Origin of the sequence: Bacillus pumilus, assembly GCF_038738535.1 — a bacterium.
Lineage (GTDB): Bacteria > Bacillota > Bacilli > Bacillales > Bacillaceae > Bacillus.
Genome location: NZ_CP046128.1, coordinates 1664078 through 1779420 on the forward strand (window position 1 = coordinate 1664078; position 115343 = coordinate 1779420).

Annotated in this window: 117 protein-coding genes and 4 pseudogenes (2 of these 121 running past the window's edge); 51 read left to right on the plus strand and 70 right to left on the minus strand. The window is 41.5% G+C overall.

Going from position 1 to position 115343, the window contains the following annotated elements:
- Positions 1-490, plus strand: partial view of a Ku protein gene (locus tag GKC25_RS08210; RefSeq protein WP_003211891.1) — the 3' portion only. The gene continues 359 nt to the left of window position 1, outside the view; 490 of the gene's 849 nt are visible here — the last part of the coding sequence; its start codon lies beyond the left edge, outside the window; it ends in the stop codon at positions 488-490.
- Between the two features lie 23 nt (positions 491-513).
- On the opposite strand, the gene GKC25_RS08215 is transcribed toward GKC25_RS08210, so the two are convergent.
- Entirely contained in the window at positions 514-957 is a 444-nt protein-coding gene (locus GKC25_RS08215) for a DUF2188 domain-containing protein (protein ID WP_342689962.1), read from the minus strand.
- 160 nt (positions 958-1117) lie between these two features.
- Between GKC25_RS08215 and GKC25_RS08220 the strand changes: the two genes are divergently transcribed.
- The 7 genes from GKC25_RS08220 to GKC25_RS08250 all read left to right on the plus strand — a co-directional run bounded on the left by GKC25_RS08220 (position 1118) and on the right by GKC25_RS08250 (position 7160).
- The gene (locus tag GKC25_RS08220) at positions 1118-1591 is read left to right on the plus strand and encodes a VOC family protein (protein WP_268495355.1); all 474 of its coding nucleotides are present in this window, start codon (positions 1118-1120) and stop codon (positions 1589-1591) included.
- A gap of 48 nt (positions 1592-1639) precedes the next feature.
- A complete protein-coding gene (locus GKC25_RS08225; RefSeq protein WP_095285206.1) occupies positions 1640-2053 on the plus strand; it encodes an Rrf2 family transcriptional regulator in 414 nt (137 codons plus the stop codon).
- A 131-nt stretch (positions 2054-2184) separates the two neighbouring features.
- Positions 2185-3036, plus strand: a complete 852-nt coding sequence (locus GKC25_RS08230) for an SDR family oxidoreductase (RefSeq protein ID WP_127686956.1) — start codon at positions 2185-2187, stop codon at positions 3034-3036.
- Positions 3037-3226: 190 nt separating this feature from the next.
- Positions 3227-3943 (plus strand): (Fe-S)-binding protein, encoded by a 717-nt coding sequence (locus tag GKC25_RS08235; RefSeq protein WP_034660757.1) that lies wholly within the window; start codon positions 3227-3229, stop codon positions 3941-3943.
- Positions 3944-3964: 21 nt separating this feature from the next.
- Complete coding sequence (locus GKC25_RS08240; protein WP_106037254.1) at positions 3965-5386, plus strand: LutB/LldF family L-lactate oxidation iron-sulfur protein; 1422 nt, start codon at positions 3965-3967, stop codon at positions 5384-5386.
- Positions 5386-6108, plus strand: a complete 723-nt coding sequence (locus GKC25_RS08245; RefSeq protein ID WP_034660759.1) for a LutC/YkgG family protein — start codon at positions 5386-5388, stop codon at positions 6106-6108. Before GKC25_RS08240 ends, GKC25_RS08245 begins: the two co-directional genes overlap by 1 nt.
- A gap of 143 nt (positions 6109-6251) precedes the next feature.
- Positions 6252-7160 (plus strand): DMT family transporter, encoded by a 909-nt coding sequence (locus tag GKC25_RS08250; protein WP_187704524.1) that lies wholly within the window; start codon positions 6252-6254, stop codon positions 7158-7160.
- 12 nt (positions 7161-7172) lie between these two features.
- Here the strand turns inward: GKC25_RS08250 and GKC25_RS08255 are convergent, their stop codons facing one another.
- A complete protein-coding gene (locus tag GKC25_RS08255; RefSeq protein WP_034660761.1) occupies positions 7173-7364 on the minus strand; it encodes a hypothetical protein in 192 nt (63 codons plus the stop codon).
- Positions 7365-7474: 110 nt separating this feature from the next.
- Here GKC25_RS08255 and GKC25_RS08260 point away from each other — a divergent pair, with 110 nt between their 5' ends.
- From GKC25_RS08260 to GKC25_RS08285, 6 genes are all read left to right on the plus strand, one after another.
- Positions 7475-9691: an RNA ligase gene (locus GKC25_RS08260; RefSeq protein WP_342689963.1), complete on the plus strand. Its 2217-nt coding sequence runs from the start codon at positions 7475-7477 to the stop codon at positions 9689-9691.
- Between the two features lie 456 nt (positions 9692-10147).
- On the plus strand, positions 10148-10693 hold the full coding sequence (locus tag GKC25_RS08265; RefSeq protein WP_249114887.1) for a TetR/AcrR family transcriptional regulator: 546 nt from the start codon (positions 10148-10150) through the stop codon (positions 10691-10693).
- A gap of 21 nt (positions 10694-10714) precedes the next feature.
- Positions 10715-13858 carry a bifunctional cytochrome P450/NADPH--P450 reductase gene (locus GKC25_RS08270; protein ID WP_034660764.1) on the plus strand — a complete coding sequence of 1048 codons (3144 nt, stop codon included), beginning with the start codon at positions 10715-10717 and terminating at the stop codon, positions 13856-13858.
- Between the two features lie 192 nt (positions 13859-14050).
- A complete protein-coding gene (locus tag GKC25_RS08275) occupies positions 14051-14959 on the plus strand; it encodes a trypsin-like serine peptidase (RefSeq protein ID WP_095285213.1) in 909 nt (302 codons plus the stop codon).
- 267 nt (positions 14960-15226) lie between these two features.
- Entirely contained in the window at positions 15227-15607 is a 381-nt protein-coding gene (locus GKC25_RS08280) for a NucA/NucB deoxyribonuclease domain-containing protein (protein WP_045210079.1), read from the plus strand.
- A 147-nt stretch (positions 15608-15754) separates the two neighbouring features.
- Positions 15755-16603 (plus strand): STAS domain-containing protein, encoded by an 849-nt coding sequence (locus tag GKC25_RS08285; RefSeq protein WP_095285214.1) that lies wholly within the window; start codon positions 15755-15757, stop codon positions 16601-16603.
- Positions 16604-16636: 33 nt separating this feature from the next.
- Here the strand turns inward: GKC25_RS08285 and GKC25_RS08290 are convergent, their stop codons facing one another.
- Positions 16637-17179, minus strand: a complete 543-nt coding sequence (locus GKC25_RS08290; protein WP_034660768.1) for an IseA DL-endopeptidase inhibitor family protein — start codon at positions 17177-17179, stop codon at positions 16637-16639.
- Between the two features lie 294 nt (positions 17180-17473).
- Here GKC25_RS08290 and GKC25_RS08295 point away from each other — a divergent pair, with 294 nt between their 5' ends.
- The gene (locus GKC25_RS08295) at positions 17474-17911 is read left to right on the plus strand and encodes a hypothetical protein (RefSeq protein WP_034660769.1); all 438 of its coding nucleotides are present in this window, start codon (positions 17474-17476) and stop codon (positions 17909-17911) included.
- Positions 17912-17958: 47 nt separating this feature from the next.
- Here GKC25_RS08295 and lexA read toward each other — a convergent pair whose 3' ends face one another.
- Positions 17959-18579, minus strand: coding sequence for a transcriptional repressor LexA (lexA, locus tag GKC25_RS08300; protein ID WP_003212311.1), 621 nt, complete (start codon positions 18577-18579; stop codon positions 17959-17961).
- 159 nt (positions 18580-18738) lie between these two features.
- Between lexA and yneA the strand changes: the two genes are divergently transcribed.
- From yneA to GKC25_RS08330, 6 genes are all read left to right on the plus strand, one after another.
- Positions 18739-19050 carry a cell division suppressor protein YneA gene (yneA, locus tag GKC25_RS08305; protein ID WP_034660770.1) on the plus strand — a complete coding sequence of 104 codons (312 nt, stop codon included), beginning with the start codon at positions 18739-18741 and terminating at the stop codon, positions 19048-19050.
- A gap of 17 nt (positions 19051-19067) precedes the next feature.
- Entirely contained in the window at positions 19068-19715 is a 648-nt protein-coding gene (locus GKC25_RS08310) for a YneB family resolvase-like protein (RefSeq protein WP_003211322.1), read from the plus strand.
- A 69-nt stretch (positions 19716-19784) separates the two neighbouring features.
- The gene (locus tag GKC25_RS08315; protein ID WP_034660771.1) at positions 19785-20015 is read left to right on the plus strand and encodes a DUF896 domain-containing protein; all 231 of its coding nucleotides are present in this window, start codon (positions 19785-19787) and stop codon (positions 20013-20015) included.
- A 187-nt stretch (positions 20016-20202) separates the two neighbouring features.
- Positions 20203-22206, plus strand: a complete 2004-nt coding sequence (tkt, locus tag GKC25_RS08320) for a transketolase (RefSeq protein WP_034660772.1) — start codon at positions 20203-20205, stop codon at positions 22204-22206.
- A 197-nt stretch (positions 22207-22403) separates the two neighbouring features.
- The gene (gene sirA, locus GKC25_RS08325) at positions 22404-22850 is read left to right on the plus strand and encodes a sporulation inhibitor of replication protein SirA (RefSeq protein WP_012010100.1); all 447 of its coding nucleotides are present in this window, start codon (positions 22404-22406) and stop codon (positions 22848-22850) included.
- Positions 22851-22934: 84 nt separating this feature from the next.
- Positions 22935-23153, plus strand: coding sequence for a YneF family protein (locus tag GKC25_RS08330; RefSeq protein ID WP_003212379.1), 219 nt, complete (start codon positions 22935-22937; stop codon positions 23151-23153).
- Between the two features lie 261 nt (positions 23154-23414).
- On the opposite strand, the gene GKC25_RS08335 is transcribed toward GKC25_RS08330, so the two are convergent.
- Positions 23415-23588: an aspartyl-phosphate phosphatase Spo0E family protein gene (locus GKC25_RS08335; RefSeq protein ID WP_369810454.1), complete on the minus strand. Its 174-nt coding sequence runs from the start codon at positions 23586-23588 to the stop codon at positions 23415-23417.
- A gap of 208 nt (positions 23589-23796) precedes the next feature.
- On the opposite strand from GKC25_RS08335, the gene GKC25_RS08340 reads away from it, so the two are divergent.
- On the plus strand, positions 23797-24504 hold the full coding sequence (locus tag GKC25_RS08340) for a cytochrome c biogenesis CcdA family protein (RefSeq protein ID WP_034660773.1): 708 nt from the start codon (positions 23797-23799) through the stop codon (positions 24502-24504).
- Between the two features lie 94 nt (positions 24505-24598).
- Positions 24599-25081, plus strand: a complete 483-nt coding sequence (locus tag GKC25_RS08345; RefSeq protein ID WP_034660774.1) for a CcdC family protein — start codon at positions 24599-24601, stop codon at positions 25079-25081.
- Between the two features lie 21 nt (positions 25082-25102).
- On the opposite strand, the gene GKC25_RS08350 is transcribed toward GKC25_RS08345, so the two are convergent.
- The 4 genes from GKC25_RS08350 to sspO form a co-directional block, all read right to left on the minus strand.
- On the minus strand, positions 25103-25531 hold the full coding sequence (locus tag GKC25_RS08350) for a DUF2621 domain-containing protein (protein WP_034660775.1): 429 nt from the start codon (positions 25529-25531) through the stop codon (positions 25103-25105).
- 259 nt (positions 25532-25790) lie between these two features.
- Positions 25791-26192 carry an Hsp20/alpha crystallin family protein gene (locus GKC25_RS08355; protein WP_034660776.1) on the minus strand — a complete coding sequence of 134 codons (402 nt, stop codon included), beginning with the start codon at positions 26190-26192 and terminating at the stop codon, positions 25791-25793.
- A gap of 102 nt (positions 26193-26294) precedes the next feature.
- A complete protein-coding gene (locus tag GKC25_RS08360) occupies positions 26295-26441 on the minus strand; it encodes a small acid-soluble spore protein P (protein ID WP_003211331.1) in 147 nt (48 codons plus the stop codon).
- A 16-nt stretch (positions 26442-26457) separates the two neighbouring features.
- The gene (gene sspO, locus GKC25_RS08365; protein WP_034660777.1) at positions 26458-26604 is read right to left on the minus strand and encodes a small acid-soluble spore protein O; all 147 of its coding nucleotides are present in this window, start codon (positions 26602-26604) and stop codon (positions 26458-26460) included.
- Positions 26605-26824: 220 nt separating this feature from the next.
- On the opposite strand from sspO, the gene acnA reads away from it, so the two are divergent.
- The 7 genes from acnA (at position 26825) to GKC25_RS08400 (ending at position 31619) form a co-directional block, all read left to right on the plus strand.
- Positions 26825-29554, plus strand: a complete 2730-nt coding sequence (gene acnA / locus GKC25_RS08370; protein WP_034660778.1) for an aconitate hydratase AcnA — start codon at positions 26825-26827, stop codon at positions 29552-29554.
- Positions 29555-29626: 72 nt separating this feature from the next.
- Entirely contained in the window at positions 29627-30130 is a 504-nt protein-coding gene (locus GKC25_RS08375; protein ID WP_187704525.1) for a TlpA family protein disulfide reductase, read from the plus strand.
- 71 nt (positions 30131-30201) lie between these two features.
- Positions 30202-30327: an FbpB family small basic protein gene (locus GKC25_RS08380; protein WP_003211002.1), complete on the plus strand. Its 126-nt coding sequence runs from the start codon at positions 30202-30204 to the stop codon at positions 30325-30327.
- Positions 30328-30378: 51 nt separating this feature from the next.
- Positions 30379-30522, plus strand: a complete 144-nt coding sequence (locus GKC25_RS08385; RefSeq protein WP_008357830.1) for an acid-soluble spore protein N — start codon at positions 30379-30381, stop codon at positions 30520-30522.
- A gap of 13 nt (positions 30523-30535) precedes the next feature.
- A complete protein-coding gene (tlp, locus tag GKC25_RS08390) occupies positions 30536-30778 on the plus strand; it encodes a small acid-soluble spore protein Tlp (RefSeq protein WP_003211760.1) in 243 nt (80 codons plus the stop codon).
- A gap of 103 nt (positions 30779-30881) precedes the next feature.
- Entirely contained in the window at positions 30882-31304 is a 423-nt protein-coding gene (locus tag GKC25_RS08395; RefSeq protein WP_034660781.1) for an acyl-CoA thioesterase, read from the plus strand.
- Between the two features lie 3 nt (positions 31305-31307).
- Positions 31308-31619 (plus strand): hypothetical protein, encoded by a 312-nt coding sequence (locus GKC25_RS08400; RefSeq protein ID WP_034660782.1) that lies wholly within the window; start codon positions 31308-31310, stop codon positions 31617-31619.
- 39 nt (positions 31620-31658) lie between these two features.
- Here the strand turns inward: GKC25_RS08400 and GKC25_RS08405 are convergent, their stop codons facing one another.
- Complete coding sequence (locus GKC25_RS08405) at positions 31659-31946, minus strand: HesB/YadR/YfhF family protein (RefSeq protein ID WP_003210876.1); 288 nt, start codon at positions 31944-31946, stop codon at positions 31659-31661.
- A gap of 99 nt (positions 31947-32045) precedes the next feature.
- A complete protein-coding gene (plsY, locus tag GKC25_RS08410; RefSeq protein ID WP_034660784.1) occupies positions 32046-32627 on the minus strand; it encodes a glycerol-3-phosphate 1-O-acyltransferase PlsY in 582 nt (193 codons plus the stop codon).
- Between the two features lie 154 nt (positions 32628-32781).
- Here plsY and GKC25_RS08415 point away from each other — a divergent pair, with 154 nt between their 5' ends.
- The 3 genes from GKC25_RS08415 to parC all read left to right on the plus strand — a co-directional run bounded on the left by GKC25_RS08415 (position 32782) and on the right by parC (position 38019).
- Positions 32782-33195 (plus strand): CoA-binding protein, encoded by a 414-nt coding sequence (locus tag GKC25_RS08415; protein WP_034660785.1) that lies wholly within the window; start codon positions 32782-32784, stop codon positions 33193-33195.
- A gap of 415 nt (positions 33196-33610) precedes the next feature.
- A complete protein-coding gene (gene parE / locus GKC25_RS08420) occupies positions 33611-35578 on the plus strand; it encodes a DNA topoisomerase IV subunit B (RefSeq protein ID WP_342689964.1) in 1968 nt (655 codons plus the stop codon).
- Between the two features lie 2 nt (positions 35579-35580).
- Positions 35581-38019 carry a DNA topoisomerase IV subunit A gene (parC, locus tag GKC25_RS08425; RefSeq protein ID WP_034660788.1) on the plus strand — a complete coding sequence of 813 codons (2439 nt, stop codon included), beginning with the start codon at positions 35581-35583 and terminating at the stop codon, positions 38017-38019.
- 53 nt (positions 38020-38072) lie between these two features.
- Here parC and GKC25_RS08430 read toward each other — a convergent pair whose 3' ends face one another.
- The 3 genes from GKC25_RS08430 to GKC25_RS08440 all read right to left on the minus strand — a co-directional run bounded on the left by GKC25_RS08430 (position 38073) and on the right by GKC25_RS08440 (position 39944).
- On the minus strand, positions 38073-38198 hold the full coding sequence (locus tag GKC25_RS08430) for a hypothetical protein (protein ID WP_008343787.1): 126 nt from the start codon (positions 38196-38198) through the stop codon (positions 38073-38075).
- Between the two features lie 43 nt (positions 38199-38241).
- Complete coding sequence (locus GKC25_RS08435) at positions 38242-38577, minus strand: hypothetical protein (RefSeq protein ID WP_034660789.1); 336 nt, start codon at positions 38575-38577, stop codon at positions 38242-38244.
- Positions 38578-38771: 194 nt separating this feature from the next.
- On the minus strand, positions 38772-39944 hold the full coding sequence (locus GKC25_RS08440) for an MFS transporter (protein ID WP_034660790.1): 1173 nt from the start codon (positions 39942-39944) through the stop codon (positions 38772-38774).
- 319 nt (positions 39945-40263) lie between these two features.
- Between GKC25_RS08440 and GKC25_RS08445 the strand changes: the two are divergent.
- Positions 40264-40732 (plus strand): annotated as a pseudogene (locus GKC25_RS08445) (maltose acetyltransferase domain-containing protein).
- 363 nt (positions 40733-41095) lie between these two features.
- On the opposite strand, the gene GKC25_RS08450 reads toward GKC25_RS08445, so the two are convergent.
- The 10 genes from GKC25_RS08450 to GKC25_RS08495 all read right to left on the minus strand — a co-directional run bounded on the left by GKC25_RS08450 (position 41096) and on the right by GKC25_RS08495 (position 49231).
- The gene (locus GKC25_RS08450; protein WP_095285218.1) at positions 41096-41677 is read right to left on the minus strand and encodes a GNAT family N-acetyltransferase; all 582 of its coding nucleotides are present in this window, start codon (positions 41675-41677) and stop codon (positions 41096-41098) included.
- 110 nt (positions 41678-41787) lie between these two features.
- Positions 41788-42096, minus strand: a complete 309-nt coding sequence (locus GKC25_RS08455; RefSeq protein ID WP_187704592.1) for a hypothetical protein — start codon at positions 42094-42096, stop codon at positions 41788-41790.
- A 215-nt stretch (positions 42097-42311) separates the two neighbouring features.
- The gene (gene arsC, locus GKC25_RS08460) at positions 42312-42731 is read right to left on the minus strand and encodes an arsenate reductase (thioredoxin) (protein WP_034660792.1); all 420 of its coding nucleotides are present in this window, start codon (positions 42729-42731) and stop codon (positions 42312-42314) included.
- Positions 42732-42745: 14 nt separating this feature from the next.
- Positions 42746-44044 carry an arsenic transporter gene (locus tag GKC25_RS08465; RefSeq protein WP_106030949.1) on the minus strand — a complete coding sequence of 433 codons (1299 nt, stop codon included), beginning with the start codon at positions 44042-44044 and terminating at the stop codon, positions 42746-42748.
- A 12-nt stretch (positions 44045-44056) separates the two neighbouring features.
- Entirely contained in the window at positions 44057-44404 is a 348-nt protein-coding gene (locus tag GKC25_RS08470) for an ArsR/SmtB family transcription factor (RefSeq protein WP_034660794.1), read from the minus strand.
- Positions 44405-44961: 557 nt separating this feature from the next.
- The gene (locus GKC25_RS08475) at positions 44962-46065 is read right to left on the minus strand and encodes a threonine synthase (RefSeq protein ID WP_106037725.1); all 1104 of its coding nucleotides are present in this window, start codon (positions 46063-46065) and stop codon (positions 44962-44964) included.
- A 72-nt stretch (positions 46066-46137) separates the two neighbouring features.
- Positions 46138-46512: a RidA family protein gene (locus GKC25_RS08480; protein WP_034660797.1), complete on the minus strand. Its 375-nt coding sequence runs from the start codon at positions 46510-46512 to the stop codon at positions 46138-46140.
- An 11-nt stretch (positions 46513-46523) separates the two neighbouring features.
- Positions 46524-47174: a helix-turn-helix transcriptional regulator gene (locus GKC25_RS08485; RefSeq protein WP_034660798.1), complete on the minus strand. Its 651-nt coding sequence runs from the start codon at positions 47172-47174 to the stop codon at positions 46524-46526.
- 164 nt (positions 47175-47338) lie between these two features.
- On the minus strand, positions 47339-48019 hold the full coding sequence (locus GKC25_RS08490) for a TetR/AcrR family transcriptional regulator (protein ID WP_034660799.1): 681 nt from the start codon (positions 48017-48019) through the stop codon (positions 47339-47341).
- A gap of 42 nt (positions 48020-48061) precedes the next feature.
- Positions 48062-49231 (minus strand): FAD-dependent oxidoreductase, encoded by a 1170-nt coding sequence (locus GKC25_RS08495; protein WP_034660800.1) that lies wholly within the window; start codon positions 49229-49231, stop codon positions 48062-48064.
- Between the two features lie 267 nt (positions 49232-49498).
- Here GKC25_RS08495 and GKC25_RS08500 point away from each other — a divergent pair, with 267 nt between their 5' ends.
- Entirely contained in the window at positions 49499-49699 is a 201-nt protein-coding gene (locus GKC25_RS08500; RefSeq protein WP_034660801.1) for a hypothetical protein, read from the plus strand.
- 245 nt (positions 49700-49944) lie between these two features.
- Here GKC25_RS08500 and GKC25_RS08505 read toward each other — a convergent pair.
- From GKC25_RS08505 to GKC25_RS08515, 3 genes and pseudogenes are all read right to left on the minus strand, one after another.
- Positions 49945-50037 (minus strand): annotated as a pseudogene (locus tag GKC25_RS08505) (arsenate reductase); the annotation flags it as partial.
- Positions 50038-50436: 399 nt separating this feature from the next.
- The gene (locus GKC25_RS08510) at positions 50437-51582 is read right to left on the minus strand and encodes a choline esterase (protein ID WP_187704527.1); all 1146 of its coding nucleotides are present in this window, start codon (positions 51580-51582) and stop codon (positions 50437-50439) included.
- Positions 51583-51690: 108 nt separating this feature from the next.
- Positions 51691-52350: a TetR/AcrR family transcriptional regulator gene (locus tag GKC25_RS08515; protein ID WP_106037267.1), complete on the minus strand. Its 660-nt coding sequence runs from the start codon at positions 52348-52350 to the stop codon at positions 51691-51693.
- 164 nt (positions 52351-52514) lie between these two features.
- On the opposite strand from GKC25_RS08515, the gene GKC25_RS08520 reads away from it, so the two are divergent.
- Positions 52515-52670: a pentapeptide repeat-containing protein gene (locus GKC25_RS08520; RefSeq protein WP_223251117.1), complete on the plus strand. Its 156-nt coding sequence runs from the start codon at positions 52515-52517 to the stop codon at positions 52668-52670.
- Positions 52671-52925: 255 nt separating this feature from the next.
- Here the strand turns inward: GKC25_RS08520 and GKC25_RS08525 are convergent, their stop codons facing one another.
- Positions 52926-53852 carry an alpha/beta hydrolase fold domain-containing protein gene (locus GKC25_RS08525; protein ID WP_095285224.1) on the minus strand — a complete coding sequence of 309 codons (927 nt, stop codon included), beginning with the start codon at positions 53850-53852 and terminating at the stop codon, positions 52926-52928.
- Positions 53853-54227: 375 nt separating this feature from the next.
- Here GKC25_RS08525 and GKC25_RS08530 point away from each other — a divergent pair, with 375 nt between their 5' ends.
- Complete coding sequence (locus GKC25_RS08530; protein WP_034660817.1) at positions 54228-54536, plus strand: DUF4870 domain-containing protein; 309 nt, start codon at positions 54228-54230, stop codon at positions 54534-54536.
- Positions 54537-54590: 54 nt separating this feature from the next.
- Here the strand turns inward: GKC25_RS08530 and GKC25_RS08535 are convergent, their stop codons facing one another.
- The 18 genes from GKC25_RS08535 to GKC25_RS08620 all read right to left on the minus strand — a co-directional run bounded on the left by GKC25_RS08535 (position 54591) and on the right by GKC25_RS08620 (position 75315).
- A complete protein-coding gene (locus tag GKC25_RS08535; protein ID WP_187704529.1) occupies positions 54591-55994 on the minus strand; it encodes a sensor histidine kinase in 1404 nt (467 codons plus the stop codon).
- Between the two features lie 2 nt (positions 55995-55996).
- Complete coding sequence (locus tag GKC25_RS08540; protein ID WP_034660819.1) at positions 55997-56704, minus strand: response regulator transcription factor; 708 nt, start codon at positions 56702-56704, stop codon at positions 55997-55999.
- A 131-nt stretch (positions 56705-56835) separates the two neighbouring features.
- Positions 56836-58104, minus strand: coding sequence for a glycoside hydrolase family 30 beta sandwich domain-containing protein (locus GKC25_RS08545; protein ID WP_095285226.1), 1269 nt, complete (start codon positions 58102-58104; stop codon positions 56836-56838).
- A gap of 53 nt (positions 58105-58157) precedes the next feature.
- Complete coding sequence (locus GKC25_RS08550) at positions 58158-59693, minus strand: glycoside hydrolase family 43 protein (protein ID WP_376745168.1); 1536 nt, start codon at positions 59691-59693, stop codon at positions 58158-58160.
- A gap of 224 nt (positions 59694-59917) precedes the next feature.
- A complete protein-coding gene (locus GKC25_RS08555; RefSeq protein ID WP_342689965.1) occupies positions 59918-61378 on the minus strand; it encodes a CoA-acylating methylmalonate-semialdehyde dehydrogenase in 1461 nt (486 codons plus the stop codon).
- Positions 61379-61714: 336 nt separating this feature from the next.
- Positions 61715-63055, minus strand: a complete 1341-nt coding sequence (locus GKC25_RS08560; RefSeq protein ID WP_187704531.1) for an alpha-glucosidase/alpha-galactosidase — start codon at positions 63053-63055, stop codon at positions 61715-61717.
- 31 nt (positions 63056-63086) lie between these two features.
- Complete coding sequence (locus GKC25_RS08565) at positions 63087-63917, minus strand: carbohydrate ABC transporter permease (protein WP_034660824.1); 831 nt, start codon at positions 63915-63917, stop codon at positions 63087-63089.
- Positions 63917-64849: a carbohydrate ABC transporter permease gene (locus GKC25_RS08570; protein WP_095285230.1), complete on the minus strand. Its 933-nt coding sequence runs from the start codon at positions 64847-64849 to the stop codon at positions 63917-63919. Before GKC25_RS08570 ends, GKC25_RS08565 begins: the two co-directional genes overlap by 1 nt.
- A 30-nt stretch (positions 64850-64879) precedes the next feature.
- On the minus strand, positions 64880-66136 hold the full coding sequence (locus GKC25_RS08575; RefSeq protein WP_187704532.1) for an ABC transporter substrate-binding protein: 1257 nt from the start codon (positions 66134-66136) through the stop codon (positions 64880-64882).
- Positions 66137-66353: 217 nt separating this feature from the next.
- Positions 66354-67394: a LacI family DNA-binding transcriptional regulator gene (locus tag GKC25_RS08580; RefSeq protein WP_187704533.1), complete on the minus strand. Its 1041-nt coding sequence runs from the start codon at positions 67392-67394 to the stop codon at positions 66354-66356.
- A gap of 182 nt (positions 67395-67576) precedes the next feature.
- On the minus strand, positions 67577-68269 hold the full coding sequence (alsE, locus tag GKC25_RS08585; RefSeq protein WP_034660829.1) for a D-allulose 6-phosphate 3-epimerase: 693 nt from the start codon (positions 68267-68269) through the stop codon (positions 67577-67579).
- Positions 68270-68286: 17 nt separating this feature from the next.
- Positions 68287-69549, minus strand: coding sequence for a PTS ascorbate transporter subunit IIC (locus GKC25_RS08590; RefSeq protein WP_034660830.1), 1263 nt, complete (start codon positions 69547-69549; stop codon positions 68287-68289).
- A 25-nt stretch (positions 69550-69574) separates the two neighbouring features.
- The gene (locus GKC25_RS08595; RefSeq protein WP_034660831.1) at positions 69575-69841 is read right to left on the minus strand and encodes a PTS sugar transporter subunit IIB; all 267 of its coding nucleotides are present in this window, start codon (positions 69839-69841) and stop codon (positions 69575-69577) included.
- A 16-nt stretch (positions 69842-69857) separates the two neighbouring features.
- Positions 69858-71930: a BglG family transcription antiterminator gene (locus GKC25_RS08600; protein ID WP_342689972.1), complete on the minus strand. Its 2073-nt coding sequence runs from the start codon at positions 71928-71930 to the stop codon at positions 69858-69860.
- Positions 71931-72502: 572 nt separating this feature from the next.
- Positions 72503-72778 (minus strand): DUF3986 family protein, encoded by a 276-nt coding sequence (locus GKC25_RS08605; RefSeq protein WP_262417209.1) that lies wholly within the window; start codon positions 72776-72778, stop codon positions 72503-72505.
- Positions 72779-72792: 14 nt separating this feature from the next.
- Entirely contained in the window at positions 72793-73374 is a 582-nt protein-coding gene (locus GKC25_RS08610; protein WP_039166537.1) for a hypothetical protein, read from the minus strand.
- Positions 73375-73389: 15 nt separating this feature from the next.
- Entirely contained in the window at positions 73390-74277 is an 888-nt protein-coding gene (locus tag GKC25_RS08615; protein ID WP_187704536.1) for a S8 family serine peptidase, read from the minus strand.
- Positions 74278-74844: 567 nt separating this feature from the next.
- Entirely contained in the window at positions 74845-75315 is a 471-nt protein-coding gene (locus GKC25_RS08620) for a MarR family winged helix-turn-helix transcriptional regulator (RefSeq protein ID WP_034660833.1), read from the minus strand.
- Between the two features lie 119 nt (positions 75316-75434).
- Here GKC25_RS08620 and GKC25_RS08625 point away from each other — a divergent pair.
- A pseudogene (locus GKC25_RS08625) lies at positions 75435-76953 on the plus strand (MDR family MFS transporter); the annotation flags it as partial.
- 43 nt (positions 76954-76996) lie between these two features.
- Here GKC25_RS08625 and GKC25_RS08630 read toward each other — a convergent pair.
- From GKC25_RS08630 to GKC25_RS08650, 5 genes are all read right to left on the minus strand, one after another.
- Positions 76997-77866 carry a class II fructose-bisphosphate aldolase gene (locus tag GKC25_RS08630; RefSeq protein WP_034660835.1) on the minus strand — a complete coding sequence of 290 codons (870 nt, stop codon included), beginning with the start codon at positions 77864-77866 and terminating at the stop codon, positions 76997-76999.
- Between the two features lie 2 nt (positions 77867-77868).
- Positions 77869-78327: a PTS sugar transporter subunit IIA gene (locus GKC25_RS08635; protein ID WP_187704573.1), complete on the minus strand. Its 459-nt coding sequence runs from the start codon at positions 78325-78327 to the stop codon at positions 77869-77871.
- 15 nt (positions 78328-78342) lie between these two features.
- Entirely contained in the window at positions 78343-79758 is a 1416-nt protein-coding gene (locus GKC25_RS08640; RefSeq protein ID WP_034660837.1) for a PTS fructose transporter subunit IIC, read from the minus strand.
- Between the two features lie 13 nt (positions 79759-79771).
- Complete coding sequence (pfkB, locus tag GKC25_RS08645) at positions 79772-80686, minus strand: 1-phosphofructokinase (RefSeq protein WP_187704538.1); 915 nt, start codon at positions 80684-80686, stop codon at positions 79772-79774.
- A 130-nt stretch (positions 80687-80816) separates the two neighbouring features.
- Positions 80817-81593 carry a MurR/RpiR family transcriptional regulator gene (locus GKC25_RS08650; RefSeq protein WP_034660839.1) on the minus strand — a complete coding sequence of 259 codons (777 nt, stop codon included), beginning with the start codon at positions 81591-81593 and terminating at the stop codon, positions 80817-80819.
- A gap of 160 nt (positions 81594-81753) precedes the next feature.
- Between GKC25_RS08650 and GKC25_RS08655 the strand changes: the two genes are divergently transcribed.
- Complete coding sequence (locus GKC25_RS08655) at positions 81754-83160, plus strand: phospholipase D-like domain-containing protein (RefSeq protein WP_187704539.1); 1407 nt, start codon at positions 81754-81756, stop codon at positions 83158-83160.
- A 10-nt stretch (positions 83161-83170) separates the two neighbouring features.
- Here GKC25_RS08655 and GKC25_RS08660 read toward each other — a convergent pair whose 3' ends face one another.
- Genes GKC25_RS08660 through GKC25_RS08670 form a run of 3 tightly spaced genes read right to left on the minus strand, consistent with a single transcriptional unit; the run spans position 83171 to position 84797 of the window.
- Complete coding sequence (locus GKC25_RS08660; protein WP_187704540.1) at positions 83171-83656, minus strand: DMT family transporter; 486 nt, start codon at positions 83654-83656, stop codon at positions 83171-83173.
- A 21-nt stretch (positions 83657-83677) separates the two neighbouring features.
- Positions 83678-84358 (minus strand): Crp/Fnr family transcriptional regulator, encoded by a 681-nt coding sequence (locus GKC25_RS08665; RefSeq protein WP_066030818.1) that lies wholly within the window; start codon positions 84356-84358, stop codon positions 83678-83680.
- A 13-nt stretch (positions 84359-84371) separates the two neighbouring features.
- Entirely contained in the window at positions 84372-84797 is a 426-nt protein-coding gene (locus GKC25_RS08670; protein WP_034661956.1) for a DMT family transporter, read from the minus strand.
- A 211-nt stretch (positions 84798-85008) separates the two neighbouring features.
- On the opposite strand from GKC25_RS08670, the gene GKC25_RS08675 reads away from it, so the two are divergent.
- Positions 85009-86436, plus strand: a complete 1428-nt coding sequence (locus GKC25_RS08675) for an aldehyde dehydrogenase family protein (RefSeq protein WP_309415564.1) — start codon at positions 85009-85011, stop codon at positions 86434-86436.
- A 74-nt stretch (positions 86437-86510) separates the two neighbouring features.
- Here GKC25_RS08675 and GKC25_RS08680 read toward each other — a convergent pair whose 3' ends face one another.
- Entirely contained in the window at positions 86511-86909 is a 399-nt protein-coding gene (locus tag GKC25_RS08680; RefSeq protein WP_223249874.1) for a DUF3221 domain-containing protein, read from the minus strand.
- Positions 86910-87183: 274 nt separating this feature from the next.
- On the opposite strand from GKC25_RS08680, the gene GKC25_RS08685 reads away from it, so the two are divergent.
- Entirely contained in the window at positions 87184-89004 is a 1821-nt protein-coding gene (locus GKC25_RS08685; protein WP_095285240.1) for an assimilatory sulfite reductase (NADPH) flavoprotein subunit, read from the plus strand.
- A 36-nt stretch (positions 89005-89040) separates the two neighbouring features.
- Positions 89041-90759, plus strand: a complete 1719-nt coding sequence (gene cysI, locus GKC25_RS08690) for an assimilatory sulfite reductase (NADPH) hemoprotein subunit (protein WP_309415565.1) — start codon at positions 89041-89043, stop codon at positions 90757-90759.
- A 29-nt stretch (positions 90760-90788) separates the two neighbouring features.
- Here cysI and GKC25_RS08695 read toward each other — a convergent pair whose 3' ends face one another.
- The 10 genes from GKC25_RS08695 to GKC25_RS08740 form a co-directional block, all read right to left on the minus strand.
- Positions 90789-92723 carry an AMP-binding protein gene (locus GKC25_RS08695; RefSeq protein WP_309415566.1) on the minus strand — a complete coding sequence of 645 codons (1935 nt, stop codon included), beginning with the start codon at positions 92721-92723 and terminating at the stop codon, positions 90789-90791.
- A gap of 13 nt (positions 92724-92736) precedes the next feature.
- Positions 92737-94260, minus strand: a complete 1524-nt coding sequence (locus tag GKC25_RS08700; RefSeq protein WP_106037706.1) for an acyl-CoA carboxylase subunit beta — start codon at positions 94258-94260, stop codon at positions 92737-92739.
- Between the two features lie 18 nt (positions 94261-94278).
- Positions 94279-95061, minus strand: coding sequence for an enoyl-CoA hydratase (locus GKC25_RS08705; protein ID WP_342689966.1), 783 nt, complete (start codon positions 95059-95061; stop codon positions 94279-94281).
- Between the two features lie 14 nt (positions 95062-95075).
- Entirely contained in the window at positions 95076-95984 is a 909-nt protein-coding gene (locus tag GKC25_RS08710; protein ID WP_034660849.1) for a hydroxymethylglutaryl-CoA lyase, read from the minus strand.
- A gap of 11 nt (positions 95985-95995) precedes the next feature.
- Positions 95996-96211: an acetyl-CoA carboxylase biotin carboxyl carrier protein subunit gene (locus GKC25_RS08715; RefSeq protein WP_034660850.1), complete on the minus strand. Its 216-nt coding sequence runs from the start codon at positions 96209-96211 to the stop codon at positions 95996-95998.
- Positions 96208-97557 carry an acetyl-CoA carboxylase biotin carboxylase subunit gene (locus GKC25_RS08720; protein WP_034660851.1) on the minus strand — a complete coding sequence of 450 codons (1350 nt, stop codon included), beginning with the start codon at positions 97555-97557 and terminating at the stop codon, positions 96208-96210. Before GKC25_RS08720 ends, GKC25_RS08715 begins: the two co-directional genes overlap by 4 nt.
- An 8-nt stretch (positions 97558-97565) precedes the next feature.
- Positions 97566-99203, minus strand: a complete 1638-nt coding sequence (locus GKC25_RS08725; protein ID WP_309415567.1) for an AMP-binding protein — start codon at positions 99201-99203, stop codon at positions 97566-97568.
- Between the two features lie 42 nt (positions 99204-99245).
- Positions 99246-100388, minus strand: coding sequence for an acyl-CoA dehydrogenase family protein (locus tag GKC25_RS08730; protein ID WP_106037702.1), 1143 nt, complete (start codon positions 100386-100388; stop codon positions 99246-99248).
- Positions 100389-100530: 142 nt separating this feature from the next.
- On the minus strand, positions 100531-102069 hold the full coding sequence (locus tag GKC25_RS08735) for a glycoside hydrolase family 10 protein (protein WP_034660854.1): 1539 nt from the start codon (positions 102067-102069) through the stop codon (positions 100531-100533).
- Between the two features lie 24 nt (positions 102070-102093).
- A complete protein-coding gene (locus GKC25_RS08740) occupies positions 102094-102900 on the minus strand; it encodes a tyrosine-protein phosphatase (RefSeq protein WP_095285249.1) in 807 nt (268 codons plus the stop codon).
- A 122-nt stretch (positions 102901-103022) separates the two neighbouring features.
- Here GKC25_RS08740 and GKC25_RS08745 point away from each other — a divergent pair, with 122 nt between their 5' ends.
- Entirely contained in the window at positions 103023-103793 is a 771-nt protein-coding gene (locus tag GKC25_RS08745) for a DeoR/GlpR family DNA-binding transcription regulator (RefSeq protein ID WP_095285250.1), read from the plus strand.
- 24 nt (positions 103794-103817) lie between these two features.
- Here the strand turns inward: GKC25_RS08745 and GKC25_RS08750 are convergent, their stop codons facing one another.
- Positions 103818-104396, minus strand: a complete 579-nt coding sequence (locus tag GKC25_RS08750; protein WP_106037700.1) for a branched-chain amino acid aminotransferase — start codon at positions 104394-104396, stop codon at positions 103818-103820.
- A 125-nt stretch (positions 104397-104521) separates the two neighbouring features.
- On the opposite strand from GKC25_RS08750, the gene GKC25_RS08755 reads away from it, so the two are divergent.
- The 6 genes and pseudogenes from GKC25_RS08755 to GKC25_RS08785 all read left to right on the plus strand — a co-directional run bounded on the left by GKC25_RS08755 (position 104522) and on the right by GKC25_RS08785 (position 112218).
- The gene (locus GKC25_RS08755) at positions 104522-105655 is read left to right on the plus strand and encodes a CdaR family transcriptional regulator (RefSeq protein WP_307499729.1); all 1134 of its coding nucleotides are present in this window, start codon (positions 104522-104524) and stop codon (positions 105653-105655) included.
- 77 nt (positions 105656-105732) lie between these two features.
- Positions 105733-107142: a glycolate oxidase subunit GlcD gene (glcD, locus tag GKC25_RS08760; RefSeq protein ID WP_307499730.1), complete on the plus strand. Its 1410-nt coding sequence runs from the start codon at positions 105733-105735 to the stop codon at positions 107140-107142.
- Positions 107139-108482: a (Fe-S)-binding protein gene (locus tag GKC25_RS08765; RefSeq protein WP_307499732.1), complete on the plus strand. Its 1344-nt coding sequence runs from the start codon at positions 107139-107141 to the stop codon at positions 108480-108482. The genes glcD and GKC25_RS08765 overlap by 4 nt, the downstream gene beginning before the upstream one ends.
- 73 nt (positions 108483-108555) lie before the next feature.
- Positions 108556-110008: pseudogene (locus GKC25_RS18485) on the plus strand (spore germination protein).
- Between the two features lie 12 nt (positions 110009-110020).
- Positions 110021-111121: a GerAB/ArcD/ProY family transporter gene (locus GKC25_RS08780; RefSeq protein ID WP_307499734.1), complete on the plus strand. Its 1101-nt coding sequence runs from the start codon at positions 110021-110023 to the stop codon at positions 111119-111121.
- Positions 111118-112218, plus strand: a complete 1101-nt coding sequence (locus GKC25_RS08785) for a Ger(x)C family spore germination protein (RefSeq protein ID WP_307499735.1) — start codon at positions 111118-111120, stop codon at positions 112216-112218. The genes GKC25_RS08780 and GKC25_RS08785 overlap by 4 nt, the downstream gene beginning before the upstream one ends.
- A gap of 250 nt (positions 112219-112468) precedes the next feature.
- Here GKC25_RS08785 and GKC25_RS08790 read toward each other — a convergent pair whose 3' ends face one another.
- The 3 genes from GKC25_RS08790 to GKC25_RS08800 form a co-directional block, all read right to left on the minus strand.
- Complete coding sequence (locus GKC25_RS08790) at positions 112469-112744, minus strand: hypothetical protein (RefSeq protein WP_052004383.1); 276 nt, start codon at positions 112742-112744, stop codon at positions 112469-112471.
- Positions 112745-112811: 67 nt separating this feature from the next.
- A complete protein-coding gene (locus GKC25_RS08795) occupies positions 112812-113030 on the minus strand; it encodes a hypothetical protein (protein WP_052004384.1) in 219 nt (72 codons plus the stop codon).
- Positions 113031-113034: 4 nt separating this feature from the next.
- Positions 113035-113265: an excisionase family DNA-binding protein gene (locus tag GKC25_RS08800; RefSeq protein WP_034660863.1), complete on the minus strand. Its 231-nt coding sequence runs from the start codon at positions 113263-113265 to the stop codon at positions 113035-113037.
- 357 nt (positions 113266-113622) lie between these two features.
- Here GKC25_RS08800 and GKC25_RS08805 point away from each other — a divergent pair, with 357 nt between their 5' ends.
- Positions 113623-114225, plus strand: a complete 603-nt coding sequence (locus GKC25_RS08805; protein ID WP_095285257.1) for a DedA family protein — start codon at positions 113623-113625, stop codon at positions 114223-114225.
- Between the two features lie 40 nt (positions 114226-114265).
- On the opposite strand, the gene GKC25_RS08810 is transcribed toward GKC25_RS08805, so the two are convergent.
- Positions 114266-115087: a uroporphyrinogen-III synthase gene (locus GKC25_RS08810; protein ID WP_034660866.1), complete on the minus strand. Its 822-nt coding sequence runs from the start codon at positions 115085-115087 to the stop codon at positions 114266-114268.
- 143 nt (positions 115088-115230) lie between these two features.
- Between GKC25_RS08810 and GKC25_RS08815 the strand changes: the two genes are divergently transcribed.
- Positions 115231-115343, plus strand: partial view of an acetate uptake transporter gene (locus tag GKC25_RS08815; protein WP_012010200.1) — the start only. It continues 508 nt past the right edge of the window; only the first 113 of its 621 coding nucleotides appear in the window; its start codon is at positions 115231-115233; the stop codon falls past the right edge of the window.

A 115343-nucleotide genomic window follows, 5' to 3' on the forward strand; every position in this document is an offset into this window, starting at 1 on the left:
AAAGGCTTATTCATTATTAAGAAAAGCTTTAGAGGAATCTGGGAAAATTGGCGTGGCAAAAATTATGATCCGCTCAAAGGAGCAATTAGCAATCGTTAGGTGCTATGAACATATTTTGCTGATGGAAACCATTCATTTCCCTGATGAAATTAGACAAGTATCTGATGTACCGAATATCCCCCAAGAGGAGAACATTGTAAAGAAAGAGTTAGATACAGCGCTCCTTTTAATCGAGCAGCTGACCACGACATTCGATCCAGCGGCATATCAAGATGAATACAGAGAACAGCTGATGAACTTAATTGGCGATAAAATATCTGGAGAACATACGGTTCAGCCAGAAACGACAGGCAAAAAAGATCCTGCATCCAATGTGACTGATTTAATGGCGGCTCTACAGGCTTCAATCGATCGATCAAAACCAGCCAAAGCGAAAAAAGCAGCACCTAAAAAAAGAAAAGCACCAGCGAAAAAAGAAAAGAATGCATAAGAAAAGACCGCTTACGGGCGGTCTTATTGCGGTTTTAACACGTCCTGAATTGTTCCATCTTTTCTGTGGATAACAACAGAAGTCCCTTTATTAGATGCAATCTCCTTTGCCCGGTCAATTGCTTCTTGTTTCGTTTCTTTGACCTCACTTGCTCGTTTTGCTTTCTCTGTTTGAACCGCCCAGCCTTCTTCGTGCTTGACGACATGCTGCGCATGATCCATGAGCTCTGGTCTTGCAGAGCTGCTGCCCTCAGAAGGTTTGACAGAACCATGAGATGAGAAATTCTTTATCTCTTTCTCCGTTGCGTTTTTCTTCCACTCTTTCGCTTGACTGATCGCAATTGGGATGGCTCTATTTTCGTCATAGCCTTCCTGTATCATTTTGTTGGCAATCTCAAGCGCTTTTTTTCGAATGACGTTATCTAACGATTGAAATGAAGCCGGATAATCATTCATCGTCCAAGGCATATGAAACGCTCCTTTCTTTTATTTGAACACCTTCCCCCATCTGCAATGGATCAAACATATCATTCTTCTCAAACCAATGAATGGGATAAAATACATCGTTTTGCTGAGGCGGAATCTCATCAAATCCCGCAGAATAGAAGGGAGAAAAGGAGTGGTTTGGATGATGATAAAAGGTTTGTATGAAGCCCATTTACCTGTGAGTGATTTGAAGGCATCTATTGCGTTTTATGAAAAATTGGAATTGACACTTGCTCACGAAAATGAACGAGTTGCTTTTTTATGGATTGAAAAAGGAAAGAGCTGGCTTGGCTTGTGGAAAGTAGATATAAATGCCTTTCCATACCATCCCTCGACTCGGCACGTTGCCTTTCAAATTACAACGTCCAGTATCGAACAGATCAAGGCTTGGCTTGTTGAAAAAGGCATCAGTATTCACCCAATGTTTGGTTTTTCAGAAGAGGAACAGCCTTTAGTTCTGGATAATCCGCCGCAATTTCATGCAGCGATCTATTTTCTTGACCCAGATGAGAATTTGCTTGAATGCATTGCCCCGCTTGAACTTGATACAGCAGAAGACTACAATATCATGACATATGAGGACTGGGATAGAAAGAAAAATCCGTTTATTGATTGACAAAATCACTCATTGTAACTATATTGATTACAACGGTGGTGAAAGATTGTGAAACAAATTAGCAGCAGGTATCCGATTGCTGTTCATATTTTGTCATTTATTGCAGGTGTTCCAAAAGAGTGTACAGGGGATTTTATTGCGGAAAGTGTGAATTCAAATCCAGCCATTGTTCGAAAAATGATGGCAATGCTCAAACGGGCGGGACTTATTGAGATACGCCGCGGAGTAGGCGGTGCTTACTTAAAAAGGCCGGCAGAGGAAATCACGCTGTTAGATGTGTACCGTGCTGTCGATGTAAGCGAGGATGAAGATTTATTTAACTTCCATCAGCCAGTCATCGCATGTCCGATTGGTCAAGCAATGGATACAAGACTGAGGAGTGAACTAAAAGAAGCTCAGGCAGCGCTTGAAAATCACCTCAAACAAGTGACCATCCAGCAATTGTTGACAGAGTCAGAATAAAAGAAGCTCAGGCTGAACTTGAGCTTTTTTTACACCAGTTGTTGTAATCGAGATGGTTATAACGAATAAACGGATACGTAAAGCTGTACCAAAACATCACCGTCGAATCACAAAATGAGGAGGTCAAACAAATGAAATTATTAGTAACAGGCGCAACAGGACAACTTGGATCGCTCGTCGTCCAGCATTTGCTTACAAAGGTACCGGCTGAACAAATTGCGGTCAGTGTTCGAAACCCGCAAAAAGCAGCACATTTGAAGGAAGCTGGGGTGGATGTACGCCACGGAGACTTTACTCAGCCAGACACCCTTAAGGCAGCCTTTCAAGGCATTGACCGTCTTTTGATGATTTCAACTGCAGAAGGAGACCGCGTGCAGCAACATACGGCTGCCATCCAAGCGGCGAAAGCAGCTGGTGTATCCTTTATTGCTTATACAAGCGTTGTGAGTGCAAGAGAGAGTCAGCTTGTCCTTGCACATGACCATGCAAAAACAGAAGAAGCGATTGTGGCCTCTGGCATTCCTCATGTGTTTTTAAGAAACAATTGGTATGTAGAAAACGAAAAAGATACGATTCTAGCAGCCGTTAGCGGCGCACCATTTTTAAGTCCAATTGGTGATGGCAAGGTTGGCTGGGCAACAAGAAATGACTACGCAGAAGCGGCCGCAAATGCGTTAACACTTCCTGTACATGACCAGGAGATATATGAGCTGTCAGGACCTCTTCGGACGCATACTGAACTTGCACACATTGTCAGTGAGGTAAGCGGAAAAGAGATCAAAGTCGAGCAAATTGATGTCGACACATTTGGAGAGTTTTTAGCTTCAAATGGTGTACCAAAAGAAGCTGTTCCGTTCGTCAAAGCCATTCAAAGCGGCATTCGCGATGGTGCCTTAGCTGTTGAAAGCCGTGATTTCGAAACATTATTAGGCCGGCCCTTAACACCTATCGAAGAAAGAATTCGTGAATTGATTTCAAAATAAATCTTCTCAAGCGCCCTATCAAAAGGGCGTTTTTTTCATTCAAGCTACACATGCCATATGTCCAAATTTAGACAAATCACTTCGTTGAAATTTCAGAAATTTGGGATTAAAATGAAAATAGGGTCTGTTATTTCGTCATCAGATGACCAAATTAATGAATCAAATTGCAGCAAAGAAGGGAAGTTCGCCGATGAAAGTCCATTTATTCGTTACCTGTTTAATTGACACCATGCAGCCAAGTGTAGGAAAGGCGACAGTGAAAGTACTAGAAAGGCTCGGTGTAGAGGTGGAATTTCCAGAGGCACAAGTGTGCTGCGGACAGCCAGCCTTTAACAGCGGCTATACAAAAGAAACCATCAAAGCAGCAAAAAACATGATCAAAGCCTTTGAATCAGCTGAATATGTCGTGACGCCGTCAGGTTCTTGTAAGGCGATGTTTTTAGAATATCCTCATCTTTTAAAAGAAGACCCAGTGTGGTCAGCAAAAGCTGAGGCACTTACTGAGAAAACATATGAATTAACCGAGTTTATTGTTGATATATTACACGTCACAGATGTAGGGGCGAGCCTGAAAGGAAACGCAACCTATCACACATCCTGTCATATGACGAGACTGCTGCGAATTAAGGAAGCACCTATCACACTGTTGTCAAATGTCAAAGATTTGACGATGACACCATTGCCGCGTGCAGAAAATTGCTGCGGATTTGGAGGAACCTTTTCAGTAAAAATGACACCTATTTCTGAGCAAATGGTCGATGAGAAAGTCCAAAGCATAGAGGAGACAGGCGCTGAATACATTATTGGTGCTGACTGCGGATGTCTGCTGAATATTGGCGGGAGGCTGAATCGTCTTGATAAGCCCATTCAAGTGATGCATATCGCAGAAGTATTAAATAGCCGCTGACTTTAAGAGGGGGAACGGCAAATGAGTATGAAAATTGGAGAGAAGGGCTTTAAAGAACGAATCGGGGAAGGGTTAGAAGATACTGTCATGAGAGGTGCTGTTTCCTCAGCGCAGGAACGCCTGTATGAAAGGCGGCTATCTGCGAGCGAAGAGCTTGGCAACTGGGAAAAGTGGCGAGAACTTGGCGAGGAAATCCGGCAGCATACGCTGACGCATCTTGATGACTACTTATACCAATTAAGTGAAAGCGTTAGTGCACGTGGAGGACATGTCTTTTTTGCAAAAACAAAGGAAGAGGCATCGGCGTATATACAAAATGTGGCACAGAAAAAAGCGGCCAAAAAGATCGTTAAATCAAAATCAATGGTCACAGAAGAAATTGAAATGAATCAAGCGCTTGAAGAGATCGGCTGTGAGGTGGTGGAAAGCGATCTTGGCGAGTATATTCTGCAAGTAGATGATCATGAACCTCCTTCACATATTGTGGCACCTGCTCTTCATATGACGAAAGAACAAATACGGGAAGTATTTCATGAGAAGCTAGGGTATGAGATGTCAGAGACACCTGAAGACATGACGAGTTTTGTGAGAGCCATATTACGTGAAAAATTCCTCGAAGCTGACATTGGTGTCACTGGCTGTAATTTTGCTGTCGCCAATACAGGTTCCATCTGCCTTGTGACAAATGAAGGGAATGCGGATCTTGTCACGGCTATCCCGAAGACACATATCTCCGTTATGGGCATGGAACGGATTGTTCCAACGATGGAGGAACTGGATGTCCTTGTTGGTCTTTTGTGCAGAAGTGCAGTTGGTCAGAAATTAACAAGTTATATTTCTGTCGTCGGGCCAAAAGGAGAAGAAGAAGTGGATGGACCAGAAGAATTTCACTTGGTCATTGTGGACAATGGGCGGTCCAATATATTAGGTACTGCCTTTCAGCCTGTTCTCCAATGTATCCGGTGCGCAGCCTGTATTAATGTGTGCCCAGTTTACCGGCATGTGGGCGGACATTCATACGGATCGATTTATCCGGGGCCAATTGGCGCTGTTCTTTCGCCGCTTCTTGGCGGCTATGATGACTACCAAGAGCTCCCCTTTGCATCAAGCCTTTGCGCAGCCTGCACAGATGCTTGTCCAGTAAAGATCCCGCTTCACGAGTTATTAATAAAACATCGACAAGTCATCGTTGAAAAAGAGGGGAGAGCGTCTAAAACTGAAATGATGGCGATGAAAATGTTCGGTATGGGCGCATCGACTCCCGGAATGTATCAATTCGGAACAAAAGCAGCCCCTGTATTGATGAATCGTATGGCTTCAAACGGACAGATTTCAAAAGGAATAGGTCCTTTAAAGAATTGGACAGATATTCGTGATCTGCCAGCTCCAAGTAAAGAAAGATTCAGGGATTGGTTTAAAAAGAGACAGAAGGAGGAGCAGTGATGAAGGGAACCATTTCTCACCGAGAGTCGTTTTTAGCTCATATCCGTAAGCAATTAGGTAAAGATTCCTCCCCGTCTGCATCTATTCAGCGTCCAGCTTGGAAGCATCAAGTCCAGTGGGAAACAAACGGACTTTTGTCTAAAGAAGAACTAGTCGAGCAACTGAAGAAGCAATGTCAACGAATTCACACAAGAGTGGTCGAAACAACACCACAGGAAGCGCCCTCTGTATTAAGATTATTGATGACAGAGTATGGAGAGGGTTCTGTGATGACATCGGGCGATCATCGTTTTGAACAATATGGATTTCATCCGATGTTTGACAGCTTGCAGCACGAAGGATTCGCAGTCACCAGCTGGAATGCTGAGGCATCAAGGGAAGAAAATATCAGGCTGGCAGAACAAGCGACATATTCGGTTGTATTCAGTGATTACACCCTAGCAGAATCAGGTACAGTCGTCCTTTCATCCCATCAAGGCCAAGGCAGAGCGCTGCATTTTTTACCGATGATGTATATCGTGTGTATCGAAAAAAGCACAGTGGTTCCGCGGATGATTCAGGCTGTTTCGGCTCTTAATCGCTCGGTAGAAGAGGGGGAGCAGGCGAAAGGTGCTATTCATTTCATATCAGGTCCGAGTAACTCTGCGGATATTGAGATGAATTTAGTGGTAGGTGTTCATGGTCCAGTTCGGGCCGTTTATCTGTTAATAGATGATGAATGAGGGCTTTCGTGATGAAAGCTTTTTTCATGCAAAAAAGCTCACACAATTTTTAAAATCATCTTGCCTCTAGCAGATTGGACATAGTAAGATGACGACATACAAGATGAACTTCTCATCTACTGCTGATGTAAAGGAAGCTGCTTATGGAAATGAAGTCAACTGCTCAAAAGAAATCAATTGCACTACCGCTTGTGATTTCAATTATTGCCATTTCGTTTTCTGCTATCATTGTGAAATGGTCAAATGCACCTGCTGCTATTTTAAGCATGTATCGAATGATCTTTGCCGCGGCTTTTATGCTGCCGTTTATCCTGCCACGTAAAAAAGAATTTCTTTCAATAAAGCGCAGAGACTGGTTTTTCTTATGTATGTCAGGCTTCTTTTTAGGACTCCACTTTGTGTTGTGGTTTGGCTCACTGAAGCTGACGACTGTGGCAAGCTCTACTATTATTATCGCCCTTCAGCCGATGGTCTCCTTATTAGGCGGCTTTCTCATTTTCCGTGAACGAACCACGCTGCCCGCACTCTTGACGATGTGTGTAGCGATTGCTGGTGCACTCATGATTGGATGGGGAGACATAGGTCATAGCCAGGAAGCCATCCTAGGAGACATTTTATCCTTTTTAAGTGTGATCGCGGTTGTTTGTTATTTATTAATAGGTCAACAGGCTGTAAGGAAAATATCTCATTGGATTTATAGTTTTTGTGTGTTTGGTTTTGCTGGTCTTTTTTTAATTCTATTCAACCTAATGCAGCAAACTCCTTTTACAGGCTATCCGGGTAAAGAGTGGGGGATTTTTTTATTGCTTGCCATCATTCCCACCATGTCTCATGTCATTAATAATTGGCTTTTAACTTACGTCAATGCCACAACGATTTCAATGAGTATACTTGGCGAACCTGTTGGGGCCACGAGTCTTGCTGTGTGGCTGCTTGGAGAGAAGATTACACTGCTTCAAATGTGTGGCGGTCTTCTTGTCCTTTTAGGCGTCTTTTTCTTTTTGATGCAGCAGCGTCAAGGAATTGTGATGAAACCAAAAAAATCCGGTTAAATGCCGGATTTTTTACTCTTTTAAATCATTTTTTTCAATCACTTTGTTCAATCTTTCCTCAACCTTCTTCAATTCCATTCGTCTTCTTCTGATCATTCGAAAAGAGGTGACAATCATAGTCACGATAACAGTAATGAATAGAAGAGAGAACACTTGAAATAAAAAATCTCCAAGATTGAATGCCATATTCTCTCCATTAGACATACGTAAAACCTCCCTTTCTATCTATATATTACCATAATCAATAAAAGATTGAGATTTATCCATAATTTATCTATAATAGGTAAAATATCACTCATTAAAGGAGAACCAATATGAGAACTTTAGTCCTTTTACGAGGTCTCCCAGGCGTAGGTAAATCAACTTGGATCAAAGATCAAGGCTTAGAGCCCTACACTTTATCAGCGGATCAGATCCGTCTTTTGACCCAGCCGCCGCAGTTATCTGTCAATGGGAAACCAGAAATTTCAAGCAAGCATGACCACAAAGTCTGGTCTTTGTTATTTGAATTGCTTACAGCACGTATGGAACACGGAGACTTTACTGTGATTGATGCGACACATATTTCAAGCAAATCGATATCTCAATATAAATCGTTAGCCACATCGTATCGTTACAGGGTGTATGTCGTCGATTTCACGCAGGTGCCGCTTGAAACAGCTCTCCTGCAAAATCGCTCACGGGAACCTCACAAAGTTGTGCGGGAGTCTGTTTTATATCAAATGAACGAGCGGTTAAAAACAGAAAAGGTCCCATCATGGGTGACTGTTTTGCAGCCTGAGGAGTATCCGCAAGTGATAACCTATCAGCCTCGATCCTTCGATCAATATGAGGCCATTCATGTCTTTGGAGATATTCACGGCTGTCATACCGCTCTGACCACCTATTTACAAGGAGACATTAAAGAAAACGAACTTTATATCTTTGCAGGTGATTTGCTTGATAGAGGAATAGAAAACAAGGAAGTATTAGAATGGATGCTCGCACATAGAGAATGCCGGAATGTCATCGTGATTGAGGGCAATCATGATCAGCATTTATACCGGTTTGCACATGGTGAGAAAGTAAGAAGCAATATGTTTAACCGGCATACTGCACCTGAAATCGAAGCAGCAGACTTTGATTTAAAAGAAGTACGGAAGTTTGTCAGAACATTTCATCAGCTTACTTATTTTACGTACCATAGCAAGACATTTCTTGTTACCCACGGGGGGCTTGCTCATTTGCCAGAAGAGCTTCTGCATGTCTCAACCCAGCAGCTCATTCACGGTGTAGGTGAATATTCAGATGACATTGACCACTTGTTTGTTCAAAACACCGCTGGATTAGATGTCATTCAAATTCACGGGCATCGTAATTTATACAGGCTGCCAATTCAAGCAGCGGAAAGATCTTATAATCTAGAAGGCCAGGTTGAATTCGGGGGGCAGCTGAGGGTCTTGAAAATCACAGCTGACGGGATTGAGGCTCATGAAATTGACAACCCAGTCTATAGAGCTTCTGAGAAAAAAACATCGGCTGCTCTTCAACCAGATATCTCACTGGATGACTTTTTAGCTCACTTAGATCAGCATGAATATGTACAGGAATTAAAGCTTCCGCACCATATTTCATCTTTTAATTTTACGAAAAAAGCTTTTAGTGAACGGCAGTGGGATGATGTGAATGTGAAGGCAAGAGGTTTGTTTGTCAATATGGTGTCAAAGCAGATTGTTTCAAGAAGCTACAACAAATTTTTTAATATTGACGAGCGTCCAGAGACAAAAATGCATCATCTAGTGAACCATCTTCAATTCCCTGTTACCGTCTATGATAAAGCAAATGGATATTTAGGAACGGTTGGGTATAACGAAATGGATGATGAATTGGTGTTTACGTCCAAATCGTATACATCTCATGTGAAACAAAATCAGCATGCTTCCTGGGTCGAAGAGCTATTTTATGCAACCTTTGACGATGTGCAGGTCGACTACATCAAATCATACGTACGTGACAACAATGTATCTCTTGTGTTTGAAGTCATTTTACCAGAGAAAGACCCACATATTATCACATATGATCAAGATCAACTCATTTTGCTTGATATTGTGAAGCGTCAGCTAAGCTATGAAAAAGCACCATTCACTGAAGTGAAAAGGTTAAGCGAACAGCTTGGAATGTCCTGCAAGCAGGAAGTGGCTGTGTTCCATAATTGGACGTCTTTTTATAAATGGTATCAGGCAGTATCTCATGACGACTCTATTAAAGAAGAGGGATATGTCATTGAGGATGACAGAGGCTTTATGACCAAGCTCAAGCTTCCTTATTATCAATTCTGGAAGCAGATGCGTGCTATTAAGCAGCGTGTCGCCGAGAAACGTTCCACACAAAAATATATGCAGGCATTGCAAACAGCGGAGCAAGCTAGATTTTATACGTGGCTTCTTGAGCAAGATGCCAATGATGTCAGGAATAGCTCAATTATTGAGCTGCGAACACAATTTGAGCAAAGCGATGCTGCCCAATTGAATAATGATGAAATAAATGCATAGTCTAAACATGAGTCTTTTCTAAGGAAAAGGCTTTTTTTGATGCAGTTGAAAGGTAGACCCATATATGCCTGATCATATTGAAGTGATTCTTCGAACGATGTTTGCTTTTGCGATTTTATTTGGTGGAGCACGTCTTCTTGGAAAGCAAACATATTGATACATATGACGGCCATATTCAGTCTCCGATTGATCAAGAATGAACGTGTAGTGCAGAGGTCACCCGCATGACACATATCTGCCAAGATTTCTAAGTCCTTTGGATGCTGTCTGACTAGGCATCATTTCTCAATTATTATTATTTTCAGAAAATGTGATGACGGAGAAAAATAAGTGTGTTTAAGTATATATAGAAGAAATTAAAATATTAATATAATATACCGCATGCGGAATGAACATTCATTCCTGAAATGAGGAGGGGATGAAGTGCCAGCAGTGACTGATAAACAAGAACAGATTATGAAGGCTTCACTAGATTTATTTATTGAACGGGGCTTTGATGGGACCACGATGCCGATGATATCAAAAAGAGCAAACGTCGGAGCAGGAACCATTTACCGTTATTTCGACAGTAAAGAGGCCCTCGTTAATATTTTGTACCAGCGCAGCCTTTCTGCATTTATCGAAAAAATGAACACAAACAGTCCAGATCCAAAGGCAAGTATTCGGGCGTACTTTAAGCATGTATTTTATTGCTTGGTTTTATTTACAAAGGAGAATCCAAGCGGGCTATATTTCTTAGAAATTGATAAACGATCCCATTACTTAGACGAGACGAGCAAAGAGAAAATGCAGCTTTTGTTACATGAGCTATTCCTTATCTTTGAAGAAGGGAAAAAGGATGGGATTCATCCAAATCTCTCAGGTAGAACCATTTTATCGATTGTATTTGGTGCCTTTGTACAGCTGCATAAACAAATTCTTGCAGAAGAAATAGAGCCAACGATTGAATTTCTAGAGGACATTGAGCAATGTTTATGGCGCGCCATTAGCGTTGCTTCTTAATGATATAAAGGGAGTGGGCACATGCAACAAACATCAATCATTCCAAAACCAAAAACATACGGACCTTTTAAAAATATTCCCCATATCAAAAAGGGGGAGCTTTCTCAAACCTTTTGGCGTCTTGCAGATGAATTAGGACCGATCTTTCAGTTTGAATTTTCAAAAGCAACAAGTATTTTTGTTTCCAGCCATGAACTTGTCCAAGAAATATGTGATGAGAGCCGTTTTGATAAATACATTGGGAGCAGTCTCAATAAAGTAAGAGCATTTGCAGGAGATGGGTTATTTACGAGCTGGACAGAAGAACCGAACTGGAGAAAGGCTCACCACATCTTGATGCCGGCGTTTAGCCAGCAGGCCATGAAGGGCTATCATGAGATGATGCTCGATATTGCCACACAGCTTGTACAAAAATGGCAAAGAACAGGCCGTGATGAAGAAATTGAAGTAGCAGAGGATATGACAAAGCTTACTTTAGATACGATCGGACTTTGCGGTTTTGATTTTCGATTTAACAGCTTTTATAAAGAAAATCAGCATCCATTCATCGAAAGTATGCTGAATGGTTTAAACGAAGCGATGGATCAGGCGAGCCGGTTGCCGGTTGCAGATAAGCTAATGATCAAAAGAAGAAAAAAATTTGACCAAAATGTCGATTTTATGAAGCAATTAGTAGATGACATTATTCAAGAACGAAAAAAACAAGATAAAACGGGCGATGATTTACTGTCCCTCATGCTGCATGCAAAGGATCCTGAAACAGGAGAGCGCCTGTCAGATGAAAATATCCGCTATCAAATCATTACCTTCTTAATAGCTGGGCACGAAACAACAAGCGGGCTGCTATCCTTTGCGATTTATTTCTTATTAAAGAATCCAGAAAAATTAAAGAAAGCCGTCCAAGAAGCAGATGATGTGCTGCAAGGCGGACTGCCAACATTTAAGCAGGTACAAAAACTAAATTACACTCGTATGGTTTTAAATGAATCACTTCGCCTCTGGCCAACAGCGCCTACGTTCTCTCTTTATGCGAAAGAGGACACCGTCATCGGAGGGAAATACTCGATTGAAAAGAATCAAAGTGTCTCCGTGCTGCTCCCTAAGTTACATCGTGATCAAGCGGTATGGGGAGAGGATGCGGAAGAATTTAAACCAGAGCGGTTTCTACACCCTGAAAAGATCCCGCAGCATGCCTACAAGCCTTTTGGGAATGGACAGCGTGCATGTATTGGTATGCAATTCGCCCTTCATGAAGCCACTATGGTGCTAGCGATGGTCCTGCACAATCTGGAATTGATTGATCACACATCATATGAACTTGATTTAAAAGAATCTCTGACGATTAAGCCAAACGATTTTAAAATCAAAGTGCGGCCAAGGAAGCAGCAACTCTTTATGGCACCACCGAAAGAAGAGACGAAAAAAAGCACAAAATCTGATGAGTCAAAAGTGGCCAGTCACGGTACACCACTGCTTGTTCTATATGGATCAAATCTTGGCACGGCGCAGCAAATCGCAAACGAATTTGCTGAAGACGGGAAAGCAAAAGGGTTTGACGTGACCACTGCTCCGCTTGATGACTATACACGCCAATTACCAGATAAAGGTGCAGTCTTAATCGTGACTGCTTCATACAATGGACATCCGCCTGACCATGCGAAAAAATTTGTGGATTGGGTCACGCAGGATGAAGAGCAGGATTTATCAAACGTGACATTTGCTGTTTTTGGATGCGGAGATCGAAATTGGGCGAGTACGTACCAGCGTATTCCTCGTCTCATTGATGAAGCACTTGAAAGTAAAGGTGCAAAGCGTGTAGCTGATTTAGGAGAAGGCGATGCAGGCGGAGATATGGATGAGGATAAAGAAACATTCCAGAAAACGGTCTTCAAGCAGCTTGCAAAAGAATTTAAGTTCACCTTCCAAGAGAAAGGTAAGGAAAAGCCAAAACTATCAGTTGTTTATACAAATGAGCTAGTAGAACGTCCTGTGGCGAAAACGTATGGTGCTTTTTCAGCTGTTGTACTGAAAAATGAGGAATTACAATCTGAAAAAAGTGAGCGGCAAACAAGACATATTGAACTGCAATTGCCTGAAGGGAAACAATACAAAGAAGGGGATCATATCGGAATTGTTCCGAAAAATAGTGATGCACTCGTGCAGCGGGTGATCAATCGCTTCAATCTTGATCCTAAGCAGCACATCAAGCTTTCTTCTCAGAAAGAAGCAAGTCATTTACCTTTAGATCAGCCGATTCAAATGAGAGAATTACTTGCGTCACATGTTGAGCTTCAAGAGCCTGCAACACGTACGCAGCTAAGAGAGCTCGCAGCATATACAGTTTGTCCGCCTCACCGCGTGGAGCTTGAGCAAATGGCTGGTGAAGCATATCAAGAAGCCGTTTTAAAGAAACGAGTAACCATGCTGGACTTATTAGATCAATATGAAGCGTGTGAGCTGCCGTTTGTGCACTTTTTAGCACTTTTACCAGGTTTGAAGCCGCGCTATTACTCAATTTCTAGCTCACCAAAAGTCGAAGAAAAAAGAGTCAGTATCACAGTGGCGGTTGTGAAAGGTAAAGCGTGGAGCGGCCGCGGAGAATATGCCGGAGTCGCATCAAACTATTTATGCGGTCTGCAGGCAGGAGAAGAAGTCGCCTGCTTCCTCCACGAAGCGCAGGCAGGATTCCAGCTGCCACCTTCATCTGAAGTACCGATGATCATGATCGGACCGGGTACAGGAATCGCTCCATTTAGAGGGTTTGTTCAGGCAAGAGAAGTGTGGCAGAAGGAAGGAAAACCACTAGGCGAAGCTCACCTGTATTTTGGCTGTCGTCACCCTCTTGAAGATGATCTGTATTTTGAGGAAATGCAGCTTGCAGCGCAAAAAGGAGTTGTTCACATCCACCGGGCTTATTCTCGTCACAAAGAGCAAAAAGTATATGTCCAGCATTTGTTGAAAGAAGACGGCGGCATGCTGATCAAGTTACTTGACCAAGGTGGGTATCTTTACGTGTGCGGGGACGGAAAAGTTATGGCACCAGACGTAGAGGCTACGCTTATCGACCTCTATCAAAACGAGAAACATTGCTCGAAGGAAACAGCTGAAAATTGGCTGACAACCCTTGCAAATGACAATAGATATGTAAAAGATGTGTGGAGCTGAAAAATTAGGAAGACCGCCAATTAGGCGGTTTTTTCTATTTCATAGAGAGAGATCAATAGAATGAAGGTTGGAAAGATACAAAACACCTAATTTAAAAATGAAATATTTTGTAAAAAATAAGAATATTCTCTCATTTACTCCAATATGAAACAATCGTATGATTTTTGATATAGGACATAAAGGAGGAATATGATGAAAAAGGTGAAAATGTTACTCCCTTCTCTACTCGTTTTTGGTGCTTTAAGTGTGCCTAGTTTTGCCCATGCCACATCGGATTCAGTACTAACGTCTGATTATGACATGGTGACTTCTGATGGAAAGGTGATCTCTTCAAGTGATTTCCACAATGATACGAAATCCCCCTCATCCTTTGACAAAGTGGATGATCTTTCTTCTACTGTTGGCGAAAAAGTAAAACCACTCTCAAAATATTTAAAAGACTTTCAAACAAAAGTCGTCATTGGAGACGATGGAAGAACAAAAGTAGCAAACACAAGAGTGGCACCATATAATTCAATTGCTTATATTACATTTGGCGGCTCAAGCTGCACGGGGACACTCATTGCCCCTAACAAAATTTTGACAAACGGGCACTGCGTGTACAATACAGCATCGAGAAGTTATAGTGCAAAAGGATCGGTGTATCCAGGCATGAACGATAGTACAGCGGTGAATGGCTCAGCAAACATGACGGAGTTCTATGTACCAAGCGGATATATCAATACAGGCGCGAGCCAATATGATTTTGCCGTGATCAAAACAGATACGAACATTGGCAATACGGTCGGTTACCGCTCTATCCGTCAGGTGACAAACTTAACTGGGACAACGATTAAAATTTCTGGATATCCAGGTGATAAAATGAGATCGACTGGCAAGGTGTCGCAGTGGGAGATGTCAGGTTCTGTGACAAGAGAAGATACAAATCTCGCATACTATACGATTGATACATTTAGCGGAAATTCAGGCTCAGCGATGCTAGATCAAAATCAGCAAATCGTTGGGGTTCATAACGCAGGGTATTCAAACGGAACGATTAATGGCGGTCCAAAAGCGACAGCTGCCTTTGTTGAATTTATCAACTATGCAAAAGCGCAATAAAAGCTAGAGCACAAAGCTTGTTTCCTTCATAGGGGACAAGCTTTTTTATATGGATAGAATCACTGGTTTCTATCTGTCTAACCTGAGAGATTCATTGAGTTCTCAGCCTCATCATTTTTTTCACATGTCATTCGTGAACCGCTCATACATTAAAATAACACATTTCCTTTAAGTCAAGATTCTGCTTGAGAAAAATGAGGAGGTCTCACACTTTTGAAAATGAGAAGAGGCTGGATCACTGGTGTCGCCTTATGCTTTGTGATATGGATGGGCACGTTGTTAGGTGGATTTGGGGAGAAACATGCGGCAAAAGGTGCGGATCGATATGATCATGTCATTCAATTTCCAAAGGAACGGTACCCTGAAACAGGCAGCCATATTCAAGAAGCCATTCGAAAAGGGCATTCAGATGTGTGTACGATAGACCGAAATGGAGCAGATGCCCGCAGGCAAGAATCATTAAAAGGAATTCCGACTAAACCTGGCTTTGACCGGGATGAGTGGCCGATGGCGGTTTGTCTTGAGGGAGGAAAAGGTGCGAGTGTTCAATATGTCAGCCCATCTGATAATAGGGGAGCAGGCTCATGGGTTGGACACCAGATCAGCGGTTATCCTGATGGGAAAAGAATTTTATTTATTGTGAAATAAAACTGGATGAGAGGCACCTGTGAGTAGGTGCCTTTTTTGTTGATGATCAGAGCGTATTGGAGCTAGCAGGGACAAAAGATTCAGTGGTACAATGGATCTTTAAGGTACAAAGACTGTCAAGAAGAAAATGTGAAGGGACATATGCTTATGGATAAGAACCGTGCATTATACGATTTTTTTATGCAACATGCAGAGAAACTGACTGAAACTTGGTATGAATCAATTGAGGATGATGATCCAGAATCAATCTATCGTTCAACAGATTCCAGCATCATAGCAGAGCTGAAACGGCAAAATCAAGATTATTACCAGCATTTTATACGTGCTCTTATTGAAGACAAGACATATTTACATACTGAGTTTAAAAAGTGGTCTGAAGACTTAGCCAGTGACCCGAAGCATTTAAATACACCATTAGATTATGTTGTGAGAGAATACATGTCCAATCAAAGAGTAGTCCTTCATTACTTAAAAGAATTTATTAAACAGCGTCAAGATGAAATTGATATTGACCGCATCTTTTATTGGTATGATTTAATTTCAGAGGCGTTTAATATTTCAATTCATGTGTTTATCCAGCAATATGTGAAAAATACAACGAGGAAGCTCGTGGCACAAAGAGACATGATTTACGAGCTGAGCTCACCTGTCATTGTTTTAAAAAATCATATTGCGTTATTGCCGTTAGTAGGTGACATTGATACAGCGAGAGCAAAGATGATTTTAGAAAATACGCTGAAACAGTGCTCGCAAAAAGGCGTACAGCATTTATGTATTGATTTATCGGGCGTTGTCATTATTGATACAATGGTGGCTCATCAAATCTTTGATCTTGTCACATCACTTCGGTTAATTGGAGTAGAGACGACCATTTCAGGCATCAGACCAGAAATTGCCCAAACAGCCGTGCAGCTTGGGCTTCCTTTTAATGAATTTCGCACGGCATCATCACTTGCTCACGCGCTGGATCGCATGACTGAATTTTCTCCAATATAAAAACCAGGCCGATTGAATGGCCTGGTTTTTGATTTAGATGACAGCGTCAATTTTTGTGACTTTCCAATCTTTTTGTACTTTTTCGTACGTAACAGTTCGTTTTACTTTGCGTCCATCAAGTGTTGGGACGGTGAATTCATATGTGCGGACCGTTTGTTTTTTAGAGACAAGTTTAGGTGTGGCTTTATCCCAATTAAGCATGTTGTCTCCGTCACCGACTGGAACAGCCATTTTGCCTTTATGAACAATGAACTGGTAGTCTTTTAAACCTTGATTGATGGCATCTTTTGTGAAAACTTGAGATAGGTAGCTGTTTAGTTTTTTCTTTGTATCAAATGTTTTAGAAAGATAGTTGTATGTCATGTCTTTATAGCTAAATGATTTTAATTTGTAATCGGAATGTTCATTAATTTTGTAGCCTGACATCGCACTCCAAAAGTGTTCTCGTGCGTCAAGGGCAATATGTAACGCTTCTTTATTTGTCAAAGCGGCTGGTTTTTTAGAAGCGGCCAATGTTGTAGATTGTAATGAGATCATAAGCATAATAGCAGTTAATAAAACGAATAATTTTTTCAAGGCGATTGCCTCCTTTTCTCAATGAAAACTTCTTATGTTACAAATGTTACAATAATTACAGTGATATTACAAGTATTAATTCTAAATGTTTTTTATTTCTTTTCTTTCTATATATATAACGTTTGAGGGAGACAAAAAGTTTTCATTTTTTTATTTTTTCTTTATATCTACTATTTAACCGTTCTAAAGAAGAACAAAACGTTTTTTGGAAAAATTTTTGTTTGGACGTTCAACACGCTTTTTCATTTATGACATATACTATCGTGATGAATGTCTAAGAAAGTGGTGTTGAATATGTATTATCCGTATGAAGGTATGTGGAATGGGTACTCATATGACAGGCAGATGCAAGGATGGCCATCACTCCCTATTCCTCAAGTTGGAGGATTTCCAGGGTTTCCAATCGGAGGAGGAGGCACTGGACCCGGATCAAGCGGATCAGCTCCGCCAGCTCCGCCGCAGCATATCATTTCGCAGTATCAGCAAGCATTATCACAGCCTCAAAGCATGCAGTCACTTATTTCAGGGCAAACAGGTGGAGGCCAGCAATCTGTTCAATTTGCAGCGGGATGTAATAGAAGATGGACGATTGTGTTCATGAGAAACGGTCAAGTGTTTTTAATGTATGTCCTATCCTCACAGCCTTTCGGGAGGACAACTGGCTTTATTTGGCCAAACTTTACATTTGGTTCCTTCCCAAGCTCGCGTATTCTAGCATATTCTTGTTCATAAAAGAAAAAGCCGGTTCTCATCAGCAGCTGATGAAATACCGGCTTTTTTTAGTGAATATTTCTAAATACGCCAATCACTTTACCTAGTATACTTACATTCTGTAAAATAATCGGTTCCATAGATGGGTTCTCTGGCTGTAATCTAAAGTGTGTATCTTCTTTATAGAAACGTTTCACTGTCGCTTCATCTTCCTCTGTCATGGCGACGACAATATCTCCATTGTTAGCGGTGCTTTGCTGACGCACAATGACATAGTCCTTGTCCAAAATTCCTGCATCAATCATACTTTCTCCCATAATTTCAAGCATAAATACTTGTTCATCTGGTGCTGCAAAAGTCTCTGGAAGAGGGAAGTATTCTTCTACATTCTCAACAGCCGTAATAGGCAGGCCTGCTGTTACTTTTCCGATGACTGGTACGTTCATTACAGCACTCTTAGGAATATTCATTTCCTCTTCATCTAGTACTTCGATCGCTCTAGGTTTTGTCGGGTCTCTTCTAATTAAGCCCTTTGTTTCTAGTCTAGCTAAATGTCCATGAACCGTTGAACTGGATGCTAGACCGACAGCTTCTCCAATTTCACGAACGGATGGGGGATAGCCCTTACTTTTTACTTCTTCTTTGATGAATGTCAGGATATCGAGTTGTCTTTTTGATAGCTTCGTCATCTTTTGCACCTCAAAACGTCAATTTTAAAGAAATTATAGCATGTTTTTCCTAACAGTACAAACATAGGTTCGAAAAAAACGTTTGACAGAAACGTTTGTTCGTATTTATAATGAGTGACAGAAAGAGCGAACACATATTCTGTTAGGAGAGATGACATTATGAGGTTAAAAGAATCTATTATTTTTATTGGGGTATTCTCATTCATCGTTGGCATATTTCTCTCACTTATTGCAGTCACAAGCCATAATGATCCAAATCAGTATGTTAAAATAGAGGTTCAATCAGGTGATACTCTTTGGGGGTTAGCTGATCAAGTAAACGACAGCAAATCAATCGACAAAAATGCGTTTATTGACTGGGTCACAGAACACAATGATCTTGCTTCAACGGAAATCCAGCCTGGTGACATTCTTGTCATACCAGTCAAAAAAGAGCATCCAGTCGTATATCAACTTGCAACAGTACAATAGAAAGGTCGATTGAAGTCATGAATGCAATCATCTATGCGAGAGTAAGCACTGTCAAAGAAGAGCAGGAAACCTCGCTGAAGAGACAAGAAGAAGAACTGCTGGCTTTAGCTGCTATGCACAAGATGAATGTGGTGAAAGTCATCAAAGAAAAAGCAAGCGGATATGATCTAGATCGTGATGGTGTGTTTGATATGCTAGCTACACTAAAAGAAGAGTCAATTGATGCCGTTCTTATCCAGGATGAAACGCGTCTCGGAAGAGGACAAGCAAAAATTGCGCTTCTTCATTGTCTTTTTAAAGAGAACGTAAAGGTGTACAGTACGTTTCATAGAGGCGAGCTTGAGCTTTCAGAAGCAGATGAAATGGTTATTGAGATCGTAGGAGTAGTTGAAGAGTATCAACGAAAAATTCATAACCTGAAAATCAAGCGGGGAATGAGAAGAGCTGTTGAGCGCGGGTATCAGCCCGAACTGAATTTAAAACAGCAGGATCATGCGCCTGGCCGTGAGCGTATTGAAGTGCCGATTTCAGAAATTGTTCGATTAAGAAAAAACAACATGACATTCGCAGAAATTGCAGCAACTCTTCAGGCACTAGGTTTTGACATTTCAAAAGCAACGGTCCATAGAAGGTATCAAGAATATGAAAAAGGTCTGACCACCTAAAGCTTGATTTGTTGTCAAAATGATTGATATTTAGTAGTATGTAGAGAAAATGTTTTAAAGGAGTTTGTCATGATTTCTAAAAAGCAGCTTGCAAGAATCAATGAGCTTTCAAAAAAGTCGAAAGAGACCGGTTTATCAGACGCTGAAAAAACAGAACAAAAGCTATTGAGAGAAGAGTATTTAAAAGCTTTTCGTTCTTCTATGAAAAATACACTTAAAACCGTGAAAATCGTTGATCCTGAAGGAAACGATGTCACACCAGAAAAATTAAAAAGAGAAAGAGATCAAAATCTTCACTAAGTCTGTGATTTCTTAAATTTTGAAAAGATGGGAAGTATATTCTCATCTTTTTTCATATTTGCATAACTTTTTAGGTGATCGATAAACTAAATGTGACAAAATCACTCTTTTTCAGCGTGAAATAGTTGTGAAAAAAGGACAGTAGATTTATGATAATGGTGTACACAAGATACGGAAGGGGATTTATATGGAAACGATTGAATTGAAATCTATTGCAACAATACGTACTCTCTCCATAGACGCAATTGAAAAAGCGAATTCCGGTCACCCTGGAATGCCAATGGGTGCTGCACCAATGGCATACGCTTTATGGACGAATCACTTAAACGTAAGTCCGCAAAACCCTAATTGGTTTAACAGAGACCGTTTTGTTTTATCTGCGGGGCATGGTTCTATGCTTCTATATAGCATGCTTCATTTAAGCGGATACAACCTGAGCATCGATGATCTAAAACAATTCCGCCAATGGGGTAGCAAAACACCTGGACACCCTGAATTTGGACATACAGAGGGCGTAGATGCTACAACAGGTCCTTTAGGGCAGGGGATTGCCATGGCAGTTGGTATGGCACTTGCAGAAAGACATCTTGCGGAAACGTATAACAAAGACAACTTTAATGTTGTAGATCACTATACATACAGCATTTGCGGAGATGGGGACTTAATGGAGGGAATTTCCTCTGAAGCTGCTTCACTTGCTGGTCATTTAGGCTTAGGCCGTTTAATTGTTCTTTATGATTCAAATGATATTTCATTAGATGGCGACCTAGATCGTTCATTCTCTGAAAATGTGAAGAATCGTTTTGAAGCGATGAACTGGGAAGTTCTCTATGTGAAAGACGGCAACAACATTGAAGAAGTGACGGCTGCTATCGAAAAGGCGAAACAAAGTACAGACAGACCTACATTGATTGAAGTGAAAACAACGATTGGTTTCGGATCGCCTAACCGTGCAGGAACGTCTGGTGTGCATGGTGCACCGCTTGGCAGCGATGAAGCCAAGCTGACGAAGGAAGCTTACTCTTGGACGTTTGAAGAAGATTTCCATGTACCTTCTGAAGTGTACGATCATTTCAAAGAAGCTGTAAAAGACGCTGGTCAGAAAAAAGAAGCAGCTTGGAATGAACTATTTGAACAATATGAAAAAGAATACCCTGAGCTTGCAGCTCAACTGAAGCTTGCGATTGAAGGAAAGCTTCCTGAGAATTGGGAACAAGAGATTCCTGTTTATGAAGCAGGTTCAAGTCTTGCCTCCCGCGCTTCTTCAGGCGAAGTATTAAATGGCATTGCGAAGCAAGTACCTTTCTTTATTGGCGGGTCTGCTGACCTTGCAGGTTCAAACAAAACAACGATTAAAAACACAGACGATTTTGGTAAAGATAATTATGCCGGCAAGAATATTTGGTTCGGTGTCAGAGAATTTGCAATGGGTGCCGCGTTAAACGGTATGGCACTTCACGGCGGCCTTCGTGTATTCGGCGGAACGTTCTTTGTTTTCTCAGATTACTTAAGACCAGCGATTCGTCTTGCTGCCTTAATGGGACTTCCAGTCACTTATGTCTTTACTCATGACAGTATCGCTGTTGGGGAAGATGGTCCGACGCATGAGCCGGTTGAGCAGCTTGCTTCATTACGTGCGATGCCTAATCTTTCTGTTATTCGCCCAGCGGATGGAAACGAAACAGCTGCAGCGTGGAAACTTGCTGTATCTTCAACGGATAAACCGACAGCACTAGTTCTGACTCGTCAAAACCTTCCAACGATTGACCAAGCACCAGAGAAGGCGTATGAGGGAGTAGAAAAAGGTGGATACGTCGTCGTTGAAGCTGCTGATGCACAGCCCGAAGCACTTCTACTCGCTTCTGGATCTGAAGTCGGTTTAGCGATTGAAGCGCAAAAAGCACTTGAAAAAGAAGGGATCCGCGCGTCTGTTGTCAGTCTTCCTGCATGGGATCGTTTCGATCAGCAGTCAGATGAATACAAAGAATCAGTCCTTCCTACAGCAGTGCGGGCTCGTATTGCGATTGAAATGGGAGCTTCACTTGGCTGGGAGCGTTACACTGGTCTTGATGGTGACGTGATTGCCATTGATAAATTTGGCGCTTCTGCACCAGGTGAAACCATTATTGAGAAATACGGATTTACTGTCAGCAATGTGGTCAGCCGTGTGAAAGCAAAGCTGAACAAATAACCAGTCTCCAAGCATCATGCTTTTTTCCATCTGTTTGCAGAGCATTTTCATCCGCTCTGCAAACTTTTTTCTTTTTTCTTGTTTTTTTGACAAAACTAGTTTCTTCTTGCTTCATATATAGACAATTCTTTCTTTCGCATTTTTGTATAATACAAGCAATATACGAGATTGACGAAATGTGAAAGGAAGGGATAGACATGGAACGCCATTATTATATTTATTGGATTGAGGATGAATTTGCACATCATTATTTTGGCAGAGAATCGATTTTGTTTCATTTGTTTGAGTCGTTACACTGGACGAACCGCACGGAAGATGAATTGGTGATGCTTGTGAAACAAGTGGATTACGTGACGAAACGAATCCCTGCTTTTCATATGCACCAGCGATTAATGAACAACTTAACGAACATTCACTATACACAAATTGGCTCGATATACAGCGCTTCCTTACCTGATGGAAAAGGAACGGCTGCATTTATTATAAAAGACCGTTATATCCAAATGTCTGCCACCGGCAGTTACGAGGCAGAAGCGGTGTTTTTTGAAGTGCTGAGAAAAATTAGTCCTTGCTTTCTTGCGATGGACTTTGGTTCAAAGAAGCATGGGTGGCTCAATCCGGTAAAAGTGAGGAATTTTGTTTAAAAAAATAAAATTGAACGTGAAATGTTGTATAATAGCCTTTTGTTTAGTACACTTTATACGAGACAACATGAAGGAGGAAGAATTATGGATTTATGGGTTGTCATCCTTGTAGGCGTTGTTGCACTGCTTGCAGGAGTTGCACTCGGATTCTTTATTGCTCGTAAGTATATGATGAGCTACTTGAAAAAGAATCCACCAATTAATGAACAAATGCTTCGAATGATGATGATGCAAATGGGCATGAAACCGTCCCAGAAGAAAATCAATCAAATGATGAAAGCCATGAACAACCAAGCGAAATAATACGTACGATATTATGATCATAGATGGAACATGGTTATAAAGAATGGACAAGCGTTGTCCTATCTTTATTGAATTCACCTTCATCAGACGCTTTAAAACCACTGTACTTGCATGAATGAAGCAGGGAAGGTGGTTTTTATTTTTGCGTCAGCCTCCTGTTAAAAACAAAAAACCCCTGTAATCAGAGGTTTTTGTTTCGTTTATGGTCACATATCAACTGTTCTAAAAATCGTGCAGCATGATAGATATCATGAGATATGATTAGTTGGCTGAGTTTGAGTGTAAGTGTCGTTGATATTGTAAGAGAAGATGATCTAGCTGCTGGCTATGTTCGATGGTCACTGTTGATGTCATCCCATTATGCAAGACAACTTTCATCAGCTCTTCTCTTTTTTCTTCGATTTGAGTTAATAATGATGTTTTTACCAAAGTCATGTTCCTTTCATGCAAATCTTGATAAAAAGAATCGATTTTATTATATCCATTTTAAGGTTTATTTTCAAATTTAAAGGATTCGTTATCTTGATGTCAAATTAAATTATATAAGGTTTTAAGAGAATAGACCATCTTTATTGAGAGGATGTAAAAAAAATGAAATGATTTTGTCATCTCTTATTGTATATTGTAAGAAGGGGGTGTTCTTTTGACAGATTTGAATTACTTTTTAGCTTTTGGAGCAGGGTTTCTTTCTTTTATCTCACCATGCTGTCTGCCGCTTTATCCAGCCTTTTTATCGTATATTACGGGCGTTAGTATAGATGAAGTGAAATCTGAGAAGGTGATGCTGAGAAGAAGAAGTCTGCTTCATACCTTATTCTTTTTAGTTGGATTCTCTATTATATTTATTGCGATTGGCTTTGGGACATCGTATGTTGGGAAGTTTTTTTATGATTACCATCAAGCAATTCGCCAGGTTGGAGCCATTCTCATTATTTTCTTTGGTTTTATGATTCTTGGTGTCTTCCAGCCTTCTTTCCTTATGGGGGAAAAGAGAATGCAGTTCAAAAATCGTCCTGCTGGTTTTTTTGGGTCAATTCTCATCGGAATGGGCTTTGCCGCTGGATGGACACCTTGTACAGGACCTATTTTATCTGCTGTTATCACACTTGCTGGTAACAATCCGGAGTCGGCTGTCACATATATGATTGCGTATGTATTCGGATTTGCCGTTCCGTTTTTTGTTCTATCCTTTTTCATCACGAAAATGACGTGGATCAGAAAGCGCCAGCAGCTTATCATGAGAATTGGCGGGATCATTATGATTGTGGTAGGGATATTGCTGTTCTTTGATCTTCTGACATGGATTATCATCATGTTCTCCTCATTGTTCGGCGGATTTACAGGCTTTTGAAATCGTTTTCTACAGTCGCGGCGAATGGTTTTTTTTCGTCAATTGGAGTATATTATACATAGGCTGACCTTAAAGAATAAAGGAATGATTTGATATGATGGTCTTGATCTCTTCTATAATTGCGATATGTATGGCGGTAGCCGTCATGTTTATTCGCATTAAGTCATCTGCAAAACCTGCAACCGCAAAAAAAATTATATTACCTCCTATTTTCATGAGCACTGGGGCACTAATGTTTTTTGTTCCTATGTTTCGAGTAACTGGGGCTGAATTTCTAGAGGCGATCACAGTGGGGATGTTTTTCTCCATCTTTTTAATCAAAACATCGAAGTTTGAAATTAGAGGGAATGACATTTATTTAAAGCGATCAAAAGCATTTGTGTTTATTCTCATTGGACTTCTTGTTCTTCGTATCGGGATGAAGACCATCCTGAGTTCTTCTATTGATTATGGTTCTCTAAGCGGGATGTTTTGGATTCTTGCCTTTGGCATGATCGTACCTTGGCGCGTTGCTATGTATTTGTCGTTTAGAAAGCTGTCTAAGCAATTAGATCCGCAGCAGGTTCAAATGAATTAAACCTCCTTTTGATAAAGGAGGTTATTTTAATAACGATTCATATGGCGTGTGATCGATGTCTTTTTCTTGAAGGCGCTTCAGTAAAAACTTATGATCCCGCTTTGGGGTAGCGATAATATAGCCGCGAATGATTAAATCTAAATTAATGCTGGCAGCTTGTTCTTTTAAAGCCAGCTCGCCAATCTTTCCCGCAATTTTTTCTTTGGCTACATCTCTAAACAGCTCTGGAACAGGTAATACGAGTTCATTTAAAAGCTTTTTGTCTTCTTCCCGCCATAGGTGGAGGCTCTTTTGAATATATTCATCCTGCCAATCAAGCTCTGATTTCCCATCTTCCTTCGGCAATCGTTTTAAAAATTTGCGAAACATAAAAAAGCCACCGATTGCGAGTAATCCGATCATCACCGTACCCCAAAATAAAATGAACCACAAAAACCAGCCGCTTAACATGTTCTCACTCCTTATACCCCTCGTCTCTTATCTTATTTTACATGAAGAGATGATAGAAGAAAATAACAAAAATGTATGTCTCTCATCTCTATGAACGCCTTTTTTCATTAATAACTGCCCATTTACTAGAAAGACCCAAACCATCTAGTAGAAAGAGAATACCTTATCATATAGCGACTCTACTATTTGGCCATGGTGGTTCGCAAAAGGTATTGACTTGACACGAACGGAATAGAGCCCACCAAATGAAGGTGGGCTCTTAATGTTTGAAGTGCGGGATTTGAAAGGAAAATGCCCCGCTTGGATGGTCAGAACTTTTTTTAATTCTTATCGAAATGATTCGGTTTTCGTATTCTGTTTCAATATCTTTGTCGTTCAAATAAAAAGGGAGCATGACACTTTTTTCAATTGGCTGTTCGCCTTCATCATTTGGCTTTTGTACCGTGTAAGCGAGAGTCAGCTCATGTCCAGCGAAGGTCAGCTTTACATCAGTGATCGATAGGGTGGATACATCAATCTCAATAATATAATCACGGCTTGTTTCATAAAGGTCAATTGGGAGGTGTTCATCATACCAGGCAAATGGATCATCCATTAAAACATTGAGCCAATCATCTATTTCTAGAAAATCAGAGGAATTCGATTGCTTTTCATTCTCCATAAACACTCCTCCATCACATCTCATAATAAATGATATGTTGAGAACTGAAATGTGTGAAAGACCTAAAACATCCCGCTTTGCCACGGGATGAGAGGAGAATATTTACATATCGTGATGAGAATTGTGCTTTTGTCTTGTATGGTTGCGGTTTTTCACTTTTTTACTGCCTGATAATGGCTCAGGCTGTCCGCCTTGATGCTCCTTAGGTGAGTTTTGACGGATGTCTTTTCCTGTGTTTTTATTCGTCATGGTGATTGCTCCTTTCTTATTGGTTTTTTTTACGTTTTTTATTGTTTTGTCTTTGTTCTTCTGTTAAAACGAGTTGGTCATCTTCAATATAACCTGCACCATTCCCTTGGCTTTTGGCTGCGTTCATGCCGTCAATCACATGATTTGCTTTGCGTTTTGTCATGTTCTATCACCTCAATTGTAGTATGATCCCGCCCTGCTTGGTTTATGAAGAGTAATCATTTCCTGATGATAAGCTAAACTTATTGAATTTAATAAAAGCATTGTTATTTACTTATGTATGAATTTGTTTTAAGATGAAATTGTGAGAAAATTGTGGTGAAATACGACGATTTTTCTGAGAATTGAAATTGATCTTGATCATCAAAAGGGGGATTTTGGACATGTCGAAACAGCAGCAAGTCGCTAAACAAGACGCTTTTCAATCTAGAAAAACGTTTTCGACAAATGGGAAAACGTATCACTATTATTCGTTAGAAGCACTAGAGAAACAAGGAATCGGAAATGTTTCTAAGCTGCCTTATTCCATTAAGGTACTTTTAGAATCAGTGCTTCGCCAAGTAGACGGTAGAGTGATCAAGAAGGAACACGTTGAAAACTTGGCAAAATGGGGAACTGCCGAGGTCAAAGAAATTGATGTTCCATTTAAACCTTCTCGTGTTATTTTACAAGACTTCACGGGTGTACCAGCCGTCGTTGACCTTGCTTCTTTAAGAAAAGCAATGGCAGATGTAGGCGGGGATCCGGATAAAATCAACCCTGAAATTCCAGTTGACCTTGTCATTGACCACTCAGTACAAGTTGATAAAGCTGGAACTGAAGATGCTTTAAACATTAACATGGATTTAGAATTCGAACGTAACGCAGAGCGTTATAACTTCCTTAGCTGGGCAAAGAAAGCGTTTAATAACTATCAAGCTGTTCCGCCTGCAACAGGGATTGTTCACCAAGTAAACTTAGAGTACCTTGCAAGTGTTGTTCATGCGATTGAAGAAGATGGTGAGATCATCACTTACCCAGATACATTGGTTGGTACTGACTCTCATACAACCATGATCAACGGTATCGGCGTACTTGGATGGGGCGTTGGCGGTATTGAAGCAGAAGCTGGTATGCTCGGTCAGCCTTCATACTTCCCAGTACCAGAAGTCATTGGTGCTAAATTAGTTGGAGAGCTTCCAAACGGAACGACTGCAACTGACCTTGCATTAAAAGTGACACAAGTTCTGCGTGAAAAAGGCGTAGTGAACAAATTCGTTGAATTTTTCGGACCTGGAGTTGCACAACTGCCGTTAGCGGATCGTGCAACGATTGCGAATATGGCGCCTGAATACGGTGCTACTTGCGGATTCTTCCCAGTAGATGAGGAAGCTCTTGCTTACCTTCGCCTTACTGGACGTGATGAAGAGCAAATTAATATCGTTGAAGAATATTCTCGCGCAAATGGCTTATTCTATACGCCAGATGCAGAAGAGCCAATTTTTACGGATGTTGTGGAAATTGACCTTTCTCAAATTGAATCAAACTTATCTGGTCCAAAGCGTCCACAAGATTTGATTCCACTTTCTGAAATGAAAGAGACGTTCCATCAGCACATTGAAAGCCCAGCTGGTAACCAAGGTTTTGGCTTAGAAAAATCGGAGCTGGATAAACAAATTGAATTTGATCTTGCAAATGGTGAAAAAGCTGTGATGAAGACAGGTGCGATTGCGATTGCAGCGATTACGAGCTGTACGAATACATCGAATCCATACGTCTTAATCGGAGCAGGTCTTGTTGCGAAGAAAGCAAGTGAGCTTGGTATGAAGGTGCCAAACTACGTGAAAACGTCACTAGCACCAGGTTCTAAGGTTGTGACAGGATACCTCGTGAACTCAGGACTTCTTCCATACTTAAGAGACCTCGGATTTAACATCGTTGGGTATGGCTGTACAACATGTATCGGAAACTCAGGACCGCTTGCGCAAGAAATCGAGGATGCTGTCTCTGAAAATGATCTGCTGATCACTTCTGTTTTATCAGGTAACCGTAACTTTGAAGGGCGTATCCACCCGCTTGTGAAAGGAAACTACCTTGCATCTCCACCATTAGTTGTGGCGTATGCACTTGCTGGTACGGTGAATATTGATTTAACAAAAGACCCTATCGGTGTGGATAAAAATGGTGAGAACGTTTATTTCGATGATATTTGGCCATCAATGGACGAAATCAACAGCGTCGTCAAAAGCACTGTCACACCTGAGTTATTCCGTTCAGAGTATGAAACTGTTTTTGACAACAATGACCGCTGGAATGAAATTAAAACGACGGATGATGCATTGTACAAATGGGATGAAAATTCCACATACATTGATAACCCGCCATTCTTTGAAAACCTATCAGTTGAACCTGGTAAGGTTGAACCGCTTAAAGGCTTGCGCGTCGTTGCCAAGTTCGGTGACTCTGTGACAACTGACCATATTTCTCCTGCTGGAGCGATTGGTAAAGACACACCTGCGGGTAAATACTTGCAAGAAAGAGGCGTATCGCCTAGAGACTTTAACTCATACGGATCTCGCCGTGGTAACCACCATGTCATGATGAGAGGTACTTTTGCAAACATCCGTATTAAGAACCAAATCGCACCAGGAACAGAAGGCGGATATACAACTTATTGGCCAACTGGTGAAGTGACATCCATTTATGATGCATGCATGCGATATAAAGAAGATGGTACGGGTCTTGCAATCTTAGCAGGTAAAGACTACGGAATGGGTTCTTCACGTGACTGGGCTGCAAAAGGAACAAACCTTCTTGGAATTAAATTTGTTCTAGCTGAAAGCTTTGAGCGTATCCATAGAAGTAACCTTGTCTTCATGGGCGTACTTCCTTTACAGTTTAAAGACGGAGAAAGTGCAGAAACTCATGGTCTAACAGGAACAGAAACATTTGAAGTTCATGTTGATGAAACAGTTCGTCCACGTGATCTTGTCACTGTGAAAGCAATTGATACAGATGGCAATGAGAAAATATTTGAAGTGGTTGTTCGTTTTGATAGTGAAGTCGAAATTGACTACTATCGTCATGGCGGTATCCTTCAAATGGTACTTCGTGAAAAATTGGCAAGCAACTAATACTCATACAGCAAAGAAGAGAAGGCGCCTAGACAGCTTTCTCTTCTTTTTTAAAATAGTGGAGGATCAATCATGTGGAAAAAAGGAATGGCAAGCGCTGTTTTACTTGTGTTGATTGGTTTACTTGCGTGGAATTTACTTGGACCAAAAGAGCCCGCAATCGGTCTTGAAAAAGGGGATCAAGCCCCTGATTTTGAACTTAAAACCCTAGATGGTCAAACGGCCTCGTTATCTGATTACCAAGGGAAAAAGGTGCTCGTCAATTTTTGGGCGACATGGTGTAAGCCATGCAGGACAGAAATGCCGGATCTAGACGCAATTAGAAGCGAATATGATCAGGTCGAAGTACTTGCGGTGAATTTGACGACCACTGAAAAAAGTGTAGATCATGTTGCAGCATTTGCAGATGAATTAAAGCTGAGCTTTCCTATTTTATTGGATCAAAAAGGCATTCAAGCACGATATCAGGTGCTTTCATACCCCACGACATACATATTAGATGAAAAAGGAAGAATCGTGTCTGTAAAGCATCAAATGCTGACAAAAAAAGAAATTGAGCAAGAGCTGGGTCTATAATGATTCAGCTTTTTTGCTTATTTTCTAAATGTTTTGGCGAAAATGAAATACAAACACTGGAGGTGAGTGCAATGAGAAGAAGAAAACGCCGTACATTTGAAGAGCTTGTACTTGAAAATAAAAAAGAATTATTAAGCAATGAGGAGTTTTTAAACCAGCTTGAAGAAAAGTTGGAAGAGCGTTTTAGACAGAAATAAGTTATGAATTATCCTATTTCGTTCATCCTAAAGAAGAGGGAGGGATGAATGATGGGTAGAGAGCATGATAAACAAGCGCAGTTTACACCAGACCATTTAGGGACAAAACCTGTAGCATACAAACGTAATAAAGGAAAAAAGATGCATAATAAATCAAATGAACAGCCTGATGTCATACAGACGAAGGGCGAATAAGGAGGGTATCATGATGAATGGAAAGTCATATCAATCCAATCCAGATGATCGTTCTGATAATGTTGAAAAGCTGCAAGATATGATCGAAAACACCCTTGACAATATCGATGAATCTGAAGCAGCGATGGCCCTTTCGACAGATCAAGAAAAACAGATGATCAAGCAAAAAAATGAAAATAGAAAAATGAGTATTGATGCCATGCGTTCTGAGATCAAGGACGAAGAAGCAGCAAGAAAAAATGGCTATACCGAATAAACCAGGGATTCCTGGTTTATTTTATTGCCTCCTTTTAGAAGAACCATTTCGATTGTGGTAAAATGGCAGAGACCTTAGGTTTTGATAGGAGAGCGATGAAAACGTGTATGTATCTAAAAAAGAAATAGAAGTCCGTTATGCAGAAACAGACCAAATGGGCATCGTGTATCATGCCAATTATTTAATCTGGATGGAAGTCGGCAGAACAGCACTGATTAAAGAATTAGGATTTTCCTATGCGCAGCTAGAAGCAGACGGCGCTCTTGCACCCGTTATAGATTTACAGGTGCAATATAAAAAACCATTGCTGTACGGTGAAACAGCGACAGTTCATACATGGATTGAAGAATACAATGGACTCAAAACGGTGTATGGCTACGAAATTCAAAAGCCTGATGGGCAAACAGCGATTACAGGGACAACCTCACATATTTGTGTAGACAAAGAAACCTTTAGACCTATTCAATTTAGAAAAGCTTTTCCTGCCTGGCACAAAGTATACGAACAGTCGAAGAAGCAGGTTTAATTCATGGCGTTTGGTATTAAAAGAAGCGATCTAAATGCGTGGAAATCAGCTGTCCAGCAAGGAGAACTGGCCTTTTTAACCCATTATTGGCTTGATGACCGTTTCCCGCATGCCAATACCGTCACTAAAGCAGCCTGTCAGGATATGAAGCAGTTAATTGAGTGGGGAGAAAAACATGGACTCAAAAAAGAATGGATTCATGACCGCGCAGGGTTTCCACACTTTGACTTGATTGGTGAACCACAAAAAAGAATCCTGCAAAAGGAGCGGTCTTTAGGAAACATTCATGAGTATGGGCTATATATTGAAGGATAAAACAAAAAAGATACCCGAGGGATGAGGTATCTTTTTTGTTTATTCATAATGAAACTCTGGTTCTTTCACGGACTCGTTATAATCAATATGCAGATCATGGTTGTCAAAATACCAAATATCACTTTCTTCAACAAAGAAAGTAATACCTTCTATTTCAGCGGTTGCCCCAGCATTTTGAGGTTCATCTTTTGCGACGCCGAGAGAAAAGCCTTTTTGTACATTACTGCACCCGCCATATCTCACAAAAAAGCGAACTTGATCACCTTTTTCTAAATCTAATTCATCCTTGTACCAATTGAGTGCATCTTCTTTTATTGTTAATTTCAATGTGATCGCCCCTTTTTGAAGTCATGCTGTTTTTTAAAATGCAGGATGCAAAAAACAGCTTTTCTTTCCTTTTACCACAGAATGAAACTTATGAAACGGCTAGAGCCATTTGATTTTCGGTTCAGTTTTGTTGAGGATTCGTTTGAGGTTGGCGATGTGTCTGTAGATCACAAAACCAGCAAGAACGGCAACAACAATGATTAAGAATACGTCTTTGGTGAATATGCTGTAAATGAATGTATAGATGCCGGTCAGCATAGATGATAGTGAAACATATTTACTAATGTATAAAAATAAGAAAAAAGCAGCGATCATCGTAATAAATAAGAATGGGGTATAAAATAATAACACGCCGCCAGATGTAGCGACTGCTTTTCCCCCTTTAAATTTTGCAAAGACAGGAAAGCTGTGACCGATAACAGCAGCAACTCCTGCTAATAAGGGATGAATGTCCAGTTGCATGAAAAACGGTAAAGCAGAAGCAAGGGTCCCCTTTAAAATATCAGCTGAAATCACGATAGACCCTGCTTTTATGCCAAGTGTACGAAATGCATTCGTTGCACCTAGGTTTCCGCTGCCATGTTCACGGATATCGATACCCTTTGCAGCTTTCCCGACAATGAGACCGGATGGAATACTGCCGAGAAGATAAGCCAAAATAAACATCAAAGCAATTAACATCTGCATAACTCCTTTATATTCTCCCTCTTGTCTTACATTTTAACATGATCTTATGAAAAACATGGGGATCTTTTTTTGAAAAAATCAAAAGCAGATGGATTCAGCTTTGTTTTTAAGCAGAAGTTCGCTAAAATAGAGGAAAAGGGGTGTTTGGATGAATCATCCTACGAAACAAGAAATTGGCCGTATATTAAAGAGCAGTAAACGAATTGCTGTTGTTGGATTATCAGATCAGCCGCACCGTACGTCTTATATGGTGTCTAAAGCGATGCAAGATGCCGGATATGAGATCATTCCGGTGAACCCAACGATTGATGAAGCACTTGGTGTGAAAGCAGTCGCTTCTTTAAAGGACATCAAAGATCCTGTTGATATCGTCAATGTCTTTAGACGTTCAGAGTTTTTGCCCGAGGTGGCAGAAGAATTTCTTGAAATGGACGCACCTGTTTTTTGGGCGCAGCAAGGCATCTATCACGAGGAAGCGAAAAGGCTGATTGAGGAAAATGGCAAGGTCGCCATCATGGATTTATGTATCAAGGTGGCTCATGCAATGACAAAAACTCATTAAATCGTCAAAAATCCTTGGTTTTCAAGGATTTTTGCTTTTTTGTTGCAGAAATATATTTGCGATTCTAGAAGAAAGCGATAAAATAAGGCGACAGGGACATAGCGGTGACCTTGCATATCAAGAAAAAGAGCGATAAGATAAAGGTAGAACGTTTGTTCTGTTTTATGAAAACCATCATATGATTGCATTTGGCTTATCAAACAGTCTTGTTTATAATGGACTTCTAGTTCTGATTGCAGAATGTAGAACATTCTCATAGCCGTGCAAAAGAGCATGTTTTGTTAATTCACACATGCATGGTGATGATGCAGCTTATTAAAGTGGACAGTAATGAGCAGCATGATCATCATTAAAATCTAGAGAGATCATTTGATGGTTTGCCGGTTATGTTTGTTAGTGAAAGGGGATTAAGCATTTGGTTAAAAAGCAGCAAGTAGATTATAACGATGATTCTATTCAGGTGCTAGAGGGACTTGAAGCGGTCCGTAAACGTCCAGGGATGTATATTGGGTCTACGGATTCACGCGGTCTTCATCACCTTGTCTATGAGATTGTAGACAACTCTGTCGATGAAGTACTCGCTGGCCATGGAGATCATATCGTTGTCAAAATACATAAAGATAACAGCATTTCCGTCCAGGATAAAGGACGCGGGATGCCTACTGGTATGCATAAGCTTGGGAAACCGACACCTGAGATCATTTTAACGGTCCTTCACGCAGGCGGAAAATTTGGTCAAGGCGGATATAAAACAAGTGGTGGGCTTCACGGAGTTGGGGCATCTGTAGTAAACGCGCTGTCAGAATGGCTCACTGTCACAATTGAACGCGACGGCTTTATTTATCATCAGCGCTTTGAAAACGGCGGAAAGCCTGCCACATCACTTGAAAAAATCGGAAAAACGAAAAAAACAGGAACACTGATTCATTTTAAACCTGATCCAACTATGTTCAGTGTCACGACCTATAACTTCGATACTTTATCAGAACGTTTAAGAGAATCTGCCTTTTTATTAAAAGGATTAAAAATAGAGCTGATTGATGAACGACATGATGTACAAGAAACCTTTTATTATGAGACGGGCATTGAAGCCTTCGTTGCTTATTTAAATGAAGAAAAAGATGTTCTGAGTGAAGTGGTCTCATTTGAAGGAGAGCATCAATCCATCGAAGTAGATTTTGCTTTTCAATTCAATGACGGCTACTCGGAGAATATTCTTTCTTTCGTCAATAACGTCAGAACAAAAGATGGCGGTACGCATGAGTCTGGTGCCAAAACGGCGATGACGAGAGCCTTTAATGAATATGCGCGCAAAGTAGCCCTTCTAAAAGAAAAAGACAAAAATTTAGAAGGCACTGATATTCGCGAAGGACTGTCAGCAATTATTTCTGTCAGAATTCCTGAAGAACTGCTTCAATTTGAAGGCCAGACAAAAGGAAAGCTTGGGACAAGTGAGGCTCGCTCGGCTGTTGATGCTGTTATTTCTGAAAAGCTGGCTTATTTCCTTGAAGAAAACCGGGAAACAGCCACTCTTCTTGTGAAAAAAGCGATTAAAGCGCAGCAGGCAAGAGAAGCTGCTAGAAGAGCACGTGAAGAAGCAAGGAGCGGCAAGAAACGGAAAAAGTCCGAAGCAACACTGAGCGGAAAATTAACACCTGCTCAATCTAGAAACCCAGCAAGAAACGAATTGTACCTAGTAGAGGGCGACTCGGCGGGCGGATCAGCAAAGCAAGGGCGTGACCGTAAATTCCAAGCGGTGCTGCCGCTTCGTGGAAAGGTCATCAACACAGAAAAAGCGAAGCTTGCTGATATTTTCAAAAATGAAGAAATCAACACCATTATTCATGCGATCGGTGGAGGCGTCGGTGTCGATTTTAATGTAGAAGACATCAATTATGACAAAATCGTGATCATGACAGATGCTGATACAGATGGAGCGCATATTCAAGTGCTTCTACTGACGTTCTTCTACCGCTATATGAAGCCGCTGATTGAGCATGGCAAAGTGTTTATTGCACTACCGCCTTTATATAAAGTCAGCAAGGGCTCAGGGAAAAAAGAAATCATTGAGTACGCATGGTCTGATGAAGAAATGGATGACGTACTGAAGAAAGTTGGAAAAGGGTACACGATTCAGCGCTATAAAGGTTTAGGTGAAATGAACGCCGACCAGCTATGGGAAACGACAATGAATCCAGAATCGAGAACACTTGTCAGGGTCAAAATCGACGATGCTGCACGTGTGGAACGCCGCGTCACGACATTGATGGGTGACAAAGTAGAACCACGACGTAAATGGATTGAAAAGAATGTCGCCTTTGGACTTGATGAGGAAAGCAACATTCTTGAAAATGAAAACTTGTCGCTAGCTGAGGAGGTTTAAACATGGCACAACAAGAACGATTTCATGATTTACCATTAGAAGAAGTGATCGGAGACCGGTTTGGTCGCTATAGTAAATATATTATCCAAGACCGTGCGCTTCCAGATGCGCGAGATGGACTAAAGCCTGTACAACGAAGAATCTTATATGCGATGTACGCAGAAGGAAACACGCAAGATAAAAACTTCCGTAAAGCCGCGAAAACAGTCGGTAACGTGATTGGTAACTATCATCCGCACGGTGACTCATCTGTTTATGAAGCGATGGTGAGAATGAGTCAGAATTGGAAAGTACGAAATGTGCTCATTGAGATGCATGGGAATAACGGGAGTATCGATGGAGATCCGCCTGCTGCCATGCGTTATACGGAAGCAAGGCTTTCTGCCATTGCTTCAGAGCTATTAAAGGACTTAGACAAGGAAACGGTCGAATTTGTCGCAAACTTTGATGATACAAGCAAGGAGCCAGTTGTTTTACCAGCGATGTTTCCAAACCTTCTCGTGAATGGATCAACAGGGATTTCAGCAGGTTATGCCACCGATATCCCGCCGCATCATCTGGGAGAAGTGATTGATGGTGTCATTAAACGAATCGAACAGCCGCATTGTACGGTTGAGGATTTAATGACAGTCATCAAAGGTCCAGATTTCCCAACAGGCGGTATCATTCAAGGGGTCGACGGCATTAAGAAGGCTTATGAAACAGGAAAAGGAAAGATTATGATTCGCGGAAAAGCGGAAATTGAAACCATCCGCGGCGGACGCCAGCAAATCGTGATCACAGAAATTCCTTATGAAGTGAATAAAGCCAATCTTGTCAAAAAGATGGACGAGTTCCGAATTGAAAGAAAAGTTGAAGGAATTTCAGAGGTTCGAGATGAGACTGACCGAACTGGGCTTCGAATCGTGGTAGAGCTGAAAAAAGAAGCAGATGCAAATGGTGTCTTGAATTTCTTATATAAAAACTCAGATCTGCAAATTCCATATAACTTTAATATGGTGGCGATTCATAATCGTAGACCAACCTTAATGACGCTGACAACTATACTTGATGCATATATTGCCCATCAAAAAGAAGTGGTGACGAACCGCTCAGCATATGAGCTTCGAAAAGCAAAGGAACGCCACCATATTGTAGACGGATTAATTAAGGCGCTTTCCATCTTAGATGAAGTCATTGCCACAATCCGCTCCTCTAATGATAAGCGAGATGCGAAAAACAACTTGATGGAGAAATATGACTTTACAGAAGCACAATCAGAAGCGATTGTTTCCCTCCAGTTATATCGTTTAACGAATACGGATATTACGCAATTAAGAGACGAAGCTAGTGAGCTTGATGTGCGTATAACAGAACTTGAAGACATTTTAGGTAACGAGAAAAAGCTGCTAAAGGTCATTACAAACAGTTTGAAAAAGCTCAAAAAGACATATGCTGATGAGAGACGATCTGTCATTGAGGAAAAAATCGAAGAAATTAAGATTAACCTTGAAGTGATGATCGCCTCAGAGGATGTTTACGTCACGGTGACGAAGGATGGGTACATCAAACGGACAAGCCAGCGCTCCTATGCTGCATCTAACGGTAAGGACTTTGGCATGAAGGATACAGACCGCCTGATTCATCAGTTTGAAATGAATACAACGGATGTCCTCCTATTGTTCACGAATAAAGGGAGCTATATTTATTGTCCAGTTCATCAGCTGCCAGACATACGCTGGAAAGACATGGGGCAGCATATTACAAATATCATTTCAATTGATCGTGATGAATCAATTCAAAAAGCTATTCCAATTAAAGAATTTGATGAAACGTCGTATCTCCTGTTCTTTACAAAAGGCGGAATGGTGAAGAAAACAGAGCTTCTTCAATATAAAGCGCAGCGCTATTCGAAACCGCTTGTCGCCTTGAACCTAAAAGGAGACGATGAACTCGTGGATGTCCATGTGACAACAGGACAGCAGGAATTGTTTATTGCGACGAAAAATGGCTATGGATTGTGGTTTGATGAAGAAGAAGTAAGTGTTGTTGGTCCGAGAGCGGCTGGTGTCAAAGGAATCAACTTGAAGGATGGGGACGAAGTAGTCTCTGGTCAGATCATTGATCCGAAAAACGATGTCCTCGTGCTGACGACTCAAAGAGGGGCTGTGAAGCGAATGAACCTCTCTGAATTTGATAAAACATCTAGAGCCAAACGCGGAGTTCTGATGCTAAGAGAATTAAAGAAAAACCCACACCGTATTGTGGCTGTTATTGCTGCATCACTGCACGATACACTTGAGATTGATACGGATAAGGGTACAACGATTCCGCTTGATATCTCTACTTTAAGAGCGAATGACCGCTATAGCAATGGATCATTTATTGTAGATGAGGAAGAGCAGGGAGAAGTAACACATGTCCTTGTCACACCTCAACCTGCGCCAGATGACAATAAATAAGCAAACGAAAACCCCCTGTAATAAACAGGGGGTTTCTTTTATATACGGGTCATTTAGCTCTCGTGGTTGCCAAACATGCTTGTAATGGCGTGCACTACTTCAATTCCTTGGTAGACGAAAAGAGAAAGTGAAGTGACAGAGAATAGACCTAGAATAAATACTCTTAAGAAAAATAACATCGTGTAAAACCTCCCAATTTTTGTTTTGATTTAGATGGTTGGGTTAAACACGAGATAGTCGGAAATAAGAAGATTGATAGAATACTGCAAGTAAATGCTTCTTTTTCCGGTCAAATTGATCAGTATGAGTGATGCGTGCAAATCCAGCTGTCATACTGCCAATCATCAGCAGTACTGTAAATGCGGCAAATACTGCGCTCACATGTTTTTGTTTCTTTTCATCGCCCATTGTCTGAGCGATTTTCATTTCATGTGATTCTTGATCGGCAACCACCTTTGCATGATGGTATACCTGAACGGAATGAGGCATTGAGAACAAATGAAAACTTGCGAGTGCTATGAATAAGACAGCTAATTTTAGCAGCATATTTTTTTTCATTTTTCTCACCCCTTCCTGTTTATTTTCATGATCTTACCACGTTTTCTGTTATTTGAAAAGTCTTATTTTTTTACTTTCCCTCTTTAAAAAAGCGATAAACATCAGGACATTTATAGGACTGTTTCACTTCATGAAAGGTTTCAATTTTATTTTTTAAATTTAAAAAAAGTGCCATGATCGAGGATCAGACACTTTTAGTGAACTTGTAATGAACGCGGTTTTGCTACAGCTTTTGTAAAGATTCCTGCAATACATATGGCGAATAAAACAAAAATAAAGGCATGAAGCAGTCCTACTTGATTGGCAAGCAGCCCTAATATAGGCGGCCCAGAAAGAGAGGCTGTATAACCTGATAAGGTCACAATGCTGACGCGTTTCACGGCGTACCGGCTATCATCACCAGCTGCAGAAATGGTTAGCGGGAAGCCTAAAGAAGCGCCAAGTCCCCATAAAAAGATCGATATCATACATACAACAAGTGAAATCTTTAAAATGACCAGAAATAGTCCGGCGGCGGCTGATAAAATCGCAATTCTTAGCAATAACACCCTGCCGAAACGATCGATCAAACGTCCGCTGATTAGTCTGCCGCTAATCATCCCGCATAAAAATAAAGCATAGATGACTGTACTCATGGAATGTGAAACCTGGTAGCCATCCACCATCGCAAGTGGAATCCAATCATTGGCAGACCCTTCGACAAACGCAAGACATAAGGCGATCATCGCAAGAGAGACCGTTCGTTTGTTCAGCCATGGCGTTTGAGTATCATCTATTGTATCTGACTGCTTCTCATGCTGATCCTTTCCTGTACCGTGCGGAATAAACCGTGTGCAAATCAAGATGCTGAGAAAGAAAAGAAGGGCAATGACTAGTAGGTGATTCAGCACAGAGACCCCTAGATGAATAAAAAGAATGCCAGCTCCTGCTCCAATTAAAGTGCCAATGCTAAAGGAAGCGTGCAATATAGGCAAAATGGTTTTCTTGATACTGTATTCAATTTCTGTCCCTTCTAGGTTCATCGCCACATTGCACATACCTGAGCCTGCTCCAAAAAGAAATAGACCGGCAGTGACAACAAAGATAGAAGAGAGTGTTGAACCAATGGCAAGAGTGGTGAATCCAAGGAACATCAAAAAAGCACTAATCACAATCGCCACGCGGCCGCCTTTTTTTCGAACAAATACATTTGAAAGAATAAGCCCGACAATTGAACCAACGGATAAGCCAAGTAAAATAAGTCCCATCGTTCCTGTATTGGCTTGTAATAAATCTCTAACTTCCGGTGTCCGTGAAAACCATGTAGAGATGGAAATACCAGACATCGTGAAAATAACTATAATCGCTTTATACCACTTTAATTCCATCTAATCCCTCACATTTAAAGATATATCTGTAACTGAACAAATCTACTCGATTATAAATGAGATGAGCTGATTCGTAAATAACTTGAGGCAGGAACATGACCAATTCTAGTCAAAATAAATCTTGCCTTCCCAATTCTTTAAAATAAACATAATGGGGAGGAAGCATGTCGGTGAAAGGAGACGGGATTGAGCCAGAAATGTACAAACAAACTTAAAGGCAGCGCTATCACAGGTTAAGACGTCATTTGGAATATGTCGAATGGTCAATTGGTTACCAAATGATGTATCAGGATAAATAGAAGGGGAGGAGAGGATCAACATGAAAAGTGAAAAGGAAAAAATGATCCAAGGAGAACATTATGTATCTAGTGTGACCAAACCCTAATTGCAGATCGAAAAAGAGCGAGACAATTGACATTTGCATACCAGCAAACCAATCAGCCAGAAAAAAGAACATCCATTTTAAAGGAATTATTAGGCGCTTGCGGAAATGATGTCGTTTTTGAAGGAAGGCTGCAGTGCGATTACGGATACAATATCGAGGTTGGCGAGCATTTTTTGCAAATTTTGATGCAGTATTATTAGACGTTTGCAAAATTACCATAGAACGTGCAAAATGCATTGAATTCGGCAAACCAGTCACCATTGGAAACCACGTATGGATTGGCGACAATGCTGTCATAGCATCTGGTGCCGTTGTGACAAAAAGTGTTCCAGCAAACGTCGTGGTTGGCGGAAATCCTGCGAAAATCATAAAATATCTTGGTGAATTAAAATCTGGCGAATAAACGCGAATAAACAAGGATTTTGATTTTTTCTTTTTTGTCTCAATAAGATAAGTATACTTAGATTTGAGACAAAAGAAATACATTCTTTTTATAACTTCCTAGAATATATATTATGTAAACTAATAAAAAGAAATGAATAAGATTTCGTCTTCATAGCTTCATATGTACTAGAAGGTAAATGTGGATCCATTATGGTACAGTCCCTCTTATCCATCTCCAACTGCCTCTTTCGTTAGGGTCATAATTGTTTAAGTAAAGTTAGTTGCTCCGTTTGTTCAATAAGAAAAGGAGGTGCCGCAGCTACCTCCTTTGTTAAGTCAAAGCACCCTTTAGTTTTATAAGCAACACTTCGAAAATACGAGATTATTGTAGCATACTCTCCAATTTGTCCTTCACTAGCACCCATTCTAGGTCGATTACACTGTAATACACAGAGTCTCTTAAATAACCGTCAGGCATCACCATATGATTTCGAAGCACCCCTTCTTTTACCAAACCCAACCGTTCAATTGCCTGCTGAGACCGCACATTTCTGCTATCTGTTTTCAACTGAACACGAATTGTCCCAAGTGTTTCAAAGCAGTGTTTCAAAAGAAGATACTTACATTCTGTATTTATTCTAGTTCGCCAAACAGTTGGAGACAGCCATGTCCAACCAATTTCCAAGTTACGATTTGGTATGGATATATTAAGAAAACGAGTGCTTCCCACAATTTTCCCCGAATTCTTATCCAAGATAACAAAAGGAAATTCGCTTCCTTGCTCTCTCGCTTGAAGTGCTCCATTCACAAGGGACTTCATATCTTCAATCGATTGAACCCTCATTGGCATGTGTGCCCATATATCTGGATTGTTTCCCGCATCAAATAATTCCTGTACGTGATAATCTTCCATAGGTTGTATCTTTACTCTATCTCCTATTAATACTACAGGCGTTATCTCCATAATTCTTCTTCTCTCCTTTTCTTCTTTGGTATGGTTATATATATCAACTAAGTAATTTTTCTTTTGACAACTCAGATAGTTTGTTCTGCTTTGTTAAATAGACGAGAGTATTATAAATGTGTTTGTAAAGTAACGCATTTAGAAGTTGTTCTCATGCCTACAATTGTTCCTAAATCATGAAATGGACTGTCTGGTTGGATAATAAGTCGTGCTGCCACCCAACTCAAATCTTCTGAGTCCATTTTTAGATATTGGCTTAAAGAAGACCCTATACCTTTAGCTTTAGTGTTGATAGTATCAAATAAACTGATCTCTTCTTCATCTTCCAAATAATGAAAAGCTAAAAATGGCACATTAATGAATGCATTTGTTTCTTCTAAATATAACTTAATTCCACCTAATCGATGCTGACCTTCCATTTGTTAAAGAGACATTTGAAAATGGTGACAAGTAATATCTAATCCAACTTTAAGGTAGAATCTATGTGCATCATGCCTATGAACACCAGAATCTAAATGAAATTGTTCACACTCATTTTCCTTTGCTTGACTTATTAGCCAATCCCATAGAATTTTTGCATACTCGATCATCGCAATCCACTGAATTGATGTCTCCTTTCACAATATAAAAGATATTATTCTCCAGTCTCAGCAAATTGTTTCAATCGATCTCCAATTTCATCTCTTACCCTTTGGAAAAATGACCACTTCTCTTCTTCTGTTCCTTCTGCTTTTGCTGGATCATCAAAGCCCCAATGGACACGTTCGACATGAGGTGGAGTCATCGGGCATTTATCAGCTGCATCACCGCATAGTGTGACGACTAAGTCAGCATTTTGCAATATGTTCTGATCAATCAGATCAGACGTTTGATTAGATATATCAATCCCTATTTCTTTCATTGCTTTTACAGCATTCGGGTTTAATCCATGAGCTTCAATACCAGCGCTATAGACCTTCCACTCATCTCCAAGATGTTTTTTAGCCCAACCTTCAGCCATTTGACTGCGGCAAGAATTACCGGTACATAAAAAGTAAATTGTTTTCTTTGACATGTTGATCGTCTCCTTTAATGTATAATCATTAGCCAGAAATACAAAGCTAAAAGCGTGATGAATAGTGTTGGTACAGTTAAAATGACTCCTATTTTGAAATATGTCCCCCAGGAAATCTTCACACCTTTTTGAGAAAGGACGTGGAGCCACAGTAGTGTTGCTAAGGAGCCAATGGGCGTAATTTTTGGTCCTAAATCTGAACCAATGACATTTGCGTAAATTAACGCTTCTCTCATCATTCCTTGTGTATCGGTACCGGATATGGCTAATGCATCGATCATGACCGTCGGCATATTATTCATGACAGATGAAAGAATTGCTGCGATAAATCCCATACCAAGAGTCCCTGCCAATAAACCTTGATCTGCTACAGCTTGGATCACGCTTGAAAGAGCATCAGTGAGCCCTGCATTTCGCATGCCATAGACAACAACGTACATACCTATGGAAAAGAAAACGATCGCCCATGGTGCTTCTTTTAGAACGCTTTTTGTTTGAACAGCAGGGCTTTTTTGTGCAATGACCAAGAATAAAATGGCAATCACACCAGCTATGACCGATACAGGTATAGATAAAAACTCGCTTGCAAAATAACCAATCAATAAAAAAGCTAATATATACCAAGATAATCTAAACATCTTTGGATCTTTTATTGCTTCACTAGGGTGCTTTAACTCAGTCAGATCATAGCGTTTAGGTATACTCTTTCTAAAGAAAAGGTACAGTACAGTGATACTCGCTAGCAATGAAAAAAGGTTTGGAACGACCATTCTGGATGCATATTCAATAAACGTAATGTTGAAATAGTCGGCTGTTACAATGTTCACCAAATTACTTACGACAAGGGGAAGCGAAGTTGTATCTGCAATAAACCCACTCGCGATAATAAAAGGGAATACAATTTTTTCATTGAAGTGTAATGCTCTGACCATGGCTAAAACAATGGGTGTCAAAATAAGTGCTGCACCATCGTTTGCAAATAAAGCAGCGACGATTGCACCAAGGATGGTCACATACACAAACATACGCAGCCCACTGCCTTTTGCAGCCTTTGCCATATGCAATGCTGCCCATTCAAAAAAGCCGATTCGATCAAGTATGAGTGAAATGACGATAATGGCAACAAAAGCTAAAGTCGCATTCCAAACGATGCCTGTCACGGTGATCACATCGTCAACATTCACAACACCTACGATTAATGCTAAAACGGCCCCTCCACATGCGGACCACCCTATGGATAAATTTTTTGGCTGCCAAATAACCAATACCAAAGTTAACAAAAATATGAGTAATGATAAAACGGCAAAACTCAAACCCATCCCTCCTTACGAACAAGAAATGTTTGTTGCTTTATGTTGTATACTTTTTAAAAGGTCATCTTCTTTATCAATTTGATTTAAGATGATACGAATCGTCTCAAATTCTGGAGACAGTGTATTGATTGAATAATAACGCCACTGCCCTTTTCTGTTCTCATGAACAAATCCAGCTTTTTTTAATTTTCGTAAATGCTGACTAATCGCTGGTTGACTCATTTCGAACATATCTACCAGTTCACAAACACAATATTCCTTCTCCAAAAACAATTTCATCATAATGAGTCTTGTTTGATCACTGAGTATTTTTAAACAATTCGACATATGTAACAAACCAATTGAAACATCTGAAGTCACAATGATTCCCTCCCTCTTTTAAATATTGGTGACGGTCCCTGTTATCAAATCCTCCAATATTATATAACTGAATACTTATATAATCAATTGATTATATGATTTGAACAAAAATTTATTCGCGTTAAAATTATTGATTAATGTTTTTTTCTTTTATTTTTTATTCATCAAAAAAATTGATTATTGTAGAATCCTTATTTGACTATTGTTTATAAAGCATAAAATGGATCTACATTTCTTTCAATGGTCTGTCATATGACAATTCCTATTCTTATATAAATCCCAATGGCTCATTTTGTTGATGCGCTAGCTCCATTCCTCCTACCAAATAGAGAGCGTTCTTTTTATCTATATCATCATCAGGCCAAGTGCGGATTAGTTGACGCAATCTAACTGCAACGGTCTTACACACATCTGGTATTAAGTAACTATCAGAATCCTAAAGATCCAGCAATGGAATGATGTCATCTTGATAGTTTTCAAATGGAAGTCGGTGTAAGACCAATCTGCTTCGCAATGGCGGATTTCCATATTTTCAAAGAGAGACAATTCTAATAGGGTTATTTTGATTTAATCCCTGCACCACAAAGAGGTATGACAATGGTTTCTTCTGATTCCTTTTGATATTTCATGTAGCCAGCAAAATTAACTGCAGATGTCACTTCCACATAAAATCCTTTCTCACTTAGTTTAGAGCGTGCATTTAGAATCTCATCTTCTTTAATATCAATAAACGTACCATTGGTATCTTGTACAGCTTCTAAAATTTGTTTGGAGCGAGCTGGGGCTGCAATTGCTATCCCTTCTGCTAAGGTCCCTTTATTCGTCACAGGTGATGCTAATCCTTTCGCATTTTGATAAGCTTTCACAAGTGGTGCACAGTTTTTCGCTTGTATGGCAACGATTTTCGGTATTTTATGAATGAGACCATTTTCAAATAACTCTTTAAAGCCATAATATGCACCTAGGAGGAGAGTACCGTTTCCAACCGGAATGATTAAAGTATCAGGTGCTCCTTTTAGTTGCTCATAGATTTCGTAGGCATATGTTTTTGTTCCTTCAAAAAAATAAGGATTATACACATGGCTTGCATAAAAAACGTTTTCATTGTCTACTGCCTTTTGTGCCGCAGCTGCAATGTCCTCTCGTGTACCGCGAATTTCTTTAATCGTTGCTCCATGTGCTTTTATTTGAGCGACCTTTTTAGGCGAAGTTTCATCGCTTAGATAGATGTCACAGGCAATACCACAACGTGCTGCATAAGCTGCAATCGCCGTTCCTGCATTCCCGCTACTATCAGCAATCACTTTTGATACCCCGAGTTCCTTAGCTTTTGTCATCAAAACAGCGGCTCCTCGGTCTTTAAAGGATAAGGTCGGCATCATATAATCAACTTTTACATAAGTGTTTGGCTCATTAGGATCTAGAACGATTAAAGGTGATTGACCCTCCCCCATTGTGACAGTTTCCCAAGTCTTAGAACCTTTTGAAAATGGCATGGTTTCAACATAACGCCATAATGAGTTTGGATAGTGATCCCAAGCTGCAACATCTATTTTCGGAGTATCTTTCACCAGATTTAATACTCCACCACAATCACATTTCCATAGAGTTGGTGTCATCTCATACTTTTTCCCGCAATGGTTACAAATCAATTGATTCATCAATCATCTACCCCTTCGAATATTTTTTTATATGAAATATAATTTTTTATATAGAGTAGGCAAAAAAATATCTTAAATATATGCAATGGCATCAATTTCAATTTTGAAACCAAAATGTAATTCATTCGTTGGTACAATAGTACGTGCTGGTTTATGTTCACCGAAAAAATTAGTATAAACAGCATCTACTTTGTCCCATAAATGAATATTCGAAATGTATAATGTCATGCGCAAGATCTTCTCTTTTTTACTTCCAGCAGCCTCTACAATCATCTCTACATTCTTAAGCGCTTGTAATGTCTCTTCTTCAATGGGGCCGAACTCTTTTTCTCTCGTTTCGGGATTGATGGCAAATTGTCCTGAAACATAAACCGTGTTTTGATGAATGGTTGCGAATGCATAGTGTCCGTTTGATTTTAGATTTCCTACCTCGAGTATGCTTTTCATTTTGACACTCCTTACCTCGATTTATTTTTGATTTCATCCAAATAGCTATAGACGGTTACTTTGGAAATGCCTAACATAGATGCGACCTTCTCAACAGATCCTTTCATTAAAAAGATGCCCTTTTCATCCATAAATTTAATTAGTTCAATTTTTTCATGACGTTTCATGACTGGATGAACACTGTTTTGAATGATTTGTTGAATCAATTGATCTACTATTTCTTCCACATTTTCAAGATCATCATTTGATGTTGTTTCTTTCTCTTGAGCTTCCACTTGTGTAGAAAGAAAAGTATCCATAAATTGCTGCATTTGATTTAGTGCTTCAACATCAAAATTGATACAGAAAGCACCAATCACCTTTTGCTTTGAATCACGTATTAATGAAGTCGAAGAACGAATCGTACGCTTACCTTCTGTTACAAATGTATAACCAGCCAGATAATCTTCTTTAAAATCTTCTGATTGTAATACAGTCTTTACTAGATGATCAAATGATTGGCCGATTTCTCTTCCTGTCACATGGTTATTTACTGTAAACATGACAGATGCTTGAGGGTTCGTTAAATCATGAATAACCACTTCGCAATTTGGTCCAAACATTTTTGCAGTAGATTTTGCTAAAGGAATATAACTCTCTAATAAATTCTTCATATGTTCCATGCCTAAGCACCTCATTTTTTTATTCCATTAAATTATATAATTTTTTATATAAAAAGGCAATATATATAGATTTATTTATATATCATGATGCTCACAAGATCACAAATGTGAAAATAACCATATAAAAAAAGCAGCCATTGACTGCTTTTTGCTTGTGCTCCTTTCTAATTGCTTTCTTTCTGGATTCCATACAAAATGACGTCAATTCCCCATCGGAACCGTTCCATTGATACGGGATCACCTGCAAACATTTCTTCTTTTACACTATGAATGAAAGGAAAACGCGTTTTGTCTGCATCATGAAATGCTTTTTTTGTGTCTGAAATCTGCGAAGAGCCTTGTTTCTTCCAAGAGACCTTTTCGTAAGCTACGGAAGATACGTATAACAGTAACAGGTCTACTCCCCATGCAGCGGATGTAGATTTGATCCCGCCTTCATGCAATGCAGCGAGAATATGTTCGGTCAACTGAAGAAAGTTCGTTCCTTGTGGAATGGTGGAAAGAGAAATTTCAGCAAGACCAGGTTTTTCTAATAGCAGCAGGAAATAAGTATGCAATATTTCACATAACTTTTCTTTCCATGTGCCATCCACTGAATCTGGATAAACCATTTGGCCGAGACCATAATCCAATACGTAAGCACTTAGTTCTTGAAAATTGTTCACGTAGACATACAAGGATGCAGGTCCCGTATCCAATGCTTTAGCCACCTTACGCATACTCATGCCCTCTATCCCTTGCTCCTTAAGAAGCGAATAGGCAGTTTTAACAATAAGCTCACGGCTTAAGGGCTCTTTAGCCGGCCGAGACCGGCGACTTATAATATGACGATTTGAATTGTTCATACTCTCTTTATAACATGTCAAAGTAAAATAGTAAATTGAGCATCAATCACCGTTTACTTGAAAAGAATTCATCATATCTGCAAGCTTGACCGCAGCGTCTTTTGAAAAACACAGTTTTAAACTATTCTCCGATTCCTGAGCCTTTTCCGATGAATATTCATACATCATTTCTTCGTACTCTTCAATAGCCTTTTCAATATCATTAGGATTTCGGACAATAGCAAGTGCAAGCTCCATTGCATCAAACATCGCCATGTTTACACCCTCACCTGCGAATGGTGTCATGACATGGGCTGCATCACCGATAAGCGTTACTCCTTTATGACGGTTCCATTTAAAACCGACAGGAAGCGTATAAATACGTCTTGGAATGATGACATCTTCTGCATAACGAATATAATTTTTCAGCTGATCATCCCAATCACTAAATAACTCTAATAATGGTTCTTTCGCTTCATTCGCTTGATTAAATGGAATGCCACAAGTCTCGATCCAGCTGCGTTCTACCATAAGGCTTGCATACACTTTTATTCGTCCATCTCCGTTTAACTGACCAATAATTCCTTTGTGATCTGCTAAAGCAAACATCTTACCACGTTTATTAAATTCAGCTAAATCAGGGTGGTTCACCTCTACGTTGAGGACATTCAGTTCCAGCATTGTGAGCCCGGAGTATTCAATATCAATATCTGTTAACAGCGGACGTACACGAGAAAATGCACCATCTGCCCCAATCAAAAGGTCAACCGTCTCGACAACCCCGTTTTCAAAATGAAGTTCTGTCATGCCGTTTTCTACTGAAACACATCTATCTAGTTTATATCCGTATTTGATGTTTTCAGCATCAATTTGATCTAACAGCATTTCACACAAAACACCACGATCAATTTCTGGCCGAGTGCCTTTTTCATGTGATTCAGTTTCTTCGTCTAGATAAATTCTTCCTGCTTTATCAAATAACCGGAAATCTTCTCCTTCATAGCGAGCGTTCTTTTGAAATTTCTCATAAACTCCTGCTTCCTTTAAGGCTTTTTGACCTGTTTCTTCGTGAATATCCAGTGAGCCTCCTCTTTCAAGACTCTTGTCATGCATCTCCCGTTCATAGATGGTTGTTTGTATACCGTAATTTTGCAGAATTAAGGCGAGTGTTAGCCCTCCTGGTCCTCCTCCAATGATAGCGATTTGCTTTTGTTTTTTAGATAATGCCTGCATCGTATGCATCTCCTCTTCTTTATGGAAGTAGTGTAAAACCACATCTCATTTATATTATAACGAACATAGTTCGTAAAGAACAGTGTTCGTTTAAAATGGTTTATTTCATGAATGTGTGCTTTAATTGTAATGAACCCAATCATCCGACACCCATAGGATATAAATTGGACACTTCGATTTAGGGATTTTAAAGGATTTCAAATCATAACATGATTCTTAGATCAGTCGGTTCCTAATGTTTCAATGCTGAGTCTGCGAGGTGTTTCTATGAATAAATTATTGGCAATGTTGATATTAGGATTGAGCTTTAGTGGTGCTGCTCTCATTCTTTCTGTCCCTTTGTTATTCAAATCCAAACCAGAACAATTTGAGCTGATGTTTGCTGCTGGATCAGCAGGCGCATTCGCAGTATTTGCTGTCTCATGCCTAGTTTTTCGAAAACAATTCAATCGCTCATTAGAACAATGAAAAATCGTTTTTTGCGGCGTTTATTCACTAGATATCTTTTTGAGTTGGATCAAATGTTTTTATCTTGTCTGCTATCATCTTCCTGTTTCATTCAAGATGGCTGTAAATGTGCTATTACTAAATATCAAGTTTTTTAAAGTCTAGCTGCCTGAACGTCTTCAATTGATCGAAACAAAAATAAGCCATTGATTCAATATGGCTTATCATGTAAAACTATATTTTTCAGTCACAGCAAACTGCTGTAATCAGCCCCCAATTTCATCTCTCACCCTTTGGGAAAATGCCCATTTCTCTTCTTCTGTTCCTTCTGCTTTTGCTGGATCATCAAAGCGCCAATGCACTCATTTGACCTATGGGATTAACACCGGAGTTAACGTTTTTAGGTAAGGTGATTCTTTCGATTCTGATGTTTATTGGCAGAGTAGGTTCTCTGACCATTGTATTTATCTTTATGAAACGAACCAAAAGCCCAATACGTTATCCGGAGGGAGAAGTATTTGTAGGCTAATATGAGCAATCATTGAAATGGTTCCCTTTTAATTTAATCATCAAGATGATGGATTGATCCACTTTACATTTTTTTCTCTTCATTCACTACAAGCTGTTTGGAATACAGATCTTTTAGTACGGTCTCTTCTTTTCCAAACAATCAGCATTTGGTATTTAACGGAAAAGCTGAGATATTCAACTTTAAGCTGGCGCTTGAAACGGCTTTGATCAGCAGCTTCTCCGTTATCTCACTTGTTGCTGGTTTTCTTGATTAAGTCTACGCCATCATATGACAGGCTTTCCACACGTGCAGCATTTTGCAGGATGTAATGATCAAAAAAGGTCTTCGTATAGTCCGTCACAAGATTTCGCATCTCTACCGCCTCCCTTGTGCCTCTCAGTTGCTCATCTACGCCGGTAAACACGATGTCACAGTAATCTAAATGTGCAGCACGATCAACGGAGAAATAATAGGTTACCATGCTGTTGTTAGCGCCAATGATCGCATTCATATGATAGTTCGGTTCAGAAAACAGTAGCAAAAAGGGTTTATTGAGGTCGCTGTCGAGAAGGCCGAATGCCCCGCTATCCAAGCCAATCCCGCAGGCAAACCGGTCGTCATCCCTGCAAACAACCGCTGCCGTAGGTCCTCCATAAGAGTGTCCGACGATGCCCATGCCGACGTCAAGCATCAGTCTGTCATGAAAGATAGAATCCAATTCTTCAGAGTTTAGTTTGTGAAGATGATCGGCTACGTACCTTACATCTTCTGCCTGTCGTTCACTATATAATGTTAACTGATTAATGATTGGCAGAGCCAGGACGTTACGGCACATCTCAATGGCCGTTTCATCATCAGGCCGCATCTTCATCTTGCCAGCCAGCTCCATCATCTCCGGATCTTCAGAAAACGCCATAATGACATCCGAAAAATCCTTTGATACATTCAACAGCTTCCCATCTTTCCGTTTATACATTGTGCTATTCTGATGGCCGATACTGACGACAACATAACCCAGGCTTGCCAGGTCTGTACAGATGGCTGTCCCCCATTCCGGTGAACCGCCCCCGCCGCAAACATAAAATAACACTGGATAGCGCTTTTTCTTCCCAGAAAGAGCAAGGTCGTCGTAACAATGAGTCTTGATATCGATAGAGAAAAAATTCTTCTCTTTCAGATACTCAGTGACAAGTGGCTGCTCATGAAGCATTTCGTAGACTTCAGGAAACATGTACGTTGATGGAGTCTTCCCTTCGCTGCTATCGGACGGATAGTACACAAACGCGGTCAATTCTCTTTTTGAGTCATCTGATGCTGTGTACTCAAAATCCATCTGGGTACGAGCGGCGGTATAGCTGCCGATTGGTTCTGGGAATGTGTCATACCTTTTCATCCTTTTGTTCCCCCTTAATAAATGAAAGTGCGAATGTGAAATACACATGGCGATATAAGTGCTTTCAAAACTGTAAAATGGTTACATCCAATCTTCAGTTCATCATCCTTATTCCTTGGCTTTCTTGAGATCGCTAACAACTTCAGCATATTTATCATCTCTAAGCAGCCCATGACCCATAAAGTCAGCAAAGTACTTGCTCATCTTATGCTGCAGGTTAGAATCCTTAATATCGAATTCCCTAAAAAACATGACTAAATTAAACTGCATAGATTCAAACATAAAAGAAATGAGGTCGTCATCAATATCAGGTCGTAGATATCCATCAACCCTCATGCGGCGTAACATGTCCTTGATTAAGGGGAATGACTCGCCCTTTAGCACATTCAAATATACTTTTAGTAAGGTGTTCTCTGGAATGTGTAAAAATGTTTCAACGAGTTTGATTTCCAGTTCATTCAATGGCTCAGTCGCAATGCCATTAGTGTTGTCAAATAAGCCAGTAAGGAAAAATTGAAAAAGAGAATCTTCATTGTTGTTATGAAAATACGCAGCTCTTTTCTTGGTCACATGTCGTATTAAGAGACAATAAAGGTCATCTTTGTCTTCAAAATACCGATAAAAAGTTCCGGGATGCATGGACAAACGATCCAAAACCATCTTCATCGTTATATCCTCGTAAAGATGATCAACAAAAAGATGCATAGCACGATTACATATGTCCTCACGCCTTGCTTCATTTAATCGAAAAAAAGTATTTTTTGGCATAAATGACTCCTTTATGTAAAATGTGAACTCATTCACACCATATCGATAATTGATTCACATGTCAAGCTGTATTGAAATAGATACCCGCTCTTTGCTCGGACGGATTTCACCCCAACGGTAGTACGATTGATCATTGTACCTTTATTCGTTCCGACTTGCGCTCTGTGGGCATTGCCAAAATCGAAGCCGTTTTCACCAATTGCGAATTCTCCTCCTGCGATATGAGAGGAATGACATTGGAGAATGCTATGTTTATCGATTGTACTTTTTATCAATGTAGATTCAATGACCGCGTTTTACAGGCAGCGAATATCAGCTAGTTGAAATAACGTTTGAGGGAGTGGTGACACTTCGTCAACTCCAGTGAAGAAGTGAACATTCATTATATTAATAGGAAATATGTATGTTTTAAACAAAAATTGGAATTTAAGGATTACTTAACCCGAAGTGAATTGACTATCTGAATGTATTTCATGTTGAATTGAAAAAGGCTGCTTTCCAGTAAGCAGCCCATTCACTAAACTTTCGACTATTTCAATCAAATCATTCTGCATCTTTTTGTGTGAACTCAACCCCTAACGATTGATTACCTGAATGATTTTCTCCTGAGCATCTTGTGCCTCAGGGATTGGCATGACAACAAATACATGAAGCATTTCAGGATAAACAAGGGTTTTTATGTCAATTCCTTGTTCTGTTAGTTTTTCATCAAGCTTTATGGCATCTGGATATAACATATCATGTGTTCCAATAAAATGAGTAATCTTCCCAAGTCCTTTAAAGTCACCGTAAATGGGACTGATCAATGGGTCAGTTACATTTTTGTCAGCTGTCCAAATCTTTGCAATGACTTCCATTCCTTCAGGACCTAGAATCGGGTCCTTTTTTGCATATTCAAACATTAGAGGATTGCTTAAGCTCATGTCAACACATGCAGATAATAAAATAATATCCTTCGGCTGCGGCAGACCTTCCTTCTTTAAAAGGTGCGCCAGACCAAGTGAGATATTCCCGCCAGCTGAATCTCCCATGATCGTCAATTGATTGGCACTTTCAACAGTTTTCAGAAGGTCTTTATATAGGTTTAGGATTTTCAGATAGGTATCCTGGCAGCTATAATGAGGCACTTTTGGGTAAATAGGAGCCACAACTTTCGCATTGAGTGATTGCGCCATCTTATCCATGAACCACCAATGGAAATTCAAAGGCTGATTTGTCCACGCGCCGCCATGTATATATAGAATGACTTTTTGTTTTTGTGACGTTTGGTCATTCAAAGTGAAAACTTGCATGCCTTCGAATGTCTGCTCTTTTATCTCACTAATTAACTTCACATCATCTCCAATGGCATAAGGCTTCGTATTTTCTATTCCTTTTTGATCAAGAAATTTCTTTGTGTTTTCAATACTAGAAAAACTCTCTTTATTACTTTGGGAAGCGAATAATTTTTCAAATTGAATACTTTCTTCAGAACGTTCTCCATTAACAATTTCCACACTCATTTGTTTTATTGTTCATCCTGATGTATCACACGAAATGATTCGAGGTAGACTTGTATTTCTTTATCAGAGGTCTTTAACAAGTTAGATAAAAGGTCTTGAATTTGACGGAAGCGTTTAATTTTCCTTTCAATTTCTTCGTGTTTGTGATGGACAATCCTTCTTAAAGTATCAGGTTCTATGTCTTGACTCAGCAGTTCCATAACTTGTATTTCCTTTATCTTTCATGTATCGTTCGATTGTTTAACATTTTTAAGGTTGCTGTAAGGTTCGGATTAATACAAGTTAAGATTGAGGTTGTACAATGGGTTTGTAAGGAAGTGAGGGCTGAGTCGAATGATTCTCCCCCTTCTAAATCAATCATAGAGGTGAAAAGGTTTGAGAGAAAATAAAATTTTGTCTTCATTATGTTACTTCAGTATCTTTTTTGCGCCATTTTTGTTTCCGATTATCGTCTATTTCTTAGGGAAGGACGAAGTGAAATATCATGCGAAAAAATCGCTATGGACACATTTTATTCCTTATTTGATTTTTGGCATTGGTATCCTTGGTTCAGGTTTACTTGGCATGAACGATATCAGACATGCTGGTCCGTTCTTAATTGCAACGTATGCTGTGACATTCCTTGTGGCGATCTACTTCTTCATTTGGAACATTGTCAAAGGCATTAAAGTGTTTTCAGAATAATAGATGGGAAAAACGGTTCTGTGATTGATCAGAACCGTTTTTTTGTATGTCCATTCATGCGGGTAATTGGATATCAATCGTTGTTCCTTCCCCTATCATACTGCGTATCGTGATATCCCCGCCGTGCTTTTGGATGATATCCTTTGCAATGGCCATCCCGAGACCAGAGCCTGCATGTGTCCCTCCTGTATTCGTCCCTCTATAGTAGCGGTCAAACACTTTTTCTAGCTCTGCCTCTTCGATTCCTTTGCCATTATCTTTAATCGTGATGTGGGTATTTTCTTTTTGTTCCAGCTGTACAATGATTTTCACATCAGAATCATTGTGAACAAGGGCATTTAAAATGAGATTGGTGACCGCTCTTCGTATGAGGATCGTATCAATATTTAGCATGAGCTTGTCTACATTCGTTTGCAGCTCAATCGTCTGTTCTGCATATCTCGAATCGTTTAGGATATCAATTAACGTTTCCCGCAGCAACGGCACAATGTTCACTAGCTCTTTATGCAGCATCACGTCGTTATTTTTCAGCCTTGTTGTTAAATTTAGATCCTCCATGACATCTTTGATGTACAGTGATTTATTCTCTACGATGCTGGCATAATGTCTGATGTCTTGATCTGAAAGAGGATAATTTGGATCTTTGATGATTTCTGCATAGCCTTGAATAGAGGATAATGGTGTTTTAATATCATGAGAAATATGACTGATCCACTCTTCCCGCATTTGCTCTAATTTGTCTTTTTCTTTTTGGCTTGAAGCGAGCTGCTCTGATAAGTGATTGACATTGTAGAAGACATCTTTATATATTCCCTTAGTTGGCAGCTTTGTCGTATAATCTCCGTTTGCGAGCCGCTGGATTCCATGAATGGCACGGCCGAGCGGTTTGATGAGCTGCCGGCTGAATAAGTATCCAATGAATAAGGCAATGATGGCATCGATCGATAATAAAATCATCGTTCCGATATTGAATCTTGATATTAAGTCCTTCGTGTCGAACGAGAATAAATATTTTCCGATGGCAGGGTTCTTAAATCCGATAAAGTAGCTGTATTCCCTGCCCTTTCCTTTTTTTCCGCCGGCATAAATGGTCGATAGCAATTGCTTATCTTTATATTTATGTATGTTCACGATTTCTATAGGTGTATATTTGCTCTTTATTCCTTTAGGTGCGTGTGCATGATAGACGTCTTGTCCATTTTCGTCTAATATTTGAATCCACGCATTTTGTTGTTTTAAGGCTTGCTGTCCTTCTTTGTTCACAGTGATGCCTTGATCGGAAAAGGTTATGTATTGTTCAAATGTTCTTGTGAAGGTTTCGGGCGTATTTTCTTCGTTTTGCTGGCTGCTTGCTTGTAGTACAAGCCAGATCATGAATCCAAATAAGTTGATAAAGACCGTGATAATGGTCACGATAATGACAGAGACCATATATCTGCCTGTTAATCGCCATTTCATCCTTACGCATCCTTTACAACAAATTTATAGCCAAGCCCTTTGACCGTCACGAGAAACTCTGGTGTAGATGGGGAATTCTCTATTTTCTCCCGAAGTCTTCGTATATGAACCATCACCGTATTATCAGAACCGAAGAAATCTTCTCCCCAAACGGTTTGATAAAGCGTTTCTTTACTGATCACGCGATTCGGATGCTGCAAGAAATAGGTCATCAGCATAAGTTCTTTCGGTGTGAGCTCAATCACCGCTCCATTTTTCGTCAGTTCGGCTTGCTGCTCGTTTAACTCAAATGGCCCTTTTTTGATCACGGGATCAGCTTGAGAAGGCTGTAAGTATGATGAGCGTCTCAGCTGGGCTTTTACCCGGTAGGCGACTTCCTTTGGGCTGAAAGGTTTTGTAATGTAATCATCGCCGCCAATGGCAAGTCCTACAATTTTGTCTGATTCCTCTCCCTTTGCTGATAAAAAGATAATCGGAACATGCGAGACGTCTCTGATTTGTTTGCAAATATCGTAGCCTTCACCGTCTGGCAGCATAATATCCAGTATGACGAGATCGGGATGTTCTTGATGGAATTGCGTGAGCCCATCACGGGCAGTTGAAGCTGTTATCACCCGGTCAATGCCTTCTCTTGTTAATACTGTATGGATTAATTCCAAAATTTCTTTTTCGTCATCTATAATCAATACTTTGCTTTGAAGCTTTGGCATTATGATCACTCTCCTGAAGTCATTGTTATTATTATACCCAAAGTGTAGACATCGTGAAAAATCAACTTTCTATTTGCACAGAAAAAAGCCAATTTTCTTTTTTAATGAGAAAATTGGCTTTTGGTGTTTTTTTAGCGTTTGACCACAAATGTTGTCACACTTTGAGCCGGGAGATGAGCCCAAAATTGATTACCTGATATATTTAAGTCAGTTCCAGGCTGAAGGTTGCTGTTACTACTCGTAATCCATCTTGACGCTTGTGAAGCGGTTCCATTTTGCATGACAAAGTGTTGATTGACGCCTGTATTGTTTTTATTAATCGCTACAATGACGACCTTATTGTCCCCTTTATAGGCTGAGACGAAAACATTCGGTTCAGGGCTTTTCGTTGCATCAATTCTGACGTACCCTGGACGCACAAACTTGGAGAAATGCGCCATGTTGTAGCCACGTTTGCTAATCATTCCATCTTCCTTCATAGGACCGTATGATCTGCGGATGTACCACCAAACATACGCCTGAAAATCACCTTCCACCATCGAATGGTGAATATGCTCTGACACCCCTAATGCCTCAGGCCAGCGGTCCGCTGAATTGTTATCACTATTCGGGTAATATACCTCTGTCATCCACAGCTCTTTCCCCGCTCCTTTTTGTTTAAAAAGAGGATACGGAAGCTGGCTGATCTGGGTTCCATACAGATGGGCACCGAGAATGTCCATATTTCTAAGCGCCTGCGGATCGTTTAAGATAGGATCTGATATATTTTTAAGGTATTGAAAAGATTCTGGTGCAATCACGCGTGCATTAATGGAGCCGGCATTTTCTCTCATGAATCGCAGGATTTCCTGAGGCGTCCACCATGTCCATTCGTGTGCATAATCAGGCTCGTTTTGTACAGAAATGGCATAGAGGTTGACACCATTATTTTTCATGTATGTCACAAAATCATTCAGATGCTGAGCATATGCGGCGTATTGATTGTATCTCAACCGCTTTGCAGACGCACCATTACGGTTGAAAGTCTCCACCATATGGCTTGGAGGATTCCAAGGCGAAGCGATCACTAAAGCGCCATGATCTATTGCTCTTTTGGCGGTAGCAACTTCTCTGTGCCAATTATTTCTGTTCTCGTCTACATTAATTCGTAGAATGGAGAATCCTAATTGATTCTGCCCATTGCCAAAGGCGGTTTCCCTTTGAGGGGCGGTTAAATCACCAATCCAAGCCGGGTGGTTCATTCCGCCAAAGCCGCGAATCACTTGTCTTTCCGCATTGACATTAATATTCGCATCACTTGCTGCTGAAACCTCAGTTACCCCAGGCCCTATGAACATGACAGACAGCATAGTGCAGCAGACCAATAAAGTACAAATTGGTTTTTTGATTATGGACATCAAATTTTCCCACTCTCCCATCAACCAGTGATCGATGCCGCAGCATCTGATTTTGTTTACCTTTGAGTAAACTGCCAGGAATCAAATTGGAATAGGTTGGCACCATTTCCTTTGAAGACAAAAAATACGTTGTGCACTCCTGCTGCTCCGTTCACTGCCGTTTCTATTTCTCGCCAGTTTCCGCCTGTGGAAGGGACATTGAGTGTTCCGGCAATTTTGCCGTCTGGACTGCCAAGACGTACTTCTATTTGTCCGCCTGAAGCGGATGCTACATTGGCTTTAAAGGTTCTGGCACCGCTCGATCCGAAATCGACATTACTGATAGCCACCCAATCACCGTTTTGAATGTTTGTGACATGCTGGTTATTGACTGGCCCACCAGGTGCTGAGGAGGAATCTGTTAAAATGCGTCCATTCCAAGCGAATGTTTCGGCTTCTACCCGCTGATAAGGGTTCAGGTTGGAAAGTTGTTTAACGCCTTCAAAATTGGCTGCGACCTCTCGAAGGGAGCCGTCAGCATTATGGACAAGCTTATTAATGTGGGGAGATCTGTAGCCTTTCCCTGCCCCATATAAGGCAGAGCTCACCGTTTGCGTGTGATACACGACATACCACTCGTTTTTAAAATGGAACACAGCATGATGGTTGTTACCGCCGCCGCCGAAAAATGCACCCGGATTTTTCAGGAAGTGTCCTTTATACGTAAAGGGGCCCATTGGACTTGAGCTCGTCATATAACCGATCTCACCAGGTGGTTTATCTGCTGGGTGGGAGCCGCCAAAATTGATGCAATAGGAATAGTAATAGGTACCGTTATACTTATGCATACCCGAATCTTCAAACATAAAAGGAGCATCAATGGTTGATGCGCTGCCAACCACACTAGTCATGTCAGGTCCTAGTTTCAGAACTCTCGCTGTTTTAGGATTGGCCCATTGTCCCTGCGTTGGATTTGAACCGCCTGGAACGCCTCCTCCGGCATATAGATAACCGGTTCCGTCATCATCTACAAATACGGCTGGATCAAAAAGCCATACAACACCGGACATCCCTGGTGTATTTGGCGTGACGAGCGCTTTTCCGATAGGATCTTTCCAAGGTCCAATCGGGCTGTCTGCTGTCAAGACGCCAATCCCTCCGCCGCTGTTAGCAAAATAAAGGAAAAATTTATCCTTCCCATTGATCTTTTTCACCGCAGCGGATGGAGCCCAGGAAGCGCCTGCCCATTTGGCAATCCCTCTCCCGCCATTGGCCCCATTTGCGCCAGCTACTGGAATCGCTCCGTGATCTGTCCAGTTCACCATATCCGCCGAAGAGATGACAAAGACCCTATTCAAATTCGCAAAAGAATTATCCTTAATCGTTCCATTGCTGTGATATTCATAGTCATCACTCGACATATAAATGTACACTCTTCCGTTATAGGTGAGCGCAAACGGATCCGCCCCCAGGTGATGGTCTATGAGTGGATTTGCATTTCCTACTCGTTTTGCAATGGGGGTACTTGCTGCACTCGCATCATATACCGGTATACAGCTCAGCACCAAAGCAAGAATCAAAAAACCTACACCGCACTTCATCCTCTTCCTCATCGTGTCATTTTCCTCCTGTTTTCATCTTCCTAATATTGGGGTTTACGCCCAATTTCAAATTATGTTGATATGAGCTGATGAAGAATGAATACAAAGGATGATTTCTAGGGAAAATCACTGCTAAAACCATCATGAAAACCCTTACTTTTTGACTAGGAGACAATAAAAAAATACAGTCCTCCACTTTGGAACTGCATTTTTTCTTCTTATTCAATGAATGTAGATTACATATAACGAGCGGTCACCATTTTCTTTCTTGTGTAAAACTCTACTCCGTCTGTTCCGTTCGCATGTAAGTCCCCGTAGAAAGAATCCTTCCAGCCGGAAAACGGGAAAAATGCCATTGGTGCGGGCACACCGATATTGACGCCGAGCATACCTGCTTCGATGTTTTCGCGAAATTCTCTGATGCTTGATGCGCTGTCCGTGTAAAGGCAGGCACCGTTCGCAAATTTTGATTGATTGGACAGGTCGATCGCTTCTGTTAGTGAAGAGACACGGACAATTGATAAGACTGGGGCGAAAATCTCGTCCTGCCAAATTTTCATTTGATTTGTGACATGGTCAAAAATCGTCGGTCCAACGAAATACCCTTTTCCCTTTGTTTCAAGGTCATTCCTACCATCACGAATGAGGCTTGCTCCTTCTTCAATCCCTGACTGGATATATTGAAGCGTTCGTTCTTTATGTTCCTTTCGAATGACTGGACCAAGAAAGACATCTTCATTTATTCCATTTCCAATGACGAGCTCGTTCGATTCATCAACTAATTTTTGAATGAACTCATCTGCCACTTCTTCTTCCACCGCGACAACGGCCGCGGCCATGCAGCGCTCTCCCGCTGATCCAAAGGCAGCACCAATGATTTGTTTCGTTGCCGCATCTAAATCTGCATCTTTGAGGACAATGGAGTGATTCTTTGCACCTGCAAGTGCTTGGACACGTTTGCCATGCTCTGTGCCTTTTTTATAGATGTATTCTGCGACTGGCTGAGAGCCGACAAATGAAATGGCTTTGACCTTTTGATGTTCAAGCAGACCGTTGACGACATCGTGAGCCCCATTGACGATGTTGAGAACACCTTTTGGAAGACCCGCTTCTTCAAATAGCTCGGCTAACTGCGCGGCAAGAATGGGCGTTCGTTCTGAAGGTTTTAAAACAAACGTATTTCCGCAGGCAATGGCAAGCGGGAACATCCAGCACGGGACCATCATCGGAAAGTTAAATGGCGTAATGCCGCCAATGACACCAATCGGATAGCGGTACATGCCAGATTCGAGTCCAGATGCGATATCTGGTAATTGTTTTCCCATCATTAAGGTTGGTGCACCAGCGGCAAATTCGACACATTCAATCCCTCGCTGCACTTCTCCTTTTGCTTCTGTTATGCTTTTTCCGTTTTCAAGCGTTACGAGTTCAGCCAGTTCATCCCATTTTTCAACGAGTAACTGCTGATATTTAAATAAAATGCGTGCACGGCGGGGAACGGGTGTTTTCGACCAAGTGGTAAATGCTTCTTTTGCTGCCTGTACTGCACGTTCGACATCCTTTTTTGTTGAAAGCGGCACTTCTGCGATGATCTCGCCAGTAGCTGGGTTATATACTGCCTCTGTTTGACTTGTTTCTGCCTCAATCCATTGTCCGCCAATATAATTTTTCAACATTTGTACATCTGTTTTGGTCATGTTCCCTCTCTCCTTTTTATGAAAGAATGTCATGCTTATAGGATGTGTATGGTTGTAATTGTCTCATCTAACGGGCGCCCATCTGTATACACTCTTTGTCAAATATTATTGTCGTTTTGGTTTACGTTGTGATAAAAGCTTGCTCTAACGTGTGAAAGGTTGACGCCCTATCCCTTTGTTTGTGAGAAATGATTCCCGAATGTGATTCATTCATGGTGATTTTTCGATTAACTTTTGGTTAACTTTAGAAAAATCATAATATTAAAAACGCTTTCAGTCAATCCTCTTTTTGCAGCATAAAAAACCTGATGCGCGTTGCATCAGGTAGAGGCTGGTTTATTTCTGTAAGTTGGTTGATGCAGCATATTGATTCGGTTCTGCAAAATGCGGGAGCATCTCACCATGTGCTTCAATGAGTTCATCGCATAATTTGATGATGTCATCAATGGATAGTTCAGCGCTTGTGTGTGGATCAAGTAATGCCGCTTGATAAATGTGCTCTTTTTTGCCGCTAATTGCTGCTTCGATTGTCATGAGCTGTGAGCTGATATTGGTCCGGTTGAGTCCAGCCAATTGTTCAGGTATCTCTCCGACATAGCAAGGCATGATGCCGCTGCGATCTGCAACACATGGTACTTCGACACACGCTTTTTCAGGCAGATTGTGAATGAGTCCTCCTGTGTTCAGCACATTCCCGCCAAATTTAAAGGGAACGTTCGTTTCGATCGCTTCAATGATACGAGAACCATATTCTTTTGAGCGAGTATGTGTGATCTGTGTATTGCCCACAAGGTCATGCTTCATTGTATTCCAGTTGTTGATTTGTTCCTCGCAGCGTCTCGGGTATTCATCGAGCGGAATGTTAAATTGACCGATCAGTTCTGGATAGCGTGATTTGATAAAATAAGGATGGTATTCGGCATTGTGCTCTGAGGATTCTGTGACATAGTAGCCGAATTTATCCATCAGCTCAAAACGTACCATATCATGATGCCGCGCTTGCTGCTTTTCTTTCGCTCTTCTTTTGATGTCTGGGTACAAATCTTTTCCGTCCCGTTTCACCTCTAATAACCATGCCATATGGTTGATGCCGGCAATTTTTTCTTCAATGCCTTCATGATCCATTTCAAGTGATTCAAATAGATCCTTTGTACACACCTGCACACTATGACAAAGACCCACCGTTTGAATCGGTGTATAGCGCAGCATCGCACCTGTCAGTGTGGCCATTGGATTTGTGTAATTTAATAATAAAGCATTTGGACAAACCTCTTCCATCTCCTTTGCAAAATCAAACATCACAGGAATTGTTCGAAGGAAGCGGAAGATGCCGCCGATGCCAACCGTATCCGCAATCGTTTGTCTTAATCCGTATTTTTTCGGAATCTCAAAATCAATCACAGTGCTTGGCCGATAGCCTCCAACCTGGATGGCATTGATGACATATTTCGCATCCTTTAAGGCTTCTTTTCGGTTGTGATAGGGCTTAATGGTCACATTTGCACCGTAGTTCTCTTTTAAATGCCGAAGCATCGTGTCTGATTCATTCAGCCGGTTGTGGTCGATATCATATAATGCGAATTCAAAGCCGCTAAGTGCAGGGACGAACAAACAATCTCCTAATATATTTTTAGCAAACACGGTACTCCCTGCACCGATAAATGTAATTTTAGACATTGACGACTCTCCTTTTTACATCCTTATTGAACTACCCTTTGACAGAGCCTTGTGAAAGCCCTGCGATAAAATATTTTTGCAACAGTAAAAACATCGTAACCATTGGCAGCATCGCAATGAGCGCAGCGGCACCAACGAGCTGGAGCTGATGCTGATTTTGACCAAAAAAATGGGATAAGGCGACTGTGAGTGTATGCATTTCTTTATCTTGCAAAAAGAAGATGGCAAATTGATAGTCGTTCCAAATATACACACAGGCAATGATTAAAACAGAAGCGGTAATGGGCTTCAGAAGAGGAAAAACGACAGTGAAAAAAACTCTGAGTGTCCCCGCTCCATCAATACGGGCTGCTTCTTCAAGCTCCTTTGGAATGGTCGACCGGATAAAGCCTGCGTATAAGAAAATGGTTAGCGGCAAAAAAGCAGCGACATTATTTAAAATAGCGATTTGATAGGTGTTCATCATCCCGATTTGAACGACCATTTTATAGAGCGGGACAAGGGCTGTGAGCGGTGGAATGACCATAATGGTGATGAATAAAACATAAACTGCTTTATTTAGCTTTGTGTTTCTTCTTGCGAGCGGATAGGCTGCAAGAGATCCAAGTATGATGAGTAATACAGCGGAGGTAAACGTAATCATCACTGTATTCAAAAAGGACTGGCCAAGCTGAGCCTCTGTCCATGCCGTGCGAAAGTTTTCAAGATGGAGCGCTTTCGGAAACAGCCATTTTGAACTGAAATCTCCTATCCCCTTTAATGATGTCGTCACCAAGATATAAAATGGAATGAGGTGAAGCAATGTCACCAAAAGTGCGAGGAAGGTGTACCATCTCTTTTTGTGTTTAAAGGCGTTATCCATCACACCTCGGTCTCCTTTCGTTTGAAATAAATCAGTGCTGCGACACTAATGACAAGGATGATGACCGCCATGAAGACTCCTTGCGTTGCTGCATAGCCTGCATCCTGACGTTTGAAATACAGATCATACATAAAGGTCGACATCGATTGCGAGGAATCTCCAGGTCCGCCGCCTGTTAGTGCCACAATGACATCAAAAAGTTTCAGCCCGCCAATGACATTAAGCACAACATTAATAGTGATAGACGGCATAAGCAGCGGCAATGTGATCCGTCTGAATTGCTGGAGGCTTGATGCGCCGTCTAATTGTGCCGCCTCATAATAATCCTTAGGAATACTTTGAAGGCCTGCTAAATAAATGATCATCGCAATTCCGACGAATTGATAGGTGTTGACAAGCACAATGATCCATGTGTTTAATTGCGGATTGCCAAGCGCATTCATTTGGTCAAATCCAAAAAACGTCACCACATCGTTTAAGGCACCGCCTTGGTAAGCAAACACAAAATACCAAATATAGCCCATCGCAATCGGACTAATCATGACAGGTAAATAGATGACTGTTCTTGTGATCGCTCTCATCTTTAAGCTTTGATTTAATAAAAGAGCATATCCAAGTCCAATGATATTTTGTAAGATTGTACTCCCAATTCCGTAGAGAAGCGTGTTTTTGACAACAAGCCATGTCGTTGGGTCTTGAAGCAGACGTTTATATTGATCAAGCCCAATCCATTCATAAGTTTGTGAGAACCCGTTCCAATTCGTAAAAGATAGCTGAATGCCGTTCAAAAAAGGATAAATGATAAAGGTACTGACGACGAGTACAGCTGGCATGTACATCCACCAAAGTGATGAATTCCGGCTTTTTTGCATCTTTTGTTTTGGTAAAGAGGTAAATGCGGCTGGCTGCTTTGCTTTTGTGATGTCATTCATTGGCTTCACTCCTGTTTCAGCATGGGCCTGCTATTGTTTTTTCAGACGCTTATATTCCTCTTCCATCTTCTTCGATAATTGTTCTGGTGTGATGGAGCCTGCTAATAATTCTTGACCCGTCGTTGCCATGACAGCCCACATTCCGCTTGGTAAGTATTTTCGATCGAAGTAAGGTTCAATCTTCACCTGTTCGTATTGATCGTAAAACGTAGAGTAATAGTTTTTCGCTTTTACATGCGTTAAGGCTGCTTCAGAGGATGTGCCTTCTGCGATTTTTTCCGCATTTTCAGGCTTTGCGAGAAAATCGATGAATTGTTTTGCTTCTTTTAGATGCTTGGAGTCCTTCCAGGCAGCGACAGTAAAACGTTCTCCCCCAATCCAGCTTTGCTCATCTCCTTCATGAATGGCAGGAACAGGTATCGTGCCTACTTTGATCGATTGATTGAGTTCTGACGCTTCAGGTCCTAAAGAACCTCCGACAAAGGTGAAGGCTATTTTGTTTTGTGCCATCAGTTCAGGTGCTTGAGATAGTTTCGCTGTCAGGACATCTTTGTTTAAAAGATCTTGATCCTTCAGCTCCTTCATGAACTGTGCAAGCGGTGTATAGTGAGACCAATCAAAAGATCCGTTTTCAAGTTCTTTTCCGTATTGATGTTTTGGATCGGTGATTAATAAAGGTGTGGCTAGTTCATCAAAGACTTGGGCGATATTTGAGTTGTCTCCTCCTGGTATCCAGAGCGGCACAACCTCTCCTTTGCTCTTTTCCTTCACTGTCAGCAAAGCCGATTGGAATTCATCAAGTGTTCTAGGTACCTCAATGTCATAGTCCTTTAATAGATTGGCATTAAAGCTAAGCCCGTCTTTTGCTTGATTCAGCGGATATGCGTATACTTTGCCATCTTGATCCTTTAAAATCTGATCGAGTGAAGGATCAAGCTGTTTGACCCAATTCATCTCTTTTAGATCAGCGACATACTCGCTATAGCGGAGTTTGGCCCAGCCGTGTGTGTCAAACAGATCCGGCATATCGTTTGCCCCCATTTTGACACGAATCGTATCTTCATAGCTGTTGCCTGGGAAGTTGGCATCGATTCGAAGATGTGGATGCTCTTTTTCAAACTCACGAATCACTTCTTCAAACGCTTTTCTTTCCCCGCTGTTGCTCATTGACGAAAAGAGAGTCAAGGTGACCTTTCCGTTTGCTTCAGACGTACCGTTATTGCTGCAAGCAGACAAAAAAATGGTCAAGACAAAGGCCGCAGTGAGCAGCATGATTTTTTTATTCATGGTTTCCTCCTTTTGATCACTGAAAATTCAGACGATAATCGGTAGAATTCATGCAGTTGCGGAAACAAAAGAAGTCCATTATACTGGAATTCTATTCTTTTCAAAGAGATAAGAGAGCATAACGGCAGGCTGCCTTGTTCTTCGCATGATCTGGCCATCATGTGAAGCAGCTTGCTTTCTGCTTTTTTGTCTCTTTTTTGTTTGCTGAGATCTTGGTTCACCCCCTTTCATGGATGAGACATGTGCTGCCCCGTTCGATGAGTTTTGTTGGCACGACGACTTTTAGAGGGAGCTTTCTTCCGTTTATTCGCTCAAGCAAAAGCTTCAAGCCGACTTCCCCCATTTCTTCTGTGTATACTTTTACGCTTGTAAGCGGCGGACTTGAAAATGAAGCAGCTTCAATGTCATTAAACCCAACAATGGATACATCGAAAGGAACACGCAGACCGGCTTCGTTGAGCGCACGCATTGCACCGATCGCCATTGAATCACTTCCGATAAAAAAGGCTTGTGGAAGGTTTCCTTTTTTAATGGCTTGCTGCATAAGCGTATAGCCTTCTTGCATGGAGTATTCCCCAATGTGGATGTCATCCAGATGAAGACATCCTGCCTCCTGCATTCTTCTCATAAACGTCGTTTGTCTTTCGTCCTCAATCACAGCGTTTCCTTCGAAATAATGCTCCCGCTCCTTTCCGCCAATATAGCCTAGATGTGTATAGCCAAGCGATTGCAGATGGCGAATTGCTCGATCTGCCGCTCTTACAAAATCAACATGTACACAATCATACAAATCTTCATCCGCATAATGATTAATAAAAACAATGTGTTCCATTCGGTTTGTCATTTTTTCAACTGTATCGGGGCTGATTCGTCCAATGACAATCAAACCGTCAATACCCTTTAGCATCGCGCCTTTATCCATGCTTCTCAGGCGAAAGGTATGGAGGGTGGACAGCCCTTGTTTGGCATATTCTTTTTCAATTCCTTTTCTAATCGATGAAAAAAAGGGATCATTTAATTCTTCGTCAATGGATTGAGCGACAACGATACCGATGACTGGGGATTCAGATGGAGGTTTTTCTTCTGCTTGATCGGCTTTTCTTGCTCTCACTGGGGTATAGTTTAGCTTCTTTGCAATGTCGAGGATGTTTTGTCTTGTTGCGTGTGAAACGGAAAGTGTTTGATCGCCATTTAACACACGGGATACAGTGGATACGGACACTTTTGCATCATGGGCAATATCTTTGAGTGTGGTCATAGGCAAACTCCTCTTAGATTTTGACTAAATATTTACTAAAGATATTTGAAGGATAACATATAAGTAAAGCGCTTTCAATTGTGGATTTGTAATTTTTTATTTTATATTTGGGTATGTTTTGGTGAGATTGTGGTGTTTTAGTAAAATTGCGTAAAAAAGAGGATGGATTACATCCTCTTTTACTAACGTGATTCAATTGAGGCTGTTTCTTTTGCAAACAATTGCTTCATTGTCTCCCAAGCTTTATCGAGTTGATTGTGAAGTCCAAATAAACCTGAGTTGCCGATGATATAGATCTCATTTCCAGCCTCAGCAAGCAGCCGGAACGTGCTCTCATTACAAGAGCCGTCTACTTCAATTGAAAACGTGTATCCTCTCTTCTCTTTTATCTCTTTCACCTGTTTAATTTTCTGAAGCATTTCTTTAATAAAAGGCTGACCTGCAAAGCCTGGATCAATCGTCATGATCGTCACTCGGTCTATTAAATGTAGATAGGAATCTAACGCTGCAATTGGTGTGGCGGGATTTAAGACAAAGCCGACCTTGCAGTCTCTTTGATGGATATGCCGAATGATTCTAAAAACGTCTCTTTGCACGACCTCTGGGTGTAAGCAGATCATGCTTGCGCCTGCATCAATGCAGGCATCGATTAAAAATTCTTGGGGGTATTCCGCCATAAGGTGAACATCAATTGGTCTATCTGTTAGTTTTCGAAGCTGTTCTATGAAAAAGGGCGATAAGGTGATATTTTTCACGTAATGACCATCCATGACGTCGACATGATATCGATCTGCTCTTGTGTTGAGTATATGAATTTGTTCGCGGAAGTGCGTTAAATCCATGCACATTAGTGAAGGTGAAAAAATGGCTTTCATTCTCAGGCTCCTCTTTTTTAAAGTTGAAATAAAAGCTTGATCAATCCAATTAAGATTCCGATGATACCAAAGTCTGTATCTCCAAAAGTTGTCCCTTCAAAGCCAAGGGTCCCTAACACAGGTAATAAACAAGCAGGTAAAAAGGAAAGAAGTAATCCATTCACAAAGGCCCCAGCGACAGCACCTCTTACGCCTCCTGTTGCATTACCATACACTCCTGCTGTAGCGCCGCAAAAAAAGTGCGGGACAAGACCAGGGACAATGACAGTTAAACCAAACAAAGGTAAAAGAAAAATGGATACGATGCCTCCTGCAAAGCTGCATAAAAAACCGATAATGACTGCATTTGGAGCAAATGGAAAAACGGTTGGCGCGTCAAGTGCCGGCTTTGCCCCTTTCACAAAACGATCGGCAATCCCTTTAAAAGCAGGCACGATTTCACCGATTGCCATCCTCACCCCGGCTAAAATAATGTATACACCAGCGGCAAAGGTAATAGCCTGAATGAGAATGAAGACAGCGAAGTTCGTGCCCCCGCTAATTTGTTCTATAAAGGGAATCCCTGCAAACGGTGCAATCGCAAAGAACAGCAAAGCCATCGTGATCGAAATGGCAACAGATGTATCTCTTAGAAATCCGAGTGATTTAGGCACTTGAATGGTTTCCGTTGATTTCTCTGGACGACCGATCCATTTGCCGATCATTCCCGCTGTAAAATAACCGAAGGTACTGAAGTGTCCGAGCGCGAGATCATCGCTTCCGGTGACTTTCCTTGTGAATGGCTGAAGGATAGCCGGTGCAATGACCATAGCTGTTCCTAATATAATCGAACCGGTGGTCACAAGAAATCCTCCTTGCATTCCGGCTGTCGAGAGAACGACTGCGAGCATTGCAGCCATATACAAGGTATGGTGCCCTGTTAAAAAGACGTATTTAAAGGGCGTGAATTTTGCCAATAACAAATTGACCAGCATGCCAAAAATCATAATGAGAGCCGTCTGTGTACCGAATTCCTTTTGGGCAATGGCCGCCATGGCATCTGTATTTGGGACTACCCCTTGAATGTGAAAGGCTGCTTCAAACATTTTTCGAAAAACTCCAAGTGAATCAGACACGACCGTGGCGCCCGCTCCTAATATTAAAAAACCCATGGTTGTTTTCAAGGTGCCTGACACGGTATCTGCGGCTGATTTTTTCTGCAAAAGTAAACCGGCCAGTGCAAACAAACCGATGAGAATTGCCGGTGTGCCCAATATATCGTTCATGATCAGTTCTATCATGATGTGAATCCCCCTTTTTTGTGGCTTATATGTGTTTACGAAGGACGTCTTTAATGGCTTCCTGGTCTAACAAGTTATTTAATCCAGCGACCTTTCTTGTGCCGTCATCCAGCTGATCGATAATGTCTGTTGCTCCGATATATAGATCGGCCTGTTCATTTTTACTTGTGCTGAGATCGGTATGATCCACTTCAGCTACAAGTCCTAACTCTTCTAATGCTTTTTTGACATTCATTTCTACGATAAAGCTGCTTCCTAATCCGTTTCCGCACACAACAAGAATTTTTTTCATTCTCTTTTTCCTCCCTTTATAGTTGTGAAAATTGATCAACTAGTTTTTGCACCGATGCTAATTCCTTTGCTTCAACCAGTTGTTTTCTCCGTTTTTCATCACTTAACAGCATGGTCAGCTGTTTGAGTGCTTTCAAGTGGGTCATACTGTCAATGGCTGCTAGCACAATGATGAGACGAACCTGTTTTTTTTCATCCTTAGAGAAAAAAATGGGCCGTTCGAATGACATGAGTGACATGCTTAATTTGTTCACGCCGTCCTCTGGTCTGGCATGCGGAATGGCTACTTGTGGTGCAATCACAATATAAGGTCCATTTTGATGCACAGACTGAATCATGGCCTCCACATAACCTCTCTGAATGGCATTTTGATCGAGTAAAGGCTGCGCTGCTTTTGTGATGGCCTCTTGCCAAGTATCTGCTGTTTGCTGGAGATGAATGGTTTTTTCTGTTAATAAATCGTTTAACACTGGTTTCCACCCTTTCTGATGGGATACATATGCGGGATGAAGTAGCTCTTTAAGATCACGAAGCAGTGCTTTTTCATTTTGTACGATGGTATGCTGCTGAATGATGTTGAATAAAGCGTCCACATTTTTCTCATCAAGCCTGATTTCTGCACCTTCTCCATATTGAAGCAAGGTTTTTTTCTCATAGGCAGTGAGGATGGGATGAACGAGGTGAACGGGTTTTCCTTTAAACGAAATAGGTGTTGTTGACACAACAAAGTCAACATCAATGGATGACATTTCTTCATATGAACGCTTTGATAATAGTTCACGTACTTCGATATAACCGATTAATTCGATAAGCTGTGTTTTCAGCATGTGACTTGTGCCAATTCCTTCGCCGCAGACAATGTATACAGAACGCCGCACAATTGGTGAAATCCCTTCTCTTCTCATCCAACCACCAAAATGCATCGCCACATATGCAATTTCATGGTCGCTGATCTTTGAGCAAGTCGCCTTTTCTAAATGGCATACGACCTTTTGAGTGATGTCAAACACCTCTGGCTGTGCTTTTTTAATAGATTCTGTTAATTCATTGTTGATATCAATGTGATAGATGAGTCTGTAATAGGCCGGGATGAGATGCATGGTCAAGTTTTGCTCCAAGGCTTCGTACTCTTGAAAGGAAATACAAGCATACCGCTGAAAGTCAAAAATCATTTGTCTGGCAATGGTGCGAATGAGATGCTCTTCTGGTTTTTTACTTGATGGAAGCTTTTGTTTCTTGGCGCTGAGCCATAGAGTGCTAAGAAAATAGATTTCATCATCATGAACTTGAAGACCTGTTTCCCTTTGAATTTGTGCCATGAAACGAATAGCCGCCAAGCATTCATCTGTTTCCTGCAATGTACGCTTTTCTTCGTTTGAAAGGTGTACAGCACGTCCTAGCTTCATCCGCTTGAAGTAGAAAAAGAGATCCAAAGACAGCTGATCCAGCATGTCATCTGCAAACTCGAGCTTAAGCTCTTGTTCTGACTTCTCGAGGAGATGCTTTAACCGCTTATATGAAATGGGCCCCTTTAACCAAAAAGATGGAAACGCTTTTTCGTTTTTTATCATTGTGCGAATGGAATGAATATAAGGTTTCAGCGCCAATCGAATCGCTCTTTCTTCTCCTGAAATCAAATAGCCGCAGGCTGTCTGATAGTGAAGCGTGAGCTGCTGCTTTGAAAGTGCTTCTTTTAGCTGTTTCATATCTTCAAGCAATGTATTCCGGCTCACTTTGATCATCTTCATAAAATCATCAATTCTTAGGCGTTTCTCACTGCATGCAATGGATAAGAGCAGGATGGCTCTTCTTTCCTTTACGCATGGTTCATAATCATGGCCAACGAGAATGGTGTTCGCTTTTTGAATAATGACTTCTTTTTCATGTGGGTGTAAGTAGTAGCCAAGTTGATCTTTTCGCTGAATACCACTCAGCTGCTGAGTTTCCAGCCAGCTATTCATGCGTTTGATTTCAGAGTAGACGGTTCGAGTAGAGACATTCAGTCGATTCTGTAAATCTTCAATTGATAAATAAGATGTCGTGTGAATCAGCATTGATAGTAAAGTCGTGCCCCTTTTGGTTAAATACAGTTGGAATTCCTCCCTTCTTTCCTTTGGTTATAAGTTTAATCAACTCACATGCATCAAAGAAGCCCAAATGTCTTCAGCAAATGCAGTGCAGCTTTTGGGTGCTCTTTTGCCATAAGAAAAAGCACACCCGCATGAGTGTGCTTTCAGACTTGTACACAAAGAGTCCTTTGTCTTCTTTTACGTGATAGAAAACCTTTGTAATGAGGCCATGAATGTCCTGAAAAATCTTTTTGAATGCCTTTTTTGATCCTTCACAATGCTTTTGGCATTCTTGATTCACACATATGTACTGCATCAGTGTCCGCAGGTTCTTTCTTCTGGACAAAATATTCACGTTCGTTTTGCTTGCCTCTATCATACGATGATCCACTTAGGAAAAAGGTCCCCTTTTTCTCGGCCGATACAAATAAGAAAAAGTGCCCATAAACATGGACACTTTTTTTATATTATTCCCAAAACGCATCGCCTTCGTAATAAATATATTCCTCAACAAAAGTTTTAAAGTCTACATAAACGTCTTCAAACAGATAAAGCTGTCCTGTTGTTTTATTGTAACGTATCACACAAAAACACTATGCTTTAATAATACCGTTTTCTTTTAGAAACCGTTCGAACAATTCATCCCCTTTATCCTCAATATATTCATCATCAATATTATACTCTCCAACCAACAAACCAAAATCATCATATTTTTCATATTTTTGTTTAAGTTTTATACCATAGCTTTCTTGATCAAAAAACAATAACCATTTCCCTGAATCTAAACTTTTAAAAAACACACCTTCATAATCTAAATCATTTTCATAATAGCCTACATGCAAATGCATTGTATCGTCTAAGTTAAGCAACGTTGATCTCTCCTTTAGAAAATAACATGATGATCTTTTAGATTAGGTGGAACATGATAATGCAGAACAGCAGGTCTTCCATGTTTTATAGGTGCATAATCTAGTCTGAATAGTGGTTTTTTGGTTTTTTTGCTACGTACCTGTATAATGCGCCCTCCTGATCCAGGGCCATCAATAATATAATTTTGAGGCGCCTTTAATGCTTTCTGCACATATGGTCTAGCTACTTTCCATCCTTTTTGCATTCCCTTTTTTCCAACTTGAGAAATTAATAATCTTAAAGCAGCAGCCACCACCGGTATCCACTGACCAGTTACACTGTCTTCTTTCAATTCAGCATTCTGACTCTGTAACGCTAAAGTTTCTTCTAATTCAATAAATACTGGATCATTCAAAAGAAAGTCAAATTCTTTATTAAAGTTTGATACATCTACATTTGAAACATCTATACCGGTATCCTCGTATACTTGTTCAATCAATTGATCACTAACCACAAGTTCACTATCCTGTGAAGTTACGCTCTCAGCATATACTGGAGTCACCGCCGAAAAACATAGAATAAAAGACAGTACTACTAGAATAAGCTTATTCTTCATATAAACCCTACTTTCTCAAAAAAATTTATCTGTATTCATAACTGAATACCCGTTTATTTTATCTAAATTTTTGATTTTTTTCCATATTTTTTTCGAGATTGTGTGTTTATTATAAGAAGAATATTCTTCAAAAAAGAGAGCAGCAAGACCTGCCATGTAGGCAGCTGCCATTGAAGTACCACTACTATATAAAAAAGAACCATCTTTTGAATAACTTTTTATATACTGCCCCGGAAGTAACACATTTAATCCTTTACCTACAGTTGTCCCTTTCCATATATCACCGTTCATATTTAAAGCTCCTACAGCAATAACATCTTCAAATTTAGCAGGGTAGAGTATCTCGCTCTTTTCTTGTAACCCATAGTTCCCAACCGATGAAATTACAACAATATTATTTTTTAAAGCTCTATTTATTACAGATTCCAGTTTTCTGGAATATTTTAAAGTGCCAAATGACATTAAAATAATGTCAACCTTTTCTTCAATACTATAATTCACTGCTTCTATTACATTATTAATATCACCATTTAAATTGTTATCCAAGGCTTTAATTACATATAAATCGATGTTTGGCGCAACACCAATGTCTTTACTAGTTAATATTCCAGCTAAATGAGTTCCATGACCATGATTATCTTGATATGATCTTTTGGGATCTAAAACGTTTACCCCTTTCTTAACATTGACCTCCTGCTTTAATGAAACACCTGAATCAATTAATGCTACTTTAACACCTTTTCCAGTTAGTTTTTTCTGGTTATGCAGTTTATTAATTTTTAAATATTCATAGGCCCAATTTTCATTCTTAAATTTCTCAGTTTTGTTTTTATTTATTATTAATGTTATAGATACCACAGTTAGAATTAATGCTACTAGAAGGAGTGTAAGTTTCTTCTTCAAAATCATCGCACCTCTTTTAAACATATTATGAGAAACATGATGTATTTTACCATTAATTTTTTTCAAATACAAAACAGCACTCAGATGATTCCAAGTGCTGTCGAAAGGTTACCAAAAATCCTATAAATCGTAACAAATAAGGTATATTATAACAATACTCATGTTATTTTATATCCTTAATCATATTGTATCTTTATAGGTACTCCGTTTTTTGAATGAATACTAGTCTTTCCGTAATCAGGAATGTCTGATAAATAGGCTTTGTGGTTAACTCCGTCTAAGATTAGGAGCTTTACTCTTCCCAACTCTATGTGCTTTCAATTTTCTTTGTAGTTAGAATTTCAAAAAGAGATGTTCGTCCCTTAAATCTAAAGACAAATAATCAAAGCCTTCAGATCAGCTTCAGTCAGAGCCTCATCTATGTTTTCAGCCCAAGACAGTTATCTTTGACAGCTCAGTCCTCCTCTTATCATCAGTTATACTTTCAGCTAAACCATCTTCAAAAAAAGCGTGCAGCCTTTGAGTCCATTTTTCCATAAAAAAGCACACCCGCATCAGTGCGCTTTCTTACGATTTAGACTTAAACAATCGCAGCTCTTGCTCCATAATATCTGCTGCTTCGTTAATAAATTGAATGATTAAGTCTAATTCTTCTCGTTTGTATTCGTTTGTGAGCTGTTTAGTTGATGCCGATAAAGATTGAAAGAGTTCTTTTACTTGTGATTTCCCAGCCGTTAATGGAACGATGATGACTCTTCGCTTGTCTTTTGGGTCCTTTTCTCTTTTGACGTAGCCAGCTTTTTCAAGACGGTCAATAAGAGCTGTGACCGCACCTGAGCTAAGACCTGTTTTTTCACTTAATTCCCCTGCTGTGAGGGGGCCGAGTTCGTTTAATAAATCGGCTGATTTGAGATCTGTTGGGAAAAGGCCGAGCGATTGCGCGGCCGCTTGATGGAATAAAACCGTTCGTGTCGCGAGGCGCCTCAGTGTATGTATGATCAGGTCTGCTCTGTCTTCTGCGTCGTTCTTTATTGACAACTTGTTCTCCTCCCTTTAAAATCAATTTATCTTGATCATCAAGATAAATGTTCTCTTCCTTTATATTTAAGTTGATCATAGCAAAAATAAGGAGAGAACGTAAGCAGGAGGTAAATGAAATGAATCATGTGGATAAAGGCAAGGCATCCACTCGCTTTGTTGTCATCGGTTTGCTGTTAGGGATTTTTATGGCAGCGATGGACAATACCATTGTTGCAACAGCGATGGGAAGCATCGTAGCAGATTTGGGCAGTTTTGATAAATTTGCTTGGGTGACGGCTTCTTATATGGTGGCAGTAATGGCCGGAATGCCGATTTACGGAAAGCTTTCTGATATGTATGGTCGAAAGCGTTTTTTTCTGTTTGGACTTATTTTCTTTTTAATTGGATCAGCGCTGTGCGGTATTGCACAAACGATGGATCAGCTCATTATTTACCGGGCCATTCAAGGGCTTGGAGGCGGTGCCCTTCTTCCGATCGCGTTTACGATCATCTTTGATATCTTCCCGCCTGAAAAGCGCGGAAAAATGTCCGGTATGTTTGGTGCAGTATTTGGTTTATCGAGTGTACTAGGACCACTGTTAGGAGCTATTATCACAGATTCGATCGGCTGGCATTGGGTTTTCTATATTAACGTGCCAATCGGTATTGTTAGTGTGTTCTTGATCGCCAGATACTATCATGAATCGCTAGAACATCGCAAGCAAAAAATTGACTGGTCAGGTGCTATTACACTTGTCGTGGCAGTTGTGAGCTTAATGTTCGCACTTGAGCTTGGCGGTAAATCTTATGCGTGGGATTCGGTGCAAATCCTCACACTTTTTGCCGTGTTTCTTGTGTTTGGTACCATCTTCTTTATTGTTGAGCGTAAAGCGGAGGAACCGATTATTTCTTTTTGGATGTTTAAAAATCGTTTATTTGCGACATCTCAAATATTGGCGTTTTTATATGGGGGGACATTTATTATTCTTGCCGTCTTTATTCCTATTTTCGTGCAAGCGGTGTATGGTGAATCTGCGACAAGTGCAGGGTTTATTTTAACACCGATGATGATAGGATCTGTGATTGGCAGTATGATTGGCGGAACGATGCAGACGAAAGTTCCTTTCAGACGTCTTATGACGATCTCTGTTATTTCATTTTTTGCTGGGATGCTGCTTCTTGCCAATATGTCACCAGATACAGCTAGACTTTGGCTCACAATCTTTATGATGATATCAGGCTTTGGTGTCGGCTTCAGCTTCTCCCTTCTGCCGTCAGCTTCAATGAATGATCTTGCCCCTCGTTACCGAGGCAGTGCAAACTCAACCAATTCATTTATGAGATCACTTGGGATGACACTTGGTGTCACGATTTTTGGGACGATTCAAACCAATGTCCTATCGAATCGCTTAGCAGAAGCCATTAGCGGAATGAAAGGAGCCCCTTCTCAAATAGGCAATCCACAAGCCATATTCCAAGAAGGTGCCCGTTCACAAATTCCGCCTGATATTTTAAATAAAGTCATCGATGCGATGTCACAAAGCATTACGTACGTATTTTTGATTGCGTTATTCCCTATTGCCCTTGCAGCGATTACGGTCCTATTTATGGGAAATGCACGAGTACGCACATCAAATGAAATGAAAGAAAGCGAATAATGTGAAAAAGCAGAGCGTTAGCGGCTCTGCTTTTTTTCGTTTCACTGATATAGAGGATGGGCTTTGCCCTCACTGCCAACGATACGTATTTTCGATGTGACCATGTCTTTTGCTGCTTGCTTTGCTTTTTGTAAATACATACGTGGATCTAAGCTTTCAGGTTCGTTTGAGAAATGATCACGGATGGCTTCAGAGTACGCATTTTTCAATTCAGTAGAGACATTGACCTTTGCCATACCAAGTGCCACACATCGTCTGACGTCTTCATCCGGAACAGCGGAACCACCGTGCAGCACAAGGGGAACATCGACCAGCGCTGCAATTTGTTCAATACGGTCAAAGTCAATATCCGGTACTCCTTTATAAATGCCGTGAGCGGTACCGATCGCAGGCGCTAAAGTAGGTACCCCAGTTTCTTCTACAAATTGACGGCATTCTGATGGAATGGCTTTTTCAGCATCCTTTTCATCGACGACGATATCATCCTCTACGCCGCCTACCTTGCCTAATTCTGCTTCGACATTCACCCCTACTTTTAATGCGAGGTCTACGACTTCTTTTGTGCGGCGTACATTTTCTTCATATGAATGCATGGATGCATCGATCATGACGGATGTATATCCTGCCCTGATACAGGTGAGAATCACATCAAAGTCCGTGCAGTGATCGAGGTGCAGACCGATTGGGATTTGATATTGATCAGCCGCCGCTTTGACTGTATCTGCAATCGCTTTTGCTCCAAGTGATTGAACCGTTCCAACCGTTGTTTGCAAAATGACAGGTGATTTTAATTCTGCGGCCGTTTCGAGCACCCAATAAATACTGTCAAAGGAATGTACATTGAATGCAACTATTCCGTATTTTTCTTTTTTCGCAGCCTCAAGCATCGGTGTTGTTGAAAGTAAAGGCATAATCAAACATCCTCTCTCGTTAAAATATCTGTTTCTAAAACAGTAAGCATGTCTTCATTTGTTCTTGTTTCCAGCAGCTTTTGTCGTTTCACTTCATCCATTAATCCTCGTGAAAGAGCAGAAAGAGCCTTTAGATGAGTGGTGCCCGCTTCATTTTTGGGGATCAGTAAGGATAAGAAGAAAAAGCATGGCTTCCCATCAAAAGCGTCCCATTCAATGCCTGTTTCAGTGCGGACGATCACAAGTGCTGGTTTTGTGATGGCTTCTGTTTGTGTATGTGGAATGGCAAATCCATCTTGAAATCCAGTCGTGCTCAGTGCTTCCCTTTCAGCTAAGCCTTTTTTGACATCCTCTTGTGATGTACAAATACCTGCTTTGTAGGCAATGTCAGCAATGGCTGCGAAAACGCCAGCCTGTGAAGAAGCTGTTTCATGAAGATTCATATAGATATGGTCCATTATTTCTCTTCCTCCCTATTAAACTGCGGGTTTGTCTATTTTTTTACGGTAAAGTCCGTATAGAATGGCACCTACAAGTGATCCGATCAGTATGGATAGTACCCACTGAAATGCACCTGTGACGACTGGAAGGACAAGGAATCCACCATGCGGAGCTGGAACCTGTACGCCAAATAGATACGTCAATATAGCAGAGATGGCTGAGCCAAACATGATAATTGGCAGGACAACGATCGGGTTTTTTGCCGCAAATGGGATGGCCCCTTCTGTAATATGTGTCGCCCCTAGAATATAGTTGATTGCCCCTGCATTTCGTTCCTGCGGTGTGAAATGTTTTCTGAAAATCGTTGTGGCAATCGCAATGATAAGCGGCGGTGTGATACATGCTGCGGACACACCTGCCATGAAGTAAAGGTTACCTTGTGCAAGTAAAGCCGTTCCTGTGACATAGGCTGCTTTGTTAAAAGGACCTCCCATATCAAATCCACACATCGCTCCAACAATTAAACCTAAGAGCAGCGGGTTCGTGGATTGAACAGCTGAGAGAAAATCCATTAATGAATTATTTAGGCCTGTGATCGGAACTAATAGTGGTGTCATCACAGCTCCAATCAAGAAAATACCGATAACAGGATAGATGAAGATTGATTTTAAACCGTCAAGTGATGCAGGTAATTTTTGAAGCAGGAATTGAAGGAATACGATGATATATCCTGCTGCAAAACCTGCGATAATACCACCTAAGAATCCAGCGCCTCCGTCGTTTGCAAGCAGGCCGCCGATAAACCCGACAACCATCCCTGGGCGTCTGGCGATTGAATCAGCGATAAATGCTGCTAAAATAGGCACCATTAAGCTAAAGCCGAGTCCGCCAATGCTTTTCAAATAGGCAGCAAACGGATGATACGTTTCATGCTGAGGATCAGCAGAGTAGATACCGAATAGAAATGAAATGGCAATTAAGACCCCGCCTCCAACAACAAATGGAAGCATGTGTGATACACCGTTCATTAAATGTTTGTAGATCGTGTGTATCCATTTATTCGTCGTCTTTTGTTGAGAGGATGAAGGAGCAGATGTTTTCTCCGTTCCAGAAGCCCTTCCTTTCACTTGATGAACGGGTGCATCTCCATTGATAATGCCTTGGATCAGTTCTTCTGGCGTGCGGATGCCTTTCGCTACAGGCACTTCAATAAGTGGTTTGCCGTGAAAACGATCTGTATTCACATCTTTGTCAGCTGCGACAATGATCCCATCGGCCTCCAGAATGTCTTGATCGGTTAAAGCGTTTTCAATTCCTACTTGACCATGTGTTTCGACTTTGATGTCGACCCCTAATTGCTCAGCAGCTATTTTTAATGCCTCAGCTGCCATAAACGTGTGTGCAATGCCTGTTGGACAGCCAGTTGCAGCGACAATTTTTTTACGGCTCATATCTGATTCCCCCTTATATCTTGTGAATGTGTACTTGCTCAATTAATGAATGAATGTCATGTAAATCACTTAAGCCTTTAGAAAATGCAGTAGATGCGCCCGTTGCAATGCCGTAACGTAAGCATTCTTCAGGTGAATGACCTTCAAGCTGTTTACTAAGAAAGGCTGCGAGCATTGCATCTCCAGAACAAGCTGTGTTTACCACAGTGCCTGTCGGTGCGTTTCCTTTTAAGATGACGTCTTTCGTAATGAACAAAGCCCCTTCTTCTCCGCGGGAAATAAGCACTTGCTCTGCACCCATCTCAATGAGTTTTTCTCCTGATTGAATGAGTTCTTTTTCTGACATAGGATGTATTTTGCCGAAAAAAGCAGCGATTTCTTCTTCATTCGGTTTTAATAAATACGGCTTGTATTGAAGCGTCTCAAGAACTGCTGCGGAGCTTGTGTCTAAAATAAACTTGACGTTGTGCTGATGACAAATAGCTGCTACTTCTGAAAAAATGCTGGCGGGTACGCCCTTTGGCAGGCTGCCTGACATGATAAGGATGTCCCCCTGCGGGATGGCCGCTATTTTTTCACGAAAGGCGTGAAGCGCTTTTGCTTCAATCGCAGGTCCTTGGTTCACGAGCTTGTATTCTTCTGTCGTATTAATAAAAACATTAATGCGTGTAATTCCTTCAACCGAGATAAAATCGGTTTGAATGGAAAGGTCCTTTAAGGATTGTTCAATATAAGAGCCTGAAAACCCAGCAATAAATCCTAATGCAGTGCTGGTGAATCCATATTTCTTTAGCATAATGGAGACATTGACTCCTTTGCCATTCGGCTGATAATCTTCATCTTCTGTGCGGTTGACTGCATTTGCCCTCATTTCTTTTAATGCAATATATAGGTCAATAGCAGGATTTAAGGTGCAGGTATAAATCAATTGGTTTCACCTTCTTTCTTTTCTCTAAAGAAAGTATCTCATACGATGGAGTGAAAATGTTTTCAGGTTGTGTAAAGGTTTTCATGATAAAAAGCCTTCCAGATCAAAGTCTCGAAGGCTTCTTTAGCGGTTATTTCATTCGGATCACATAGGCATCTAGTAAAATGCGGGCAATGACATGAAGAGACAGGCGCGATCTGACTTCATAATCTGGGAAGAAAGATTGTTCGCCTTTATATCCGACTAGAGTCATATCTGATATTTTGCTTAATGTAGAATCTATTCTTGTCGTGACGGTAATGGTCGTGACTTGCTTCATGCTGAGATTTTGACACGCTTCAACGAGCTCTGCTGTTTCGCCATTTAATGAAACAAAGATCGCAAGTTCGTTTTTACTGATGTCTCTCGATTTCAGCCGAATGATATTCGGATCGTCATGTACTTCGCATGTTTTTCCGATGAGCTGTAATTTGATGGTCATTTCTTTGGCAATCATCTCTGAGAAGCCTCTGCCGAAAATATAAATTTTGTCCGCATTATGTATTTTTTGAACGGCATCTTCAATTTGCCCAATACTTTGCAGCTGAATCGTCTTTAAAACCTCTTCTTCATTTTTCCGAATCGCTAGTTTGATGTCTTCATCGATGTTTTTTAGCTGATCACTTGCATCGGTCATTTTCTTTTCTTGTTTCAATCGATATTTAAAGGAAGTATAGCCGTTGTAACCAATTTTTTTCATCAATCTGACAATTGTGGCTGTCGACACATTCGCTCTTTCACTTAATGTGACGATGGATAAGGTGGAGATTTCCTCTAGATGCTGGTGAATATAATGGAGTAAATAACGTTCTGTTTCACTTAACGTTTGATACACATCGCTTGGAATGTTAAATAGTGGTTCATTCAATTCGATTCCCCCTTACTCATTTCATACTATAATTAAATGCCCAATAAAAACAAGATGATTCTTTTATCATATATTTTGATGTGGAAGCCAAAATGAGTGAAATTTGATTTTTGACATACACTAAGGAAAAGTTGTGTCTGTGTGAAAGGAGCTGATACCTATGCTTCATCTCTTGTTTTTTCTCATCCTTCTCTATGTCGTCTATGTATTTTTGACCGCATTTGTGTTGTTTTATTTACCGATACGAAAAACATGCAAAGAACATTGTATTTATAAAGCCTCTTCTATCTCAGGAGACGATCAGGGGACAAATCAAGTGATGCTTCTTGACGATGGGTTTGAATCTGGTCAGGTTAGAATCCAAATGATTCGTGAGGCAAAGAAGGTGATCCGTCTCAGTTACTATTCCATTCAAAAGGGAAAAACAGCCGAATGGGTACTAGGTGCTTTAATTGAAGCAGCTGATCGAGGTGTGAAAGTCCAGGTGTTGTTAGATGGCATCTGCCACAGTTTGCGCGGGCCGCTGAAGCATTTGCGCTATGCGGTGGCAAATCATCCGAACATGTCGATTCGTTTTTATGAGCCCTTTCGTTTGTTCAAGCCTTGGACGTGGCATAATCGGCTTCACGATAAGCTGCTACTAGCAGATGGCCGAGTGGCTGTGATGGGCGGAAGAAATATCGGTGATAAATACTTTGCAGATCAGCCGCCGAAAGACTTTGCTTTTGACCGCGATGTGCTGCTCTATAACGCCAAAAAGGGAAAAGTATTAGATGAAATGGAGCAATATTTCGTTTATCTATGGAATCATGATTTTACGAAAAGAACAAAAGAGGTGTTCTCCAAGCCAAAAGCGAAAAAAGGGTTAAAGCTAAGAAAACAGCTGCTCAGATCCTATCAAGAAGCAGTGCGCACAAAAGAACCTTTTGTGATGTCCTCCTTTGATTGGGTAGCAGATGCCACTTCAGTGAAACAGATTGCCTTTTTCACAAATCCTGTAGAACGCTTCAATAAGCGGCCGCTTGTGCTGAAAAAACTGAACGATCTTGCGCACCGGGCAAAGCGTTCTGTGCTTATACAAACGCCTTATGTCATCCCAACACGCCCAATGAAAGCCGGACTCACCCCCTTAGGTAGTGAGATTCAAACGACAATGGTCACGAATTCTCTTACAGCGACACCAAATCCGTTAGCCTTTGCTGGATATTTAAGCACGAAAAAGGAACTGATGAAAACAGGCGTTCATTTGTATGAATATGAAGGCCCCTATTCCATTCATGGGAAATCAATGGTGATTGATGATTACTTGAGTATTATTGGGACATATAACTTAGATGCGAGGTCTAGTTTTTTAAACACAGAGTCGATTTTGGTGATTGACAGTGCCCCGTTTGCGTTATCACTTACACAGGCAATCGAACAAAAAATCGCCTACAGTAATCTCGTTGCTAAAGACCGAACAGCCTATCATGCGAGCGCATATGGGCAGAAAAAAAAGCCTTTGATGAAAAGGCTCCTTTTAAATGGATTATCCGCGATAACGGTATTATGGCGGCGATTGATTTAAAAAAGGGCGGCTACTCTTGTGGCAGCCCTTTTTCTTGCGATTGATCTTTTTCGGCTGACTCCAATTTGGTCAATTTAAACACTAAGATCCCAGCAACAATCACAATGACACCTAATAGTTTTGTAAAAGAAAATGCCACTTTTTCTAACCCAAGCCAGCCTAGCGAATCAAACAAAAGAGCGCAGCCCAGCTGTGACGTGAGGACAATCGAGATGCCATAAGTCGGTCCAAGACGTTTGATACTCTGAACTAGACAAATGACCACTCCTACCCCAATGGCTCCGCTGATCCAGTACCAAGCTTCCATATGTCTTAATTGAAACATGCCAGTTCCCTCTAGTAAGAGACCCATCAGGAGTGAAGCAATAAAGCCCATTCCAAGAACGAGGGTTGTAGTTGACCAAGAGCCTGTATGCTCATCGACCTTACTGTTAAAAATGGTTTGTAAGCTGACGAGTGCGCCAGCAGTGATAGCTAATAGTATTCCTATGATCATATATAAATCCCTTCATTTCTTCTATTCATAAATATTGTGCTCTGCTATTTCTAGAAGCCCTTTCCGGTCACAAATCGTAATCTCTCCTCTACGCCTCTCTATCAGCCCTTTTTCACAGAATTGCTGAATGACCCGGTTAATATGACGATAGCTTGTACCGATTAAGCTTGCCGCATCAGTGAGACGAAGGGCGCTCGCGCTGTCATCATTTGTTACAACAGACAATAAGTAGCTTGCAAGCCTGACCTCCACAGGATATAAAAGGTGGAAACTCAGATCGTTTGATTTTGTATAAAATTTGTTTGTGATGCCTTTTAGCAGAAAGGTTAACACGCGTGGGTCATCCTTCGCATGGCGCATGAGCGCTTGATGAGAAACCCTTAGCATATGTACTTCTGTGACAGCTTCGACTGTATTGACCATGTCGGTTTGCTGAACGTATTCAATATCTCCAATCGCTTCAAGGGGATGTTTAAAGCTAAGAATAAAGGTTTTCCCTTCCTTTGTGGTCGTGAAAATCTTTAATTTTCCTTTCACTAACAAGTACAGGTACTCCCTCTTATCCCCTTTTGAACAAACGAGCTCACCCTGCTCATAGCGCCACAAGCTCACGTGTGATATGAGCTTTTGATGAAAGACGTTTTCTAATTGATGTGCCTTCATATATGAGGCAAAAAGAGATTCATCATAAAGCTCCTCCATCTGACGCCCTCCTTTATAGCTTTAAAATGATCACGCCTGCGACCATCAGTAAAATTCCTGCATAATGAGGCCATTTCATTTTTTTCTTCTGTACACCAAACCATCCTTTTGCATCGATTGCAAAGGTAAAAGCAAGCTGTGCAATAAGTAACGCTGCGATGGTGAGTGTGACACCGATCATTTGAATCGCGGTGACTTCATTAAAAATAATAATGGCTGCAAATGCGCCGCCTATTAAATAAAGTGGCTGCACCTTTCGATATTCCCTGAAGTGTCCGTCTCGTACGATGAGTAAAATGACAAGTGAGATGATAAAACCGGTTAGCTGCGTGATAGTTGCTGCCTGCCATGTGCCGATATCCTGGCTGATTCTTGCGTTGGCTACGCCTTGCAGTGTAATGCAAGCGCCTCCTAATAAAGCGAAAATAACACCTTTCATTCGTTCAAATGCTCCTTCTTTTTTCAGTCTAGTTCCATTAAATGATACATGCTCACCTATTGAAAAGGACATATGTCCCACTTTGCGTATTATATCAGAAACTTTTTCTTTTGCAGTTTCTTCGTTTTAGATTTTTCACAGTGGGTAAAGTTTTATATCAGCTGAAAACAGAATATTAAATGAATCACATATAAAAAGGAGACATGTCAGAATGAGAAATCAAGAGAAACATTTTATTAACGGAGAATGGGTTGCATCAACAGGAAACGAAACGACAGAGGTCATCAACCCTGCGACAGAAGAAGTCATTGGCACTATTAGCTTAGGAACAAAAGAAGATTTAGATAAGGCAGTGAAAGCAGCTCGTGCCGCCTTCCCTTCTTTCTCGAAAACATCTCGAAATGAACGCGTGAAGATGCTGGAAAACATTGTGCGCGGCTACGAAAAACGCAAGGATGAACTTGTAGAAGTGATGACACAAGAGCTCGGTGCACCGCTGAAAGTATCAGAAGAAGTTCATTACACAATGGGCTATGAACATTTTTCTAAAGCAGCGGAAGCACTTAAATCTTATACATTGACCGAGGACCGCGGCGGACATACCATTATAAAAGAAGCGATTGGCGTCAGCGGATTGATTACACCGTGGAACTTCCCAACGAATCAAACATCTCTTAAAATTGCGGGTGCCATTGCGGCAGGCTCACCAGTTGTCTTAAAGCCAGCGGAAATTACACCTTTTGCTGCGATGATTCTTGCAGAAATCATTGATGAAGCAGGCGTACCGAAAGGAGTCTTCAACTTAGTAAACGGAACTGGTGACGTGATTGGTGACGGTATTAGCTCACATCCTGATATTGACTTTGTTTCATTTACTGGATCAGGTGCAGTCGGCTCTAAAATTATGGAAAACGCGGCGGACAATGTGAAGAAAGTGGCTCTTGAGCTTGGCGGGAAATCCCCTCTTATCGTCTTAGATGATGCAGATGTGGATGAGGCAGCAGAAACCGCCGTTCATCATATTGCGATGAATACAGGTCAAGTGTGTTCTGCGGCTACGCGTGTGCTTATTCCAGAATCAATGAAAGACAAGTTTGAAAAAGCGCTGCTGAATGCCCTGCCGAAGTTTACAGTTGGTGATCCGAGAGAAGATCACGCCACAGGCCCGCTTGTCTCCAAGAAACAATGGGATACCGTGCAATCTTATATTGAAAAAGGAATTGATGAAGGTGCTACTCTGCTTGCAGGGGGAACTGGAAAGCCGGACGGAATCGATAAAGGATATTTCGCCAAGCATACCATTTTCACCAATGTAAAAAATGATATGACCATTGCGCAAGAAGAAATCTTCGGACCAGTCATGAGTGTGATTACGTATCAGGACCTAGATCATGCCCTTGACATCGCCAATGATACGGTTTATGGCCTTGCCGGGTATGTTGTTGGAAAAGATGAAAAAACTTTAAAATATGTAGCTGAACATATCCGTGCTGGCCAAATCACCATTAACAATGCCGAAACAGATTACTTTGCCCCATTTGGCGGCTTTAAGCAATCTGGTATCGGAAGAGAATGGGGAGACTTCGGCATTGAGGAATATTTAGAAGTGAAAGCTGTGATGGGACTTCCAACGGCATAAATTGAGAAGGGAGAAAAACTCTAGGGTTTTTCTCCTTTTTTATTTGTGAATTTTAAGAAGTGCTCACTGCCCTCCTACTTATCCATAATGATTTTATATTTTTCGACCGTTGCTTTAGGAGGAAACGATTCTTGTAACTCATCAAACCAGATCTCAACCGTTTGACCCTGTACCAGCTCTTTAGTATCAACTTTCGATAAATCCATAATGATGAGATCATGTTTATACTTATCAATAAGAAGGTGAGTATTCAATGAATAATCGCTTTTTAGAGGAGTTTTATTGTTTATAAGAAGTAAACCAGTCTCCTCTTTACTCAGCAGTATGCCTTTTTTTGAAAAAGGTGCTGTTGTTTTATTCTTATTGTATGAATCCTTTATATTGTCCTTTGGAGAATTGCACGCTACTAATAAAATGAGAAAAATCAAGATGACAAGCCGAAAACATTTTATGTTTTTAAACTTTAGCTGCATCAACTTTCATACACCCCTTTTCAATTCTTCACGATAGCTTCTTCATGCTAGCATTCTCAGAACAAAACGCCTATTTTTCTTAAGGTGCTTTATAAGTTAAGCTGATTTACCTTCAAGTTCATTCACCTTGTAAAGGTATTAGAAATCTTAATCATGACAATCAATATTATATATTTTACTTAATGGCAAACTTTCGGTAAAGTTCAAATTGAACCTATATATATAATTCCTATCGAATTAATCTATGTTTATATTCCTTGTGAGGTGGATATCGTTGCAACTTCATGTATTGAACAGTCCGTTTAGTCAGCAGCAGGCAGAGCTACTCAATCAGCTGCTTCCGACTTTAACAGATCAACAAAAAATTTGGCTTACCGGTTATTTATCAGCACAGGCAGCTCTAGCCGGATCAGAAACGGCCACTCTGGCCCCTACTCCTTCTGCCGCAGCCCCTGCGCAGCCTGTCAGTAAAGATGTGACCGTACTTTATGGCTCGCAAACAGGCAATTCTGAAGGATTAGCGAAAAAGACAGCGCAGCATCTCGAGGAGAAAGGTTTTCAAGTGACGCTCTCTTCTATGTCAGATTTTAAACCAAATAATCTGAAAAAAATACACAATTTACTGATGATCGTCAGCACACATGGCGAGGGAGATCCGCCTGATAATGCCCTTTCTTTCCATGAATATGTTCATGGTAGACGTGCGCCAAAGCTCGATCATTTAAGCTTTTCTGTTCTTTCGCTTGGCGACAGCTCTTACGAATTCTTCTGTCAGACTGGAAAAGAATTTGATGAGCGCCTCAAAGAACTTGGCGGAACGCGTCTTATAGGCCGAGTGGATTGTGACCTTGATTATGATGAGCCGTTTTCTGAATGGCTTCAAGGGGTGACATCGGCACTTAGCGAAGGTGAAGCCGCAGCATTCCCGCAAGAATCAGCAGGAGCAACCAACCAAACAGCAGCTTCTGAATACTCAAGAACGAATCCTTTTTATGCGGAAGTTCTTGAAAATATCAACCTAAATGGCCGCGGCTCTAACAAAGAAACCCGCCATTTGGAGCTCTCTCTTGAAGGATCAGGACTTGTTTATGAGCCGGGTGACAGTCTTGGTATTTATCCAACAAATGATCCTGCGCTTGTTGATGAACTGCTCACGACATGCGGATGGAATGCAGAGGAAGCCGTAACCGTGCATAAAAATGGCGACACTCTTCTTTTGAAAGAAGCACTCACCTCGCACTTTGAGATTACAGTATTAACAAAACCCCTTCTTCAAAAGATGGCGGACTTTACAAAAAGTGAAGCCCTCCATGCCCTTTTAGAAGAAGGGAATGAAGAAAAGTTAAAAGCGTATATAGCAGGAAGAGATCTAGTAGATGCTGCGCGCGATTTTGGTCCTTTTGAAGGAACAGCCGCAGATTTCACCGCTATTTTAAGAAAAATCCCTGCACGCCTTTATTCGATTGCAAGCAGCCTGAAAGCCAATGAAGAAGAAGTTCATTTGACAATAGGTGCTGTGAGATATGATGCACACGGGAGAGAACGCCAAGGTGTCTGCTCCATCTTATGTGCGGAGCGCTTAGAGCCAGGTGATACACTGCCTGTTTATATCCAGCACAACCAAAACTTTAAGCTTCCTGAAAACCCTGATGCACCGATCATTATGGTGGGACCAGGCACAGGTATCGCTCCTTTCCGTTCGTTTATGCAGGAACGAGAAGAAATCGGTGCTAACGGAAAATCATGGTTATTCTTCGGTGATCAGCACTTTGTGACGGATTTCTTATATCAAACTGAATGGCAAAAGTGGTTAAAAGATGGTGTCTTAACGAAAATGGATGTGGCTTTTTCAAGAGATTCAGAGGAAAAGGTATATGTCCAGCACCAAATGAAGAAACAAAGTAAAGAATTATTCGAATGGCTGGAGCAAGGTGCCTATGTATATGTCTGCGGAGATGAAAAACATATGGCGCATGATGTTCATGGTACCCTTCTATCGATCATCCAAGAAGAAGGTGCGATGAGTAAGGAGAAAGCAGAAAGCTATTTAGCCAATTTGCAGCAGCAAAAACGCTATCAGCGTGACGTATATTGATGGATTTGATGCTTGAAAGAAAGGAGTTTTTACGACATGGTGAAGACAGCATTAACAGCGCCGGATGGACCTCCGAGCGACGTAGAGGAAATCAAAGAAAAAAGTGATTATTTACGGGGTACGTTAAAAGAAGTGATGCTTGATCCGATTTCAGCGGGAATTCCTGATGATGACAACCGCCTGATGAAGCATCACGGCAGCTATTTACAGGATGATCGAGACCTCAGAAATGAACGGCAAAAACAAAAGCTTGAGCCAGCCTATCAATTTATGCTGCGCGTACGCCTGCCTGGCGGAATCGCCACATCCAAGCAGTGGCTAGTGATGGATGAGCTTGCTCACAAATACGGAAACGGTACGTTAAAGCTGACTACTCGTGAAACCTTTCAGCTTCACGGTATTTTAAAATGGAATATGAAAAAGACCATTCAAGACATCCATTCGACTATGCTTGATACAATTGCTGCTTGCGGCGACGTGAACCGGAATGTGATGTGTACATCAAACCCCTATCAATCAGAAGTGCACCATGATGTATACGAGCTGGCCAAAAAATTAAGTGATGACCTGCTTCCGCAAACTAGAGCGTATCATGAAATTTGGCTTGATGAGGAAAAGGTTGCGGCAACGCCTGATACAGAGGTTGAGCCGATGTATGGTCCGCTTTATTTGCCAAGAAAATTCAAAATTGGTGTGGCGGTCCCTCCTGCTAACGATATTGATGTCTTTTCGCAGGATTTAGGCTTCATTGCGATCATCGAAAATGAGCAATTGATCGGCTTTAATGTCGCAATTGGCGGTGGAATGGGCATGACGCATGGTGATACAGCGACCTATCCTCAGCTTGCAAAAGTGATTGGCTTTTGTACACCGGAACAAGTTGTAGAGATTGCCAAAAAAGTGATTACCATTCAGCGTGACTATGGAAACCGTTCGGTGCGAAAAAACGCCCGCTTTAAATATACAGTGGACCGCCTCGGTCTTGAGAATGTAAAAGAAGAGCTGGAACGCCGCCTAGGATTTGCCCTTTTAGACGCAAGAGATTATCGCTTTGATCATAACGGAGACCGCTATGGCTGGGTAAAAGGCATCAATGGCAGATGGCATTATACGATGTTTGTAGAAGGCGGACGCATCACAGATTATGATGATTATCCGCTGATGACGGGCATTCGTGAAATCGCAAAGATTCATACAGGTGACTTCCGCTTAACAGCGAATCAAAATTTGATCATTGGAAATGTCACTTCTCATAAAAAGAAACAAATCGAGCAGCTCATTCAGGAGTTCGGTTTATCAGCTGGCCAGCAGCACTCTGCACTCCGCCGCAGTTCAATGGCCTGTGTTTCTCTTCCAACATGCGGCTTAGCGATGGCAGAAGCAGAACGCTACCTTCCACGCTTGATTGACCGAATTGAAGAGATTGTTGAAGAAAATGGCTTAAGTGATAAAGAAATCACGATTCGAATGACTGGATGTCCAAATGGATGTGCCCGCCATGCGCTAGGTGAAATTGGCTTTATCGGCAAATCACCTGGCAAATACAACATGTATCTTGGCGCTGCGTTTGATGGCAGCAGATTAAGTAAGCTGTACCGTGAAAATGTTGGTGAGGAAGACATTTTAAACGAGCTTGGCTCTCTGCTCCCTCGCTATGCAAAAGAACGAGAAGACCAAGAACATTTCGGTGATTTTGTCGTTCGGGCAGGGATTGTCAAAGAAACAACAGATGGCACGAATTTTCATGTGCAATAGAAAAAGACAGGACACTCTCCTGTCTTTTTCTATGGATTCTGTTTCCGTTTCAAGTATTCGCAAATGCTTTTGTACACATGAGGGTTTTCTAAAGAAGAAAGATCTTGTGAGGGCTGCTGTTCATAGGCTCCTTTTAATAAACGCCGGACGATTTTTCCGTTTCTTGTTTTCGGTAAAGTTGAAATGAGATGAATTTCCTTTGGCATGAGAGCTTTTCCCGCGTGTGAACCAACATGAGTTTTGAGCTCTCGAATCAGTTTTGCTTCGTCACAAGATTGTGAGCTAGTCACGATGAAGCACACGAGTGCCTCCCCTTTCACCTCATCCTTTACCCCAATTACAGCTGCCTCGTGTACGGCTGGATGTCCGACAAGAATGGATTCAATTTCTGCTGGACCGACACGTTTTCCTGCTGAATTAATGACATCATCCGATCTGCCCGTGATATGGAATGTGCCATCCGCTGATTGCATCACCCAATCCCCATGTGTCCACACCCCATCAAATCGTCTGAAATACGTGTCTTCATATCGCCCCGGATCTTTCCAAAAACCACATGTCATACCGACCCATGGCTTTTTCAAAACAAGTTCTCCTACTTCATTTATGACGCTCTGACCTGCTTCATTATACACATCTGCCGCCATTCCTAAGATCGCCGCATTAAAAAGAACTGGCTTAATTGGGCGAAGCAGCGTACTTCCTACAATTCCACCAGAGACCTCTGTTCCCCCTGAATAATTTAGGATCGGAATGTGCTTTTGACCGATTTTGTCAAAAAGCCATTGCCATGGTGCTTCATTCCACGGCTCACCTGTAGAAATGATGGCTTTGACATGCGGCAGCTGAATACCTGAAAGGTTTTGCTGCATCGCAGACCGAACAAAAGTAGGTGAAAGTCCAAAATGGGTGACTTTTTGCTCGTGGATGAATGACCAGAGGTGCTGTTCATCTGGATAATCGGGTGCACCGTCATATAAAACGATTGCAGCTCCATTGATCAAGCCGCCAAAGACGAGAAATGGCCCCATCATCCAGCCCATGTCTGTGAGCCAAAACAAACGGTCTCCTTTTGCAACGTCCATACAAAGACCGGCGTCAAAAGCAGCTTTTACAGGGAAGCCTGCGTGTGTATGGACAGCTCCTTTTGGCGTACCAGTTGTTCCAGAAGTGTATAAGATCATGAGAGGCTCTTCATTTGTGAGATAGGCCGTTTCACTTATCGGATCTTCTTTTAACAAATCGTTTAGCCTGATATCTCCTTCATATTCAGTATGAGAGGGAGTGTGTACAATGACGTTTTTGACAGTGTCTGTTTTGTGAATCGCATCTGCCGCACATTCCCGCATATTGATCGTCTTCCCGCGTCGCGTCATGTCGGAGCCTGTGACGACAATGGTTGCACCTGCCGCACGAATACGCACTGCAAGAGGCTCGCTTCCATATCCGGAGAAGACGGGGCTAAAGATGACACCAATTTTTGCAAAGGCTAGCATGACAGCGACCGTTTCAGGAAGCATCGGCATATAAATGACCGCCACATCTCCTTTTTGAAGCCCATTCTTCAAAAAACCAGCAGCGAGGCGATTAACCTTTTCCTGAAGGTCGAGATACGTCCATCTTTTCTCAGCCCCAACTTCATTTCTCCAAATCACGGCTGGCTGATGCTGTGTCTCTTCGTTCTCTGCCCATTTGTCCACGGCCGTTTCGGTCACGTTTAGTTGACCGCCTTTATACCACTTCGGCCACATGAATGAATCTTGCCCTAATGCGGCTTCATATGGCACCTTCCACTTGATGCCGACCGCCTTTTCAGCTTCTCTCCAAAACCAATCGGTCCGCTCAATACTAGCTTCGTAGAATGCTTCATAAGTAGAGAAACCAAGTGAGTGCATCCATTTGTAAAGACGTGTATGTTTGACCTTCTGCTCTTCCGGTACCCATGCTGGTTTCAGGTTCATCATAAGGATGCCCCCTTTAGACCGGATAGACCGGATGTTTTCGTCTTGTAAATGTCATCTCTTTTGAGGAATAGGCTTGTAATCGATGACAAAGCTCAGCTCGCAGGTGGTCAAACGGGATGACGCCATCGACAATCATTTCAGAGGCAAGCTCATATATATTCATATCTTCCTGATATTCCTTACGTTTCTCTTGTATAAATGCAGCTCTCTCTTCGGCAGGCAGCTCGGCAATTTTATTCGCATAGACAGCATTCACAGCCGCTTCTGGCCCCATGACAGCAATTTGCGCCGATGGAAGAGCAAGACAGCAGTCTGGTTCAAACGCTGGCCCTGCCATTGCATATAACCCTGCACCGTATGCTTTACGCACAATGACCGATATTTTCGGAACAGTGGCCTCTGACATAGCGGAGATCATTTTCGCCCCGTGTCTAATAATGCCGGCTTGTTCCACTTTTGTTCCAATCATAAATCCCGGTATATCCGCAAGAAAAAGGAGCGGGATATGAAAGGCGTCACATAGCTGAATAAACTTGGCGGCTTTGTCAGCTGAGTCATGGAATAACACCCCGCCTTTCACCCTAGGCTGGTTGGCAATAAGACCAACAGGCTGACCATTCATGCGGCCAAAGCCTGTAATCAGCTCCGCGGCAAACAGTTTTTTGATTTCAAAAAATGACCCTTCATCAATGAGTAAATCAATGAGCTGATACATATCAAAAGGGGTATTCTGCCCCTTAGGGATAAGGTCTTGGATGGTCATCTCAGATGGCTGAGGTGCTTTGGCGGCTGCCCGTTTTGGTTTCTCTGTATAGTTGGCAGGCATGTAGGTTAAATAGTCGCGGGCGATTTGAATGGCTTCTTCCTCTGTTTTGGCTAAAATATCACCACATCCTGATATGCTGCAATGCATGTTTGCCCCGCCCATTTCTTCTAGTGATACTTTTTCTCCAATCACCATTTCGGCCATTCTCGGAGAGCCTAAATACATCGAGGCATTCCCTTCGACCATAACGACGATGTCACAAAAAGCAGGAATGTAAGCACCTCCTGCCGCAGAAGGACCAAATAGTAAACAAATTTGCGGGATACGTCCAGACAGCTTCACCTGGTTATAAAAAATGCGCCCCGCGCCCCTTCTGCCTGGAAACATGGCAATTTGATCGGTGATTCTTGCACCCGCAGAATCGACTAAATACAGCATCGGGCAGTTGAGCTTTTCCGCTGTTTCTTGGATTCTAATGATTTTTTCTACCGTTTTGACGCCCCATGATCCAGCTTTGACGGTAGAGTCATTCGCCATGACGCAAACCGTTTGCCCATTCATCCGCCCCGTCCCTGTGACAACCCCATCTGCTGGTAAATGTTGATCTTTACACTCGGCAAACATGGCATCCTCAATGAAAGAATCCTCATCTAATAACAACTGGAGCCGGTCACGGACGAACAATTTTCCTTTTTCTTTGTTTTTTTGATGGTATCGTTCGGCTCCTCCTTTTACAATCCGCTGTTTTTTCACTTCATATTCTTCGATCATGCCCATTCCCCTTTCTTGCTAGTTGCCTCTGTAATGAGGCGTTCGTTTTTCTTGGAAAGCTTGAAGTCCCTCCATTCGATCTTCTGTATCAATGAGCCGTACATAGGCTTCGTATTCCTTCATCAGACCTGTACGTAAATCATGATCAAGGCTCATTTGAATCGCTTGTTTCGCTTCTTTTAAAGCAATTGGGCCGTTTTTGGCGATTTGTTTTGCGAGAGAAATGGCGTCATCCATAAGAGAATCTGCTAAAGAGAGGTGCTCAATCAACCCGATTTGAATGGCTTCTTCAGCTTGTAATGAACCACCTGTGAAAATCAGTTCTTTTGCTTTACCGAGTCCAATCAGGCGCGGAAGCCGCTGGGTTCCTCCGGCTCCTGGTATGATGGCTAGTCCAGTTTCTGGCAGGCCGAGTCTTGCTCCGGCTCGTGCGATGCGAAGATCACAAGCCAGTGCGAGCTCAAGGCCTCCGCCGAGTGCGTGTCCATTCATCACGGCAATGACAGGCACAGGAAGGGAGTCAATTTCTGTAAAGGTTTGCTGAATCGACAGAACCGCCGCTTTTGCTTCTTCTTCTGTCATCAATCGTCGCTCTTTTAAATCAGCTCCTGCGCAAAAGACGTTAGAACCAGCTCCTGTAATGAGCAGACAGCGGATGCTTTCATCGTGTTTGATTTCTTGAATGATTTGATTGATCTCCTCAAGAATCGCAGCGGATAGGGAATTCGCTTGTTTCGGCCTGTTTAAGGTCATGATCCCAATCCGTTCATCTTGTATCATAAAATTAACCAATGATGTCATGTCACATTCATCCTTTATGAAGTAGTATGAGAGTGAAAAGCACGTAAACAATGACTAGGCAGGGTTCGATCTACTTTTGTTTCGATCCATTCTGCCGCTTTTATCAATGCAGGAAAATCGATATTGGTTTCGGTTCCTAGTTTTTGAAGCATATGCACTACATCTTCTGTCGCGACATTTCCGCTAGAGCCAGGTGCATATGGGCAGCCGCCAAGCCCGCCGCTAGAGGAGTCAAATGTTGTGATTCCCGCTTTTAATGCCGTATAAATATTGGCAAGACCCATCCCCTTCGTATCGTGAAAATGTAGAGCGATTTTATCAGCAGGAAAACGTTCAAGTAAAATGTCTAATCGCCTTTCTACTTGAAGCGGATGGGCTTCTCCAATGGTGTCGCCGAGTGATATTTCATCAATGCCATAAGAGAGCAGAATATCCGTTAACCGCAGAACTTGATCCATTGGCACTTGATGTTCATAAGGGCAGCCAAACACGGTAGAAATATATGCGCGTGTGATCTTTCCTGCTGCTTTTAAATCAGCTGTCATTTGTTTGATGACAGGAAGTGTTTCGTGGATGGATTGATTCATATTTTTTTTGTTATGTGTTTCACTCGAAGAGATAAACATAGCGCCTGCGTCAAGATTTGCTTCAAAAAAGTGAGCCAAGCCTTTTTCATTAGGAATGAGTGCTGCATAGGTGATGTTGTCATTTTTGTGTAAGGATTGAGCTAACTCTTTGGCGTCTTTTAAGGCTGGGACCCATTTAGGATGAACAAATGAGGTGACTTCAATATAAGGGAGCCGGGCTGCTGTGAGCAGTTCAATCCACCTTTGCTTCTCGCTTGTGTCCAGCCAAGTGGATTCATTTTGCAGTCCGTCCCGCGGGCCGACCTCTCTGATAAGTACACGCTTTGGTAATGCCATCTCGCTCCCTCCTATTCTGTCAGCTCTAGAAGGACCTCTCCTTCATCGACAAATTCCCCCTCTGCCTTATACACTTTGCTGATGACACCAGCCTCTTCTGCAACAATTGGAATCTCCATTTTCATTGATTCCAAGATAGCGACCTCCTGCCCTTTTTGCACTTCATCGCCTTGTTTCACAAGAAGCTTCCATAAGTTTCCGGCCATTTGTATCGTGACCATTTTCATGAACGGTTCCCCTCCCTTTTTTTCATGAGAAAATCGGTTGTGATGCTGCCATGTAAGAAAGCAGAAGATCCAGCCATTTCCCTTAAAAGCGGTAAGTTGGTTTTGATCCCTTCTATTTCATATGCTTGTAACGCCTTTTTTAATCGTTCTATTGCAAGTTTTCGTGTATCACCGTAAACAATCATCTTCGCAATCATTGGATCGTAATATGGGGTAATGACGCTCCCGCTTGTCACACTTGATTCATGGCGTATATAGGGAGCTTCTGGCATAAATAGCCGAGTGATTGTTCCTGGTGACGGATAAAAGGTAACGGGGTCCTCCGCATAGATTCTGACCTCGATGGCATGCCCAATTTGATGAATATCCTCCTGAATGAAGGAAAGCGGCTCTGATGCAGCGATTTTCAGCTGCTCCTCGACAAGATCAATACCTGTAATTTCTTCTGTGACAGGGTGCTCTACTTGTAATCTCGTGTTCATCTCTAGAAAATAAAACTGTTGGTTTTGATCGACTAAACATTCAATCGTCCCTGCGTTTTCATAGCCAATGGCTTTGGCTGCTTTGACGGCCATTTGTCCCATCTGTTGTCTCACTGATTCATCGAGACAGGCGGCAGGTGCTTCTTCGATGATTTTCTGGTGTCTTCTTTGGAGTGAACAGTCGCGCTCAAATAAGTGAACCCCATGGCCGAAGGAATCAAAAAGGACTTGAATTTCAATGTGCCGCGCGTCTTCAATGACCTTTTCCATATAAAGCGTCCCGTCGTTGAAAAAACTTTGCGCTCTTTTTTGATTTCCTTCAAAAGCTTTATGCAGCTCCTCGTCATTTCGCACAAGCTGCATGCCAATTCCCCCGCCTCCGCTTGATGCCTTGAGCATGATCGGATAACCGAGTGACTGGGCTTTACTGACTCCTTCTTCTGCGTCATGGAGCGGGGCTGAAACGCCTGGTACAATGGGAATCCCCGCATGGTCCATCGTTTTTCTCGCTTCAATTTTATTCCCCATTCGCTGAATGACCTGTGCGGATGGTCCAATAAAAATAATTCCTTCGCTGCGGCAGCGTTCAGCAAAGGCCGCATTTTCTGATAAGAGGCCATATCCAGGATGGATGGCATCTGTATTTGTCTGCTTGGCAACCTCGATGATCACTTCCATGTTTAAATAGCTTTCAGATACTTTCGCTCCTCCAATCAGATAGGCGCTGTCTGCTTCTTGCACATGAAGCGCATGCTCATCTGCCTCTGAATAAACAACCACGGTGTTGATCCCGAGCCTTTTACAAGTCCGAATAATTCTACGAGCAATTTCGCCTCGATTTGCGATCAGTACTTTTTTGAACATCGCTGCCCTCACTCCTTTATTAGATCAAGCGCCTGTTTTTTCAGACGAAATTTTTGAATCTTCCCTGATGCGGTCATCGGATACTCGTCTGTGATGAAAAAATATTTTGGAATTTTGTAGCGAGCCATTTGTGACTGACAATAGCTGGTTAATGACTCAATCGTCACCGTGTGACCTTGTTTGAGCCGAATGAATGCGGCGGCTTCCTCTCCGTAGGTCTCGTCAGGAATACCAACAACCTGTGCATCAAGAATGGCTGGATGCGTGTAAAGAACGTCTTCAATCTCTTTTGGATAAACATTTTCCCCGCCTCTAATGATCATATCTTTCAGCCGTCCTGTGATTTTCACATAGCCATCCTCATCCATCTCCGCTAAATCCCCTGTATGAAGCCACCCGTCCTCATCAATGACTTCATTTGTGGCTTCTTCATTTTTATAGTAGCCTTTCATCACATGATAGCCTCTTGTACACAGCTCGCCTTGTTCTCCTCTTGGTACTTCATCCGGCGTACCTGGTGCAGTGATTTTCACCTCGATGTGAGGAAGTGCCCGACCGACTGTTTGAACCCGCCTTTCAAATGAATCATCCGTTCTAGTTTGGGTAATGACAGGTGAGCTTTCGGTTTGACCGTAGGCAATCGTGAGCTCCTTCAGTCCCATTTGTTCAATGACTGCTTTCATCACATGGGATGGGCAAAGAGATCCTGCCATAATGCCTGTTCGTAATGTGGACAGATCGTATTGGTGGAAATTCGGATGATCGAGCTCTGCAATGAACATTGTCGGGACGCCGTGAAGAACAGTGCACTTCTCTTGTTCCACTGTTTGAAGGACTCGCTCTGGGTGGAAAGATTCAATTGGAATGATCGTGCCTCCTTTTGCGAGACAAGCAAGTACGCCAAGAACAGATCCAAAGCAATGAAAGAACGGCACGGGGATACACATGCGGTCTTCATGGGTGAGCTTCATGCAATCTGCGATCTGACTGGCATTGCAGACGATGTTTGTATGACTGAGCATGACACCTTTTGGGTAGCCGGTTGTGCCTGAAGTATATTGCATATTAATAACATCATCAGGCGCCAGCTCATCCATTCGTTTCTCCCATTCATCATCCTCCATTCTTTTAGCAGCAGCTTGAATACTGTCCCAGCTGCGCATGCCCTTTGGCGTGTGCTCGCCAATATATACGACACTTTTTAAATATGGAAATGATGATGAACTGATCTCGTCTTGATGAGCTGTTTGAAGCTCTGGAATGAGGTTTTCAAGCATCCTGACATATGATGTCTCTTTAAACCCGTCAACGATAAACAGCATGCTGCTATCAGAGTGCTTTAGTAAGTAAGCGAGTTCTTGTGATTGAAAGTTCGTATTCACGGTGACAAGAACGGCTCCAATGGAGGCGCAGGCGAATTGCAGCATGAGCCATTCAGGGACATTAGGTGCCATGATGGCGATATGATCCCCTTTTTGAACCCCTAATGCCATAAGACCTTTCCCTGTTTCCTTGACCTCTCTAAAAAACGCTTCGTATGAATAACGTAATGAACGTTCTGGATACACAATGGCTTCATGTGCTGGGTGCTGCTCCTTTTTCTCTTTTAATAGGGAGCCGATCGTTTGTGGATGAATCGACATCATGATTTTCCTCCTCCATCAATGGTAAGCGTTTTCATAACAGGATTAAGCTAACAATTGTCTTGCGATGACTAAACGCTGAATTTCAGAGGTGCCTTCTCCGATTTCCATGAGCTTGGCATCTCTCACAAGCCGTTCTACCCCGCACTCTTTCATGTAGCCTGTTCCTCCGTGAATTTGGACAGCATCAAGACTTGCTTGTGTCGCCATTTCCGAAGCGAAAAGCTTGGCATAGGCAGCTTCTTTTGTAAATGGCTTTCCATGATCTTTCAGCCAGGCGGCTTTCCACACCATTTGACGAGCAAGTTCTATTTGCATCGCCATATCTGCCAGTTTAAATTGAATGGCTTGAAAGGACGAGAGGGTCTGCCCAAATTGCTTTCTTTCCTTTGCATAGGAGAGAGAAGCATCTAGTGCAGCTTGCGCGATACCAACAGATAAGGCAGCAATTGATATGCGTCCTCCGTCTAATGTATATAAAAATTGCTTGAAGCCTTTGGCTGGGTCTCCTAATATATGATGTGCTGGTACACGTACGCTGTCTAAAATGATTTCAGCCGTATCTGAACCGCGCACCCCCATTTTGTCGTATGGATTTGTAATGGACAGCCCTTTTTGACCTTTTTCTACAATGAAGGCGGAGATGATCGGGCGGCCGTGCTCATCACGATCCGTGACAGCGGTGACGATAATGGTTCTGGCAAAATTGGCATTTGTGATCCAGCACTTCTCCCCGCTAATCACATACTCTTGTCCGTCTTTGACCGCTTTTGTTTTCGTCCCTTTTGCATCTGACCCTGCATTTGGCTCTGTTAATCCGAAGGAACCGAGTGCTGTTCCAGATGCCAGCGGGACAAGGTGATCCATCTTTTGCTCCTCTGTACCGAAGTAATAAAGCGGGCTTGCGCCTAAGGAAACGGCTGCGGCATAGCTAAGGCCTGTACTGGCACACTGTTTTCCGATTTCTTCTACAGCGAGCGCATATGAGATTGTATCTCCTCCTGAGCCTCCGTATTTCTCTGGAAAAGGGATGCCCATCAAGCCGAGCTCTCCCATTTTTTGAAAAGTTTGGACCGGGAATACAGCCTGTTCATCAATGGTTTGAGCGAGTGGAGCAATTTCTTCCTTGGCGAATTCTTTGACCATCTGCCGGATCATTTGTTGTTCTTTCGTTAATTCAAAATCCATCATGTTTCCCCCTTTGGCTCTTTTCTATCATATTTATTAATCAAGTGGCTGCTTCATGCCAAGCTTGGCTGAATTCAGAATATTAAAACAAAAATAATAGAAAAAAGCATGAACGAAGAAAATCCTCATTCATACTTTTTCGTTATCTCACTTTTATTGTAGAAGGCTTGCTTTCGTGATGAAGTCGATTGAGAGCCGTTACTTTGTAAGTATCACTCTTATTCTGATGAACTGAAAGATTTTTGACAGATGTCAGCGTGCCGGCTTCTTTTCTAACGGTTTGCAGCAATTCATATGTTCCTTTCGTCGTCAAGCGATAGACCGCGTAATAGGATGCGGTAGATTGTGGATCATTTTTGATCTGTAAAGCCGCACCCTCTGCTGTCTTTTTAATAGATTGAATGATTGGTTTTTTTGGCGCTTTCTGATGAAGCCAAGGCATTTCTGGAATGAGAGCCGGTTTACGGTAAGCATCTTCTATCAATCGATTTTTGACATTCAAAGGGTTGCGATTGATATCCTTTAGGCTAAAGTGCATGCTTCCCTGCACGAGAGGCGACTGTCTGTTCAGTTTGATCTGCCGAAAGTATTCTTCTGGATCAGACCAAGCAGGATCACTGTTTTGATTAATTTTATACGTCGCCTGACCAATGTACAGGTGAACAGGCTCTCCCTTCACTTCATTTGACCACCATTTTGTTAGCACATCGTATGCGGCTGCCTGAAAGCCGATGCTCCAGTAAATTTGCGGGGTGACATAATCGATATCGTGCTGCTGAATCCACTCTCTTGTATCAGCATACAAATCATCATAGTTGGTCATCCCTGCTGTGGTGTTTGAACCAGTCGGATCATCCTTTATGTTGCGCCAGACTCCAAATGGGCTAATACCAAACTTCACATACGGCTTTACTTTCTTCACGGTGTCGTTGATTTGCTTGACCAATTGGTTCACATTATCTCTTCGCCAATCTTCTATATGCGTGAATGCCTTTTTTCCATATGTTTCATACGTTTCTTGATCTGGAAACGGCACACCGGCTATTTTATTCGGGTAAAAATAATCATCCATATGCACTGCATCAATATCGTAGTTTTTCACGACTTCTTCTATGCCGCCGACAATGAACTCCTGAGCTTTAGGAATGCCTGGGTTGTAATAAAGCTGATTCCCGTACGCAATGGTCCAATCTGGATGTTTTTTTGCAGGGTGATCGGCTGATAAACGGCTGAGGTCGGTATGATTCATTGTGATTCGATACGGGTTAAACCAAGCGTGAAATTCGAGCCCGCGTTTATGAGCTTCTTCGATCATGAATTCAAGCGGGTCATACCCGGGATCTTTCCCTTGTGTCCCGGTCAAATATTCGGACCACGGGCCGTATGCCGAAGGATAAAAGGCATCTGCTGTCGGTTTAATTTGCATGATCACGGCATTCATATTCATCGCTTTGATCTCATCTAACAAATGAATAAACTCTTGTTTCTGCTCTTTGACAGGCAGTCCTTTCTTTGAAGGCCAATCTAAGTTATAAACCGATGCGATCCATACCGCGCGCATCTCTCTTGTGCTTTCAAGCTTCCCTTTTGGCATTGGACGAGCTAGACTGCTAGAAGGAATCAATAAGAATACAAACATCAAAATTAGTGTTAGACACGTCATACTGATTTTTTTCAGCATTTTTTGCATCACCTCATATTCAGTTTATTCCGCTTTTTGAGATCGAATGCCAGCAGATGGTGTCAGCAGGATGTTTTTCATTTCCTTGAGCTGAGCTTCAGGTATTTCGCAAGCCTCGATTAAATATCGCTCTGTACTTCCGTATGTCGCCATCATCTCGTTTAGCACATCTTCCAGATAATCTTGCTGCACACCGAGAAGCGGTTGAATTTGCTCTTTTGACACCCGGTATAAACTCATCATGCGGACAAATCGCTGCTGCCTTCTGACAAGCATTTTCACACCTTCATTGGAACGCATATATTCACTTAAAACGGCCGGCATCGGTACACCTGCTGCTAATTGAATAAGGGCAGATAAAAAGCCTGTCCGGTCCTTACCGCTCGTGCAGTGAAGCATCAGCGGGTAATTGCTCTTATCTGAAAGCAGTGAGAACAGCTGCTGAATCTCTTCTTTACGCTCTGTGAGCATACTTTGATATAAATCTTTCATAATCGGTGTAAATGAGAGAGATTTCCCTTCAGTTGTCAGCATACGAAACATGGTCCACTTACTTGGCATCTTACTGTCTGGCTGCATCGGGATATGAACGATTTTGTTGTGTTCCTTGATTTTTGGCGGATGTGATTTGCGTTCTGAGCTTGTTCGGAGATCACAAATGGTTTGAATCCTAAGCTTTGAGAACGTCAACATATCTTGTTTTGTGAGACGCGATAGATCTGCGGATCGATAAATCATTCCCTGCCTGATCACCATCTCACCTGTTGTTTGAAGTCCCCCTACTTCTCTAAAATTCGCAAGCTTTGAAAATGGGTTGTTTGATTGATTCATAGAAGTGAAAATCCTTTCCGTTACGTTCTTTTCTCTATCATACGCTTTTATTGAGATGGGGAAAAGAGAAGCCATTTGGTATAATGGAAAAAGGAGATTCGGATGGATTGGAGATATGAAGCATGATAAAAACAAAACGGATTCAGCAAATCAAAGAGTATGTGTTTGACCGGGAATCTGCCTCACTTGATGAGCTTGTGGCGCATTTTGGCGTCTCAAAAAACACGATACGCCGAGATGTACAAGCATTGGTCGAGTCCGGCGTACTAAAGAAAGTGTACGGCGGAGTCGCTGTGAACCATTCAACATTAGTAGTATATCAAGAGCGAAAGACCCGCCAGCTCAGTAAAAAGCAATTGATCGGACAAACGGCTGCTGCTTTTGTGGAAAATGGGGATATGATTTTTGTTGATTCTGGTACGACAACACTTGAAATGCTTCCCTATTTGACTGAGAAACAGGTGACCGTTGTGACCAATAATGTAGATTTTATTACACAGGCGATGCCTTATGAAAATCTCACTATCTTTTCCACCGGCGGGATGCTTGAGAGAAAAACGAATTCTTTCGTTGGCTATCAAAGTGTAGAGCGTTTGAAAGCTTACAATGTCAATAAAGCCTTTATCGCATCAACTGGTTTATCCATTGATCACGGAGTCACGAATTCGTCCCCGCTTGAAACGGATATTAAAAAGACAGTTGTTGAAAAAAGTGCCAAAACGTTTTTATTAGTTGATGATAGTAAGTTCGATCACTACGCTTTGACCACGTTTTGTGATTTACACGATCTTGATGTCGTCGTGACGAATAAACAGCCAAATGAAGATTATCTTCAATATGGAAAAGATCATGATGTACGGTTTGCCACGCCTTCATCAAATGAGAAGACGTAAATAAATGGATCACAAAAAAACGGCTCAGGAATTTGAGCCGTTTTTTGATTCATTCATTTCAAGCTGCATGATCATGCGGAATAAAAAACGGTACACGGCTGAGATGACTTCAATAAAAGGCATATCTTCATGGATGTCCTCAAGTTCAAGAAGCTGTAAATTCACATCGAATAAGCCGTCTTGCCCATTAAATTGAAGCTGCGCACCATTTAATGAAGCCAGCATGTCTTTTAAAATACCTGTGTCTTTTTTAGGACGTTTTAAACCTAATAACACGGTATACGTTTGAAACACTTCGTCCCATTCAATGGCTAATCCATCGACTCTCACCACATCAAACCACTTTGATTCGATATAAATGAATTCTTTTTGATGTTGTTTTACATATGTAAGCGGTGTGTTTAGAAATGAGGCGCCTTCTGTTTGAATCATGTCCTCGGATTCTTTGTCTACACGCTCTATATATACATCGCTAAAGCGTGCCTCTTCCTTTATTCTTGCACCTTCTAAAGGCCAATTGTGGCGCGCCGCTTCGTCATATTCAAAGTCTGTCAGCGCTTGTCCTTCTTTCAATAGATCTTGTAAGCGATTTTGCAATGACATGGCTATGTCTCCTTTCTTCTCATTCATGTGCGTTTATTATTTTAGCATAACTCATGAAAAGAAAGATATGACTCAGCATATGATGGTATGATAGTGTCAAAAGAAACATCTCGGAGGGGTACGTTTTGCTCACAATGACACTGGCAGAAAAAATCGTAGACGAGGTCAAAAAAGTGCTGACTGAGGAAATCATCATCGCACAAACAAACGGCACCATCATTGCGGCAACAGATCCAGCGCGCATTGGTCAATTTCATGAAGGGGCGTATTTGACATCCTTTGAAGGACAAAAACGAATCCTCACAAAGGATGATGAGCAGCAAATGAAAGGGGTCAAAGCCGGCATCAATCTGCCTATTTATTTTAAGCAAGAGGTCATTGGTGTGATTGGGATGACAGGAAATCCCGTCCATGTCTCTCCATTTGGCGAAATATTACGAAAAATGACCGAACTGCTTATTCAAGAGCATGAATTTTTTCTAGAAACGGAAACCGATGAACGGCAGCTTGAAGCGTTTGTGTTCGACTGGCTTCATCTGCCAGAGACAGCAATCAATCTCACTGAAAAAGCAGCGCGGCTTCAGCTTGATGTCAAAAAACAGCGTGTCGTCGTCCTCATTGATTGTCACGATGAATCGTTTATGAAGCAGGATCAATACAAAAAAGTAAAGGAAATGCTGCATCTCACAAGTCAGGAAATGATCGTTCGCTGGGGACATGCCCGCTTTTTGCTCATGCTGCAAACCACAGCAGATGATCGTGATACCTTGCAGCAGCGTCTTTTTCACATCCATGCTTCCCTCACCTCACGTTCCACATCAAAGGTTTTGATAGGTGCGGGAAAACCTGCAGCTGGACATATGATGAAGCAATCCTTTCATCAAGCCTTTCGTGCCTTAAAATTGGCGAATGTGGATACACCGATTGTGTTTGATGAGGATTTAACACTTGAACTTTTTATAGAAGAAGTGAGTCAGGAAACAAAAGAAGTGTTCCTTGATCGAACGATCGCCCCACTTCTCCCCTACCCTGAACTAGTGAAAACATTGCGTGTACTCATGACATCAGATTACTCATTGAAGTATACCGCGGAAGCGATGCACGTACATATCAATACACTGCATTACAGACTAAAACGTATCCAAGATTTAACGACACTTGATCCAAAACGCATGCAAGATGCGATGCTCTTTTATTTAGCCTTGATGCTATTAGATCATCATCCAAATAAACGAGGCGAACAGCCCAATATTTTGTAGAATCGTCCATAGGCATGAGGCGATTCTTTTTTTATACTGAAAGAAACGGTATGTCTAATCAGTAGGAGTGAATGCGCATGTTAAATTCTGAATTTTTAAGTCAATTAAAAAAGATTGTCGGTGCGCCCTATGTACAAGACAGTAAAGCCGATCGGCTTGCCTACTCTTATGATGCAACACCTAATTTTCAGCATATGCCAGATGTCATCGTAAGCCCGCGCGCGGCTGAGGACATCCAGCAAATTGTCCGGCTCTGCGCTTCATATAAGGTGCCGATCGTGCCAAGAGGATCAGGAACGAACCTTTGTGCAGGAACCTGTCCTACACAAGGCGGACTTGTGATGTTGTTTACAAGAATGAACCAATTAATCGAAATAGACGAAGAAAACCTCACCGCAACGGTCCAGCCTGGTTTGATCACACAGGAACTTATTCGCCAAGTAGAGGCAAGAGGTCTCTTCTACCCACCAGATCCAAGCTCGATGAAAATCTCCACGTTAGGCGGCAATATTAATGAAAATTCAGGTGGTCTCCGGGGGTTAAAATATGGCGTGACGAGAGATTATGTACTTGGACTTGAAGTGGTGCTGCCAAACGGTGACATCATCAAAACGGGCGGCAAGCTCGCTAAGGACGTGGCCGGGTATGATATGACCCGTTTATTTGTTGGATCAGAAGGAACGCTCGGAATTGTCACAGAAGCCACGCTGAAGCTTTTGCCGCTTCCAGAAACCAAACAAACGATGCTTTGCTTATATGAAAGCCTAGAGGAAGCAGCCGCATCAGTTTCGGCGATTATTGCAGAGCGTATTATCCCCGCCACATTAGAATTTATGGATCAGCCGACACTGAAAGTCGTCGAAGACTTTGCCAAAATCGGCCTGCCGACTGACGTTCAAGCGGTGCTATTAATCGAACAGGACGGCAACCCTGAGGCTGTTTCCCGTGATATAGAGAACATCGCAAAGGTCTGTCAGCAGCACGGTGCAAAAGGAGTAAATATCGCACATTCTGAAGAAGAGGCAAGTGCCCTTTTAACAGCGAGACGAGCCGCTTTATCTGCCCTCGCCCGTTTAAGCCCCACAACGATTTTAGAAGATGCTACAGTCCCCCGGTCTGAAATTGCTAACATGGTGCGGGCGATCGAAGACATTGCGAGAGAGTACGAAGTGAAAATCTGTACATTTGGTCATGCAGGTGACGGGAATTTACACCCTACTTGTGCAACTGATGCAAGAGATGAAGAAGAAATGAAGCGGGTCGAAGAAGCCTTTCAGGCCATTTTTGAGAAAGCAGTCTCCCTTGGCGGCACCATTACGGGTGAACATGGCGTGGGTCTGATGAAAGCCCCCTATTTAGAGCTAAAGGTCAAAAAAGAAGGAATCGCTGCAATGAAAGCGATCAAACAAGCGCTAGATCCAGCAAATATTATGAATCCTGATAAGGTATTTGGAAAAGCAGCAAGAAAGCGGGTGGTGGTCTCATGAATTCCTCTAAACAATCAGAGATTCAGCAAAACTTTCAGCAGCAAATGGATGAAAAGGAGCTGCTCAACTGCATGCGCTGCGGCTTCTGCCTCCCTTCCTGCCCTACTTATATTGAATCCGGTCAACAAGAAACTCACTCTCCCCGCGGCCGGATTGCTTTAATGAAGGCGGTGAGAGACGGCGTGATTGAGCCCGATGAAGATGTCGAACATTCACTGAACCTTTGTCTTGGCTGCCGTGCATGTGAACCGGTCTGCCCTTCCGGCGTCAAATATGGACGTTTACTTGAGGATGCGAGAGACATCCTTCAGCAGCACAAAAAACAATCTCTTCCTGTCAAATTTGTGAGACGTGTTGTGTTTAAAGGACTCTTTCCTTCACAAAGCCGAATGCGTCAAGCGGCTGGACTTCTGCGATTTTATCAAACCTCTGGTCTGCAAACGGCCGCCCGCAAGTCTGGCATGCTGAAGGTGCTTCCGCCGCATTTACAGCTGATGGAGCAGGCCCTTCCAAAGGTGCCGCGTCAACAAAAAAGCCGTGCGTTAGAATACAAAGCCATTGGCACGGCAAGAAAGCGTGTGGCCTTTTTTACTGGCTGTTTAATGGACACCGTTTTTTCCAGCACAAACGAAGCGACCATCCAGCTTTTGCAGCTGGCCGGCTGTGACGTTGTCATCCCTCCTGTTCAGACGTGCTGCGGTGCACTTCATGGCCATAGCGGAGAAAAGGAGCAAGCGAAACAGTTAGCAAGGCGGAATATTGAAGCATTTGAGGAGATAGAGGCAGATGCCATTGTTATGAATGCGGGCGGATGTGGTGCCTTTTTAAGTGATTACGATCATTTGCTTCAGGACGATCCGGCTTTTCAAAAACGAGGTGAAGCCTTCTCAAAGAAAATCACGGATATATCAGACATTCTCGTGGAGCTTAAGTTTCACCAGCTTACATCGCTTGCCGTGCCAGAGCAGATCATCACCTATCAAGACTCTTGTCACTTACGAAATGGAATGGGTGTAGAGCAAGCGCCAAGGGTGCTGATGAAGTCGATTCACGGGGTATCATTTAAAGAAATGAAGGATGCCGACCGCTGCTGCGGATCCGCCGGAATTTATAATATTTTGCAGCCAAAGATGTCGATGCAAATTTTAGATCATAAAATGACAGAAGCTAGTCAAACAGCTGCATCTGCTATTGTCACGTCCAATCCAGGCTGTCAGCTGCAAATGGCAGCGGGTATCAAACGTTCAGGACAATCACCCAGCATGCGTGCCGTCCATCTCGCAGATTTTTTATTAGAAGCCGTTCAATATGGAAAAAAAGCGTCCAGCTCATCAAGCTGAACGCTTTTTTTCATGCATATCTTCAGACAATTAGTTGGATAATAGAGGCAAATCGCGGAAGGAGATGATTCAAGTGCTGAAGAAAAACAAACAACATCAAAAGGACCCAAATTCAGTATTTGAGGCATTGTCACGTTCCTCTGATTTTACAAACGAATTGTCACGAAGTGAAGGTTTTCTTTATCGAATCTCTTTTTTTCGTTCTTTAATTAATGGTCATCTACTCCATGAACAAATTTTGCCCTGCATGAAAGAGTTGCACCTCACCCCCACTCTTGAGGAGCTGAAAGAACGAATCCCCATTGAACAGTCTGTCATCACAACCGATCTTCAAAAAGTGGAAAAAGCCCTTCACCTAGGTAACTTGGCCATTCGGCTCGAAACGGACTGGGGCAAAGCGCTTCTGATACCGATTGAAGAAAAGAAAGGCAGACAAGTAGGACCGCCTGATATTGAATTTGGCATTATCAGTGCACAGGAAGCATTTGTGGAGGTTTTGGATACCAATTTAAATTTGGTCAGACGGCGGCTGCCAACACCGAACCTGAAAGTGGCGGAAAAGACGGTTGGCACGCTATCTCAAACAAAAGTAGCGGTGTTATATATAGAAGAAATCGCCAACCCGCAAAACATCGAAACTGTTCTGCAGCGAATTGAGGACATTGATTATGATCAGATTTTAGATGCGAATTACCTCTCTCAAATGCTTAATGATGTATCCAATACCATCTTTCCCTTCAGGTTTATCGGAAGGGAAAATTGCCATATTAGTGGATGGATCGCCTCATGTCTTGCTTGCTCCGACTATTTTACTTGAGTATTTTTCCACTATGGAAGACTACAATATGTCGTGGATTGCGGCTTCTTGCTTTAGACTGTTACGCATATTTGCAGTGATATTCTCCATTTTTGCGACACCTTTATATGTAGCCGTTTTAACCTTTCATTATGAGCTGATCCCAAAGGATTTATTAGAAACCATTGTGTCCTCGCGCTATCTTGTTCCATTTCCTCCGATCATTGAGGCCCTATTTTTAGAGATTTCGATTGAATTACTAAGAGAAGCAGGATCGAGGCTTCCAGCTAAAGTCGGACAGACACTCGGGATTGTTGGAGGGATTGTCATTGGACAGGCTGCTGTGGCAGCAGGCTTAACAAGTAATATTTTGCTCATTATTGTTGCCCTTTCTGCTCTTGCCTCATTTGTCACCCCTATTTACAAAATGGGCAATGCCATTCGCCTGCTGAGATTTCCATTTCTACTTGCAGCACAGATTTGGGGCGCATTAGGTATTGCTGTGATGGGATCTTTCCTTCTCACCCATTTAATGAAATTAACGTCTATTGGGCGTCCTTATCTAGAGCCTATTTTTCCGCTGCGTCTGACTGATTTAAAGGGCAGTTTGATTCGTCCTCAGCTCCGTTTTTTGAATAAAAGACCGGAAAATTTACGTCCGCAAAATGAAACCATTCACCGGCAAAAGCCGAAGCAAGGCCGTAAGGGGAAAAATGATTTTTATGAATAAGGAAGTGAAAGCATGAGTTCTTCTTCTGTGATAGAGAAATTTCAAGTTTCCCCTTTTTTTGTGTTTTTTCTCATTAATGCCAATCAAGTAGGTGTCGGCATTTTAAACTTTCAAACAAACCTTGTTCGTTCTATGAATAATGATGGATGGATCGCCATTCTTATTTCTGGCATCAGCGTCAATGTAATGATCTTTCTGATGTACTTGATGTTTAAAAAGGCACCTTCGGATGAATTTGGTGATATCACGCAATATGTATTTGGCAAGTGGATAGGGCAATTATTCAACATTCTCTATATCTTATATTTTGCTTCTTTGTCATTGACGGTTCTCATCCATTATATGGATGTGATCCATGTATGGCTGTTTAAAGAGATTCCTGGTCTATTGTTTGCGTCTGTACTGCTGCTGCTTGTGTATTACATTCATACCGGCGGCTTTAGAACCATTGCTGGATGGTCATTTTTTAGCATTGTACTGACGTATTGGATGACGTTTATTTGCTTTTATGCCATGAAATATAGTCATATTCGCTTCATGTTCCCGATGTTTGATCATACATTTTCGCAGCTGTTGATGGGATTGAAAGATGCCTCTTTATCCATGTTTGGTTTTGGCACGCTGCTTGTCTATTATCCCTTTATTAAACAAGCACAGACGTCTCAAAAATTTGCTCATATGGGGGCATTATTTACGACATGCTTAAATTTACTCGTCTTTCTTGTCTCCATTGCGTATTACTCAAGTGCTCAGCTCAAATTAACAAAATGGCCGACGTTAACGTTAACAAGCATTGTGAAGCTTCCGTTTATCCAGCGCTTTGACTTTATTGAAGTGTCCCTTTGGCTGTTTTTGATTATTCCAAATATCGCGATTCCATTATGGGCTGCGAGCCGAATGGCGAAACAAGTATTTCATACGAGTCAGCGCGTCACTTTAATCTGTCTCAGCATCCTCATTTTGGTCATGTTTTCGTTTTTTGCCGGGGCAACCTCTTTTGAAGCCTTTAATCAATGGGTGGAGTATAGCGGATACATTCTTATGTATGGATTGATTGTCTGTATGGTCATTGGACTGATGCTGAAAAAAAGGTGGGTGAAAAAACGAGCATGAAACGTTATATACTCATGGGTCTCATGTTGTTTAGCCTTTTGTTAACTAGCTGTGCACAGCCTCGCCTTTTAGATGAATTAAATATCTCTCAGGCGGCAGGATTTGATTTAGTGGAAGATGGAGAAATGAAGGGTTTCTTTGTCTTTCCTGTCTTTAAAAGTGAGGATCAAGGAAGTTATCAAATATTAAGCGCAAGGTCAAACACTATTAGTAATATTCAGTTTCTCGTGTCAGAAAAATCACCTTTTCCAGTGGTCATGGGCCAGGTACTCGTTATTTTAGTCAGTGAAAAGTTAGCAAAAGAAGTCGGCATGATCGATTTAATGAATTACATTTATCGTGATCCTATCATTGGTTCACGCCAAGTGTTTGCGATTGTAGGCGGAGAGGTTGAAGAGTTATTATACACAAAAATGAATCAAACGAACTTGAATATTGGCGTGTATCTCTCTGATCTGTTAGCCCAAAATATGCGAAATGGCAATGAACCTGTGACCAATCAGCATATTTTTATGAATCAGATGCTGGCAAAAGGGGTAGATGCTTACCTCCCTTACATCAAAAAAACAAGCAATGCCATCAAGGTCTCGGGCGTCGCTCTGTTTGATCAAGAAAAAATGGTGGGTCATATCCCAGGAGAAGAAACGTTCGCATTTAAAGCCATGATTGAAAATCATAAAAACGGCATCTACGAGTTTCAATTGGATGATCAAGCAAAGACCCATGTCGTCATTGAAAATATCAAATCACATGTGTCTTACCAGATCAAACCAACGAAAAACCTAACAAAAAAGCCTCATATCACGATTGATATCAAGCTGAAAGGTGAATTAAAAGAATTCATGAAGTCCAAAAAAATTGATAAACCGAATATATTAGACCATGTCGAAAAAAAAGTTGAAAAACGTGTCTCTCAGCAAGGACAAGACCTTGTTCAGTCTTTTAAAAAACAAAACATAGATCCGCTTGGGCTGGGTTTGAGGTATAGATCAAAAGACAAAGCAATGACACCAGAAAAATGGCAGGAGATCTATCCTGATGCGGATGTACAAATTAAATGCCATATGAAAATTGTTCAAACCGGTGTCAGTCAATAAATGAGTGAAAAATTATTCGAAAATGTCTTCTTTGTTATTCATTATTTTAGACACTTTCATTTTGGCTCGTGGAACGCGATCTTTTTGAAGATAGTCATTTAAAGTGTTCTCTACTACATTTTTATCTGTTCTAAGGATTTTAGGTGAACATTGTTCCACAAGAACTGGTCTATTCCCTTTAGCGCAGTTTGCCATTCTATCCAGTGCAATTAAGCTGAAATGTCTTCCTTTGTCGAGCCATGTTTTCATTCTATCCCAGGCTGGACAGCTTACGGCTGCCAGCCTTCCCCAATGATCGTGAAAATGAGTGCAGGCTGATTAGGCTGATAAAAGCAGCTGTCGGCAATTCTTTTTCACCGATCGATTTCAATTTCTCTATCACATGTTGTAAACCCTCATCTTCTGGCAAGCTGCTGGCTGCTGCCCAGGAAAGTGGATAAAGAAATTCTTCGACGGCCTGATCCAAAAGTTCCCTTACCCACCCAGCGGCAGATGTACCTAAAACATCAGCCGCGTTTTCTATCATTCGTGATTTCACTTCGACATGCTGAGTTTCATCAAACAGACTTTGAACAGAGTCTAAGATCTTTTTCTCATCGTGCCTGTTTCAGCGCATCGATGACATCACCCTCAAGAAACCACCTAGTGATTGAAAAGTCTAATAAAGACGCCAAATCTTGCCGAACGTCTTGTAATGTGGGTGCTTTATCTTCTTTAGTGACGATGACATCATCCTCTGATTGGAAAGCCTGTCCGTCCTCTCCATAAAAGTCATCGTGCAGTAAAAATTGTTTCATTTGAAAAGATGACAATACTCTAATCTTCGTCCTTTACATCTGGATCTTCAGGAATCGGTTCATTTAAAATCTCTTGGACGAGCTCTTTGTATTGTTCAAGCTGCTTCATATGCGTTTGAAACTGTCCTTGATAAATCAGATAGGATTCGCCGTCAAATACATAGCGGATCTTTTTTTGCTGGATTAATTTCTCAATATACGCTTCAGCTACTTCTAAGTATTCAGCTGTTTCTGCGATTGTTAAATACATGTTTGTGCACCACCCGTTCGTTTCATCTAACAAATTATATCATGATCTGTTGAAAAAAACGGATGCAGCCTATTCCTATTTTCTTTACTGATTTGACCACTGACATCATGATAGTTCTTCACATAACAAGTGTTCAGCAAGTAGATCGTCTAGGTACAAGCAAATATGGTATGATAAAGTTTGCTAGACGAGAGTTTATCGTCACAGACTTGGTGGAAAAGCCAGGCATTCATGAGGCGTCTTTCGGTTTAGCCGTGAGAGGTAAGCGGAAAGCATACTCATGAGAAAAGCAAAACAAGCATAGGCTTTTATAAGGATGCTTGAAGAAAATTCGTATTTAAAGGCAGAGTGAAATGAATGGGAACCTTGTTCAATGAAATTTTAACCTGGCTGACAAGCCTTGGTTATGTAGGTGTAGCACTAGGTCTGATGATTGAAATCATTCCGAGCGAAATTGTTCTTGCTTATGGCGGATATATGGTGTCAACAGGAACAATCGGTTTTGTTGGAGCTGTTATCGCTGGCGTCATCGGAGGTACGCTCGCACAGTGTTTTATATACTGGATCGGCCTTTATGGCGGAAGACCTTTTTTAACAAAGTACGGAAAATACTTATTCATCCATGAACACCATATCGCAACTGCAGAGCGCTGGTTTGACCGATATGGAACCGGTGTGGTGTTTACAGCGCGCTTTATTCCTGTTGTCCGCCACGCCATCTCCATTCCAGCAGGTATTGCCAAAATGCCTTTTTTGAAATTTGTCCTCTTGACAGGATTAGCTGCCATCCCTTGGTCGATCTTATTTATCTATCTCGGTATGCAGCTTGGGACAAAGTGGGATCACATTCAAAGTGTTGCTCACGCTTATACAACCCCTATTATGGCCATTGCGATCGTCCTGATCGTTCTCTATTTTGTCCTCAAAAAAATTCGTACGAACCGAAAACGGACAATCTAATGAAAAACGCCTTCCACTGATCGGGTGAAAGGCGTTTTTTCTATGAATGTGATGATTGTTTTTTCATATATTGGGATAATTCCATAATCATTGCACCCATTCTCTCAAGTGACGGAGCTAGAATTCTGTCTATTCCCTCTTCTTTTAAAGCTTCAGCTGTGACTTTTCCGACGGCCACTGCCAGTACGTGCTGCTCGAATAGCTCTTGGAGTTCTTGTTTTCTGCCCCATTTTGCCGCTAATGTGAAAAAGGCGTGAACCTGAACAGCGGTTGTAAAACAGACGGCATGGACTTTTTCATCTTTCATTTCTTGAAGCAATGTTTCTGCGGCCTCTGGTTCAGGAGGTGTGTGCTGATAAGGTAAAAGCGGCAAAACATCAGCCCCTTTGTCATGTAAAAACTGGATGAGAGCCGGAGCGTTTTCCCCGTGAAGCTGCACCATGACGCGTTTGCCATGAAACTCCTTGTCTTCAAGCTTTGAGATCAGATTACGCACCGTTCCATCTTCATCAGATACGTCTGGCTGAATTCCGCGTTTTTTGAGTGCCGCAAAGGTTTTATACCCTCTTGAAGCAATATGCGCATTTGATAGAATGTGCATAAATGCTTCCCCCAGATGAAGCTCTTCTGCACTCTCAATCAATGTTTCTGTCCCGATGCCTGTTGTGAAAATCACCCAATCCGCACCTTGCTTCACAAAGGTTTCAATGTCTGGCTTTAACTCCTCTTTGGCTAAAAATACGGTTCCTTGAAGAGAACGAATAACGGCTTGTCCCCCTTGCTTTTCGACAAGTGTACACATTTCTTCTGTTTTTCTCGTTCCACAAATGGCAATCGTTTTTCCAGCTAAGCCTTTACTCAATTTTATCCCTCTTTTTCTATCACATTTGATATGTATTAAATATAGATTTATTTGGAAGACGATGCAAGTGTCTACTAAAAAAGAGCTTGACGTTTCGGTCTAATTCGAGTATCTTTTGTAAGTGCAAATTGTAGGAGGTCATTATGGAAAAACAGAATGTTCAAGCTTATCGATTATCAATTGCAGACCCAACACCACTTGGTTTGTTTGGTTTAGCAATGGTGACGCTCGTTGCGTCCTCACAAAAACTAGGAAT

Excerpts from the sequence above, each read along its gene's own strand:
- acnA (WP_034660778.1), top strand. The coding sequence starts at position 26,825 with ATGTCGAAACAGCAGCAAGTCGCTAAACAAGACGCTTTTCAATCTAGA.
- GKC25_RS08360 (WP_003211331.1), bottom strand. The coding sequence starts at position 26,441 with ATGACGAATAAAAACACAGGAAAAGACATCCGTCAAAACTCACCTAAG.
- GKC25_RS08560 (WP_187704531.1), bottom strand. The coding sequence starts at position 63,055 with ATGTCTAAAATTACATTTATCGGTGCAGGGAGTACCGTGTTTGCTAAA.
- GKC25_RS08720 (WP_034660851.1), bottom strand. The coding sequence starts at position 97,557 with ATGTTCAAAAAAGTACTGATCGCAAATCGAGGCGAAATTGCTCGTAGA.
- GKC25_RS08780 (WP_307499734.1), top strand. The coding sequence starts at position 110,021 with ATGAGTTCTTCTTCTGTGATAGAGAAATTTCAAGTTTCCCCTTTTTTT.
- GKC25_RS08280 (WP_045210079.1), top strand. The coding sequence starts at position 15,227 with ATGGGCACGTTGTTAGGTGGATTTGGGGAGAAACATGCGGCAAAAGGT.
- GKC25_RS08215 (WP_342689962.1), bottom strand. The coding sequence starts at position 957 with ATGCCTTGGACGATGAATGATTATCCGGCTTCATTTCAATCGTTAGAT.
- arsC (WP_034660792.1), bottom strand. The coding sequence starts at position 42,731 with ATGTCAAAGAAAACAATTTACTTTTTATGTACCGGTAATTCTTGCCGC.
- GKC25_RS08550 (WP_376745168.1), bottom strand. The coding sequence starts at position 59,693 with ATGAGGAAGAGGATGAAGTGCGGTGTAGGTTTTTTGATTCTTGCTTTG.
- GKC25_RS08725 (WP_309415567.1), bottom strand. The coding sequence starts at position 99,203 with ATGATGTCGATTCATCCACAAACGATCGGCTCCCTATTAAAAGAGAAA.
- GKC25_RS08715 (WP_034660850.1), bottom strand. The coding sequence starts at position 96,211 with ATGAAAATGGTCACGATACAAATGGCCGGAAACTTATGGAAGCTTCTT.
- GKC25_RS08555 (WP_342689965.1), bottom strand. The coding sequence starts at position 61,378 with ATGACCAAAACAGATGTACAAATGTTGAAAAATTATATTGGCGGACAA.
- parC (WP_034660788.1), top strand. The coding sequence starts at position 35,581 with ATGGCACAACAAGAACGATTTCATGATTTACCATTAGAAGAAGTGATC.
- GKC25_RS08310 (WP_003211322.1), top strand. The coding sequence starts at position 19,068 with ATGAATGCAATCATCTATGCGAGAGTAAGCACTGTCAAAGAAGAGCAG.
- GKC25_RS08315 (WP_034660771.1), top strand. The coding sequence starts at position 19,785 with ATGATTTCTAAAAAGCAGCTTGCAAGAATCAATGAGCTTTCAAAAAAG.
- GKC25_RS08595 (WP_034660831.1), bottom strand. The coding sequence starts at position 69,841 with ATGAAAAAAATTCTTGTTGTGTGCGGAAACGGATTAGGAAGCAGCTTT.
- GKC25_RS08535 (WP_187704529.1), bottom strand. The coding sequence starts at position 55,994 with ATGAAATGGCGATTAACAGGCAGATATATGGTCTCTGTCATTATCGTG.
- GKC25_RS08785 (WP_307499735.1), top strand. The coding sequence starts at position 111,118 with ATGAAACGTTATATACTCATGGGTCTCATGTTGTTTAGCCTTTTGTTA.
- sspO (WP_034660777.1), bottom strand. The coding sequence starts at position 26,604 with ATGACAAAACGCAAAGCAAATCATGTGATTGACGGCATGAACGCAGCC.
- GKC25_RS08475 (WP_106037725.1), bottom strand. The coding sequence starts at position 46,065 with ATGAATCAATTGATTTGTAACCATTGCGGGAAAAAGTATGAGATGACA.
- GKC25_RS08590 (WP_034660830.1), bottom strand. The coding sequence starts at position 69,549 with ATGATAGAACTGATCATGAACGATATATTGGGCACACCGGCAATTCTC.
- GKC25_RS08735 (WP_034660854.1), bottom strand. The coding sequence starts at position 102,069 with ATGCTGAAAAAAATCAGTATGACGTGTCTAACACTAATTTTGATGTTT.
- glcD (WP_307499730.1), top strand. The coding sequence starts at position 105,733 with ATGTTAAATTCTGAATTTTTAAGTCAATTAAAAAAGATTGTCGGTGCG.
- GKC25_RS08665 (WP_066030818.1), bottom strand. The coding sequence starts at position 84,358 with ATGGAGGAGCTTTATGATGAATCTCTTTTTGCCTCATATATGAAGGCA.
- GKC25_RS08660 (WP_187704540.1), bottom strand. The coding sequence starts at position 83,656 with ATGATCATAGGAATACTATTAGCTATCACTGCTGGCGCACTCGTCAGC.
- GKC25_RS08380 (WP_003211002.1), top strand. The coding sequence starts at position 30,202 with ATGAGAAGAAGAAAACGCCGTACATTTGAAGAGCTTGTACTTGAAAAT.
- GKC25_RS08250 (WP_187704524.1), top strand. The coding sequence starts at position 6,252 with ATGGAAATGAAGTCAACTGCTCAAAAGAAATCAATTGCACTACCGCTT.
- alsE (WP_034660829.1), bottom strand. The coding sequence starts at position 68,269 with ATGAAAGCCATTTTTTCACCTTCACTAATGTGCATGGATTTAACGCAC.
- sirA (WP_012010100.1), top strand. The coding sequence starts at position 22,404 with ATGGAACGCCATTATTATATTTATTGGATTGAGGATGAATTTGCACAT.
- GKC25_RS08335 (WP_369810454.1), bottom strand. The coding sequence starts at position 23,588 with ATGACTTTGGTAAAAACATCATTATTAACTCAAATCGAAGAAAAAAGA.
- yneA (WP_034660770.1), top strand. The coding sequence starts at position 18,739 with ATGAGGTTAAAAGAATCTATTATTTTTATTGGGGTATTCTCATTCATC.
- GKC25_RS08750 (WP_106037700.1), bottom strand. The coding sequence starts at position 104,396 with ATGTCATTGCAAAATCGCTTACAAGATCTATTGAAAGAAGGACAAGCG.
- GKC25_RS08245 (WP_034660759.1), top strand. The coding sequence starts at position 5,386 with ATGAAGGGAACCATTTCTCACCGAGAGTCGTTTTTAGCTCATATCCGT.
- GKC25_RS08790 (WP_052004383.1), bottom strand. The coding sequence starts at position 112,744 with ATGATAGAAAACGCGGCTGATGTTTTAGGTACATCTGCCGCTGGGTGG.
- GKC25_RS08570 (WP_095285230.1), bottom strand. The coding sequence starts at position 64,849 with ATGAATGACATCACAAAAGCAAAGCAGCCAGCCGCATTTACCTCTTTA.
- GKC25_RS08495 (WP_034660800.1), bottom strand. The coding sequence starts at position 49,231 with ATGCAGGCATTATCTAAAAAACAAAAGCAAATCGCTATCATTGGAGGA.
- GKC25_RS08580 (WP_187704533.1), bottom strand. The coding sequence starts at position 67,394 with ATGACCACACTCAAAGATATTGCCCATGATGCAAAAGTGTCCGTATCC.
- GKC25_RS08345 (WP_034660774.1), top strand. The coding sequence starts at position 24,599 with ATGATGGTCTTGATCTCTTCTATAATTGCGATATGTATGGCGGTAGCC.
- GKC25_RS08415 (WP_034660785.1), top strand. The coding sequence starts at position 32,782 with ATGAATCATCCTACGAAACAAGAAATTGGCCGTATATTAAAGAGCAGT.
- GKC25_RS08525 (WP_095285224.1), bottom strand. The coding sequence starts at position 53,852 with ATGAGTGTGGAAATTGTTAATGGAGAACGTTCTGAAGAAAGTATTCAA.
- GKC25_RS08765 (WP_307499732.1), top strand. The coding sequence starts at position 107,139 with ATGAATTCCTCTAAACAATCAGAGATTCAGCAAAACTTTCAGCAGCAA.
- GKC25_RS08385 (WP_008357830.1), top strand. The coding sequence starts at position 30,379 with ATGGGTAGAGAGCATGATAAACAAGCGCAGTTTACACCAGACCATTTA.
- GKC25_RS08805 (WP_095285257.1), top strand. The coding sequence starts at position 113,623 with ATGGGAACCTTGTTCAATGAAATTTTAACCTGGCTGACAAGCCTTGGT.
- GKC25_RS08655 (WP_187704539.1), top strand. The coding sequence starts at position 81,754 with ATGCTTCATCTCTTGTTTTTTCTCATCCTTCTCTATGTCGTCTATGTA.
- GKC25_RS08500 (WP_034660801.1), top strand. The coding sequence starts at position 49,499 with ATGAATAAATTATTGGCAATGTTGATATTAGGATTGAGCTTTAGTGGT.
- tkt (WP_034660772.1), top strand. The coding sequence starts at position 20,203 with ATGGAAACGATTGAATTGAAATCTATTGCAACAATACGTACTCTCTCC.
- plsY (WP_034660784.1), bottom strand. The coding sequence starts at position 32,627 with ATGTTAATTGCTTTGATGTTTATTTTGGCTTATCTTCTCGGCAGTATT.
- GKC25_RS08255 (WP_034660761.1), bottom strand. The coding sequence starts at position 7,364 with ATGTCTAATGGAGAGAATATGGCATTCAATCTTGGAGATTTTTTATTT.
- GKC25_RS08640 (WP_034660837.1), bottom strand. The coding sequence starts at position 79,758 with ATGAGCCGTAAAAAAATTGTCGCTGCAACTGGCTGTCCAACAGGCATT.
- GKC25_RS08490 (WP_034660799.1), bottom strand. The coding sequence starts at position 48,019 with ATGAACAATTCAAATCGTCATATTATAAGTCGCCGGTCTCGGCCGGCT.
- GKC25_RS08235 (WP_034660757.1), top strand. The coding sequence starts at position 3,227 with ATGAAAGTCCATTTATTCGTTACCTGTTTAATTGACACCATGCAGCCA.
- GKC25_RS08260 (WP_342689963.1), top strand. The coding sequence starts at position 7,475 with ATGAGAACTTTAGTCCTTTTACGAGGTCTCCCAGGCGTAGGTAAATCA.
- GKC25_RS08220 (WP_268495355.1), top strand. The coding sequence starts at position 1,118 with ATGATGATAAAAGGTTTGTATGAAGCCCATTTACCTGTGAGTGATTTG.
- GKC25_RS08740 (WP_095285249.1), bottom strand. The coding sequence starts at position 102,900 with ATGAATCAATCAAACAACCCATTTTCAAAGCTTGCGAATTTTAGAGAA.
- GKC25_RS08400 (WP_034660782.1), top strand. The coding sequence starts at position 31,308 with ATGGCGTTTGGTATTAAAAGAAGCGATCTAAATGCGTGGAAATCAGCT.
- GKC25_RS08675 (WP_309415564.1), top strand. The coding sequence starts at position 85,009 with ATGAGAAATCAAGAGAAACATTTTATTAACGGAGAATGGGTTGCATCA.
- GKC25_RS08275 (WP_095285213.1), top strand. The coding sequence starts at position 14,051 with ATGAAAAAGGTGAAAATGTTACTCCCTTCTCTACTCGTTTTTGGTGCT.
- GKC25_RS08375 (WP_187704525.1), top strand. The coding sequence starts at position 29,627 with ATGTGGAAAAAAGGAATGGCAAGCGCTGTTTTACTTGTGTTGATTGGT.
- lexA (WP_003212311.1), bottom strand. The coding sequence starts at position 18,579 with ATGACGAAGCTATCAAAAAGACAACTCGATATCCTGACATTCATCAAA.
- GKC25_RS08730 (WP_106037702.1), bottom strand. The coding sequence starts at position 100,388 with ATGGATTTTGAATTAACGAAAGAACAACAAATGATCCGGCAGATGGTC.
- GKC25_RS08565 (WP_034660824.1), bottom strand. The coding sequence starts at position 63,917 with ATGGATAACGCCTTTAAACACAAAAAGAGATGGTACACCTTCCTCGCA.
- GKC25_RS08800 (WP_034660863.1), bottom strand. The coding sequence starts at position 113,265 with ATGTATTTAACAATCGCAGAAACAGCTGAATACTTAGAAGTAGCTGAA.
- GKC25_RS08295 (WP_034660769.1), top strand. The coding sequence starts at position 17,474 with ATGTATTATCCGTATGAAGGTATGTGGAATGGGTACTCATATGACAGG.
- GKC25_RS08355 (WP_034660776.1), bottom strand. The coding sequence starts at position 26,192 with ATGGAGAATGAAAAGCAATCGAATTCCTCTGATTTTCTAGAAATAGAT.
- GKC25_RS08265 (WP_249114887.1), top strand. The coding sequence starts at position 10,148 with ATGAAGGCTTCACTAGATTTATTTATTGAACGGGGCTTTGATGGGACC.
- GKC25_RS08680 (WP_223249874.1), bottom strand. The coding sequence starts at position 86,909 with ATGCAGCTAAAGTTTAAAAACATAAAATGTTTTCGGCTTGTCATCTTG.
- GKC25_RS08515 (WP_106037267.1), bottom strand. The coding sequence starts at position 52,350 with ATGCCAAAAAATACTTTTTTTCGATTAAATGAAGCAAGGCGTGAGGAC.
- GKC25_RS08575 (WP_187704532.1), bottom strand. The coding sequence starts at position 66,136 with ATGAATAAAAAAATCATGCTGCTCACTGCGGCCTTTGTCTTGACCATT.
- GKC25_RS08240 (WP_106037254.1), top strand. The coding sequence starts at position 3,965 with ATGAGTATGAAAATTGGAGAGAAGGGCTTTAAAGAACGAATCGGGGAA.
- GKC25_RS08630 (WP_034660835.1), bottom strand. The coding sequence starts at position 77,866 with ATGCCTTTACTTTCAACAACACCGATGCTTGAGGCTGCGAAAAAAGAA.
- GKC25_RS08710 (WP_034660849.1), bottom strand. The coding sequence starts at position 95,984 with ATGGCATTACCAAAGCGTGTACTTATCAGAGAGGTCGGCCCGCGGGAC.
- GKC25_RS08610 (WP_039166537.1), bottom strand. The coding sequence starts at position 73,374 with ATGAAGAATAAGCTTATTCTAGTAGTACTGTCTTTTATTCTATGTTTT.
- cysI (WP_309415565.1), top strand. The coding sequence starts at position 89,041 with ATGGTGAAGACAGCATTAACAGCGCCGGATGGACCTCCGAGCGACGTA.
- GKC25_RS08695 (WP_309415566.1), bottom strand. The coding sequence starts at position 92,723 with ATGATGAACCTGAAACCAGCATGGGTACCGGAAGAGCAGAAGGTCAAA.
- GKC25_RS08350 (WP_034660775.1), bottom strand. The coding sequence starts at position 25,531 with ATGTTAAGCGGCTGGTTTTTGTGGTTCATTTTATTTTGGGGTACGGTG.
- tlp (WP_003211760.1), top strand. The coding sequence starts at position 30,536 with ATGAATGGAAAGTCATATCAATCCAATCCAGATGATCGTTCTGATAAT.
- GKC25_RS08270 (WP_034660764.1), top strand. The coding sequence starts at position 10,715 with ATGCAACAAACATCAATCATTCCAAAACCAAAAACATACGGACCTTTT.
- GKC25_RS08670 (WP_034661956.1), bottom strand. The coding sequence starts at position 84,797 with ATGAAAGGTGTTATTTTCGCTTTATTAGGAGGCGCTTGCATTACACTG.
- GKC25_RS08450 (WP_095285218.1), bottom strand. The coding sequence starts at position 41,677 with ATGGAGATAACGCCTGTAGTATTAATAGGAGATAGAGTAAAGATACAA.
- GKC25_RS08230 (WP_127686956.1), top strand. The coding sequence starts at position 2,185 with ATGAAATTATTAGTAACAGGCGCAACAGGACAACTTGGATCGCTCGTC.
- GKC25_RS08440 (WP_034660790.1), bottom strand. The coding sequence starts at position 39,944 with ATGGAATTAAAGTGGTATAAAGCGATTATAGTTATTTTCACGATGTCT.
- GKC25_RS08330 (WP_003212379.1), top strand. The coding sequence starts at position 22,935 with ATGGATTTATGGGTTGTCATCCTTGTAGGCGTTGTTGCACTGCTTGCA.
- GKC25_RS08540 (WP_034660819.1), bottom strand. The coding sequence starts at position 56,704 with ATGCCAAAGCTTCAAAGCAAAGTATTGATTATAGATGACGAAAAAGAA.
- GKC25_RS08485 (WP_034660798.1), bottom strand. The coding sequence starts at position 47,174 with ATGGAACATATGAAGAATTTATTAGAGAGTTATATTCCTTTAGCAAAA.
- GKC25_RS08430 (WP_008343787.1), bottom strand. The coding sequence starts at position 38,198 with ATGTTATTTTTCTTAAGAGTATTTATTCTAGGTCTATTCTCTGTCACT.
- GKC25_RS08285 (WP_095285214.1), top strand. The coding sequence starts at position 15,755 with ATGGATAAGAACCGTGCATTATACGATTTTTTTATGCAACATGCAGAG.
- GKC25_RS08700 (WP_106037706.1), bottom strand. The coding sequence starts at position 94,260 with ATGATCGAAGAATATGAAGTGAAAAAACAGCGGATTGTAAAAGGAGGA.
- GKC25_RS08705 (WP_342689966.1), bottom strand. The coding sequence starts at position 95,061 with ATGACATCATTGGTTAATTTTATGATACAAGATGAACGGATTGGGATC.
- GKC25_RS08480 (WP_034660797.1), bottom strand. The coding sequence starts at position 46,512 with ATGAAAAGCATACTCGAGGTAGGAAATCTAAAATCAAACGGACACTAT.
- GKC25_RS08745 (WP_095285250.1), top strand. The coding sequence starts at position 103,023 with ATGATAAAAACAAAACGGATTCAGCAAATCAAAGAGTATGTGTTTGAC.
- GKC25_RS08435 (WP_034660789.1), bottom strand. The coding sequence starts at position 38,577 with ATGAAAAAAAATATGCTGCTAAAATTAGCTGTCTTATTCATAGCACTC.
- GKC25_RS08510 (WP_187704527.1), bottom strand. The coding sequence starts at position 51,582 with ATGAAAAGGTATGACACATTCCCAGAACCAATCGGCAGCTATACCGCC.
- GKC25_RS08455 (WP_187704592.1), bottom strand. The coding sequence starts at position 42,096 with ATGGAAGGTCAGCATCGATTAGGTGGAATTAAGTTATATTTAGAAGAA.